Raw genomic sequence first — 115,343 nt, 5'->3', positions numbered from 1 at the left:
TACAGCAAAGTGAAAAAGCACTTACTGATGAGTCTGAAAAAATCGTAACTATTCAAAATCAACAAGTAAACGACCTAATCAACGAATTACCACTAGAAAAAAGAGGTCGATTAATTTGTCTACAAATGGACGACCATTACCTAAATATAGTTACAGATAAAGGCCAGCACCTATTACTTATACGGTTTAAAGATGCTTTATTAAAATTAGAAAATTACGATGGTTTTCAAACACACCGCTCTTGGTGGGTATCGCGTGAAGCAGTTGCTGCAAGTAAAAAAGAAGGCAGAAAACTTATACTTATTATGGAAAATGGTTTGGAAGTACCAGTATCACAAACCTATTTAGCAAACGCCAAAGCAGCTTTAAATATTTAGCTAAAAAAGAGCCTCTAGCAAACTATGAGAGCTCCACAGTTACTTAATTATCAAAGTGACTTAGGCTTTATTAATAGTAGAGGCGTCTGGAGACAATTTTGTAAAACTTTTCGAGCTATCGCCCGACGCGCCAGCAAGCTAAGCGCCTACAACCAATAGCATTGGTATTTATCTGTAGCTGAATTTATTACATTGGCTATGCGTTGGGTTTCGCCTATCCCAAACCAACCTACAGTTGTTGCCCGTCTACAAGCTTTTGAATAATGCCCGCATCCCGACTCCACTTTTTAGCAGCTCGCTAATTTGCGATTTTATTAATAGAAAAGCACTCTGCAGTGCAAATAAAACAGCAAGCGCTTGTACTCAATACTGCTGAAAAATAAGAAGAACAAGGCCGCACTGAGTTCCTTGGTATGTTGCAGTGTTGAATTGTATAACAAACAACAAAAGCAAATTTCAGTCGATTCAACGTTAATTGGTTGCCCTAAGTTAGTAATAATAGGATAGTAAATTACACATAAAACAATAGCTTTATCTTAGGAGTATTATGATCAAAGTATTATTAGCGACCAGCTTAATTGCCTCTTCATTCGCTGCTTTAAGTAATCCTTTAACTGTTGAAGAACAGCGTATCAACAAAGCCCAATCAGCAATGCCAAATGTTTTAAATACATTTACCCCACAAGTATCAAATTTTGAGCAACAATTTAAAGAATTAAACAACTTTAAAAGTGCAAAAATATTAGTACAAAACTTTAGTTTTGAACTGTGGGAAAACGCCAAACAACGCATAATAAAAACCAGTAACTACGACGACCGAGAGCTTTACTGGGCACGCCTGCTTTCAAGCAAAGTAATACGCACAACATCGCCTAAATTTTCAATTACGCAGGCTCAACTAAATACTTTACTAACCCTACTTGAAGAAGGCAGCAGAGGACGTACCGATCTTACTTTTTCATCAGGCAGCACTAAAAAAATATTACTTACAGGCTTTGACCCTTTTTTACTCGATAAAAACATAAACCAAAGTAATCCCTCAGGTGTTGCAGCGTTATTACTCGACGGCCAAGTTATTAATTACAACGGCATCAACGCAGAAATTAACACCGTTATGGTGCCTGTACGCTACGAAGACTTTGATCAAGGCATAATAGAATCGCTACTTGCCCCCTACTACGCACTTAATAATGTAGACATGGTAGTAACTGTAAGTATGGGCAGAACAGAGTTTGATTTAGAGCACTTTCCAGGTAAACGCCGCAGCGTAACCGCCCCAGATAATGCCAATATTGTGTATGGTGGAACGCAAACAAGCCCAGTGATACCAAAGCTTAATGGCCGACCGCTACCGGGCAACGAGTTTGTAAAATTTAGCTTGCCTGTAAATTACATGCAACAAGCCAAAGGCCCTTATAAAGTTATCGACAATCATGAAGTCACCACGCTTGAAAAAACCTATAAAGCGGGTTCGTACGGCGAGCTTAAAAATAGTATTGCGGTAAATGGGGGCGGCGGTGGTTACCTGTCTAACGAAATATCGTACCGAAGTATTCGCCTGCGCGATGCGCTTAATTCAAGTATACCTACAGGGCATATTCATACCCCACGTATACAACAATTCGAACCTGAAACAGAAGCTAAAATAGTAAAACAAATAAAGGCAATGCTAGAGCAAAGTTTAGTCGCGCTATAGTTTAAAACTACCAATTTAAGCGCATAATAAAGGGCAATAATATTGCCCTTTTTAAATGGGGTTACTAGGGGCAGGTATTGCATTTTTTCTTAATCACAAAAGGCAAAAAGAAAGACCTGCCCCTGCTGTTTTTACATAGATTGAAGTCGATGTTTTAAATCTTCCAAGTATTTATCATCTTTACACAACTCAATTGCCTTGACTAAATCTGCTTTTGCTAGTTCATATTCTTTTTTTGCAAATAGACACTGACTTCTTAACTCATAATAAATAGAAATTCTACCTTTAGCTTTTGTATCTTCTAATGCATTTTCCAAAGCACTTTCCGCACAACTTAAAGCCATAGCCATATGTTCTTCACCATCAGAAAGTGTACTACTTTTACCAAGCCCCAATAAAGCCTGCGATTTCCGATACAAAATCCAGTGTGACGTTTGCTCTTTTAGAGAAAGCTTTGACAATACACTAAGAGCCTCATCATACTTTGTTGATATAATATAGGATTTGGCCACAGCTCTAGCGTCGAAAGATTTAAGCTCAATCTGAGCTGATAACTTATCGGCAAACATTAAGCTAGCATCAGATAATCTCTTAGAAATTATACTCCTACCTTGACGAGTAGCTGCATCAGAAATATTTGCTAATGCTTCGCAAGCACTAACCCATTGCCTTTTAGAGACGAACTCAGGTGGCAACTCAAGCATGTCAGGAATACTTTCAGCCAAATCTAAACAGGAATCACTATGGTGATAGCTAAAAATAGAAGTAAATGAAACAAATGCCTCGTAGAATTGATCTAACCCTTCCATACTTGACATCGTTATTAAACTAGCTATTTTTTGAACTTGTTCTGGACTATTTGAGATTTCATTTTTAACACTGTAGTAAGATCTTATCCTCGATATTGCAGCCAATGAGACCCTGAGAGGCACTACTGAAGAGTCTGATAAGATATCCTTTACAAGCACTTTTATAGAAAGTTCCCCAGCACCTTTAACTCGTGAACTAACCCTATCCTGACTTCCTAAGTGGGCTATTTGACCATGAATTGCATGCCAATTGGGTTTTAATTTAAGCAGCTCTTCAAAGCACTCTAATGACTGTTCGTGCTTTCCGCATCGCCTTAAAGCTTTTCCTTTATGATGCATTAGCTCTGCTTTTATCTCATCACATTGGTATATATTTAAGGCTGATTCGTAATCTTTTGCACAGTTTTCGTAGTAATCAATTCGCGAATCTTGAGCGATTGAGTAAGAATAAGACTCTTTAGAGTCAATAATGCACATGACTTCTGCCAATGATAGCTCACCTGTAAACTCTTTGTTATACAGCTCATCGTGGATGATCTTTTTGTAACTATCTTCAATTTGAAGAAGGCTATATGTTAACCAGTCAACCTTGCCATTATGGTTGTTTTCTACTTCATTTCTTATCTGTTTCTTAGCTAAATGAACTTGCCGAAGGATACTAGGAGTCATTTCACCAGAAGCTTTGCCGACATATTCAGAAATCGAATTTACCATACAACTCTGTTCTTCATGCTCTCTTACTGCAATGGCTACCAAGTCATGCAACCTTAATATACCAGGAGTGTTGGATTGAACAATTATAGACAAACCTTGAAGGTTACGTAGCTCTAACTTATTAATAAAAAACTCTAAGAAATCGGAATCGTAAAAATTTAGATTTGAATTGGCAATTTTCTTTAATGCTTTAAGTGTAGCGGGAGGAACCTTTTTCAAAATGTTACTTATTATTGATTCCCCTTTATGATCAATAATGTCACCGGGCACATCCAAAACATCTCGATAAAACTTATCATTACTATTCTTTTCCTTTGAAATTATCTTTCTTGCTAGGGCTAATACTAAGGGAGAGAAGCTGCATGCCGTCAAAAACTCATCGCATGCTTCACTAATGTAACATGGATTTTCACCAAGTATTTCAATAGCTTGATTTTTCGCAATGTTTGGCTTTGAGATATATAAATTATTATTAGGATCACTTAGCTGGGAACTTAGGACAACAACTCCACCTAAGGAAAACCCCTCTTGTAAGTCCCTAAAGTCATTGTCATTTAATATTCGTTCAATGCTATCAATAACTAAGATCGTTTTAGATGAATTAAATGTCCTCACAACATTTATTGGTTTACCACCACGTGTTCTATGTATATCACTAAGAGCATACCCATCTATCCAATCATCTCCATTGATCCATAATTGGTTATCAAATTTTTGAGCGCACCTATTAACATAATCAATTAAAGCTTGTGTTTTTCCTGAACCACTAGTACCAGACAAAATGCCAATACTTTTTCCACTTTCGAAATGTTTTTCTAATACACCGTGAGTAAGAGTGTCATGCACATGATACTCGCAAAGGGGTGCAACTTTGTGTGATTTTTTTATAATAGGTAAGTCAAATTCTTCCTTTAATTTATCGACGGTTTTATCAGCAGTTTTTATCGGTAGATTTTTAACTTCTTTTGCGAGCTCACCATTATTTTCATTTTTAGTTTTAACGACATGAGCAACTGTTTCAACAACATAAACAAAGACACTTAATAATATTAAAGACCACCCCCAAACTCCGTTTGGTTCTGATAGTGGTACCTGATATTGAGGTGAAACGGATTGATTAACCAATATCCAATTTATTATTTCAATCCAAAATGGAGGATTTAGAAAACCCAACCCTGTAACTAGTAGAGGCCAAATAACTACTTTTGCAAGTGAAGGTCTGAAGTATGCAATAATGAAGGAAAAGAACTGTTCAAGCGCTTTATTTATATTAATTCGGAACACTAAACTCTCCTTGAAGGCGTGCTTTTTTTTATGGTTATAACGTGAACTATCTGGTGGACTTATTTTTAAAATTGATTAAATCCATTATCATTAGTCTATCCCTCTCCCCCTTATAAAACAATGAAGTTACACAAAAATGCGGAGGGTCAGATCTTGCTTCTTGCTAAGACCAAACACCAATTTCACGTTTAACACCCTCCCCCATCATCACGCCCTGAAAATAAACAATTGATGAGTAATGTCGCGCATGGATGCGCGATAAGGCGAAACTAGGCCATGGATGGCCTATCTTCGTCGTTTACGTTCACATCAATTCATTATTTGAAGGATTAAGCGTGATGCTCGGGTGCGCTGGGAGGTGACGAATAACCGAAGCGCAGCTTCGCAGTATGAGGAAGTGGAGGCATGCATGCCGACAGTAACCCAGCTTCAAGGATGAATTACTTGCAGCAGAGTAAAATTTGAAAATCTATAGCCCCTCTTTGGCTCACCAAGCCAGCGCGACAAAACCTTGAATAAGGTTTCTCTTCTCTAAAAAGCGCGAAACGCATTCACATTATCGGTGACGATAACCTCAAACACCTATTCAAATCCTTATTCGGGCTGCCGCCCGCGCGTCAGCAAGCTAAACGCCTACAACAAATAACGCATACTCTTGGCTTTTAAGCGAGTAAGTATATTTTTGAATTGTTGGGTTTCGTTTCACTTTGCCTAACTTACGCTACTTGTGTTGTAAGGCGAAAGTTAAGTGCTTTCATCACTTTAAAAATAGTTTCCCAACGTGGCTTGGTTTTACCGTTAACTGCTTTATATAAGCTTTCACGGTTTAATCCCGTTGCTTTAGCAATATCACTCACGCCATGCTTTTTAACTAATAAACCGAGTGCGTCAATAAAGGTATTTGGGTCATCATCAGCTAAACACTCTTCTAAAAATGTATTAATTTCTTGCTGTGTTTCCATATAGTCAAACGGGTTAAAATCTGATGTTTGTAGCGCCATAGTAATTACTCCTATTTATTCAACTTGCTGAACAAATGTAGCCTAAAGGCTACGATCGCACAATGTTATTTATAACTTTAAGGCTGTCGCCCGCGCGTCAGCAAGCTAAACGCCTACAATAAATAACACATACTCTTGGCTTTTGAGCGAGTAAGTATATTTGTGATTTGTTGGGTTTCGTTTCACTCTTCCCAACCTACGGCCATATTATTTATGGCTTATCTTCACGCACAAAAAAGCCGTTGCATTGCTGCAACGGCTTTTATAATTTTGATAAATTTCCAAACTATAATGGAACTTACTACCCATTAAAGTTCAAAAAATTAGTCTCTGCTCTTAGTCACGGTATGTCTCAACCGCTGGGCATGAACATACCAAATTACGGTCGCCGTATACGTCATCAATACGTGTAACGGTTGGCCAAAACTTGTTTTTAGCCACTGCAGGCACTGGGAATGCAGCGTAAAAACGGTCGTAGGCGCGGTCCCATTCGTTACCTAACACGTCGCCTTGTGTATGCGGTGCAAACACTAGCGGGTTGTTTTCGATTGACCATTCGCCAGAGATTACTTTTTCGATTTCGCCTTTAATTGACACCATTGCTTCGATGAAGCGGTCAATCTCACCTTTTGATTCAGACTCAGTTGGCTCAATCATTAATGTGCCAGCTACTGGGAACGACATAGTTGGTGAATGGAAGCCGTAATCTTGCAAGCGCTTAGCTACGTCCATTTCAGTAATGCCTGATTGCTCTTTAAGCGGGCGCAGGTCAACAATACATTCGTGAGCAACACGGTTGTTACGACCACGGTATAAAATTGGGAAGTGCTTGCTTAGCTCATGCGTTAAGTAGTTAGCATTAACAATGGCCATTTCAGTAGCTTGTTTTAAGCCCTCGCTCCCCATCATGGTGATGTAAGCCCATGAAATAGGTAAAATAGCGGCTGAGCCGTAAGGCGCTGCCGATACCGCACCGTTACCAATGTTAGTACCTGGTACGTTAATTACGCTGTGGTTTGGCATAAATGGCGCAAGGTGCGATTTAACACCAATTGGACCAACACCTGGACCACCGCCACCGTGTGGAATACAAAACGTTTTATGCAAGTTTAAGTGCGATACGTCTGAGCCAATAAAGCCTGGGCTTGTTACACCAACTTGCGCGTTCATGTTTGCGCCGTCCATGTAAACTTGGCCGCCGTGCTCATGAATAATGTCACAAATTTCGCGAATTGTTTCTTCGTATACACCATGCGTAGACGGGTATGTGATCATGATGCACGATAAGTTTTCAGACACTTCCTCAGCTTTCGCTTTAAGGTCGCTCATGTCTACGTTACCGTTTTTGTCGCAGTTAACTACCACAATTTTCATGCTTGCCATTTGCGCTGATGCAGGGTTAGTACCGTGCGCAGAGCTTGGGATTAAACATACATTACGGTGTGCATCGCCGCGTGACTCGTGGTATTTACGAATCGCGATTAAGCCTGCGTATTCACCTTGTGCGCCAGAGTTTGGCTGAAGTGATACTGCATCGTAACCGGTAATGTTTACTAGCCAGTCGTGTAGCTCACCAATCATTATTTGGTAACCTTCTGCTTGGTCTAGCGGGCAGAATGGGTGAAGGTTTGCAAACTCAGGCCACGTAATTGGGATCATCTCAGCAGTCGCGTTTAGTTTCATGGTACATGAGCCTAACGAGATCATTGAGTGATTAAGCGATAAATCTTTGCTTTCTAGTCGCTTAATGTAGCGAAGCATGTCTGTTTCGCTGTGGTAGCTGTTAAAGTTTGGATGCGTTAGTACTTCGTCATCACGCACTAAACTTGCAGGAATTGACTCGCTGCCATTTGCTTCAACGTCGGCTGCAATAGCGTCAACACTTAGGCCATGGCCTTCGCCTAAAATAATATCGAATAACTCAGTAATATCGGCACGTGTTGTTGTCTCTGATACCGAAATTGAGTACTCGCCTTCGTGATTTGTTGCAAAGTTTACGCCTTTTGCAATTGCACGCGCTATTACGTCGTCTTTGCTATCGCTTACTACTGTTAGCGTATCAAACCAAGTGCTGTGCTTAAGTGCGATGCCTTTAGCTTTAAGGCCACTTGCTAAAATATCAGCAAAGCGATGTATACGCTGCGCGATAGTTTTTAAGCCTTGTGGACCGTGGTATACCGCATAAAACGCTGCCATATTGGCAAGTAATACTTGCGCTGTACAAATGTTTGAGTTGGCTTTGTCGCGGCGAATGTGTTGTTCGCGCGTTTGCATTGCCATACGTAGTGCATCGTTACCTAAACGGTCTTTAGATACACCAATAATACGACCTGGTAATGAACGCTTGTATGCGTCACGTGTTGCAAAAAATGCAGCGTGTGGACCGCCGTAACCCATAGGTACGCCAAAACGCTGAGCCGAACCAAGTACTACGTCTGCGCCTAGCTTACCCGGTGCTTTTAATAGTAATAAACTCATTATGTCGGCAGCAACACAGGCAATGGCCTTTTTGCTTTGCACGCCAGCAATTAGGTCTGTTATGTCTACCACTTCGCCTGATGTAGTTGGGTATTGGAACAATGCGCCAAAAATGTCGTGGTTTACGGCATCTTCTGCTTTACCTACAATTATTTCAAAACCAAACTGCTCGGCACGCGTTGTTACTACGTCGATAGTTTGTGTGTGTACGTCGTCGGCAATAAAAAAGGCATTGGCTTTTTTAGCTTTTGATACGCGTTTTGCAAGGCCCATAGCCTCTGCAGCGGCTGTTGATTCGTCAAGTAGTGATGCGCTTGCTAAATCAAGACCAGTTAAATCTAGGGTCATAGTTTGGAAGTTTAATAATGATTCTAAACGCCCTTGTGCAATCTCTGGCTGATACGGTGTGTACGCTGTATACCAACCTGGATTTTCTAGTACGTTACGTAAAATTACGTGCGGTACGTTAGTTGGGTGGTAGCCTTGGCCAATGTACGATTTGAAAACTTTATTTTTGCTTGCTACTGATTTTAGGTAGCTTAGTGTTTCAACTTCAGTACGGCTTTGTCCAACTGTTAGCGGTTGCTCTAGACGAATTCTAGCCGGTACAGTTTGGTCAATGAGCTCTTGCACACTCGATACTTCTAAAGCACTTAGCATATCGCTTACTTGTGCTGGGCTTGGCCCAATATGGCGGCGAATAAAATCTTGCTTTTGCTCTAGTTCTTCAAGAGATTTGGCGTTTGACATGTGTCCAGATTCCTATGATCCAAAAAATGTGGCTACTGCTGATGGGTAAACAGCAATAACTTAAAGTTCTTATGATTTAACAGCCCACTTTGTATGGAAAAGTTAACTGTAAAATCATAAAAGCCCCGATATCTAAATAAAACACGCGGGGCTTTTAGTTATCTACAAAGAATAATTATTCTTCGTCGATAGTGTGCGAGTAACCTTCAGCGTCTAATAAGTTGTCTAGCTCAGACTCGTCAGATGCTTTAATACGGAATAACCAACCGTCGCCGTAAGCGTCGTTGTTTACTGTTTCAGGTGAGTCTTCAAGTTCTTCGTTAATAGCAACAATTTCGCCACTGATAGGTGCGTAAATGTCTGATGCTGCTTTAACTGACTCTGCTACTGCACAGTCTTCGCCAGCGTCTACTTCGTCGCCAACTTCTGGTAATTCAACAAATACCATGTCGCCAAGAAGTTCTTGTGCATGCTCAGAAATACCAACAGTAAATGTACCGTCGCCTTCGTTACGAACCCACTCGTGTGAAGGTGCGTATTTTAACTCGCTAGGAATGTTGCTCATTTTATTTGTCCTTTGGTTTATATTGGGAGGATATCAATCACTGTAATTACACTGATTGATATAACCAAATTATTTAAATTATTGATTTACCGTTACGTACAAAGCTAGGCTTTACTACTTTAACGTTGACTAATTTTTTACGCATTTCTACTTGAGCTGTATCGCCTGTTGAACGTGGTACACGTGCAAGGGCTACACTAAAACCAAGTGTTGGTGAGAAAGTACCTGAGGTAATAACCCCTTCACCACCATCAACAATTACTTTAGAACCGCTACGCAAAACGCCTTTTTCTTCAAACACTAAGCCAACTAGTTTGTCAGTGCTTTTTTCTGCGCGTTGCTTAACAAGTACGTCACGACCAATAAAGTCACGATCTTCTGGTTCCCATGCAATGGTCCATGCCATGTTAGCTGCAAGTGGTGATACGCTTTCGTCCATATCTAGGCCGTAAAGGTTCATACCTGCTTCTAAACGTAGCGTGTCGCGTGCACCTAAACCAGCAGGCTTAACACCTGCGTCTAGCAGTTGTTGCCATAAATCGGCTGCTTGGTCGTTCGGTACTACTATTTCGTAACCGTCTTCGCCAGTATAACCCGTTGTGGCAATAAATAAATCACCTACTTGAACACCAAAAAACGGCTTCATACCTTCAACAGCAGCTTGTTGCTCAGCATTTAAAAGAGTGGCTGTTTTTGCTTTAGCGTTAGGGCCTTGCACTGCAATCATTGCAAACTCTGGGCGCTCTGTAACAGTTACGTCAAAGTCGCTCGATACGTTAGCCAAATGCGCTAGGTCTTTTTCGCGCGTTGCTGAGTTAACAACTAGGCGGTAAAACGTTTCACTAAAGAAATAAATAATTAAGTCGTCTATTACACCGCCTTGCTCGTTAAGCATGCCTGTGTAAAGCGCTTTGCCTGGTACGGTTAATTTTGCAACGTCGTTAGCTACTAGCTTACGTAAAAATGCTTTTGCTTGAGGCCCTTCAATATCAACAATAGTCATGTGTGATACGTCAAACATACCTGCGTCGGTACGTACGCTATTGTGTTCTTCTATTTGTGAGCCGTAGTTGATTGGCATTTCCCAGCCATGAAAATCAACCATTTTTGCGCCCGCTTCTAGGTGCTTAGCATGTAGTACAGTTTTAGAAGTCATAACATTCCTTCACGTTTAAATTAACCCTGTTTAGGGCGTGGCTTAAATAGATATAAAAACAGGTAAACATTGTTATGCTCGCCTGTTGTTTTTATTCGTTATGCGGCTTCACTATGCATAAGTGCAAAGCCTTGCGCTTGCATGTAGCTTTGCCATTTTTGTAATTCTTGTTGTTTAGCTACTAATACAAAGTGTTGTTCGTCGTTTTTATCAATGGCGGTAATAAATACATCACCGCTTTGTGCACCGTAGCAAAGTTGCGCGTCAGAAAGGCGCAAACCTGGTGTTAATTTAAAAGCATTAACTAGGGTATCAAATGCGTTGTCGCCACTTAAAATAAAGCTTGCTAGGTCGGTGCGTACTACATAATCAATATCAAAACGTAATTGCTGCTCGTTTATAAGCGCTTGTAGTTGAAGGCTTGCGTTGTGTGGCAGTACGAATCTAAAGGCGGTTTCGCTAAAGTAATAAACAGCAAAACTGTAGTCAGAATTATAGTCGCCATCAAGTGTGCCTTTTAAACCTAAACCACTGGCAGTAAGCTTAGTTAAATCAAGGCCTAAAATAGTGCTTAAAAATACACTGGTTTCGGTGCCGCTAAAATCCATTACAACGTGATTGTTGTTAGTTTGCAAAGCGTTAGTAACCGCACTACTTGCGTTGCTGTGGCGGGCAAACATTATTGGGTTAAAAGTCATAACAAACACCTGTGTATTTTCAATTACAAAAGTATATTGCCCACGCCTATCAACAACAAATTGTAATTATTTATCAATTGATAAATAATACTTATATATATGGCTATATAAATTGTAATTTTAAATATGAAAAACATATCAACAGACGGTTTACGTACTTTTGTAATGGTAGTTGAAATAGGTGGTTTTGCTAAAGCAGGCGATTTACTTGGCCTGTCGCAACCTGCTGTAAGTTTGCAAATAAAGCGCTTAGAAGACGTGCTTGGCTATAAACTATTTAAAAAACAAGGGCAGCGCCAAGTATTAAACCAGTACGGCGAGCTATTATTGCCTATGGCAAAACAAATGATGCAACACAACGATGCTATTTTGCAGCAGTTCACCTCAGAAAACATCGCAGGTAAAGTGCGCTTGGGTATTCCGAGCGAATTTGCAGCGCGCATACTACCTTCTATTATTGGCGACTTTGTGGCGCTCTACCCTGAGGTGTCGTTAGAGGTTAAGTCGCGTTTAAGTAAGCATCTGCTTTCGGCCTCAAGGCAAGATCAGTTTGATTTAGTACTTGCGCTAAATGAGCGACTCAACTCTGATAAGTTTCCTATTTTTATGCAAGACGAACTGGTGTGGGTGGGCGACCTGTCACTTGCGCATAATGAGGTGGTTACCCTAGTTACCGCACCAGAGGGGTGTATTTATCGTCGCCGTGCTACTGATGCATTAAAAAGTGCAGGCATTAAATACCGAATAGTTTATAGCAACGCCGATTTAACCGGCCTTATAGCTGCACTAAAAGAAGGCTTAGGTATTACGGTACTTGCCAAAAGTACAGTACCGAGTGAGCTTAACTATCAAGTTCAAACCAAGCATTTACCAGCTCTTGGTAATATTGGTATTAGCTTGGTTAAAAGTTCGGGTGAGTCGGAAAATGCGGTAGATAAACTCGCTGAATTTATAGCCCTACGCTTGGGCTAGCGCTTACGTAGCACGTATAAATCGTTCAGCCTTTATAGTTAGTAAAGTAATTACAAAATAATACAAAAGAAACAATTTAGTTAATTAAGTTGCATAAGCAGGTGTTTTTAGTTCTATTAAACTGAATAATTAAATAGTTAATAACATTGATTCGTATTCGTTAACGTGTTCAAATTACGCCAATTAAGATAATTGACATGATTAGGAACACAATGAACCCTAAGTTTTTAGTATCTACTTTGGCAACTGCGGTTGCTTTGTCTTTTAGTGCTACTGCAATAGCAAAAGACACCAGCAATAAAGAACAACGCTTTGAACAAATTACTGTTATTGGCTCACAGCAAGCAATTAACGATATTCCTGGTTCGGCTACGTTTATTTCTGAAGAAGAGCTTCAAAAATTCCAGTTTACCGATATTTCTCGCGTTTTAGCGTCTGTTCCGGGCGTTTACGTGCAAGAAGAAGACGGTTATGGCCTTCGTCCTAACATTGGTATGCGCGGTACAGGTACTGGCCGTAACGATAAAATATCAGTAATGGAAGACGGTGTATTAGTTGCACCAGCACCATATTCAGCACCTTCTGCATACTACTTCCCTACTATGGGTCGTATGGAATCTATTGAAGTATTAAAAGGCGCAGCCTCAGTTAAGTACGGCCCGCGTACTACGGGTGGTGTTTTAAACTTACTTTCGCGCAGCTTACCAACTGAGCCAAATAGCTCAAAAGGTATGGTAGATGCAGCCCTTGGTAGCGACGGTTACTACAAAGGCCACGCTTACTTTGGTAAAGAAAAAAATAACACAGCAGGTTTAATTGAAGTATTTACTTACGGCGCAGACGGCTTTAAAGAGCTGCCAGTAGGCAATGACAACACCGGCTTTGAAAAAACAGATTTACTATTAAAGTTTGGCCATACGTTTGGTCAAAACGATGCGCATAATCTTGAGCTAAAAATTAAGTACTCTGACGAAACATCAGACGAAACTTACATGGGCTTAACTGACGAAGACTATAAACAAAGTCCTTACCGTCGTTATGCTGCATCGCAAAACGATGAAATGAATACGCGCCACAACGCATACCAACTTAACTATGCATACCGTTTTGGTGATGGCTATGAGTTTTTAGCTACGGCTTACTTAAACGATTTTCATCGTAACTGGTATAAAGCCAGCAAAGTAAGCGAAAGCTACCTTGAGCAATACAGTGAATTTGAAGCAAACCCAACAAGCGAAGGCATTGAAGGTATTGGCGTTAAAGCTAATAACCGCGACTACCAAGCTAAAGGTATTCAGTCTGAATTACATATTCCTGCAGGCGATCACTATGTGACTGTTGGTGTACGTTACCACGAAGACGAAATGGATCGTTTTCAATGGGAAGACAAATACACACTTAATCAAGACCTAAGCTTAACACTTACAGAGCAAGGCGTTCCGGGCTCTGATAGCAACCGCGTAGATAGCGCAGAAGCAAGTACCTTGTTTATTCAAGACGAGTGGACAATTGATGCATTAGTAGTAAGTGCAGGTCTTCGTTATGAAGACATTACTATTACGCGTGAAGAGTGGTCTAAATCAGATCCAACACGCAGCAACGGTTTAACTAAAGATGTGTCGAACGACACTGAAATTTTAGTGCCGTCACTAGGTGCTACATACACGCTTAACGAAAACGTAACGCTACTTGCGGGCATTCAAAAAGGTTATGCACCAGCAGCACCTGGTAATGCTGACCAAGAAGAAGAAGAAAGTGTAAACATTGAGTTTGGCTCTCGCTTCAATATGGATGGCTTTAGCGGTGAAGTAATTGCCTTTTACTCAGACTACGACAACATGCACGGTAACTGTACTGCAGCGGTTGGTTGTAGCGACGACAACATTGGCGACCAATACAACTACGGTGAAGTAGAAGTAGCGGGCTTTGAATTTAGTGCAGCACGTACTTTTGCAACTGATACAGCGATGTTCCCAGTTAAATTAACGTACACCTACACAGACTCTGAGTTTAAAAACGATTTTGATTCAGAAATTTGGGGCGCGGTAGAAAAAGGCGATGCAATGCCTTACGTACCAGAAAACCAAGTAGCGTTATCGTTAGGTGCTGAGTTTTCTGCGTTTGTAGTTAACAGCCAAATACGTTACGTATCTGATGCGCATGCTAACTTAACTGAGTCGGGCTTAAACGCAATTGATAGCCGCGTAGTATGGGATTTAGCTGCAAAATACTTAATCGATGAAAATCAAAAAGTATACCTAAGCGTTGATAACTTGTTTGATAAAACATACGTTGCTAACCGTTCAAACGGTGGCATTCAGCCAGGTAAGCCGCGTACTGTACAGATGGGCTACACTTACTCATTCTAAATTGAAAGCTGGTTAAACGGTTCACTAACAGCGTTAATAATTTTTTATGTAAGACCAAAAATTATTGCCTTGTTTTTAAACCGTTTACCAAAGCTTACAAAGTTAAAGCGTAAATTACAGACACAAAAAAGCCGAGATTGAATTTCAATCTCGGCTTTTTAATACATAAAACTTATCGTTTTATATACGCGGATTCAAATCTGAAGTGCATAACGTTTAGGCGGCTTTAGCCGCCAAGTGATCCTGCATCAATTTTGCAGGCGTTTCAAATCCAAGTGTCTTCCTCGGACGATTATTAAGTTGCTCAAGTACTGGTATAACTTGCGCTGGTGTTACCGCCTTAAAATCGGTGCTCTTCGGCCAATACTGACGTAGTAATCCATTCGTGTTTTCATTCAATCCGCGCTCCCATGAGTGATAAGGGTGAGCAAAATAAACAGGAACACTTAAAGCCTCTGTGATTTGCTCGTGATAAGCGAACTCTTTTCCATTGTCAGCCGTGATGCTATGAAGCGCTGACCTATATGGCCTTAATAGCTCTATCGTCGCCGCAGTGACGGCTTGTGCTGTTTTGCCTGCCACCTGAGTTGATACAGTGAATTGGGTGACCCGCTCTACAATCGTAACAAGGGCGCCTCGATGACCTTTGCCTATGACGGTATCTATTTCCCAATCTCCGATACGGCCTTTCTCATCAACTATTTGTGGGCGCTCTTCAATGCTAACGCGATTTTTTATTTGCCCTCGGTTTGTTTTACCATGACTGCGCTTGTGATATTTCTTACCGTGTCGGCGCAGATGTAGGTATAACTCACCACCTGCTTTTTTATCTTCCCAGATATACAGATAAATGCATTCATGGCTGACAGACAGTTCACTTTCTTTGCGTAACCATCCCGTTATTTGTTCAGGACTCCACTTCTCATTAAGCTTCTGGGTAATTAAAGCTATCATTTCAGGTGTCATCTTAAGCGGTTTTCTTACACTTCTTCGGCGAAACAAAGCCCGCTCATGAGCTTGTTTGTGTCTGTAACCTCGCTTACCTGTATTTCTAGAAAGCTCTCTTGAAATCGTAGATTGCGATAAATTAGTTAGCTCAGCAATACTTTGTTGCGTAAAACCGCTTTTCTTTAGAACGGCGATCTGGCATCTTTGCGCATAGGTCAGTTGTTTGTAATGTCTCATTGTAAAATCTCTTGCCGGAGAAAAAGCAGTTAGTTTATGAGCAACTGACCACTTAATCTAGCCAAAACAAGTTATGCACTTACAATTTGAATCTAGGATATTAGTTATTTGCGTTACGTTGGCGTAATACTTCAAACAAACAAATACCCGTGGCTACCGATACGTTTAAGCTTGAAACAGTACCCGCCATTGGGATTTTAACAAGCATATCGCAATGCTCACGCGTTAAGCGTCGCATGCCCTCGCCTTCTGCGCCCATAACAATAGCCATTGGCCCCGTTAAGCTTGCATCAAATACGTGGTTATCAGTTTCGCCAGCGGTACCTACAACCCATACGCCTGCATCTTTAATTTCGCGAAGCGTACGTGCAAGGTTAGTCACTTGAATAAGCGGTACTGTTTCGGCTGCGCCACAGGCCACTTTACGTGCGGTACCGTTAAGCTTTGCCGACTTATCTTTAGGTACAATCACAGCGTGAACACCTGCCGCGTCTGCACTACGTAGGCATGCGCCTAAGTTATGCGGATCGGTAATACCATCAAGCACAAGTAAAAACGGTGTGTCTTCACGAGCGATTATCGCATCAAGATCTTTTTCATTAAACGTTGGCGCTGCTTTTACGTTGGCAATAATACCTTGATGCTGCTCACCTTTTGATTTGCTATCAAGGGCTTTACGCTGCATAAACTGTACTGAAATACCAAATTTACGTGCTTCATCAATAATCGGAGTTGAGCGTTTGTCGTCACGACCTTTAAGGGCGTAAATTTCTACAAAGCGCTCTGGTTCGCTTTCTAAAATTGCTTCAACAGAATGAAAGCCAAAAATTAATTCATTACTCACGTATTGTCTGCTCCTGGGCTAGTACGTTTGCGGGCATTTTTGCCTGCTCTTTTAGGCTTTTTAACGGCCTTCTTCTTCGGTTTTTTCTTTACGGCAGTGTCTGCTGCTTTTTTATCTGCAGATTTTGTTGCAGACTTATTTGCAGGCTTGCCTTTATCTTTATTTGCTGGCTTTTTTTTACCTTTTGGTTTGTCATCGCTGTGCGACTTTTTACCTGGTACTTTGCCTGCTTTTAATTGCGAACGCACACTTGCTGGCGCATGCTCAGACTTACCTGAGCCTTTTTTTGGTGCACGACGACGTGAGTATCTGTCTTGTGCAACATCGCCTTTAAGCGTTAAGTTTATACGGCGATCGTCTAAACTAACCGACGCAACTTTTACTGTTACTTTATCGCCAAGGCGATAAACTTTGTGAGAGTGCTCACCTATTAGGGTGTGTTTTGCAGCATCATGCGCAAAAAACTCGTCGCCTAAATTAGTAACGTGAATAAGCCCATCAATTTGTAAATCGTCTAAACGAATAAACAAACCAAAATTGGTAACCGATGAAATAACACCATCAAACTCTTCACCTACATGGTCTTGCATAAACTCACATTTAAGCCAATCAGCTACTTCGCGAGTTGCATCGTCAGCGCGACGCTCTGTTGTAGAACACTGCTCACCTAGTTGATCAACTTCGTCGTCGGTGTAAGCATATTCGCCAGACGTTTGCTGACCTTGTGCTTTTATTACTGCTTTAATAGCACGATGCACTACTAAATCTGGGTAACGACGTATTGGCGATGTAAAATGCGCGTAAGCCGATAACGCTAAACCAAAGTGACCAATGTTATCTGGCTGATATACAGCTTGTTTCATTGAACGCAGTAACATAGTTTGAATAAGTTCAGCTTCTGGGCGGTCACCTAGTCGCGCTAATACTTGCGTTATTTCTTTTGGTGTTGGCTCGTCGCTTAATGTACTTTCAATACCTAACTCGCCTAAAAACTTAGTAAAGTTACCTAGTTTTTCTTGGTCTGGTTCGTCATGCACGCGATAAAGCGCGCTTGCTTCGTGCTTTTCAAGAATTTTAGCCGCTGATACGTTGGCTAAAATCATACATTCTTCAATGAGTTTGTGCGCGTCGTTACGAATAACAGGCACTATTGATTCTATTTTACGCTGAGCGTTAAATACAAAACGTGTTTCTAGGGTTTCAAACTCTATGGCACCACGGTCTTGGCGTGCAGCTTTAAGTGCCATGTACATTTGCTGTAAATCAGTTAAATGTGGCACAACGGCTGAGTATTCTTCGCGTAGTTTTTCGTCGTTTTGTAAAATGGCATTTACTTTGGTGTAAGTTAAACGTGCATGCGAGTTCATTATCGCTTCGTAAAACTTATAACCGGAAAGTTTACCCGCACTCGACACGGTCATTTCGGCAACCATACATAAGCGATCTACTTTTGGATTAAGCGAACATAATCCGTTAGAAAGCACTTTTGGTAGCATCGGAATTACTTGCTCAGGGAAATACACTGAGTTACCACGCAAAATTGCTTCTTTGTTAAGCGGCGTGTTCATTCCTACGTAATGCGATACATCAGCAATAGCAACCCATAAGCGCCAGCCACCTGATTTTTTAGGTTCACAATATACGGCGTCATCAAAGTCGCGTGCATCTTCGCCATCAATAGTTACAAGTGGTAAATCACGTAAATCTACGCGACCTTGTTTGTCAGCTTCTTCAACAAATTCACCTAGATGAGCAACTTGTGCTTCAACTTCTTCTGGCCATACATGTGGAATATCGTGATTGCGCAGTGCAACTTCAATTTCCATACCTGGGGCTAAATGCTCACCAAGTACATCTATAACTTTACCTACCGCGTTCATGTTACGGCTTGGGTTTTGCGTAATTTTAACCTGCACCATTTGGTTATGGCGGGCACCGTTTTCGTTGCCTGGTAAAATCATTATATCTTGCGTTATGCGCGGGTCTTCAGCGACTACAACAGCAACACCGTGCTCAACAAAGTAACGGCCAACAATTGGCGCGCGCTCGTTAGTAAGCACTTTTATAATACGTGCATCGCATTTTGAGCCAGAACCACGTTTAGTGCCTTTAGCTAGTACAATGTCGCCATGTAACACCATATTCATTTGGTGCTTAGCAATAAACCAATCTTTACTCTCGCCTTCAACTTCTAAAAAGCCGAAACCGTCTCTGTGGCCTATTACTTTGCCTTTGGTTAAACCGGCTTCGTCAATTAGGGCGTAGCATTTAAATTTATTGAAATACAGCTGTCCGTCACGCTCCATAGCGCGAAGGCGGCGTTTAAATGCTATTTGGCGTTCGTCATCGTTTACTGCTAGTTCTTCACATAATTGCGCGTAGTTAGCAGGCTTTGAACGCTCTTGAAGGTGAGTAAGTATAAACTCACGACTAGGGACTGGGTTTTCGTACTTTTCTTGTTCTCGACTGAGATTTGGATCTTGGTTTGACATTCACTATCTTGTTAGTTGGTTATGTAGGTATTTTAACCCATATAGTTATAATGAGACAGGTAAAAGCTATTAAACTTTTAAGAAAGCACTTTTACCTTGCTGTATAGTTTAAAAATCTAGCGCAATGGGGCTTAACGACCCCTTAACTGCAAAGTGTTTAGTCATCTCGTAGCAATGCTAAAATCTATACTATTTTTTTTGTAGGTTTTTCCACAGCAGTTTACTTATATTATCAATAAAGCTTGGATCTTCTTCTTTCATCGTAAGTAAAATCTGCTTATTCATTTGTGTTTTATTTTGAGCGTAAATCCAACGATTTTTATTAAATTGCTGGGCAAACTCAAGTACACCCGCTTGTAGTTCGTCGTTATTTGCAAACACAGCTTCAACTACTTTGTTCTCTAGCAACTGCTGTGCACCAACCCGCTCTCCTGACATAGCTAGACGATTAAAGAAGGTTTGCGAAATTGCCTTATTAATTATAGGAAACATCGACGGAACAAATGGCACCATTACATCCACTTCAGGAAAACAAAAAAAGCCTTTGTCTGATTTCATAAATCTAAAGTCGCATGCACACGCAAGTACAGAACCATTACCATAGGTATGCCCGTTTAACGCAGCAATAATAGGCATAGGAAAAGTAACTATGCGTTTAAATAAGTCACTTATTTGAATCATAAAGTCAGAAATTGCTGCAGGTAAAATACTTGGATTAGACATCCATTGAAGATCGATACCCAATGACCAGTTTTTATCACTTGAAGACGTTAAAATAACTGACTTAATATTTTGTTCTGCTTCAATGTGGTCTAGGTGTAAATTAAACTCAGCCAAAAACGCTGGATTGTGGCGGTTTTCAGCGGTATTCATGGTGAGTATAGCGATATTATTTTTAGTTGTTAGTTCTATTAAGTTTGCCATTAAAACCTCTTTTAGCGCTTTTTAAGCTAATTTTAAGCGCTGTTCGTTACTTTTACATATCATAGTAATACTTTGCTTATAATTTATAAACCCGCTAATTAAAGCCACCCTTTTTGTTTAGCTATACGCGCAGCATCTATGCGGTTAGTGGCGTTTAATTTTGCAATGGCATCCGATAGGTAGTTACGCGTAGTCCCTTCGCTAATAAATAACTGCTTGGCTATGTCGCTTGTTTTAAGGCCATCGCTTGCAAGTTTAAGGGCTTTGCGTTCTTTATCGGTAAGTGGATCTGCATCGTCCAATGCATTAATAGCAAGCTCTGGGTCAATTACCTTTTGTCCCTGCATTACTTTTTTAAGCGCATTTATTAACTCTTCACTTGGTGCTTCTTTTAAAATAAAACCTTTAACGCCAGTCGTAAGCGCTCGCCTAATATAACCCGCACGAGAAAATGTAGTCATAATAACCATTTTTATAGTAGGAAATTTAGCGGCTATTTTTTCGCTAAGCTCTATACCATTCATGGTTGGCATTTCTATATCGGTTAAAATTATATCGGGATGTAAATCACTATCAAGCGCCTCAATTGCATTAAGTGCATCTTGCCCGTTACTTGCTTGCCCAATAATCTCAATATTAAAATCAAGCCCTAACAATGCTGCTACTGCGTCGCGCACAAGCGCCTGATCTTCCACTAAATATACTCTGATCATTATAAATCCTTAGCTGTAATTGGCAGCACTACTTTTAAAGTAAAATTATCGCCACAGGTAAATGCTGCACTGCCATTTAGTTGCTCTGCTCGCTCTTTAATACCATTTAGGCCATTGCCCGAATTCAATGTACTGCACGGACCATGGTCAATTACGGTTATAAGTAACTGCTGCGCTGTTTGTTCTATGTTTATTTCGCAATTTTTTGTGTTGCTATGGCGTAATAAGTTAGTAACTGCCTCTTTAATTATAAGGCCTGCTATACCCTCTACTTTAGCGGGCAGAGCATTTAAAACCACATTAAATGAAACGTTAAACCCTTGCTCTATTAACCTTTGCTTTAACTGTGCTACTTGGCTGACAAGATTAAGCTGTTTTAAATCACTTACGGCGTTTCTTACATCGCTAAGTAACTGCCTTGCCAAATCGGCCACTTGTGCAATTTCGCTATTTGCTTGAGCGTAGCGCTCTCCTTGGTTTAATTTATTAGCAAGCTCAGCTTTTAAAGCAATAGATGACAATGAGTGACCTAAAATATCATGCAAGTCGCGAGCTATTCGTTCTCGCTCTGCAATAGCTGCTAATTGCTCTAGTTGGTTAGCGCTTTCTTGTTCGCGCTTCTTGTATAAGCTTTCTCTTTTTGCTGCAATACCGTAACTAAATAATGTGGCGCATAGAATCAAAGCAACGCCTAAAAAGTATTGAACCTTACCTATATCTCCAATATATGTGCTTAATAAAACCGTGAATATAATTGCGACCGCAGCATAAATTCTTTGATGGGAGCTGTAAGAGTAGCCTGCTATGTAGGCTACGAAACCAAATAAAGTAGGCGTACCTGTGGTGTAAAAAGTAGCGCAAAAACAAATTAAAAGCATGGCTACAAATAACTTAGTCACCCCTGCACTTTTACAGTTTATTGCTTTTATATACAAAAGAATAAAAGCAACATAGAAGGCTAAAGACATAACAATTTGGTTAACGGTAAAGCTCGAAAAATTAATTATTAGCGGGAGTAAATAAAAGCCGGTAAAAATTAAATGTCCATATTTCCAAAAACCTTTATCGCTTTGTTGAGAAAAGCTGCTTAACGAGCTCATACTAATACCTCAGGCATATTATTTTTACTTATAGCACTATTTTTATTAATAAATATAAATAACATAAAAATGCATACCAGCATAAAGCAATCTGCGTACGTAATCGTAAAACTTAACGCCTCTAGCACTTCATTAATAGTTAAGCTGATTAAAATTAAAGAATTCATAATTACCTCCTGTTGAGTAAGGTAACTATGCCCGCGTACAAAAATAATAAGAGTGTGAAGTGTCATCAACTTTAATGACTTTTGTCATGCGGAAAAAATTCATCTTAAGAATTTTTAAGCAATGTTAATATATTCAAAAAGTACAACAAGGAAATTAAATGCAGCCTCAGCAACAAAGTTTAATTTATTTACACATAGCGGTATTACTTTTTGGCGGGACCGCTCTATTTGCCAAACTTATTGGGTTAAATGCTTTAGATATTACCGTTTACAGAACTGCAATTGCAGGAATGGCTATTTTAGCCATGCTTTATTTTCAAAAAAAACAAATTAAACTCAACAAACCTAAAGACTATCTTATTGCATTATTTTTAGGTGTTGCTGTGGGTATTCACTGGGTTACCTATTTTGCTGGTATGCAAATGGCCGGTATAACTATTGGAATGCTGGCATTTTTTAGCTATCCCGTAATGACGGTGTTTTTAGAACCCTTATTTAATAAAAGCAGGCCAAAAGCAAAAGATATAATAAGTGCAGCGGTGGTTGTTTTAGGTATTTACTTATTAGTACCAAGTGCAAACTTAGGCGATGATGTAACCCTAGGTGTAATAACAGGTGTGATATCGGCATTGTTTTTTTCAATAAGAAACATTACTCATAAGCGCTACTTTAGCCAATATGGCGGGCCGCAAACGATGTTTTATCAAACCTTAGTGGCAAGCATTATGTTGTGTGCATTTATAGAAGTACCAGTGTATGAGGTTAGTAATCACGACCTGATTTTAATTGCTGTAGCGGGTGTTATATTTACAGCTACACCGCACTCGTTATTTGCAGCAAGTTTAAAGCATTTATCAGCGGCAACCGCTGGGTTAATTTCTTGCTTGCAGCCACTTTATGGCACCATACTGGCTATAGTAATTATTCATGAACGTCCTACTATTATGACGTTAGTTGGTGGAGCACTCATAGTGAGTGCCGCTTGTTTTGAAACGTGGTCAATCACTAAAAAGGCTCGACAATGAAAGTATTTGCACACCGTGGTGCCAGTGGGGATTTTCCTGAAAACACCAAAAGCGCTATTTTAGAAGCGTTAAAAGTAGGTGTTGATGGTATTGAAGTAGATATTCAAAGTTCCTTAGATGATTACATGGTAATACACGACTCATGGCTTGATAGAACCACCAGCGGTAAAGGTAGGGTGAGTAACTTTACCGCTCATGAGCTCTCTAAGCTTGATGCTGGAAATGGTGAAAAAATCCCTACTCTTCAGCAGCTGTTTGATTGGAATAACAATAAATCTTTATTAAATATTGAGCTTAAACACACGTTTGCACTAGAAAGGTTTGTGGCTCAATTAGAACAAAACATTGAAGCTAAAAAAATATCGAAAGCCAATATTTTAGTATCATCGTTTGATCATCATCAACTACAGTGGCTTAAAAACAAGCTACCATGGCTTAAAATAGGTGCCCTTACTTCTTCTATTCCAATTAACTATGCAAAGTTTGCTAGTGATTTAAACGCTTATAGCGTACATGCAGATAAAACCTTTATAAATAAGGCTTTTGCAGACGATGCAAAAAAAAGAGGCCTAAAGATTTATGCTTATACAGTCGATAGGGAAGAAGATATAGCGCTAATGCTTGAGTATGGCATAGACGGAATTTTTACAAATTACCCAGCGCGAACCAAAGCTTACTTGTTGTCGTTACAAAAAGGCTAACTTACATTCCCCTCACTTAAATAACAATCGTAGGGCTTGAGCATAATGAGTGGTTTTATGAAAATTTATAACTATATAGAGCAAACATTCTTTTTTACGTTAACCCGTAAAATAGTCGGTAATTTAAGTTTTGTATTATTGTTCCAAGCAATTACGTTATTTTGGCTGCATCAGAGTTTAAGCGAACAACAGCAAAGTACAGGGCTATTTTGGCTGCTTACGCTTGTGATTATATCTGGTTTTATTTTTACTCTTTTTTATATGCGTTTTTTAATTGTTCGCCCTGTTACTGCTATGCGCGATACTTTGATAGAAATAAACCAACAAGATGCAAATTTAGCAGCAAAACTTCCCCACTTTTCGTATGACGAATTTAAAGATTTAAGTTCACAATACAATATATTTACAGCCCATTTAAGTGAGTTACTCAGCACAACATATAACAGTGCTCAAGCTAGTGCACACAGCAATACACAAGTCACTGAATCAATGAAAAATACTGAGCAATCAAGTGAGCAACAAATACAGTTAAGCCACAGTATTATTAATGCCAGTATGCAAATAACCCAAAGCTTACAGGACATAGTAAATAATACAGATAGCGTACATAACGTTAATAATGAACATCTTAACTTTGTAAAACTATCTGCGTCAGAACTCGCTGCTTTAGTAGAGCAGGTAAAACTTATTACTAATATGCTAGGTAGCTTTTCAAATACAATTGCGGGACTAAAAGAGAACAGTGAAAACATTCGTAGTATTTTAAAAATGGTTGAAGAGTTTTCTGATCAAACTAATTTGTTAGCCCTCAACGCCGCAATAGAAGCAGCTAGAGCGGGTGAAGCTGGCAGAGGATTTGCCGTAGTTGCAGACGAAGTACGCACGCTTTCAATAAAGGTAAGTGGCGCAACTAGGCAGATTAGCGACTTTATAAGTCAGATGAATGATTTGGTAAACGAGACAAATAAAGAGTCAGAGCAATTAATGACTCACTCTAATAACGCACAAAGCTCAATTAGTGCAACCTGTGATGGCTTTACTAAAATGCTTAGTGAGTTTGAGCACAACCAGCAGCAGCTGCAACAAATAGCCAGTGCTGTACATTTGCTTGAGGGCACCCAAAGTACGACTCACCAATCGGTAGAGCAAATCGTAGCTTTAGGGGAGCAAGCTAAACAGCAAATAGATACGGCATTAGCCGATAGCGAGCAATCTCAACAGCTAAGCTTACAAACCCAGCAACAGTTAAAACGCTTTGTGCACTAAGAAGCGTTTTCGGGCTCAGAGAAATATGGTAAATTACGCAGCTATTAATTTAAGTGTGTAAAGCGTGTGAGCAACCCTACCCCAGACTATGAAAAATTAGCCCTGCAAATAAAAACCTGGGGGCAAGAGCTTGGCTTTAGCGAAGTGGGCATTACTGATATTGACTTATCTAAGCACGAAGCCCAATTGCAACGTTGGCTGGATGCAGGCTACCACGGCTCGATGGATTATATGGCTGCCCACGGTATGAAACGCGCCCGCCCTGCTGAATTAGTGCCTGGTACACAGCGTGTTATATCCGTAAAAATGAATTATCTGCCTCCCGATGCTGGCTTTGCAAAAACCTTAAAAAATAAAGAAAAAGCATATATAAGCCGCTATGCATTAGGTCGCGATTACCATAAATTAATGCGTAATCGTTTAAAAAAACTCGGCCAAAAAATAGAGCAAGAAGTTGGCGAGTACGGCTTTAGACCCTTTGTAGATTCAGCCCCTGTACTTGAGCGTCAACTTGCCGAAAAAGCCGGTTTAGGGTGGCGTGGTAAGCATTCGTTATTAATTAACCAAGAAGCTGGGTCGTGGTTTTTTTTAGGCGAGCTATTTATTGATTTACCTCTACCAATTGATGCAGAAAACACCTTTGAAGGCTGCGGTAAATGCGTTGCTTGTATTACTCTTTGCCCAACAGGTGCAATTGTAGAGCCCTACGTTGTTGATGCACGTAAATGTATATCGTATTTAACCATAGAACACCAAGGGCCAATACCAGAGCAGTACCGAACTTTATTAGGCAATCGTGTTTATGGTTGTGATGATTGCCAGTTGGTATGTCCTTGGAATCGTTATGGACAAATAACTGACGAAAATGACTTTCATCCTCGCACTCAATTAAAAGATAAAGATTTACTTGAGCTGTTTGCTTGGGATGAGCCTACATTTTTAAAAAATACCGAAGGCAGCCCTATTCGTCGCATTGGCCACGAACGTTGGTTACGTAATTTAGCAGTTGGTTTAGGTAATGCAGAGTTCAGCCCCGCTATTATTAATGCCCTACAAGGTAAAAGCCAAATATGCAGCGAACTTGTTTTAGAGCATATTGAATGGGCACTTGCTCAGCAAAACGATAAACAACGATTACAAATTCGTAAAACAGCTAGGTTAATTAGAATTGTAGAAAAAGGCTTACCAAGGGATGCATAGCACCGCTTAAGTAAACCTTTATATTGCGAAGTAACTAGTTTTTCAAAAGTAACGATAGATCTTGTTCTATCTCTGTAAAGGCTGCTTTGACTTGTTTAACAGACTCTTCTCTTGCTACTGAGTTTTGGATAGTTTCATCTACTTTTTTATAAATAAACACCTCCTGATCTTCATCCAGTCCCATTGATGGGATACGTTCTTCGAGCTCTTCTTGTAACTGTTTAAACACTTTTTCGTTGTTTTGACGGTTTTCATTCAACAAGCTAATTAAGCTATGAAACTTACTATGAACAGTACTTGCTACGGCATTAAGTTTCGCTCGTTGTGATTCAAGCATTTTCTTGGTCATGATGGCGCGTAGCTGCTGCTCGGTAACACTAACAATAAAACATACGTGGTCGCGTATACGGCCATGCTTATCAGGGTCATGATCGGGCATATTTAAAATAAGTAAGCTAATCAATTCATAGTTAACTAAAATTCGGTGCGAAAACTCATGTAAGCGCCCTTTGTTTTTCAGCATTTCAAATAGCTCCACCACAATAGGTGAACACACGCCGTTTAGTGCAAAATGGCTAATTTCATTATTTTCTCTAAATTCTACATTGCTTTGTAAATCAAAAGACTGAAGGCAATCTACAAGCGCTTTACCTAACTCTTGAGGATCGTTAATAAAGCCAATGTTTTCAACGTAGTTAACTATTTGCCCCATTTCACTGCTATTGGCCATTGCATTAAATGCAGTTGATGTTGCATCTTCAACTTGCTTTTCTAGGCTTTGCTTTTCAACGAGTACTTGATTTAAATTTTTAAGCTTAGATTTAAGTTCGTCATGGCCAAAAGGTTTTACAATATAGTCTTCTGCGCCAACAGAGTAGCCTTCCATGCGTTCTTCAACAGTGCCGCGAGCAGAAACAAACATAACAATAATGTGTGCGGTATTTGGATTTGCTTTAAGTGCTTTACATACTTCATAGCCGTTCATTTGCGGCATACTTACGTCGAGTAATATAACCTGAGGCATATAACCTTCAACCATGTTTAAACACTCAGGACCACTTGTTGCTACTTGTAATTCAAAATCAAGCTCCTCTAAAATTTCCTCAATAATTTCAAGGTTAAAGGGTTCGTCATCAACGGCAAGTATTTTAGTTAAGGCCATAATTTATCATCCATTCAAATTCTTTAAAAAGTTACTTGGTATGCCAAAAAGCAATTAATTACTGTGTTGTATTAACTGATCTTCAGCTAAATGCTCGTCTAAGTTTATTTCTAATGGCACTTGTATAGATATAGTTGCACCACCATTTTCGTTGTTACGTGCAGTGATTTCACCTTGGTGTAAAGATACAAACTCTCTACACAATGCAAGGCCTAACCCTGTGCCACCAGCACCACTATTTGTTTTACTGCTTTGCACAAACTTAGTAAAAATATGCTCCAACTCATCTTCTGGTATACCGACCCCATTATCGGTAACCTCTATAGTAGCAAGCTTATTATCTGACTCTAAATTTACCCGTATTTTACTTTTAGGTTCGCTAAATTTAAGTGCGTTACCTAGTACGTTTCGAAGTAACTGGTTTATTTGCTCTTCATCACATTGTGCAATTACAGGTAATGGCTGTGCGGTAAATATAACCTCAATTTCTTTTTCCATTGCCGTACCAGACACATCGTCAATACTTGTTTTAATAATATTCGCTAAATTATAGGGACGAGGGTTAAATGGAAACTTACCTACATCTAGCTTAGATAGGTCGAGTAAATTATTTAGTAACGACAGTAAACGCTCACCACTACTCTCTATTCGCGATAAATACTTAATGAGTTTTTCTTTTGCAAAATCTCCAGCTTCTAATTTACTTAAACCAAAACGCGAAAAGCTTAAAATAGAGTGCATAGGTGTTCGAAGTTCATGCGACATGTTTGCTAAAAATTCTGATTTACTTAAGTTTGCAGCCTCAGCCACATTTTTAGCATGCTCGAGTTGTGAAGTACGCGCTCTTACTTGCTCTTCAAGAACATCTTTTGCTTCAAGTAATAAATCCTCTTTTTGCTTAAGATGGGTTACATTTTTAAATATGACCGCAAGTGCTATTTCGCCATGGTGATCTATCTCATTAAAAGAGCCAACTAAAGGTATATAACCTCCGGCTGTTTTAGATAAACGTAAATCGCAGCTAAATTGTCGATTACTATTTAATGTCGAAATCTTATCTTTAATACCTAAAATTGAATCATCATCTAAAAAATCAAATACTGATTTACCTTCGAGTTCATTAAACGGTAAGTTAAATAGTCTCAAGCAAGCATCATTAGCTTCTATCACTCTACCGCACTTTTCAAATAACATAATTGCATCGGGCGTATGTTTATAAATAACCTGAAGTAGGCTGTCTTTTTCAATCAGTGCATCAACCGTATCTTGTAGCCTTTCTACAAGCTCTGCGTTATGACGTTTTAATAACTCTGTTTGCCATAATTTATGTATTGATTGTAATAGTGAGCTATCGTTTAAAGGTTTAATAAGTACATCTTCTACGCCTTGACGAATTGCGTCGATCATTGAAACTTGATCAGGGCGTGAGGTAAATAACAAACAACGACAATGCGGTTGGGTTACTTTTAAATTTGAAAAAATTCCTAAACCTGTTCCGTCATCTAAAATAAAATCGCTTATCAGTATATCTATTTGCTTTTCTTTACTAATTTCTAAAGCTTCTGCGGAGGTTGTTGCAGTATGAGTCTCGATATGAGCACCGATTAAGCTATTTTTCATTTTTTCGAGACGTTCAGGAACATGGTCGACGAGTAAAATAGTAGGTAGTTGCAAAATATGGTTAGAGCCTAATTCTAATAGGCTCTCTAAAAGAGAAGTAATTTCTTTATTAGAAAAAAATGGGTAGACCACGGTTGCGTCAGGCGCGATATGATTTAGCTCGCTAAACGCAGTTAGTTGTTCACCTCTTTGTGCTTTTGGCGCAAGCAGCATAAAGCGCTCTTGCGCTACTTCGCTTACAAGCGGTTTTATAGAATCAACAGGCACACCATGGGCAACAACAACTAAGTCGTAATCGCCTATATTGGTATACATGTCTAGCATGCTGAAATGAACTAATTCGACTTCACACCCTATTAATTCTAAAAGCACTTTCACACGCATCGCGATGACACTACTACTATCAATAATTAATATTTTTCGAATCATCAAGCCACACTTCAAATTAATAAACTTAATATCCTAATAGCGTAGTCTATTTTTATTTAATTGGCATAAAGCCCTATCGTTTTTTTTGTAAAAAAATATTACAAGGTTTCATAAAACAGTTTATTTAAGATGCTTTCCAAAAATAGTCAGGCTGTAGGGCTTGTTATCCATTATGGCAACGCTTGGTAACTCGCCCCATATTTCAAAATCAAAATACTTAAATAATTTAACACTGGGTAAATTATGACTAAAAATAAAACCAAGCAATACTTTAATATTTAATTGCTTAGCTTGTGTTTGAGCAAATATCATTAGCTTTTTACCAAGCCCTTTACCTTGTGCTTTACGGGTAATGTAAATGCTCATCTCTACTGTGCCATCGTAAGCAGGACGCCCATAAAACGATTTATAACTTACCCAAGCAAGTACTTGGTTATTTTCGCAGTAAACATAAATAGGCCTTTTATCGTTATGGCTATTAAACCAGTCACGCTTTTCGTCAACAGTAACTTCTTGCGTATCTGCAGTTACCATTCGCCCTGCAATGGTTTCGTTATAAATGGCTACAATTTCACTAAGATCATCAATAGTTGCTAAACGGGTTGTCATAGGTCATTCAAAGGTTGATCAATTTGTTTCATATTAGCGTATGATTATCCAATCAAACAATTGAAAAGTTTAGGTAATGTAATGCTAAAAAAAATTATAATAGGATTAATGGCTTTATTTATTAATGCCCCACTCCACGCTGAAACATCATCAACTATAAACCAAACCTCTACCCAAGACTGTCAAGATTTTACCAATGTCGATATTCGAAAGCTGCGCTCAAAAGAATCTATTAATCTATGCCAATTTAAAAATAAGCCTTTATTAATAGTAAACACGGCAAGCAACTGCGGTTTTACACCCCAATTTAAAGGCCTTGAAGCGCTATATCAGCGATACAAAGAACAAGGTTTAGTCGTATTAGGCTTCCCTTCTGATGATTTTTTTCAAGAAGAGGATAGTGAAAAAGAAACTGCAAAAGTATGCTTTGTAAATTATGGTGTAACCTTCCCTATGTTTGCTACAAGCGAAGTGCGTGGTAGTAAAGCGAATCCAATTTTTAAATATTTGAATGAGCAAACTAGCTCTCCAAATTGGAACTTTTATAAGTATTTAGTGTCTGCTGATCGTGAGACGGTTTTACGATTTAACAGCAAAGCAGCACCTGATTCAGAACAAATGATTGCTGCAATTGAAACTGTGCTTTCTGATAAATAAGTTTATACTGGTACAATTAGTTCAAACTAACTAGAATGATATTTTAACTCGGTTAAAAAAACACCACACTATACTCGGGAGATTTTATGACAGTAGCAAGCGCACGACATATACTTGTAGACAGTGAAGCACAATGCTTAGACTTAAAAACAAAAATTGAGCAAGGCGAAGACTTTGCTGAATTAGCCAAAGCGCATTCAAACTGCCCATCAGGTCAAGATGGCGGTGCTCTTGGTGAGTTTGGTCCTGGTATGATGGTTCCAGAGTTTGATAAAGTTGTGTTTTCAGCTCCAATTAACCAAGTACAAGGCCCTGTGCAAACTCAATTTGGTTATCATTTACTTGAAGTTACTAGCCGTTCAGAATAAATTTAACTGTATCGTAAGTAACGTTTTATAAAAGCCGCTTATGCGGCTTTTTTATGGAGTAATTATGCAATTAATTGGTTCTGTACCTTCACCTTACGTGCGCCGAATTAGAATTTGGGCACAACAAAACAACTGTAAACTAGAGCTTGTGAGTCTTGATATATTTTCTGAGCAAGATCGCCCTACTATGGCCAGTAAAAATCCAGCTCAAAAGATTCCCATTCTGGTAGATGGCGACTTAACACTTAGTGACTCTAATTCTATATTGCGCTATTTACTTGAAAAAACAGGACAACCAAAACTAACGTGGCCGCAAGAGCACTTACTTACGACTATAAATGCCTGTAACGATTCGCTAGTAGAAATGCTGCTATGTGAACGCTCTGGATTTGACATCAAAAGCGATAAACTCTTTTTTAATTTGCAAAACGAACGAATTGAACAAACATTAAGCTTTTTAAATACCCATTTAAGCGATGAAGAATTTAAAAGCTGTGAATACCTCAACATCAGTTTATACTGCCTGCTTGATTGGATTTGCTTTCGTGAATTAACTGACTTTAGTCAGTATTCAGAGCTTGTTGCTTTTCATAAGCAATATGGCAAGCGTCAAGCAGCAATAGATACTAATCCTCGTCACTAATTTAAAAAGGTAAACACATGAGCGATATCGAAATTGAATCACAACTAGTTAACTTTGTAGAAAAAGTACGTGTTAGCGAAGTAATTTGGGCACTTGGTGCAGAAGATAATGGCTTTGTAGTGTGCGATTCTAACCAATTTGACGAAACTGACGTACTACTGCTTTGGGAAAGTGAAGAAGCAGCTAAAGCGCAATGTAAAGAAGAGTGGAAAGACTACAGCCCTGTAGAAATAAATCTTGATGAATTTTTAGATGCATGGGTTGAAGATTTAAATGAAGATAACGCACTTGTTGGCATTAACTGGAATGATGACCAAGTATGTACAGAGATTGAACCTACTGGTTTAGCTCGCGCATTAAGTGAATAATACTTTATACGCTTTATTTTAAGAGCGGATAAAACCCGACTAGCATCTACTGCTAGTTGGGTATAAAATAAAACATATCATTATTTTCAAGGTATTACGTTGAAAACCCATCTTGGTCGCCGGCCCTTTTCAGCCATGGAACTGCACACTCTTTATAATGGATATATATACGGTGATTTTAAAGTTGCACGTGAGCAACCAAAACACTGGCATTTTTGGCTTCCTCTAATTGCATACTACAGTGGTGCATATAGCGATGAAATTGGTTATCTAACGCTTGATGATCTGTCTCTTGAAAAAGATGTCTTATGTTTTAATTTTCATACTCACGGTAAGATAAAACCTCGCTTAGTTCCTGTGCATCAGGCACTTATAGATGCCGGGTTTAATGAATATTTAGCATTCATAAAATCACAAAATCAACAACGATTAATGTTCGACTTACCCGCTAAAACTGGCAGATACAGTGAAAAAGTCCGTATTTGGTTTTCAGGTGAAGGTGAGCGAGCCGGCTATTTACAAAAGTGTGATATACCAAACGTTGATCAACTCGGTATGAAAACAGCCGTAAGCAGCCTTCGTCTTAACTTTGAACAACAAGTGCGTATACATGCTCTGCAAGCCAACTCTAAAGACGCCTTTAATTACCTCATGGGATTTAACGAATACCCACATAATGAATTTAAGGACGTGCTTTTATTAAATAACGTGATCCAAAAAATACGTATTATTAACTCACACCTGCATTGGCAGCGTTTTATAACACGCGAAAGCCACTGACAAACTTTGTTACTATTTTCCCTTAAAGTCACCGTTATAATCAATTACTCTATTAAAAAAAACTGTTAGGATATCTAACCCCCTAATAATATGAGCATAAAAAAGCCTATTTAGGGTAGTTTCTAACAACAACAATCTAGGGATCACTATGTTTCTTAAAAGCCTCTTAACAGTGAGCGTTGCTTTGGCAATGGGTGCTGCAAACGCTAACGAATTCGTTATTGAAAAACTCGCAAAACCAAGTTCTCAACAGGTATCGTTAACACTCGATCCGAGCCAAGATACATTCACAGGGATGACTGAGATTTCCCTAGAAGTACTAAAACCAACAAAATACATTGAATTAAATGGCGTAGCTTACGCTGTTAAAATGGCGCAACTGCTTGGCGACGAAAACTGTGACTTAAACAACGAAATGCTTAAAACAGGTAAAGTTAAATTTAGCTGTGATGAGCAAATCCAACCAGGTAAATACACCCTTAAAGTTGATTTTTCAGCGCCATATAACCGTCAAAGTGTTGGTTTATACAAAACGTTAGACCAAGGCACACCTTATTTATTTACTCAATTTGAAATGAGTGATGCACGCCGTGCATTTCCTGTTTTTGATGAGCCAAGTTACAAAATTCCATTTCAGTTAACGATTACTGCGCCTACATCACAAAAAGTATATTCAAATACGCCAGAGTTAAAAACAACAGTTAATGGCGATATGACCACACACTTTTTTGATAAAACACCGCCAATCCCTTCATACCTAGTAGCGATGGCTGTTGGCCCGTTTGAAGAATTAGAAATTAAAGGCATGCCAATTCCTGGTCGTGTAATTACCCCTCAAGGTAAAATCCACTTAGCCCAATACGCAAAAGAAAACATGCCAAAAGTACTGGGCGCACTTGAAGCGTATTTTGGTATTCCTTACGTTTACAAAAAATTAGACTCAGTAGCGGTACCAGAGTTTCCATTTGGCGCAATGGAAAACTCCGGCTTAGTAACCTACCGAGAAGATATTTTATTAGTTGATTTAGCTGCAGCAACACGCAGTAAAAAACAACGTAATGTATCAATTATTGCTCACGAACTTGCTCACCAATGGTACGGTAACTTAGTAACCATGAAATGGTGGAACGACTTATGGTTAAACGAAGCATTTGCTAGCTGGATGGCTGCAAAAATTACTAAGCAGCTTAACCCTGAGTTTGAATCGCACTTAGACCTGCCACAAAACAACGTAATGGCACTTGATGCACGCCTAAGTACCAAGCCTATTCGTAAGCCAATTAAAACTGAAGCCGACATTATGGACGGTTTAGGTCTTGCTTACAGTAAAGGCAGCTCAGTACTTGCTATGGTTGAAAACTGGATTGGCGAAGATGCATTTCAAAAAGGTATTCAAAGTTACTTAAAAGAGTTTTCATATAAAAATGCTGAAGCAGCCGACTTATGGGAAGCACTTGGTAAAGCGTCAAATAAAGACGTAGCGAGTGTTTTAAAATCGTTTATTGAGCAATCTTCTTTCCCACTAGTTAAAGTAACTCAACAAGGTAGCAAAGTAACTATTTCACAAAGCCGCTTTGTAAACGCAGGCGTTGATGCGCCAGAGCAGTTATGGAATGTACCGGTGGCAATTAAATATGGTGCTGGCGATAAAGTAAAAACAGCAAACGTATTACTTAATAAACAAAGCCAAACACTAGATTTAGACTTTGAACCAGAGTGGATTTATCCTGACCAAGGTGCATTAGGCTACTACCGCTGGGTAATGGATGATGCACAATTTAGCGCACTTGTTAAAAAGGCGCCAAGCGTACTGAGTGACCGTGAACGCTTAGCGTTACTATCTGCTACTGATGCGCTACTTGATGCTGGTGTTATATCTGCTGCTAAGTTAATGCAAACACTTGAAGTGTTCGTAAGCGATAGCCACCCTCGCGTAGCAAATACCGCACTAGGTTACTTAGTGTCGCAACAGCGCACTTTTAAAGACGATAGCAATAAAGACCTATGGCCTGAATTTATTCGCGGTGCAGTAACGCCTGCTGCTAAAAAATATGGTTTAGAAGCAAAAGCGGGTGAAGATGGTGCTATTGCACAACTTCGTGCAGCCGTTGTATCACGCTTAGGTTTTGATGGTGAAGATCAAAACGTCATCAATAAAGCCAAAGAACAAACGCAGGTTTATTTAAATGATCCACAAAAAGTAGACCCATACTTAGCGGGTACGTACTTAACTCTTGCTGCTTTTCATGGTGACAAAGCGCTGCTTGATCAATTCATGACAACGTTTAAAACGACTAAAGATCCGCAAGTACGCACAAACATGCTTGCAGCTATGGGCTTTTTTGGTAAACCTGAGTTACAAAAAGCGGTATTAGCTTATAGCTTAACGGATGAAGTAACGGCATCTGACATGCGTACTATTTTGTCAGGTCAAAGTTACACAGATGAGCGCCAAGCGTTATTTATTGATTGGGTTTACAGTAACTACGATAAAGTAACAGCAAGCTTACCGCCTTTCTTTATTCCTAACTTGCCGTACTTTACAACTGCAAGCTGTGATGCAGAAAGCTTAGCGACAACAAAAACCTTCTTTAACGAAAAAGTAGCTGATGTAGCCGGTTACGCTCGTACATTAAGTAAGCTTGAAGAAAGCACAAACGATTGTATCGCGCTTAAAACACGTGAACTAGAATCGGTTAATAGCTTCTTAAAAAGTAAGTAACCCTTAGGTTTATTAAGCTATAAAAACACAAAAGCCGCTGAATATAAATTCAGCGGCTTTTTACGTTTATGTTTTACTAGTTACCAATAATCATCGTTAGCTTGGCTATAAAGTCTTTTGCTGCTTGCTCAGAGTTTATTTTAAATGCCACACCGTAGTGAATAGGTTGAGCGCTTTTAAAAATTCGCGTAGGAAAGCGTGTCATCTCACTGCTATGGAAGTACCCTTGCGCACGTGTTACGCCATCTATATCATTAAAATCATCGCTAAATACTTCAAATGCTGGGCGAATTACTATTTTACCCTTGCCGCTTTCGCTGTGGGTATAAAATGCTTCTTTAGAGTTTACTAACATGTACTCTGCAATATTTTTAATCTTAAAATTACTTCTGCACTGTAATTTAATGAGCTGTTCTGTAAGCTCGTCTGCACTATAAGCCACGTGTAATCCCTATTAGTTAATTTGCGTATTAGATTAACGCATACACACAATAAAATCTGAATTTATTTGCCTGCTTTACTTTGTTATATCACATACAAAAGCGAGTTTTTCATTGTTGTAACTCATTCTTGTTATACTTGTTTCGCAGTAGGCGCTTAAATTAAGCCATTGCGATACTTCATCACTTCCATCAAGTTTACGCTGATAAACGCGGTTTTTAATAGCATAAGCAATGGTCGCATTATCTTTTAAAATAAAATCTTGAACTTGAGCCGGTAACCTTAATAGGTCTTCAACTTGTTTATCTTGTGGATTAAAACTCGCTAAAATGTGTTGCTCGTTTTTAGTGTAACTAAATAAAAATGCAGCCATTGAGTTGTTATAAATAAGCGTTCGGCCAATATTACTGGCAGCTATTTCCCCCTTCGCTTGTGCAACTGAAGTATATTGAAGAGTGTGAGGCTTTCCTAAAATAAACATCACTAAATCATTTTGGACACCCCATGCATGGTATCCAACAGGTTCAATCCAATTAAAAATACGACTTGGCGCATCTTCATTTTTGAGTGGGTATTGCCACAATTTTTGCTTACCGTCAGCTTCTACAACAATCGCTGATATCGCATCACCACTTGGCATAACCGTTGGTGAATATTCGCTTACAGGAGAGTTAGTTATATTGGTAACTTTTTTTGACGTGAAATCATAATAAGCAATATCAGTTTGGCTTTGCCCTTTATTAATTACTTCATGAGTAAAGTATAAACCTGTACTTGTTAAGTGCGGTTGGTTGTTATAACTATTTTTATCGCTCACTATACTAACTTGTACCCCGAAAGGTGTATTTAAATCAGCAAGTAACACTTGGCTTTTTGGCATGCTAGCCTGCACCACTATTGGGCTCAGCGCTGCTATAGAAAATAATCCAAGTAATGGTTTAATAAGTTTCATGCTTTCTCTCGTTTTAATTTTAAGCACCTCATGATAACGTTATTTGCTGATGGCGTCACTTGAGCTAAGTCAGTCAACTCTTAAGATACCCAAACGACTTAAAATAATGTTAAGTTTAGTCTGGTTATAAAACCTGGTCCTAAAAAAGAGAATTAACATGTCAGCTAAAAATCCTATTATTGCGATTACGGGTTCATCTGGTGCGGGTACAACCACCACAACGAATGCAATTAAACATATTTTCCGTAGCCTTAATATTCAAGCGGCTTTTGTCGAAGGAGATAGCTTTCATCGTTACACTCGCCCCGAAATGGATAAAAAAGTTCGAGAGGCACAACAAGAAGGTAAACATATTAGTTACTTTGGCAGAGAGGCCAATGACTTTGGCGCTTTAAAAACGCTGTTTGAAAACTATAGCGAAACAGGTCAAGGAAAGCTACGCCGCTACTTACATACCTTTGATGAAGCCGTTCCGTACAATCAATTACCTGGTACATTTACACCTTGGCAAGATCTTGACCATAATACTGACATTTTGTTTTATGAAGGGTTACACGGTGGTGTAGTTGATCAAGATGTAGACGTTGCAAAGCATGTCGATTTATTAATAGGCATGGTTCCAATTATTAACCTTGAATGGATTCAAAAATTAATACGCGATACATCCGAACGAGGCCATTCTCGCGAAGCGGTTATGGGCTCTATTGTGCGCAGTATGGATGACTATATAAATCATATTACCCCGCAGTTTTCTCGTACCCATATTAATTTTCAACGCGTGCCGACCGTTGATACATCAAACCCATTTAGCGCCAAAGATATTCCATCTCTTGATGAAAGCTTTGTAGTTATTCGCTTTAGGGGTATTGATGATGTTGATTTTCCTTATTATTTACGGATGATCGAAGGCAGTTTTATGTCTCGTATTAATACGCTTGTAGTACCAGGGGGCAAAATGGGCTTAGCTATGGAGCTGGTTCTTACTCCACTTATTAAAGATATTATTTTGAAAAAGCGTGCACTGGAAAACTTAGCACCTTTGGATATACCTATTTAACTCCTCTTCTAAGATTGAGCTCTCTCACGTACACTGCTGATTTTAGTAACAATAAGGGACATTGTGTTGTACTCATTAAAAATTATTGTGGGTTCTAAAAACCCTGTAAAAATTAACGCGGCTAAACATATTTTTGCAATGTATTTCCCTGAACATGAAATTGATTGCCAAGGTGTTGATGCCCTATCCAATGTGCCAGATCAACCTATTGGCGAAGAAGAAACACGTGTTGGCGCACAAAACCGTGTTAATTATTGCAAAGAGCATTACCAAGCTCACTACTACGTGGCAATGGAAGGCGGTGCAGAGCAATTTAGCTATGGTGCAGCAACCTTTGCTTACGTAGTTATTGATAATGCCTTAAATCAGGTTGTAGGGCGCAGCAGCAACCTCCCCTTGCCTCAAGTGCTTTATAACGCCTTACTTAATGGCGAAGAGCTTGGCGATGTAATGGACAAAGCATTTAATACCACCAACGTTAAACAAAAAGGGGGCGCTATTGGGTTACTTACAAACAATCACGCCACGCGCGAAAGCACCTATACACAAGCACTCACTTTAGCTATGGCGCCCTTTCTACACGTAGATCTCTACAGCCAAACAAATTAATTTAGGAAGTTTAATGAAATACAACTATGTATTGTTTGATGCAGACGAAACCTTATTTAGGTTTGATATTTTAGCGGGCATGACTCGCATGTTTAAAGCTTACAACGTAGATTTTAGCCAAGACGATTATATTCATTATCAAAAAACCAATAAGCAGCTGTGGGTTGATTATCAAAATGGCACTATTAGCGCAGATTACTTACAAGTAACACGCTTTAATGAGTGGGCTTCAAAGCTTAAAGTGCCCGCAAAAGAGCTAAACGATGCTTTTTTAGATGCTATGGCGCAAATTTGCGAGCCATTACCTGGTGCTATTGAGCTTTTAAATAAACTTAAGCCAAATGCTCGATTGGGTATTATTACTAACGGATTTGCCCGCTTACAAACCGTACGCCTTGAGCATACTGGCTTAAAAGATATGTTTGAATGGTTAGTAATATCTGAACTTGTGGGTATAGCAAAACCAAATAAAGCGATTTTTGAGCACACATTTGAGCTAATGGGTAACCCAGATAAAAGCGAGATACTTATGGTGGGTGATACTGCTGCAAGTGACATACTTGGCGGCAACAATGCAGGTATTGATACTTGCTGGTTACAACACCCTGGTGAGCAATTAGCCGATGGAATAAAACCAACCTATACAGTAACTCATTTAAATCAGTTACAAGCTCTTTTAGAGTTATAATAGAGTAAATTTTACGCAAAAAAAATGACGCTAATTAGCGTCATTTTTTATAACTGTTTGTGAGCTGTTCTTTTACTGCTTTTAGGCTGGAGCTAACTCAAGACCGGGTGCAGGCATCGTCACAGGCGTTTCAAATGTTGCCCACTCCCATGCTGACTCTGTAGCCATAATTTTACGTAGTAATTTATTATTTAAATCATGACCCGATTTAAATGCAGTTACTTTACCCAAAAGATTATGACCTGTCATAAACATGTCACCAACACAGTCTAATATCTTGTGCTTAACAAACTCATCGCTATAACGTAAGCCATTAGGATTTAAAACTTTGAATTCATCAAGTACCACAGCACTATCCATGCTACCACCTAGCGCTAGGTTGTTTGCATGCATGTATTCAATATCTTTCATAAATCCAAAAGTACGCGCACGGCTAATTTCTTCAATAAAGCTTTGCGTTGTTATATCCAACCCAATACGTTGGCGACTTTCATTGATAGCTGGGTGGTTAAATGCAATCTCAAAGTCGATATGAAAACCATCATATGGTTCAACTTCAGCCCACTTACCATCTTCTTCAATGCGTACTTTTTCTTTAATACGGATAAAGCGTTTAGCAACGTTTTGTTCTTCAATTCCGCCTTTTTGTAACAGATATATAAATGGTAATGCACTACCATCCATAATCGGCACTTCTGAGCTGTCCAATTCTACAATTAGATTATCAATGCCCATTGCAGCAACAGCTGCAATAAGATGCTCAGTAGTTGATAAGCGAACACCATCTTTGTTAATTAAACAGGTACACAACTGCGTATCACCAACGGCTTCAGGTGTTGTTTCAAAATCAACAACCGGATCAAGGTCGACACGACGAAATACAATCCCAGTATTTGCGCTCGCAGGTCGGAGAGTTATTGTGACCTTCTCACCTTTATGAAGTCCAATTCCTATGGCTTTGACTACTTGTGCAATCGTACGCTGTTTAATCATAGGTATGCTCACTTTTAAATCAGTTACAGTTAGACGGCGGATTTTAACATAAATCCTTTTGCCTTTCAACATTTGTATATATTTCAAACAAAAGTATTATTAAATGTTAATCTGCCTGCTTACGTAAAAAAGCGGGAATATCAAAATAATCACCACCTTCTGATTTATCTGCTTTTTTACTATTTTGCGCTGAAGAACTTGAACTGCTTGAACTCGTTGAAGGCGCTTTTTCTTTACTTTGCGCTTGCTCTTTAGTCGTATTTTCTTCAGTGTTTGTATCTTGGCTTGCAAAGCTTGGTACGTACATACTGCTCGTTTGGTTTGATGTGCTTGCAACATCAGAACCTGATGCTTTTTTAAAGCCGTTATCAACAATACCAAACTGTGGACGACGATCGCCGCCTAAACCAGTTGCAACAACCGTTACACGTAGCTCATCAGTCATTTCTGGGTCGATTACCGCACCAACAACAACCGTTGCGTTTTCTGACGCAAGTGCTTTAACGTGATTACCAACAATTTCAAATTCTTCAATCGCAATGTCCATACCAGCGGTAATATTAACTAAGATACCTTTAGCACCTGTTAAATCAACGTCTTCTAGTAGTGGGCTTGAGATAGCGGCTTCTGCAGCTTCTTGTGCACGATCAGGACCTGACGCAGACGCCGTTCCCATCATTGCAGTACCCATTGCAGACATTACTGTTCTAACATCGGCGAAATCCACGTTAATTAAACCAGAACGTGTAATTAGCTCTGCTATACCTTGTACCGCACCAAATAATACGTCATTAGCTTTAGCGAAGGCATCTAGAAGTGTAGTCCCTTTCCCTAAAACTTTAAGCAATTTATTGTTAGGAATTGTAATAAGTGAATCTACAATTTCTGACAATTCATTAATGCCTTGTTCAGCGGCTGCTGCACGTTTTTTACCTTCAAAATCAAAAGGACGTGTTACAACTGCAACGGTTAAAATACCGAGTTCTTTAGCAATTTTAGCAACTACCGGTGCAGCACCAGTACCTGTACCACCGCCCATACCGGCTGCAATAAATACCATATCGGCGCCTTCAAGGCTGGCACGAATTGTATCTGCATCTTCTTCAGCCGACTTACGGCCTACTTCAGGGTTTGCGCCCGCACCCAACCCAGAGGTTATTTGTGTGCCTAGTTGAACTGTAATATCGGCAGCAGAGTTACGTAATGCTTGCGCATCCGTATTAGCGGCTATAAAACGCACGCCTTCTATTTGTTGTTTTACCATGTGCTCAACAGCGTTACCGCCACCACCGCCCACGCCGATTACTTTTATTACAGCTTCTTCGCTGTGTTGTTCCATTATATCAAACATGTTTACTCTCCGACTTGAGTCTTAAAACTCGCCTTGGAACCATTTAGTAATGCGGTTCCACCAATTATTGTTATCCTCTGCTTTCGACTTTTGTGCATTCATCGATTGCATGGTACGCCCGTATTGTAACAAACCAACAGCGGTTGCGTACGAAGGATCATCTACATAGTCTGTCAAACCAACCATCCCGATTGGTTTGCCTATTCTTACTGGCATTTGGAAGATGTCTTCTGCCACTTCCATAGCGCCAGTCATTTTAGCAGTTCCGCCTGTTATAACGAGACCTGCCGCAATTTGGTCTTCTAAGCCTGAACGACGAATTTCTTCCATCGCAAGCTCAAATAATTCTCTAAAACGAGGCTCTACCACCTCAGATAATGTATGGCGCGACATTAACCTTGCTGGTCGTCCGCCTACACTTGGTACTTCAATCGTGTCTTCGCTACTTGCCATTTGGCTACTAGCACATGCGTATTGTACTTTGAGTGACTCGGCATGTGATATAGGTGTGCGAAATATTTTTGCAATATCACCAGTAACTTGGTTACCCGCTACAGGTATAACCGCAGAGTGACGAAGTGCGCCATTAATATAAATGGTGATATCCATAGTACCGCCACCAATATCAAGTACTGCAACACCTAGCTCTTTTTCGTCATCTGTTAGTACAGAATAGCAAGACGCAAGTGCAGTAAAGATAAGTTGATCGACTTCAAGACCACAGCGTTCTACACATTTTTCGATATTTTTTGCCATATCGTTTGAGCACGTAATGATATGTGCACGCGCTTCCATACGAACGCCGCTCATGCCTAGTGGGTTTTTAATGCCCTCTTGCATATCAATGCTGTATTCTTGTGGCAATGCATGTAGCATTTTACGCTCTGCTGAAATAGGCACAGAACGCGCAATATGTATTACGTTTTCAATATCTTCGTCAGTGACTTCGGTGTTATTGATTGCCACCACACCACTTTCGTTTTGGCACTGTATATGTTTGCCAGAAATACCCAAATACACAGAGCTTATACGACAATCAGCCATTAACTCGGCCTCGTCTATTGCTCGTCGAATAGACTCAGACACTAAGTTTAAATCGTTAACGCCGCCTTTATCCATACCATGAGATACTTGGCTGCCCACACCAACAATGCTGAGCTTGTTATCTGCGGTGATTTCACCTACCGTGGCAACCACTTTCGAGGTGCCAACGTCTAATCCTATTACTAGGTTTCTTTCTGCTGACTTAGTCATGCCTTACTCTTATTTTGTAATTGTTCTTCTTGCATTGGCTTAAAGCTTACTGCAAGGCCGGTATCATACCGTAAATCGATTGTATCTACTTGTGCATCTGCACGTTGTTCCATTCGTGGATAAACGTCTATAAAACGTTGTACACGCTTGGCTTTATCTTTACGTCCTAAATTTAAGCGAATCCCGTTATCTAGCCAAAGTTGCCACGAAAAACGCTCCGATAATGCCAAACTTGTTAATGTTAAACCATTAACTCTGAGCATTTCATCAAATTGCTTAAAAGCAACCCACGCCTCTTCTTCGCTACCTTCTGGGCCATATAACTGCGGTAAGTTATCATCTAACTTATCGCTGCTGGCTTGAAATGCTTGGCCACTTTGGTTGAGCAACAAGTCGCTATTCCAGTGGGCAACTACTTCATGTTCAACTACATACACCTGTATAGTATCAGGCCATTGTTTACGTACCGAAGCGGTAGCAACCCAAGGCAAGTCTTGAACTAGCTGCTGCACGTGCTTAACATCAAGTTCAAAAAAACTACTTAAATCGGCTTTTTTAATTGCTTTTATAATTGCCGTTTCATCTGTGTATTTGGGATGCCCTTGCACTGTAAGGTGCTTAATTTGAGCATCTTTATTTTCAACTAACCAATCAGATACACCGGTGGTTATTTGTACTAAGCCTATAACCACAACCAGAAAAAAACTCACTCCAAAAATCAGCGACCAATTAAAGTTAAGTTGCTGTTTTAGTTGTTGAGCTTTTTCTAAAAGGGGATGCATATTAAAGCGTTTGCTCTAAAATGCGAACAACTAATTGTTCAAAAGTTGCCCCGTTCGCTTTTGCAGCCATCGGTACTAGTGACTTTTCAGTCATGCCTGGTACTGTATTTACTTCAAGCAGGTAAAAATTCCCTTGCTCGTCTTGCATAGCATCAACACGACCCCAACCACTTGCACCCACTAAATCAAACGCATCTAGCGATATGGCTTGTAAGTACTTAGTATCTTGCTCTGATAAATCTGCAGGGCAATGATACTGGGTTGTATTTGATTGATACTTAGCTTGGTAATCGTAAAAGCCATTAGGTGTCGTCATCTCAATGACTGGTTGTACATCCTCGCCAAGCACCGTAATTGTAAACTCACGACCAGTGATCCACTGCTCTACAAGTACTTGGTTATCAAACTTAAATGCATTAGCTAGTGCATCTTCAAGCTCTTGTGTTGTACTTGCTTGCGCCATACCTATGCTTGAACCTTCATGCGATGGCTTAACCATTACCTTTTTAAATTCATCCATAATGGCTTTAGCATCAAAACCTTTTTTAGCATCAACTACGGTATAAGGTGCAGTGCTTAAACCCGCTGATTTAAATAAGTGCTTACAACGTACTTTATCCATAGCAAGTGCTGAACCTAGTACATTACTGCCCGTGTAAGGCAAGTTCATAAATTCAAGTGCTCCCTGCACTGTGCCGTCTTCGCCACCACGGCCATGCAAAGCAATAAAAACGCGATCTACATTTAATTCTTTTAACTCCCACAAAGAACGACTTTGTGGGTCAAATGCAATTGCATCAATACCACTATTTTGCAGCGCATTTAAAACAGCCTGACCCGATCGTAAAGACACTTCACGCTCTGCTGAGTTACCACCTAGCAGTACCGCTACTTTACCAAATTGTGTGTTTACCTGAGTCATACTTCACCTTGCTTAAGTTTTTCTATCGACATACCCGTTGCAGCTAATGTTTTAACTAACTGGCCTATATTACCAGCGCCTTGGGTTAATACTAAATCATTGTTTTGTAAATTTGCGGCCAAAACACCTGCAAGCTCAGCATTTGTTGCTACGTGCAGCGGCTCTTTGCCACGTTGGCGAAGGCTACGACATAAGCTTTTGCTGTCTGCCCCCACAATAGGATCTTCACCAGCGCTATACACATCAAGTAATAGCAACTGATCTACATCAGCAAGTACTTTTACAAAATCTTCGTATAAGTCGCGTGTACGAGAAAACCTATGAGGTTGATAAACCATTACTAAACGCTTATCAGGCCAACCTTCACGTACTGCTGCAATTGTTGCTGCAACTTCTGAAGGGTGATGCCCGTAATCATCAACTAACATCACATTGCCCCGCTCGTTTTCAAATTCACCATAATGCTGAAAACGACGACCAATGCCTTCAAACTTATGCAGCGCTTCTAAAATTGCATGATTCGCAATGTTTTGATCTTTTGCAACAGCAATCGCAGCGGTTGCATTAAGTGCATTGTGTCTACCTGGCATATTTAACGTGGCAGTTAAACACTCTCCTTGCTTGTTAGTTACTGTAAATGTGCACGTATTAGCTGATTGGCTAAAGTCGCTCATGCGATAATCAGCATCCTTCGATTCGCCATACGTGATAACTGGGCGACCAAAGCGAGGGATAAGCTCTGCAGCAACTTCAGAATCAATACATACAACAGCTAAACCATAAAACGGCAAGTTATGAATAAAATCGACATACGTGTCTTTCATTTTTTCAAGACTGCCGCCGTAAGTATCCATGTGATCTTCTTCAATATTTGTGATCACCGAGACCATTGGCTGTAAGTGTAAAAACGACGCATCGCTTTCATCAGCTTCTGCTATTAAAAAATCACTTTTACCTACTTTTGCGTTACTACCTGCGCTATTTAACAAGCCACCAATAATAAAAGTTGGATCGAGCCCTGCTTGTCCATAAATACTTGCAATTAGGCTTGTTGTCGTTGTTTTACCATGCGTACCCGCAATCGCTATACCGTGGCGAAAACGCATTAGCTCTGCGAGCATTTCTGCGCGGCGCACAACAGGGATTCTTGCGGCTTTGGCTGCAATAATTTCAGGGTTTTTTTCATCAATCGCGCTTGAAACAACCACTACATTGGCATCTTTCACGTTATTTTCATGATGGCCAATAAATACCTCAGCACCGGCTTTAATTAAGCGATCTGTCATAGCGCTATGAGCAATGTCAGAACCTGTAATACGGTAGCCTTCAAAAGCGAGTACTTCAGCAATACCGCCCATACCGGCTCCACCAATACCAATAAAGTGAATGGTTTCTATTCGGCGCATTGCTGGGCGCGTGTGTTTTTCTTGTACTGACGTTTCTTTCACTTATTTTCTCTTATTTGTTACTTGCTCACAGTGCGTTGCTACGCTTGCTGTGGCATCTAAAATGGCTTGTTTTTTTGCATTTGTAGCCATTTCAGTAATTAATGAAGGTTGGGCTAAATATGGGCTTAATAGTTCAACAATTGATTGTTTATTAAACTGCCCTTGTGGCATTAATAATGCGCCATTAGCCATCACTAAATATTGTGCGTTTGCTGTTTGATGGTCGTCCACTGCATGTGGAAAAGGAACAAAAACAGCCATTTTACCTGCCGCTGCAATTTCGCTAACAGTTAATGCACCTGCGCGACAAACAACAATATCAGCCCAGCTATACGCCGCGTCCATATCATCAATAAATTCAGCTATTTTTGTATTACCATCCGCAAAGCCATGCATTTTATAAGCTGTTTCTACAGTAGATAAATGACCCTTACCTGTTTGATGCCATACGCTTATAGGAGCTGTATTATTTAGTACTTTAAATGCTTCTGGTAATGTTTGATTAAGCACTTGTGCACCGAGCGAGCCCCCTACCACTAAAATATTAATAGGGCTTGATACATCGCGTTTGGCTATATTCATAACGCTTTGGCGAACTGGGTTACCTACTAGCTCGGCTTGACCCTGTGCAAAAGCACTTGGAAATGCTGCTAATACACGTGTAGCCACCTTAGCTAGCAGTTTATTGCTCATACCCGCTACAGCGTTTTGCTCGTGAATAACTAACGGAATACCTAAACTCTTTGCGGCAATTCCCGTGGGTCCCGTAACATAACCGCCCATTGCAAGTACTACATCAGGGCGCTGTTCTTTCAATACCTTACGCGCTTGCAATACTGCATTAACTACCATGAATGGGGCTTTAATAAGACGTTTTAATCCGTTACCACGAACACCTTTTACATTAATAAAATCAATATCTATATTATGCTTAGGTACAACGCTTGCTTCCATTCGATCTGGTGTGCCAATCCAGCTAACTTGCCAGTCCTGCTGTTTTAAATAATCAGCCACTGCAATACCAGGAAAAATGTGTCCGCCAGTTCCACCAGCCACTACTACTAATTTTTTACTCATCGCTTACCTCCACCTGAGGTGGCTTGCTTGGTTGCCATTTTGGTTTCAAAATCTACGCGCAATAAGATGCCCGTGGCAATGGTCATAATTAACAAGCTTGAACCACCATAAGAAATAAATGGCAGGGTTAAACCCTTAGTTGGCAAAATACCCGCGCTCGCACCTACATTCACCATGGTTTGAAATGCAAACCAAATACCAATGGCAAACGAAAAATAGCCTTCGTATTCTTTGCCACACTTAAGCGCTTGTTGGCCTATTAATAACGCTCTAAATACTAAAGTAGCTAATACCATTAAAATACTCACAACGCCTATTAAACCAAGTTCTTCACCTATTACAGCAAAAATAAAATCGTTATGCGCTTCAGGTAAATATTGCAGTTTTTGTACACTGTTACCTAAGCCTTGGCCAAACCAACCACCTTGGCTATAAGCCATTAGCGATTGAACCAACTGATAACCTTTACCAAAAGGATCATCCCAAGGGTCTAAAAAGCCAACAACACGCGCCATTCGATATGGTTCAACAATAATCAGTAATACAACTAAACCGACGCCAGTTAGAATAAGTACAAAGAACTGCCATAATTTAGCGCCAGCTAAAAACAGTAAACCAACCGTTGTTACAAACATAACAACCACTGTGCCTAAATCAGGTTGCAGCAAAATAAGCAGCGCATACACTGCAAATACAGCTATTGGCTTTGCAAAGCCTTTAATATTTTCTTGTACTTCTTCGCGTTTTCTTACCAAATAACCCGCAATATAACTAAAAAAGTATAATTTAGCGGCCTCAGCCACCTGAAAACCAACAGGTCCAATAGGTATCCATCGTTTAGCACCATTCACTTCACGCCCAACAATCAATACCGCTATTAACAGCACCATGCCTAGTATTAATAAATAAGGGTTGGATCGTTTCCACCAATCCATTGGCACACAAACACTTATCCAAAAAAGCACAAAAGACATTGCCAAAAACATGCTGTGGCGAATAGTAATATGGTATGGGTCATCAAATAACCGCTCAGCGGTCGGCATTGAAGCGCTGGTTACCATGATAAAACCAACACCAATTAACATAATTACGCAGTACAGCAGCGGTACATCATACAACTGACCTGAAGGTTTTGGTGTTAATGCATCTCTTATATCGGCAAAAGCAATCATAGTCGCCCTGCCATAACACGTTGAATAAAGTCATCACCACGTTGCATATAGTTGTTATACATATCAATGCTGGCACATGCAGGTGCTAACAAAACAATATTGCCTGTACTACTAAGTACGTTGGCCAAAGCAACGGCTTCTTCCATGTTGTTAGTTAAATAGCTCTTATTGGTAATCGCAGCTAAGTCACTTGCATCTTTACCAAAACAAATTAATGCTTTTACATGCTGTTCTATGTAGGGTTTAAGTGCGTTTAAATCAGCGCCTTTAGCATCGCCACCTGCAATAACAATCAGGTTTTCACCATCACTAGCCAAACTATCTATTGCAGCAATGGTCGCTCCAACATTCGTTGCCTTTGAATCGTTAAAATACTTTACACCGTTAAGCTCAGCTACAAATTGGCAGCGATGAGCCAATCCATTAAATTGACCTAACGCGTTCTTATATTGCGCTTTACTTACTTCAAACGGACTTAAAAGCGCCATTACTGCAAGCGTATTTAAATAATTGTGCTTACCCACTACCGCAAGCGTATCAACAGGTAAAAATGCATCGCCTTTAAGCATAAAATGAGTTTCGCCATTATGCTGCGCTAAATGGTAATCACCTTGTTGAGCACCAAAGCTGATTAGGGGGGTTGTACCGCGCTCAACTGGATGTGTTTGAATATCGTCGGCATTGACAACAATAAGCTCTGCACCGTCATAAATACTTAGCTTTGAGTCTATATAAGCTTGGTAACTGTCGTATCGGTCAAGGTGATCTTCTGACACATTTAATACCGTTGCACTCACGGGTTTTAAACTCGTTGTGGTATCTAGCTGAAAACTAGATAACTCAAGTACATACACATCAAAATCATCGTTGAGTAAATCAAGCACCGCGGTGCCAATATTCCCACCCAAAGCAACTTTATAGCCGGCTTCTTTTAATACTTCATAAGCGAGCGTAACCACGGTTGATTTACCGTTAGAGCCCGTAACAGCAACAACTGGTTTTGTATTAATACGAGCAAACAACTCAACGTCGCCAATCACTTCAACACCTGCGTTAATTGCATTTTCAACAGCTGGTATTTTTAAGCTAAGCCCAGGGCTTATAATAATCATATTGCTTGAACAAAGCTCAGCGTCATCCAAATTACCAAAGTGGGTATCTAGATTTGATGCGTGCTCTTTTAACCAATCAATCCCCGGTGGGGTTACTCGGCTATCAACGACCTTTGGTGTGAGGCCATGAGATAATAGAAAACGCACAATGCCCAGACCGGTTACACCGAGTCCGAGCACTGTTATTTGTTTGTTTTTTATCTCGTTTAAATACTGCATTTATCGAATCTTTAAAGTAGCTAAGCCAGCAAGCACTAGCACAACAGAAATAATCCAAAAGCGCACAATAACGCGAGGCTCTGGCCAACCTTTTAATTCATAATGATGATGAATCGGCGCCATTCTAAAAATACGTTGACCGCGTAATTTATACGACCCCACTTGTAATATTACCGATAGTGCTTCCATTACAAATACACCACCCATAATAATAAGTAGTAACTCTTGGCGTACTAAAACAGCAATAATACCTAATGCGCCACCAAGTGCTAATGAGCCAACATCGCCCATAAATACTTGTGCTGGGTAAGTGTTAAACCATAAAAAGCCAAGCCCTGCGCCCACAATGGCAGTACACACAACCACAAGCTCACTCGCTAGCGGTAAATGTGGAATATGTAAGTAAGCCGAAAAGTTAATATTACCTGTTAAGTAAGCAATAATTGCCAATGCTGCAGCCACCAAAATAATTGGCACAATCGCCAAGCCATCTAAACCATCTGTCAGGTTTACCGCGTTTGATGTACCTACTATGGCAAAATACGTAAGCACAATATAAAACAAACCTAATTGTGGTAATACGTCTTTAAAAAATGGAACAACAAGAGATGTCTCAGATGCTTGTGCACTGGTAAAGTACAAAGCAGTAGCTACAACTAATGCAATGACCGATTGCCAAAAGTACTTCCACTTAGCAATTAAACCTTTTGGGTCTTTACGAATAACTTTACGGTAATCATCAACAAAACCAACAATACCTAATGAGCCAATTACAAACAGTGTTGCCCACACATATTTATTTGATAAATCGGCCCAAAGTAGCGTGCTGGTAAAAATAGCCGCTAAAATAAGTAAGCCACCCATTGTCGGTGTACCCGACTTAGACAAATGCGATTGCGGACCATCGTCGCGAACTGTTTGACCTATTTGCATACGTTGCAAACCACGAATTAACTTAGGCCCTAAATAAAGAGACATAATTAACGCAGTTAAAATACCTAAAATGGCACGTAGCGTTAAATACGAAAAAACATGAAAACCACTAAAATACTGTGTTAAATACTCTGCCAGCCAAACTAACATTATGATACTCCATTGATGGCTTGTTGCTGGCCATTAACTAAATCGGTTACTAATAATTCCATGCGAGAACTGCGCGATCCTTTCACTACTATTGTTGTTTTTTTATTCACTTTATTAATACTTTCTTGAATTTTTTGCTGCATCTGTTCGCGGCTCGAAAAGTGGCGATTAGGAAGTTCAAACACATCACTTGCGTATTTACTTAACACGCCTAATGTAAATAACTCATCAATCCCTTGTTCAAGTGCATACTCGCCAACTTCTTTATGGTACTTACGTGCATCTTCACCAAGCTCACCCATATCTCCGAGTGCTAAAATGCGGTGACCTTGCATATCACTTAACAAGTCAATCGCAGCCTTTACCGACTTAACATTGGCATTATAGGTGTCATCAACCACGGTAAGTAAATCAGACACTTCAATTAAATTAACGCGCCCTTTTACATCACCCATTGTGGCAAGTGCATTGGCTATTTCTTCAAGGGTTACATCAAATTCACTGGTCAGCGCCGCAGCGATAAGTGCATTACTAATATTATGCTTACCAGGTAGTGCCAAAGTAACAGGCACTTGCTTGTTTTTAGTGCAAAGCGTAAAGCTTGCACGTGCATTGGCATCAAGCGTGATGTTCTCTGCCCAAATGTCTAGTTTTTCGGTTGTAGAAAAGCGTTTAACATTACGCCCTTCAAGTTTATCTAACCAATACTGGCTAAATTCACTATCGCAATTAACAATGGCAACGCCGTCATCTTTTAGGCCATCAAAAATCTCACCTTTAGCTTTTGCAACGCCCATTAAGCTACCAAAACCTTCTAAGTGAGCTGCTGCAACATTACATACAACGGCCACATCTGGTTTTGTCATTGCCGTTGTGTAAGCAATTTCACCTAAGTGATTTGCACCTAGCTCAATAACAGCAAAACGATGTTGAGGCTCTAAGCGCAATAACGTAAGAGGGACGCCAATATCGTTGTTAAAATTACCTTTAGTAGCTAATACATCACCGTGAACCGACAAAATTGCCGCACACATTTCTTTTACGGTGGTTTTGCCTACACTCCCTGTAATTGCAATTGTTTTAGGCGCCACTTGGGCCATAACAGCGGTGCCAATTGTACCTAGTGCAATACGTGTATCGCTTACTATAAATTGTGGAATATCTACATCAACTTTGTGCTGAACAATAACGCCTATAGCGCCTTTTTGTTTAGCCTCAGCTATAAATTTATGGCCATCAAAATTTGGCCCTTTAAGTGCTAAAAACACTTCGCCATCGTACACTGTGCGAGTATCAGTATTTATATTTAGCACGTGTTGATTATCACCTTGATAATCAGTTGTTAGCACATTAGCTAACCAATCAAAATCCATTGGGATCATTGTGTTATCCCTCTTACTGCTTTTTTTAGTTGTTCTTGTACATAGCGGCGATCGCAAAAGTCGATGCGCTTATCGCCTATAATTTGATAATCTTCGTGGCCTTTACCTGCAATCAAAATAACATCATCAGCTGTAGCATTTTCTATAGCAAAACGAATTGCAGTTGCTCTATCTGCCTCTAAATGTGCATTTTGTGGATGGGTTAGACCGCCTGCTATATCTGCAAAAATGTCATCAGGGTTTTCTGTTCGAGGGTTATCGCTGGTAATAATCACTTTATTAGCGTTTTGCTCTGCAGCTTGCGCCATTAATGCGCGCTTACCTTTGTCTCTGTCGCCACCGCAACCAAATACACAACTTACACCACCTGGCACATGCAACTGCAATGCTTGTAATGCAAGTGCAAGTGCATCGGGTGTATGGGCGTAATCAACAACACACGTTGGCATGCCAGCTTGACTAAAAGCTTGCATTCGACCAGCGACTGGCTGTAACTGCGCACAACCAGCAACTAGTTGCTCAAGCGGATAACCTAGCCCTAGTAATGTAGCGAGCGCTGCCGTTAAGTTATATAAGTTGAATTCGCCAAACAGAGGCGATTTAATTGAAATATTACCCCAACTTGTCGACAACTGCGCCGAAATACCTTCATTTGAATATTCAACATCAGAAAAATAAACGTATCGGGCATTCTTAGGAGCTAAGTTTTTGCGGCCATAACAAATTAGGTTATTAAAATCATACTTTTCAAGCCATTGCTCAGCTTGAAAGTCATCTTGATTAAGCACTACAACTTGCGGTTCAAAATCACGGAAAAGCATTAATTTCGCATCACCGTAACTTGCCATGTCACAATGGTAATCTAAGTGATCGCGCGAAAGATTAGTAAACACAGCCGCTTTAAACTGACATTTAGCAACGCGTTGTTGCACTAACCCATGAGATGATACTTCCATGGCTACCAGCTTTTTATGCTGCGAATTTAAATCGCTCAAAATATGCTGTAAATCAACTGTTGAAGGCGTTGTGTTTATCAGTGGAATTAAGTTATCAGGATGGCCATAACCTAAAGTACCTATAATAGCCGACTCAGTACTACAAAATTGTGCTAAGTGGGCAATCATTGCTGTGGTGGTCGATTTACCATTTGTACCTGTCACACCAATTAAATCAAGAGTCTGACTTGGTTGGCTATAAAAGCGACTAGCTAATTCTGGAAGCTTTTTATCAAGCTCTGAGACTAAATACAGTGGCTCAAAACTGCTTTCAAATTCACATAATCTGTCAGCAATGATAGCTATTGCGCCATTTTCAATTGCTTTAGCAATAAATTGTCCGCCATCAAGTGTATGGCCTTTAATAGCAACAAATACATCACCTGGCGTTACTTCACGGCTATCAAGGCGTAAATGCTTTACCAGTTGCGAGGGCGCATCTATTTCGATGTATTTTAAAATATCCTTTAAATCACGCATCGTTATCTTTACCTTGTACGTACGCAACCTCTTCCTTGTCAGGCGCTACGTTTAATATTCTTAATGCGTTAGAGATGATTTCTGCAAATGCAGGGCCAGCGGTGGCACCTCCATAGTACACATCACCACCTGGTTCATTAATCATAACTACCACGGCTAAACGAGGGTTACTTGCCGGTGCTACACCTGCAAAGTAACCTACATATTCATCACCATAACCACCTGCTACGGCTTTTTTAGATGTACCTGTTTTACCGGCAGCACGATACCCATCAACTTTTATGTTGCGAGCAGTACCGTCTTTTTCAAATACACTTTCCATCATGTGGACTACGGCTTCTACGTCTTTTTGTTTAAAAATACGTTCGCCTTCAGGTATATTATCTTGCTTTAAAATAGTCAGTGGTCGATTAACTCCACCAGCGCCTAACATGGTATAAAAGCGCGCCATTTGCGCAGTACTTACCGAAATTGCATAACCAAATGATAAAGTTGCAATTTCAAAGTCTGACCAGCGACGATTTGGATAAAACAAACCACTGCTTTCACCTACCATTCCAGTACCGGTGTCACTGCCAAAGCCTACTTTTTGATATAAGCCAACAAGGTAATCTTTAGGCACTAACTGAGTAACCTTCGCAACCCCCATATTTGAGGAGTACTTTAGTATTTCGCGCAGTGTTAGTTCGCCATGATTACGAGTATCTCTAACTAAACTACCACCTAAACGCATCCAACCTGGGTAGGTATCAATCGTGTCATCTGCCTGAATGGCGCCGTAGTCTAGCCCAGCCAAAATGGCTAGAGGCTTAACAGTTGAGCCTGGTTCAAACAAATCTGTAATTGCGCGATTACGACGCTTATGAGGTGCAGCATCGCTTAAGTTATTTGGATTAAATGAAGGACTATTTACCATTGCCAGCACTTCACCGGTTTTAACATCAACTACCATAGCTGAGCCCGATGTGGCTTTGTAAGTCAGTACAGCTGATTTTACAGCTTTGTAGGCAATAGCTTGAATTCGTTGGTCAATACTTAGTTCTATACTTTCTGGCTCTACGCGCTCACGCTCGTCAAGCACTTCTACTTCACGCCCTTGTGCGTCTTTACGTATAGTGCGGCGGCCTTCCTCGCCCGTTAAAGCGTTTTCGTATAGCTTTTCAATGCCTTCAATGCCTTTACCGTCTATATTAGTAAAACCAATAACATGCGCGGTAACCTCACCGGCGGGGTAATAGCGTTTAGATTCATCTAGTAAATGAATACCTGGTAGGCGTAAATCGCCAATATAATTTGCTACAGCAGGAGTAACTTGGCGCTTTAAATAAACAAAGCGACGCGAGGGATCGTTTAATAGTCGAGAGTTAATCTTCTTAGGATCAATACGCAATACATCAGCAAGCTCACGCCAGCGTAAATCGTTTTTATAATAAAGTGCAGTACGCTTATCAAGCTCAGCGGTATTTTCAGCTAAAGATAAATGATCTTCGCCGCTTTTACGTGCTTGTTTAATTACTTTAGAGACTAGCGACTTGTGCAATGCTTTAGGATCAGCATATACACTTACAACAGGCACACTTACCGCTAACTCTTTACCATTACGGTCAAAAATCATCCCGCGTTGCACATGTAGTTTTTCAACGCGCACGGTACGTTTGTCACTTTCTGAACGTGCTTTATCAGGTTCTATTACTTGTAAATAAGCAGCGCGAGATACGAGTGTTACAAACACCATAAACACAACTGCACACACCAGCATAAAGCGCCATGTGATTAAATTAGTGACTGGTTTTTTGCCTCTATTTCTCATTGTACTATTATTACCTGCTCATCTTGACTCTTAGGTCTTTTCATTTTCAATTGTGATGTAGCTACTTCTTCAATGCGTGCATGTTGCGAATAAAATTCTTCTTCAACAAGTAAGTAGCGCCACTCTAAATCGAGCTCATCGCGTTCTTGTAATAATTGATCTTGCTGTATAAGTTGGCCACGAGCTAAGTGGGTTGTTTGCACAACAGCTAAACTAGAAGCGAATATCACAACCAACAAGGCCGAGGTTAGCTTATTAGCTCCTAGGCCTTTTAATATTTCAAAGAATAAATTAGGTTGCCGATAGCTCGCTTTTTTACTCATCCCAACCTCTGTGCAATCCTAAGTACAGAACTACGAGAACGTGGATTGCGCTCTACTTCTGCAGCACTTGGCTTAATAGCTTTACCCACTGCTTTTAACGTCAGATTTTTATTTATTTGTGCATCAGTTAAAGGCAGACCTCTGGGTAATGCTTCTCCCTTACTCTGTTTTCTAATAAACTGTTTTACAATACGGTCTTCTAAAGAATGAAACGAAATCACCACTAAACGTCCGCCTGGCTTTAGCACTTTAACTGCAGACTGAAGCGCAGTTTGAATTTCTTCAAGCTCACTATTAATGTAAATACGAATAGCCTGAAAAGTACGGGTAGCTGGGTGTTTAAACTTATCTTTTACCGGTACAGCTTCATCAACAAGGTCAGCAAGCTGCTTGGTAGTTGTGATTGGCGTGTGCTCACGAACTTCAAGTACTTTGTGTGCAATGCGTTTACCAAACTTTTCTTCGCCCAATTTTTTAATTACGTGGGTAATATCATCCAACTCAGCCTCTGCTAACCACTGTGCTGCACTGCGACCTGTTGTAGGGTCCATACGCATATCGAGTGGGCCGTCTTTCATAAAACTAAAGCCACGCTCAGCGTCATCTAGTTGTGGTGACGAAACACCAATGTCTAATAAAATGCCATCGACTTTACCAATTAGATCGTTTTGCTGTGCTACTTCGTATAAGTTTGAAAAGCGAGTGTGTGCAATTGCAAAACGTGGGTCATCAGCAAATTTTTCAGCTGATTGTATTGCTTGTGGATCTTGGTCAATTGCTTGCAGGCGACCTTCATCACCAAGGCGTGCTAAAATTTGCCCAGAGTGGCCACCACGTCCAAATGTACCATCCATGTATATACCGTCTGGCTTAATTGCAAGAGCATCGATGGTCTCATCCATTAATACGGATACGTGTTCAAATTGCGCTGTCATTAGCTATTGTGTGCCTTTTTTTGTGCCGTTAGAGTGTAAAATTATCTAAATCTTGGTTAGGTTCAAAATCACCAAGCCTTTCAAGCTCAGTATCTTGCTGCATTTGCTCGTGCCAACGCGCTTCGTCCCAAATTTCAAACTTATTCATCAAACCAACCAGCATGATTTTTTTGCCAAGAGATGCATGGGCACGTAATGACGGCGCAAGCAAAATTCGACCATTTTTATCAAGTTGATACTCTGTAGCGTTACCTAGCAACATACGTTGCATTCGTCGAGCTCGTGGATTCATATTAGATATTTTCGCTAAACGGCTTTCTATTTCGAGCCACTCAGCCAATGGATATAACCATAAACACGGTTCATTTAATGCGACGGTACAAATAACTGTCCCCTGATCTTCAGACAACAGAGATTCTCGGTACTTTGTCGGTACCGCAAAACGCCCCTTATCATCCAAACTCAGTGAACTCGCGCCACGAAACATAAAAAACCTACTTTGAAATTGTTTTATTCAATTTCTTGTTTATTTTATCCAATGAGATCCACTAAAAACCACTTTTTACCACAGTGCTCCAGTTTAGGGCTTGACAAGCCATTTTGTCAAGTAAGCTGACCAGCTTTAGTGAGTCCCAAAGCTAGAAAAAATAAGGGCTCAAGCGAAGCGTTTGAATTACGTGGGAAAAAGTGGGATTGAGGTAAAGAAAAATATCAGCTTTTCTTTTATAACTTTCTGTTTACATGCTTTGCTTACTGAATAACCAATGAATATTTACAATTTTTAAGGCGTTTTTATCCTCTTTGTAAAATTTACCTAGCCGTGTAGTAATAGTTACTGTTTATTTTAAAATACTAATTATCAAAAATTAAAAACTACAAACAAAACCTATCAAATTCAGTAAGTTAAAATAAATAACAAGTTTGGTTTAATCATTGCATCATCTAAATCACTATTTAAATTTTTAACTTATTAAGGATTGATTATGGCTACTGCAACGAATACGAAACCAAATACAACTTCAGATGTTAAGCCTGACGTTAAACTAACAAATACTGAGTCTCCTCTTACAGAGAAAGCAACATCAGCGGCGCACGATGCTGTAGATGCACTTTCTAGCAAAGCTGCAACAGCTGAAAGCAGTGTGCGTAAAGGAGCTTCTAGCTCAGCAGATGCATTGAGCGAAAAACAACTTATCGCACGTGAAAAACTAAGCGAATGTACTGCAAAAACTCGTGCTTTTGCTTCTGAAAATCCATTAGCAACTGCGGGTATTGCTTTTGCTGCGGGTATGCTAATCACATCACTACTTCGTCGTAAGTAATTAGTGATGAATAACCCACAAACAACCACAACTAAGGATGGTAATGCGCAAGACCAAACTACTGAGCAACATAGCCAAAAGGACGATTGGCAAGATCATGTTGCAATGCTTTTAGAGTATTCTAAGCAGCTCAAGGATGATTACCAAACTCAAGGAAAGATCACCCACCAGCTTGCTAAAGCTGAATGGCGGTTATCGCTTAGATCGCTTGCATTGATCACTATATTTTTAGGATGCTTTGCCAGTGGTTTGGTTTTGTTGTGGGCAGGATTTCTAGGTGCTGTTGGATACGGTGTATACGATGTTTTTGGGTCGGTATGGCTAAGTATTGCAACAGCTACTTTGCTACAAGTTGCTTGTTTAATATGGCTTTGGAAAAATACAGTTTACTTAAGCAATAAAATTGGCTTTAGTAAAACGCTTAAAAGTTTAAAGCAGCTATTTAACCTACAAGGAAATTAGTATGTTAGTTAACTACTTAATTAAAGCACCTAATGAAAACGTTGATGCTCTAAGTAAGCAAATGGATACGCGCAGTGAATTGAAACGCCAACATCATGCAGCGTTCCAATATAGACTAAAGCGTTTTGCCGTAACCAAAGTTGGGCTTTCAAGTGCCTTTATCGCAGGTGCAGCAGTACAAGCGGGTAGAAGCGAAACCAGCTTCGTAAGAAAATACGGCTGGCTAGTGAACTTAATAGCTTAAGCGCTAAACATTTCTACCGTGATCAGATAAGTAATCAATACTTGGACCACTTGGCACAACTTGTGTTGGGTTGATCATTGTGTGACTAAAATAGTAATGACGCTTAATATGATAAAAATCAACTGTTTCAGCCACTCCTTTAACTTGATATAGCTCCCTAAGGTATCCACTTAATGCAGGATAGCTTTCAATTGTGCGTAAATTACATTTAAAATGGCCAACGTACACACTATCAAACCGAATGAGTGTAGTGAATAGTCGCCAATCTGCCTCGGTGAGCCTATTACCTGTTAAATAACGCTGCTTGCTCAGTATCCCTTCTACTTTATCGAGTGCTTTGAATAAATCGTTAAACGCCTCTTCGTATGCATCTTGAGTTGTTGCGAATCCCGTACGATAAACACCATTATTTATATTTTGATAAATCAACGCATTTAATTCATCAATTTTTGGTCGTAGTGCCTCTGGGTAGTAATCATCGTTATTACCTGTTAATTCATTAAATGCACTATTGAACATACGTATAATATCGGCAGACTCATTACTGACAATTTTATTTAGCTTTTTATCCCACAATACGGGTACGGTAACTCGCCCGGAATACTTAGGATTATTTTTTATATACACTTGATGTAAGTAGTTACTATTAAATAAAGCATCACCAGTACTGTGGTTTTGCGTATCAAAAGCCCAACCACTATCAAGCATATCAGGGCTAACAACCGACACCGTAATTAAATCTTGCAACCCTTTTAACGCTCTAAATATAAGCGTTCGATGCGCCCAAGGACACGCAAGTGACACATATAAATGATACCTGTTCGCTTGTGCTTTAAATCCGGCCTCGCCCGTTATTCCAGCGCTACCATCAACAGTTACCCAGTGACGTAACTGCGCCGTTTCGCGTTCAAACTTACCGTTACTTGAATCTGTGTCGTACCATTTATCTTGCCATTGGCCGTTAACTAATAATCCCATAAAACTCTCCTAAAAATACCGTTATATTTTGCCAAACTCACCGTTTTGATAATCACGCACTGCTTGCTGTACTTCTGCTTGCGTCGTCATTACAAACGGCCCCATATGAGCAATAGGTTGATTAAGTGGATCGCCTGCTAAAACCAAAACACCAGCGCCGTGCTCAGAGCTAATATTAATATCACTGCCTGGTTCTAAAATAAGTAACTTACCCGCTGGTATTGCTTGATTGTCGCTCATTATTAGTGAGCCGCTATGAATATAAAGCATTACTTTTTGTTGGCTAAGAGGCTCTAAATAAGTGCTTTTACCAGCAGGTAATGTAATATCAGCGAGCGCCGCATTAGCAGCTAAACTTTGCAGCTCGCTTGCAAGTGTTTCACTTTCGAACTGCCACGATCCCGCAAGTGCTTTTAACGTCACGCCTTGCGTATTTGTAAAACTAGGAGCTGGGTTTTTAGTCGTATCTTGATAACGTGAATCACGCATTTTTTCTGCGCTTGGCATGTTTATCCAAATTTGAAAGCCATGCAGACCATCTATAGCATCAGCGAGTGGCATTTCACTGTGCATGACGCCGCGCCCTGTGCTCATCCATTGCACATCGCCTGCTTTAATTGCTTCTTTGTTACCCATTTGGTCACGATGTTCAAAGCCACCTTTTAGAATATAAGTAAACGTTTCAATTCCTCGGTGCGGATGCTCTGGAAAGCCTCCCATATAATCTTTTTTTGTCGTCTGACTTAAGTTCATCAATCATCAAAAACGGATCTAAATATTTACCATCAAACCCAGGTATACGGCTAATGCTCACGCCATCGCCATCTTGAGTTGCATAAGCTGTAAGTATTTTTGATATTTTCATTTTTTAATTCACTCTAAAGAATAAGTTTATGAGGCTATTAAATCATTCATTAAACAAAATAACTATGTCTTTAAATCGAGCTTAAGGTTCTATAAAATAGAACGACATTGATTCATTGGTTACATTTTCAACCTTATAATTACTATGGTTATTTGGAGTGAATTTGGCTACAATTGTTATTGCAAAATACGAAACTAAGGAATGGCTATTTTTACTTATTCTCTCAAACATCAGCTTTATCGTTTGCTTATATTGCTAAGTATTCCGGGCACCGCTGTAATTATTTTTACTCTGCTGCTTGAACGCCACCACTCTATTGAGCAAAGTGAAAAAAAAGTAGAAAACATTGCTAAGCAATTAATTTTACAGCAAAAGCACTTAGTCGATGATATTGACCGTTTAGCGCGTTATTTGGCTAAAGAGGAAAGTAAGAAAGAAAATCTAGCTACGTCATGCCCTAATTATTTTAATCAATTTAGAGCTATTTATGCCCATATTGCCAATATCGGGATTATAGATCCAAATGGCATTGTTATGTGTACAACAAGCGGATTAACCAAAACAATAAGTATTGCAGATCGTGCGTATTTTCAAAATGCCTTAAAAAGTAACCAATTGTCAGTAGGTTATTTTCAGCACGATAGAAACTTGCAAAAAAACACCCTTAGCTTTGCGTTACCTATCATTAATAAAAAAAATGTAATTCAGGGCGTTGTAGTTATCGTTGTTGCGCTTGACTGGTGGAACAATGCTTTTAATAATATTGAACTGCCACCTGGCTCTATTGCTGCAATCGCTGATTCTAATGGAAAAATTTTAGCGCGTTACCCACCAACAACTGCAGCCCTTGGCGATAATATTGCAAAGACTTTATTAGCAACTGATTCTTCGATTGATAATGAGGCATCAACAAAAATAAAATCTATTAAGGGTGAAGATCGAATGCTTCATCACTCTATTATTTATAAAGATCCGAGTAATAACAGCTTAAATATACATATTGCACTTCCTATTACACATGCTTTAAAGCAAATAAATAATAATTTTTTTATAGCGATTGGTGTGTTTATTTTATCACTGCTAGTGCTATGTTTAATTGCACGTAAGCTGCTTAAAACCAGCATTATCGACCCAATTAATAATCTAACAAATGCAACAAACGTGTTGGCTAAGGGCGAAATGCCGTCACAAAAAATACAGCCAAATAATCCAGAGCTAAATACTCTCTATCAGCGCTTTAAATCAATGGCGCAAACCAGGTTAACAGCCGAGGCTAATTTAAAAAACAAGCACGATGAGCTTACCAGCTTGCTTAATACTCTACCCGACAGTTACGTTAGAATTAACATCCATGGCGATATTCTCAACATAACGGGGCAATTTAAGCCTCAAGTAAACCCAAACAGCACTGCAGCACCTCATTTATCATCAATACTTTCTCACAACAATGTGCAGCTTTTGTTATCGCAGTTATCTAAGCTTGATGTTTCGAGTAATTTAGAATTTACACTCGAAAAATCAGATCCTAAACGTAGCTTTGAAGCACGTATTAGTGCAATGCAAAGTAAAAATGAATACGTTGTTGTGCTAAGGGATATAACACAACGAAAAATAAATGAAGAAGCACTCCACCTTGCCTTGCTAGTGTATAACAACAGTAGTGAAGGCATGATAATCACCGATCCAGCGGGTATAATATTTGATGTAAACCCTGCGTTTTGCAAAACGACTTTATATAGTAAAGAAGAAGTTATTGGGCGCTCCTCTTCAATTCTTTCATCAGGAAAACATGATAAGAATTTTTACAATAAAATGTGGTCTGAATTACAGCAAACAGGCCGCTGGCAAGGCGAGGTTATTAACCGTAAAAAGAACGGGCAGCTTTACTCTGAGTGGCTCACAATCGATACGGTTTATGATACAAACAACGCACCTATTCGTCGAATCGCGATATTTACAGACCTCACTGAGAAAAAACAAGCCGATGAAACAATTTGGCGACAAGCTCACTATGATCACCTAACTGACTTACCAAATCGTTTAGAGTTAAAGGAGCGATTAAATCAACGATTTTCAAGCATTGTTACTCCCGACAATCAATTGGTTGTCATGCTTTTAGATATAGATCACTTTAAAGATATTAATGACACATTAGGCCATCACTATGGCGATAACTTATTAAAACTCGTATCGCAACGCATAGTTCAGTCGGCAAAAAATGCTGAGTTTGTGGCACGTATTGGTGGTGATGAGTTTGTTATTGTGTTTAATCGTATAAAAAGTACGCGTCATATTAATCAAATTGCCAGTAATATTTTGCTTAGCCTATCGTCGGCTTTGCATCTTGAAAACGAAGAGTTATTTATTAGCGCCAGCATGGGCATAGCATGCGCCCCTAATGATGGTGAAAATACTGAACAGCTTTTAAAAGCAGCCGATCAGGCTATGTATAAAGCAAAAAGTAATGGTCGTAACTGTTTTGAGTTTTTCTCTGCTGACATGCGCGAATATGCACACGCGCGCATGGTGCTATTAAAAGACTTACGAAGTGCCATTGAACTTGAACAATTTGAATTGTTTTATCAGCCCATTGTTGCTTTGAATGATTTACATATTCATAAAGCTGAAGCACTTATTCGTTGGCAACATCCCGAAAAAGGCCTAATTAGCCCTGTCGCATTTATTTCACTTGCTGAAGAGACCAGGCAAATAAATGCAATTGGCCAATTTGTATTTGCTCAAACCTTGCAAACGCTTAACGATATAAAAACCCTAACCGATGATACTTTTCAAATAAGTGTAAACGTGTCGCCAGTGCAGTTATCCACGCCAGAGAGTGGTATAGATGAATGGTACGATATGCTAAAAGCTGCAAAATTACCTGCATCCTCAATTGTGGCAGAAATAACTGAAGGCCTAATGATTAACCCCGAAGCATTAACGCAACGTCGCTTAAAAGAAATAGTAAAATCAGGTATGCAGCTTGCCCTTGATGATTTTGGTACAGGATATTCGTCACTCGCTTACTTACAAGAAATGGATACCGATTATTTAAAAATAGATAAACGTTTTGTTGATAATATCCAAGTAGGCAGTCAAGAACTTGCACTGTGTGAAGCAATAATTGTTATGGCGCATCAACTGGGCTTAAAAGTAATCGCCGAAGGAATTGAAACTAAATTACAAATGCAGCTATTACTTGAAGCCGGATGTGATTACGGACAAGGTTATTTATTTTCAAGACCTTTAAATAAAAGCAGCTTTATGGCACTTCTATCTGATAAAAAAGTCGCTTTATTAAAATAAATACACAAAAAATTACTGTTACGCAATAAATAATGCGTCTGCGCGGTCAAGTTAAGCAATCAGATATAAGTAGTAACAGGATTTAAAAATGGCAAAAGCAACATTAGAGCAATGGCGAATGTTTAAAGCGGTTGTGGATCACGGCGGATTTGCAGGCGCAAGTGCGGCTGTACATAAAAGTCAGTCAACCGTACACCATGCTGTTCAAAAACTTGAAGCCGCCTTGCAAATTAAGTTGCTTGAAGTAAAAGGTCGTAAAGCATTTTTAACCGATAGCGGTAAACTAATTTTACGCAGAGCTGAATTTTTAATTGAAGAAGCAACTAAAATAGAATCGGTAGCGAGCACACTAAGCGAAGGCGTAGAAAGCACATTAAAAATAGCTGTTGATGAAGTTTTTCCACACACCATTTTATACCAGGCACTTGCTAAAACGAGTGAACTTTACCCGCTTTTAAAGATTGATTTAGTAGAAAGCGTGCTAACCGGTGCAAACGAATTACTACATAACTCAGTGGTTGATTTAGCCATTTCATCAATTCCTATCTATGGAATTAGTTGCAGTACGTTATGCGATATAGAGTTTATAGCCGTTGCGCATAAAGACCATGTATTACACCAACAAACTGAACAACTCAACTTTCGCGATTTAAAGCTACACCGGCAAATAGTAGTTCGCGACTCAGCAATCCACACCAGTCACAATGATGGCTGGTTAGGTGCTGATATGCGCTGGACAGTCAGCCATTTACGCAACTCTATTGATATGGTTAGTCAAAATTTGGGTTACGCTTGGCTGCCAAAAACACAAATAGCACATTTAATTGAAGATAAAACGCTCATCCCACTTAATTTAGACCAAGGTACAACCCGTACCCTTAATTTATATTTAATGTGCAACGACAACGACAGGCTTGGTCCTGCAGCACAAGAGTTTAAAGAGCAGCTTATAGCTCTCACTAACTTTAGCTAATAGCTATTCGTTTTTTACATCGAGGTGATCTGCCACATAGGCGCCTCGCTGCCCACGCTCTTTAGCTGGGCCTATAGTACTGTCTTTACCTGTTTGCTGCTCAGTAGCTGCATTAATAACAGCACCTAATGTGATTATATAAGCGCTGATATACAACCACATCAACATGATCACTACACCACCTAGTGAGCCGTAAGTTTCGTTGTAACTAGAAAAACGCGACACATAAAAAGAAAAACCTATAGATGCCAAAATCCAAAGTACAGTAGCAATAGACGAACCCATCGTGATCCAACGCCATTTGGCCGGTTTACGGTGTGGGGCATAACGATATAAAAGTACCAATGCAAAATTAAAGGTAAAAGCTAATAATGGCCAAGAGATGAGTTTAATTAATAAATCTATACTTTCCTTTAGCCCCACTAAATTAAGCACAATAGGTAAAATACCAATAATTAATAACGCAAAAATTGCGACAACAATCGCCCCTACCGAAAATAAAAAGCGTACTAATTGAGCTTTAAAAAATGAACGTTTATCATATTCACGATAACTAATATTACACGCAGTAATAAGTGCTTGGCTGCCCTTAGAACTACTCCAAATGGTAAGTATAAGCGTACCAATTGCACTTAAGCTCAAGCTGGCACTTGATGTTTTTGCAAGGCTAGAAACCTGAGATAAGATTAGTTCACTGGTACTTGGTGGGAGCAAAGTAACTATTTTACTTAAATGATCACTAATATCTGCAGGGGATGAAAAGTATGCATACACAGATACCATCGCCGCAATGGCCGGAAAAATAGCAAGTAACGCATAAAATGCCACACCCGCTGCCACTATAGATAAGTTATCTTCACTCATTTGCTTAAAAATGCGCTTAACAATATCCCACCAACCTATAAAAGGGATATGACCAGGCTGCTCAGCTTGCTGTCCTCGTTTAGCTTCTTTCATTCTAAACCTCAATATTTGTATTACATTACTACAGCAAAATGTTTGCCAAGTTAAATAAAGTATTTGGTACTAAACTTGCTGTTACCTAATATTAACGATTATAAAAACCAAACACGGACGATAAGCCATGCCTAGTAGCCAATCAAACATTATAGCTTTAAACAATACGCCTCCCAGCACGCAAAGTTTTCAAGGCGATGTGTTTACGTGGCAGTTTTTTCATGAACAAGCTGTGCAATTACTTCATGCAACAGCGCAAATATTACCCACACTATTACTCGGTATAATACTTTTAGCATTAAGCTATTTAATTGCAGGGCCACTTTCTCGATTGCTTATAAAGCCTATTGACTACATGACTGACAGTAAACTAGTTCATTTAGTTGTAAGGCGCAGCATAAGCACTTTAATTATTTTATTTGGCGTGTACTTATTCCTGCGTTTAGCAGGGCTTACCGAGTTTGCTGTCGCCATTATGAGTGGCACGGGACTAATAGGACTTATATTAGGTTTTGCCTTTAGAGACATAGCTGAGAACTTTATCGCCAGTTTATTACTGAGCATACAAAGGCCTTTTAAAATCGACGATGTAATTGAAGTAGACAATCGTTTAGGTGTTGTTAAAAAAGTAACCGCAAGAGCAACCACACTTGTTGATTACGATGGCAATCATATTCAAATACCCAATGCGACGGTATATAAAAATACTATTAAAAACCTGACTGCCAATCCAAAAATGCGCGGAAAAGTAGAAATTGGTATTGGCTATGATAACGATATACGTAGCGCACAAACCCTCGCCCTAGCTATTGCCAATCAACAAAATGCGGTGCTTAGCGATCCACCTGCGCAGGTTTTAATAAAAAACTTAGGCTCATCTACTATTAACTTCGTTTTGTATTTTTGGGTTAATAGCGAGCAACACAGTCCATTAAAAGTAGCTTCCCAGCTTATGCGCGAATTAGTCAATGAGTTCACAAAACAAAACATCAGTATGCCTGATGACGCACGAGAGAGAATTATACTCACCGACCCTAATGAAAATGTTTCTAGTTTAGGGGAAGAACAACCATCGCAAATACAAAACGAAAAGAATGAAACAGTTGATCAAACTAAAACACTTGATGATGTAAGCAGTGATACCGACGAAATACGTGAACAAGCAGAGCAATCTCGCGATCCAGAACAAGGTAAAAATATTATTTAAAGATGCTGAAGTTGTATTAACTAAAATTTAGACACAAAAAAGCCCGCAGTGTTAACTGCGGGCTTTTTATTGAATGAGTGAGTCAGCCTATAAGCCGGGTTTTGTCCTTTCCGAAGAAAGTGATAATCATTCGTCTAGGCCATAAATCGCTCTATGGCTCAAGCAACCTACCCGGTTCTCACGTGGGCCACGCGTTCATTATTTAAAATGATAGAACCCTATTTGGTCTTGCTCCGAGTGGAGTTTACCTTGCAACCGACTATTACTAGCGGCCCGGTGCGCTCTTACCGCACCCTTTCACCCTTACCAATCGAGATTGGCGGTCTCCTCTCTGCTGCACTTGTCGTGGGCTCACGCCCCCCAGCCGTTAGCTGGCACTCTGCCCTATGGAGCCCGGACTTTCCTCCCCCTGATCATTTTCGTCACAGGCAGCGATCATCTTGGCTGACTCGGCGCGCAGTATACATGAGGCTAATACTAAGCGCAGTAAAATTTACTCTTTTTCTTCAATAATTGTTTTATATAAAGCGTTTTTCTTCATACCAAAGTATTCGGCTACAACGCCACAGGCTTTTTTCATTGGCATTTCACTTTCAAGAAGTGCCAGCATTTTGCGTGCTTCTGGCGGAACATCGTCTATTTGCTTTGGTTTACCCGCAAGCATAAGCACTATTTCGCCGCGCTGCTTGGTAGGATCATCAGTTAAAAATTGTTTAAGCTCACTTACACTACCATTAAAAAATGTTTCAAAGGTTTTGGTTAGCTCTTTAGCAAACACGACTTGCTGCTCATCACCAAGAGCTAGTGCTAAATCATCAAGGCTTGCCATAATACGGTGCGTACTTTCGTACATTATGCTGGTAATGCCTGAGTTAACAGCTTCGGTAAAAAAGTCTTGGCGAGCTTTGCTTTTAGCTGGCGTGAAACCAATAAACTGAAAGCGGTCAGTTGGTAAGCCAGAACAACATACGGCTGTAATTGCAGCACATGCACCTGGAACAGGTGTAACATGAGCGCCTTGTTCGCGACATAGATTTACCACAGCGTAGCCTGGATCACTAATTAGCGGTGTACCAGCGTCAGATACTAAAGCAATATTTAAACCTTGATTAAGTTGATCAATAATTTGCTGTGCTTTTTGCTTTTCGTTGTGGTCGTGTAATGCAAACGTTTTTGCCTTAATTCCAAAGTGGCTAAGTAGCTTGCCGGTATGGCGAGTGTCTTCAGCAGCTATTAAGTCAACTTGCGATAATGTCGCAATGGCACGGTGACTTAAGTCGTCATAATTGCCAATTGGGGTGGCAACAATGTAAAGAGTGCCAATTTTCTGTGAATTCTCCTCATTTAACATTGAGGTCTCCTGCGTCAGTCAGTAATATAAGCAAATCGCGTTAACGTATTGGGAAATCATTGTGCGACTTAAACTAGTTAGTCTATTAATTATATTGTCAGGGTTATCGGCGTGTAGCACAACCGAAAAACCAACTAAAAACAGCGATAACGTAAGTAACCGCACTAATGCTCTGCAAAATCAGGCAACCAGTGCGCAATCTATCTACCAATTGGCGCAAAACCGCCAAGGTGCCGATAAAATACAGTTATTGTATAGTGCCCGTGATGCTGCGATTAGTGAGCAAAATTGGCCTTTGTTAGAGAAAATTGGTAATGAGCTTGAATTAACCGCAAGTGTTGATCAAATCCAAAACCGTCTTTATATTGCATTTGCACAAAAACAACAGAATAAGAATGATCAAGCTTTGGTGATTTTACAATCGCTAGACGGACAACTTACTCAACCTGAGCATTTTGCATGGCATCAGTTTTTAACAGCCAGTATTTATGCATCGCAAAATTTTCCTAAAAAAGCTGCCCCCTACTTCTTTAGAGCCTCTGAAACAGCAACAAAAAACAATATAGAAATCCCTCAGCTCAATCAAAATTTGTGGGATAACTTAAAACAGCTCTCTTCATATGCGCTTGAACGTTTTAACCGTGGTTCGGTTATCCAGCAAGGCTGGGTAAACCTTGGTCTATACTATCAAGTATATGCAAGTAGCGGCGTGGAGCTAGACCAAGCAATTAATAATTGGCGCAGACGCTATATTGGGCATCCGGCTTTTTCTGTATTACCTGAACAGGACGAAATGCTTACTGAGCTCGCCCCTATCAATATAGAGCGTTTAGTTGTGTTGTTTCCACAATCAGGCCCTAACGAACGCTTAGGTGATGCCCTTAAAGCCGGTGTGTTAGCTGCACTTGATACGCGAACTATCAACGACACTATTTTTATTGATGAAAACCTAAGCACTGAGGAAATCGCAGCGCAACTTGAAGAAATAAAGCCTGATTTTGTAATTGGTCCTCTACTTAAAGCAAATATTGATAAACTAGCCAATGCACAAACTCTTATTGATACTCCGGTACTGCATTTAAACACCTTTGATGGTGAGCGCATTTCGCTTCAGCATTATTACTTTGCATTGAACCCTGAGCACGAAGTACAACAAGCTCTGGAACACTTTTTAACTAAGGGCTATCAAAAGCCTATGCTGCTTGCGCCAAATAATGCAAATGGCCAACGTTTAGTTGATTATTTTAACCTACAGTGGCAACGCTACAGCGAAACCAAGCCACAAATTGGTTTTTATAACGATAAAAAAGATATGCCGAACACAATTACCAGCTTATTAGAAGTTGATAAGTCAAAAGATCGCATACAAACAGTTAAAGCATTATTTAAGCAAGAAGTAGAAAACGAAACGCGTTCACGCAGTGATATAGACGTTATTTATATTTTGGGTGATGCAATAGAAACTCGCTTAATTAAACCTTACCTTGATGTAAACGTCAGTACATTTGCTGATCGTATCCCACTTTATGCAAGCTCTAAAAGTCATAGTAAACAAATTGACAGTACAGACAAAGGCGACTTAGACGGCCTATACTTCACTGAATTACCGTGGATGCTTGATTCACAAATTAAACAACATAATTTACGCCAGCAGTACAACTCTCTATGGCCTGAGCAAATTGATATTAGCCAACGCTTATTTGCAATGGCGTACGATGCAGTATCAATATTACATGACATTAGACAGTTAAGCGTAATGCCAGGCAACCAATATAGTGGTTTAAGCGGTAAGCTATCTGTTAATACCAGCGGCCATATAGAACGTATGCTCGACTGGGCTCAATATACAAACCGTCGCATTAAGCCTGTGCAATTAGAAACACAACGCCCGGTACCATTGTTTATGCAATCAGCGGGTGATATACAAACTATAAATTAAACTTTATTAAGTTAAGGGGGCGGCATGTCGTGGTTTAAAGAGCTGTGGCACAATAGTCGCGAAAAAGGCCAGTATTATGAGCTTGAAGCGCAAAAATACTTAGTTACTCAGGGCTTAACACCCATTGAACGTAATTATTACTGCCCCTTTGGCGAGCTTGATGTCATTATGAAAGAAGGCGACACCCTTGTATTCATTGAGGTCAAGTTTCGCAAAAATAATGCCCGTGGCGGTGCCAACTATGCACTTAGCCCACAAAAACAAGCTCGATTAAAACGTAGTATTTATCATTACTTAGCAGCTAAAAATTTAACTAACCAAGCACTAAGAATTGATTATGTAGCCATTACAGGAGAAGCATCTCCTAATATTAATTGGCTTAAAAATGTATTTTAAACGCAAATACAAAGATAAATTATTGGTAGGCTATGCAAGACACAATTAAAGAAATTTTTACAGAAAGCATTCAAGTTCAAATCGCTGCTGGTGAAGTGCTACCTAGTGCGCTTGAGTCAGCTGCATTTACTATTGCACAAAGTCTGATCAACGGAAATAAACTCATTTGCTGCGGTACTGCTAATTGCCACATGCTCGCCCAGCACATGGCGGGTGTATTGGTTAATCACTATGAAACCGAGCGTCCTTGTTTGCCGGCAATTGCTCTATCGCAAGAAAACGTTAACCTTGGACAAAGTACTCAGGTAGACGATCACGATACATTTGCTCGTCAAGTCCGCGCTTTTGCCCAGCAAGGTGATTTATTGCTTGTACTGGCTATTAACGGTAACGAAAAACATGTTATTTCTGCCGTTGAAGCTGCACTAACTAAAGATATGAAGGTCATAGTTATGGTTGGTGATGATGGTGGCGAGTTGGTTGGCCTACTTGGCCCTAACGATGTTGAAATTAGATCCCCATCTAAACGCCCTAGCCGCATTATCGAATCCCATTTAGTTAACTTACATTGTTTAAGCGAACTTGTTGATTTAACGCTTTTCCCTCAGGATGAAAATTATGTTTAAACGCTCTCTTATTGTTTTAGGTACTGTTGTATTACTACAAGGCTGCGCAGCTGCTGTTGTTGCAGGTACAGCCAGTGCAGTAACTGCAGCGAACGATCGCCGTACCATTGGCTCTCAAATTGACGATAACAATATTGAAATAAAAGCGAGTATTGCACTTAGCGAAGTAGAACGCCTTGAAAAGTTTGCCAATATAAGCGCTGTAAGCGTTAACGGTATTGTTTTACTTGTAGGCCAAGTATCTAATGAAGAAATGAGAAACGAAGCACAGCGTACCATTGAGGGCGTTTCAGGTATTCGTAAGATACATAACCAAATTCGTATTGGTTCAAATATTGGCATTACTACACAAACTCACGACTCTTGGCTTACTTCTAAAGTAAAAGGCCAGCTACTCACCGCAAAAGACATTAGCAGTAATAATATTAAAGTGGTTACAGAAAACGCTGAAGTATTTTTAATGGGTTTAGTGTCTGACTCTGAATCTACCCAGGCGGTAAATATAGCCCGTAATGTATCAGGCGTAGAGCGTGTAATTAAAGTGTTTGAATATATGTAAAGTTAAACACAGACATAAAAAAACCGCTTATTAAGCGGTTTTTTTTTGCATTTACTTATTATTTAATAACGCGTAAATGAGAGCCTTTTTTCTTCTGTGGCTTTTCTGGTGGTGTTTCATCAATAAATTCAGCTGATGAATCAACACTTTCAAGCTCAGGCACAAAATCGTCTTCGTCCTCTAAAAACTCATCTGTAGTAAAGACTGTTCCTTCGCCATTTTCACGCGCGTATATTGCAAGCACAGCACCTAGAGGCACATACACTTGCATTGGCTGACCACCAAAGCGCGCATTGAAGCTAAGTTGGGTTAAGTCTAACGAAAACTGTGTGACCGCTGATGGACTTATGTTTAAAACAATTTGTCCGTCTTGAACAAACTGTGTTGGCACTTGTACATTTGCAAACCCAGCGTCTACCACTAAATGCGGTGTACACTCGTTATCGACTATCCAATCAAAAAAAGCACGTAATAAATAAGGACGATTAGGCGTCATTATAAACGGATCTCACGCTCAGCTTCAGTTAAAGAGGCTTGGAATGACTCACGTTCAAATAAACGGATCATATACTCTTTAAGCTCTTTAGAACCTGCACCATTAAGCTCAATACCAAACTCTGGTAAACGCCATAATAGTGGAGCTAAATAACAATCTACTAAGCTAAACTCTTCACTCATAAAGTAAGGTGCTTCGCTAAAAATAGGTGCTACAGCAAGTAATGCTTCTGTTAGCTCTTTACGAGCTTGAGCAGCATCTGACGTGTTGTTACTGATTTTGTCAGCTAGGCTGTACCAATCAGTATCAATACGATGCATCATTAAGCGGCTACGACCACGCATTACCGGGTAAACAGGCATTAGTGGAGGATGAGGAAAACGCTCATCAAGGTATTCCATGATGATGTTTGCCTGGTATAAACCAAGCTCACGGTCAATCAGTGTTGGCACTGTGCCGTAAGGGTTAATTTCGTGAAGTGCTTCTGGCAAGTTATCTTTTTCAGCCAAATGAATATCTACACTTACACCTTTTTCCGCAAGTACAATACGTACTTGGTGGCTATACATACAGTTAGCACCAGAAAAAAGGGTCATTACAGGGCGCTTATTGGCAGCTACGGCCATGCCTATACCTCCATTAAATAACTAAAACAGCAAAAGGGGCTTAAGCCCCTATTGCAAAATTACCTTTAAAAATGTTCAACTTAATGAACATCTCTCCAGTATTCTTTCTTAAGCATAAATGCCAAGATAAATAGAATTATTAAGAATCCTATTACCTTAATACCTAGCGCTTCCGATTCAAGACGTGAAGGTTCACCCACGTACTCAAGGAAGTTTGTTAAATCACGAGCCGCTTGGTCGTATTCATCTACGCTTAATTCACCCGTACCATCAGTTTCAGTAGCAATAACTTTGGTCACAGTGTGGCCATGTTCTTCTACTTCTTTAGTGATAGGCGTTGGTAAACCTTGTAGTTCTTGAAGAACATGAGGCATACCTACCGATGGAAAAACAATATTGTTAACTCCAAACGGGCGAGATTCATCTTTATAAAACGATTTTAGGTACGTGTAAATATAATCTGGTGATTTTACACGTGCAATAAGAGTTAAATCCGGCGGAGCCGCACCAAACCATTTTGCTGCATCGTCTTTTGTAATTGCGTTGGTGATATGGCTACCTACTTTAGAGCCGTCAAAAATTAACTGCTCTAAACCAACTTCTGTTGGGATACCGATATCACGAAAAGTACGTTCATAACGTTGATACTGCATTTGGTGACAACCAAGACAGTAGTTCATGAACAACTTTGCACCGCGTTGTAAAGATGGTTGATCAGTAAGGTCGTTATTCGCTTCCATTAAAGGAACCGACGGACCTGCTGCCATAACCATGTTAGGCAACAAGTTTACTGATAAAGCAAATAAACCAATAATAAGCTTCTTCATCATTTCGTTAACCTCTCTGGCAATGGCTTAGTTTTTTCGTTCTTACTGTATACAAACAACAGTACGAAGAACATAAAGTAAGTCACAGTACAGATTTGAGAAATAATCGTTTTCATATCAGTTTGTGGAGTTGCACCCACCCAACCAAGAAGAACGAAAGTTACAACAAAGCCTGCAATGTTCCATTTATGGAAACCACAACGGTAACGAACCGATTTAACTCTACCACGGTCTATCCAAGGTAGTAATGCAAGTACTACAATCGATGCACCCATCGCCGCAACACCAATTAACTTATCAGGGATTGCACGTAAGATTGCATAGAATGGCGTAAAGTACCAAACTGGGAAAATATGCTCAGGTGTTTTAAGTGGGTTAGCTGCCTCGAAGTTTGGACCTTCTAAAAAGAAGCCATTCATCGCCGGCATAAAGAACACAACCCAACAAAACAGTATTAAGAAACCAACCACACCCACAATATCTTTAACTGTGTAGTAAGGGTGGAACGGTATCGCATCAACAATGTCTTTTTTGTTAGTGTAATACTCGTGGAATTTAAATTTAGGCTTATCTTCTTCAGCTACTGAGCCTTTCTTACGTTTAATCTCAATACCTTCAGGGTTATTTGAACCCACTTCGTGTAGAGCAACAATGTGTAAGAAAACTAAGATTACAATAACCAGTGGTAGTGCAATTACATGTAATGCAAAGAAGCGATTAAGCGTTGCACCTGATATTACGTAGTCACCACGGATCCAAAGTGTTAAGTCATCACCAATAACCGGAATAGCACCGAATAATGAAATGATTACTTGTGCGCCCCAGAACGACATTTGGCCCCATGGTAATAAGTATCCCATGAATGCTTCAGCCATTAGCGCTAAGAAAATGAACATACCAAATAACCACAGTAATTCACGCGGTTTTTGGTAAGAACCGTAGATCATGCCACGGAACATATGCATATATACAACGATGAAAAACGCTGATGCACCTGTTGAGTGCAAGTAACGTAGTAACCAGCCATATTCTACATCACGCATGATGTACTCTACCGAAGCAAAAGCACCTTCAGCAGACGGAACAAAGTTCATCGTTAACCAAATACCTGTTAGGATTTGGTTTACTAGTACTAACATGGCTAGTGAGCCAAAAAAGTACCAGAAGTTAAAGTTTTTAGGTGCTGGATACTGTGCAATGTGCATGTTCCAAACACGTGTCATTGGGATTCGGTCGTCTATCCAACCAATAATCTTACCAAACATTAGGCTACCCCTCTTTCTTCGCCCACTAAAATAGTGGTGTCATCTAGAAAAGTATAAGGTGGTATTTCTAAGTTTAATGGTGCAGGTACCGATTGAAATACTCGACCAGCCATATCAAATTTAGAACCGTGGCACGGGCAGTAGAAACCGTCATCAGTCCCTTCTACTTTCTCACCAAAATTACCTTGTAAAAAGCCTGGTGAACATCCTAAATGCGTACAAATACCTACAGCCAAAAATATTTCTGGACGTAATGAACGGTAATCATTTGTTGATGATTCTAATTGTTGTGGCTCTTGCGATTGCGGATCACGAAGTTGACCTTCATGTTCTTTCATCTGCTCAAGCATTTTTGGGGTACGTGATACAACCCATACAGGTTTACCACGCCACTCGACACGTATTAATTGTCCAGGCTCAAGTTTGCTGATATCTACTTCTACAGGCGCACCCGCAGATTTAGCTCGCTCACTTGGATTCCAAGACGCAATAAAAGGAACAGCAGCCCCAGCCGCACCAACACCACCTACAACAGAGGTAGCTATGGTTAAAAAGCGACGTCGGCCATTGTCTACAGGCGCATTGCTCATCCACTTATCTCCACTATGATTCTCAACACTTGCTATATTGAGAACATCAGTTACAGCAGGTTAATTATTCGAAATTTTTAAAATAGAAGCGATCATAATTAAAACCCTTGATTAAAACAAGGTTATTCAAAGCCCCATGCTCGAATAAACCTGACTTGATCAAAAATTTGATTAAGCTAGCTCGAGAATAAAGCCGAACGACTATAATAACGCTTCTGTAAAAACAATATACTGACCGAGATCAACACCACTAAGAGGAAACAGTAAAAACTGTACATAGTGTCGTTAAACTCACTCATTTTACTTCCACGCCAATTGTAGCAAAAAATTCCACCAATTAACTGATGGATTTAAACTAATTACGATAATTATTTAACTTTTTTGCAGCTATCTGAGTGTTTTTTAACTTTCGTTCGATTAATACGCAGTTATTAATAAATTTGATCATCATTAATTACAGCAATACCAAGTATGGCGACCGCTATAAACAAATTTAAATTAAATAGCAAATGTAAACTTTTTGATTTGAAAACAAAAAACCCAGCATAAGCTGGGTTTTTGAATTCTTGATAACGTATAGATTAACGTTTTGAGAACTGTGGACGCTTACGCGCTTTCTTAAGACCCACTTTCTTACGTTCAACTTTACGTGCATCACGTGTAACAAAACCTGCTTTACGAAGTTGTGGACGTAGTGACTCGTCAAACTCCATAAGTGCACGAGTGATACCGTGACGGATAGCACCAGCTTGACCAGTTGTACCACCACCAGAAACGGTGATGTAAAGGTCAAATTTTTCAGTCATATCAACTAGCTCAAGAGCTTGATGAACAACCATGCGTGCTGTTTCGCGACCAAAATACTCTTCTAGAGAGCGTTTGTTGATTACGATGTTACCAGTGCCTGGGCGTAAGAATACGCGAGCACTTGAACTTTTACGACGACCTGTACCGTAGTATTGATTTGCCATGATGGTGCTCCTTAAATGTCTAGAACCTGAGGCTGTTGTGCAGCATGGTTATGCTCAGTACCTGCGTAAACTTTAAGTTTACGGTACATAGCGCGGCCTAAAGGACCACGTGGCAACATGCCTTTTACAGCTTTCTCGATGATCATTTCAGGCTTTGCAGCTTGAAGTTTATCAAAAGTAGTAGACTTAAGGCCACCTGGAAAACCAGAGTGAGCGTAGTACACTTTATCTTTGAATTTGTTACCAGTTACAGTAACTTTTTCAGCGTTGATAACGATGATGTAATCACCAGTATCTACGTGAGGAGTGTATTCAGCTTTATGCTTACCGCGTAGGCGGTGAGCGATTTCAGTAGCGATGCGACCTAAAGTTTTACCTTCAGCGTCAACTACGTACCAGTCACGTTTTACTGTTTCTGGTTTAGCAACAAACGTTTTCATTTATAAAAATCCAATGTTTTTCAATTAAAACCACAAGTAGTTAATATTAACTACTGCTCTAAGTTTGCTATAACCCCTTCGAGTTTTAGACTTTTGCGCCGCTCACAAGTGGCTAGACTATATGAGGACATAGAACGCAACGTGGCAGACGCGGGAGTATACCAGCACTTAAAACACATTGCTACTCGCCGGTTGTTTTTTCCACAAGAAATTTCAGAAATAAGAAGTACTATATATGTACCTCTTTTTTATAGTTGCCCTATTACACATTTACTTACTTATTTAAACTAAATGCTCTCTAGCTAAATATTCTAAGGATTGCATTTCTTGTAAACGACTAATACAACGCTTAAATTCAAAGTTTAAATTACCTTGGGTATAAAGTTCGGTAATAGGTTTTTCAGCCGATATAATTAAAGTTACATGGCGCTCATAAAATTCATCCACTAAAGCAATAAAGCGTCTAGCAGCATCATCATTAGTTTGCCCTAGCTGTTTTACGTTAGAAATAATCACCGTATTGTATAAGCGGCTAATCTCCATGTAATCGACCTGGCTACGTGCTGTTTCGCACAATTCACTAAACTCAAACATCACAACGCATTTAGCTACTTTACGCGTTTTGATTTTTCGCCCTTCTATCTCTATCGTCTCATCTAATTGCCCTGGCTCTGGCGATAACTTATCGAAGTACTCAAATAGGTTCTTATCCGCATCTTCATCTAACGGACTATGAAAAATTTCAGCTTGCTCTAAAGTACGTAATCGGTAATCAATACCTGAATCTACATTAACTATCTCGGTATTTTTTTTAACAAGCTCAATTGCTGGCATAAAACGCGCTCGCTGTAAGCCATTTCTGTAAAGTTCATCAGGCACTATATTAGAGGTTGCTACAAGTACTATGCCCCGTGCAAATAGCGCTTCCATTAAGCCACCTAATAGCATGGCATCAGTAATGTCTTGTACAAAAAACTCATCAAAGCAAATAATGTCTGTTTCTGCTTTAAAAGTGTCAGCAATTTTTTCTAATGGATTAGCCGTATTATTTAGCTTTTTAAGCTCGTTATGCACTCGGTGCATAAATCGATGAAAGTGCACACGCATTTTACGTGTGCCCGGTAATGATTCGTAAAAAGTGTCAACTAAATAAGTTTTACCACGCCCTACCCCCCCCCAAAAGTACAAACCTTTTACAGGCGCAGGTTCTTCTTTACTAAATAGCTTAGCAAAAAAGCCTTTTTGTTTTGGCTTTGTCTGAGTTAGGTCATCGTATAGACGTTGTAAATGGCGCACAGCATTTTCTTGTGCTGCGTCGTGTACAAAGTCATCTCGCTTTAAGTCTTGTTGGTATGTTTGCCAAGGAGTCATATCTATTTACAGTTAAAACACAGTTTAATTTGCAAAGCATATTAACACGCATCATAACTCGGGGTATATTACACTTAGTATGATTTATAATTGAATCGGCATTCGTTAGTTATTTTCCCAAAGGGGTAGTTTTTATGGGCACAGTTATGTGGGTAGGTTTGATTGTTATTGTTGCTGTTGTAGCATTTTTTATTGGTGCATTTGTAACTAAAAAACAGTTCAAACAAGATGAACTAAAAGAGCAAGCGGAACAAGCACAAAGTGCGCTTGAGCAGTATCGCCAAGATGTCGCTGATCATTTAGCGAATACTGGTAAGCTCGTAAATAAAATGAAAGAAAACTATGATCAACTGCTTAGTCACGTTGAAGAAACAAACCAGCTTCTTCTAGAAGATAGAAATAAAGCACCAGCTGAACCTTATTTCTCTAAAGAAACAACCGAACAATTACAAGCATCTTTAAAAGAGCGTCGTTCAGACCGCTCTTCTGCAGAAGCGCAACCAGCTGATTATGTATCAGGTGAATCCGGTTTATTTGCTGGTCAAAATAAAGTTTCAGAACATTCTAAAGCATCTTGATGAACTTTTTTTTGACCCCATAGTCTTTAGATATAACAGCTTTGTTGTTTTATCTTAATAAACCGAAAAGGGCTGCTGTAAAGTAGCCCTTTTTGTTTTGCTTTATCTTAAGTGGAGTTACCCCTGACTATGAAAATGAAATTATCACTTATCAGCGCAGCTATTCTATCTACAAGCTTATTAATGAGCCCTGTAGCATCTTATGCAAAAATGCCAATTGCAGTAAATGGTCAACAACTACCAACTCTTGCCCCCATGCTAGAGAAAATATCTCCAGGTGTTGTAAGTATCCAAGTTTCAGGCTCAAAAGAAGTACGCCGCCGTGCAGATCCGCTTGAATACTTTTTTGGACAGCAACAGCCTCGCAGTCAAAAGCGTCAATTTAGTGGGTTAGGCTCTGGGGTAATTATTGATGCTGATGAGGGTTATGTAGTCACTAATAATCACGTAATCCAAGATGCCGAAAAAATGGTAGTAACCCTCGAAGATGGCCGTGAATTTGAAGCAACTAAAATTGGTACTGATACAGAATCAGACATCGCTCTTTTACAAATAGACGCTGATGACTTAACTGAAATAAAACTCGCAAATTCAGATAGTTTACGAGTGGGCGACTTTGCCGTCGCTATTGGTAACCCATTTGGACTTAGCCACACAGTTACATCTGGTATTGTTAGCGCTCTTGGCCGTAGTGGTTTAAATATTGAGGGCTACGAAGATTTCATTCAAACCGATGCTGCTATCAACCAAGGCAACTCTGGTGGCGCACTAGTTAACTTAAACGGTGAATTGATTGGTATTAACACTGCTATTTTAGGTGCTTCTGGCGGTAACGTGGGTATTGGTTTTGCCATTCCATCAAACATGATGAAAAACTTAGTTGATCAAATTGTTGAACACGGTGAAGTACGCCGAGGTTCGCTGGGTATTTCTGGCCGACCACTTGATGCAGGCCTTGCTAAAGCGCAGCAACTTGACGTTAAACAAGGTGCTTATGTAATGCAAGTAATGGACGACACTGCTGCAAGTAAAGCAGGTATAAAAGCAGGTGACGTAATTGTTAGCATTAATGGCGGTGATATTAGTGGTTTCCATGAACTACGCAGCAAAATTGCTACGCTAGGTGAAGGCCGCGAAATAAAACTTGGTATTTACCGCGATGGTAAAATTAAAACGGTAAAAGTAACTCTTGATGGTGCATCAGGTGTTACAGCGACTGGCGAAGAGCTGCATCCTGCGTTCCAAGGCGCGACACTTGAAAACGTGCAAAAAAATAGTAATAAAGGTGTTGAGGTTACGTCTGTAGACCCTCGCTCACCTTCTGCCCGTGTTGGCCTTGAAGAAGGTGATATTATTATGCAAGTGAATCGCCAACGAGTAGAGACTATTCGTGATATGAATAAGATTATCGAAAACACTAAAGGTAATATCGTACTTGGCGTACAACGTGGTCGTGAGTCTATATTTATTTTAATTCAGTAATAAATAGCACTATTAATGTAATAAAAATAACAGTGGCACTTGCCGCTGTTATTTTTTTTATGTCATCATAAAGAGATTGCTCACTTACATAATAAGAAAACTGTGCTGAAATTAATAAAATTTATTCTCCCCCCTTTATTTGCAGGTCTAAGTATTGCTTTTTTAGTGGTTTTTTTCAGCCCTAATATGCGAGCCGCCTTACTTCCTAATGTTCCCCTTCCAAGCGCGATGAGTGCGAGTCACTTGAGTTTTTCTGATGCAGTTAAACGAGCAGCTCCTTCTGTAGTTACTATTTTTTCAGAAAGCATTTCCAAAGAACCTCGTTATAAAAGAAAAAACACGGTACAAGAGCTAGGCTCTGGCGTCATTATGTCGCAAGACGGTTATATTCTTACTAACTACCATGTTGTGAATAATGCAGACCAAATTATGGTTATCTTAACCGATGGCCGACGCTTTTTTGATGTGCAACTAATTGGTTTTGATACCATTACTGATTTAGCCTTACTTAAAATCAATGCAGATCACCTCCCGGTGATTCCCGTAAACGATAGCTATGTATCAAATGTAGGCGATGTTGTACTTGCTATAGGCAACCCGCTTAACTTAGGGCAAACAATCACTCAAGGCATTATTAGTGCAACGGGTAAGCAAAAAATTACAGATAGCCCTTACAATAACTTATTGCAAATGGATGCAGCTATTAACGTGGGCAACTCCGGCGGCGCATTAGTTAACTCCAATGGTGATTTAGTCGGCATTACTTCTGCACAATTTAAAACGCGTGAGAACTTGAATATTCAAGGAATATTTTTTGCGGTTCCTTACTCACTTGCTAAAAAAGTGATGGGTAAACTCATTCGTCACGGTCGCGTTGTACGCGGCTATTTAGGCTTTGAAGGCACAGCAGTAGATAGTACAGGTAAAGAAGTAAACGACAGCCTAACGCCGGTTACCGGCATGCGCATTACTAATTTAGACCCTTTGGGGCCAGCATGGCAAGCGGGTATTGAAGAGCAAGATATCGTCATTAAAATTGCAGGGCTTTCGGTAGCAAACCCACAAAAAGTGCTTGAAAAAATAGGTAATACGGAGCCCGGTAAAGAAATAGAATTTGAGCTATACAGAGATGGGAAAATAGAAAAAATCATGGTGGTGGTAGCTGAACTTGAAACAAAGCTTTAATAAATAGTAATACCAATCGTCAATAAAAAAGTCGGATAGCAATTTGCGTATCCGACCTTTTTAAAATAGCTTAGCTAGTTAAATATCTACTTAACTACTTCGACGTTTAATATTTGCCCCCAACGCACTTAGCTTATCTTCAATGCGCTGATAGCCTCTATCAACGTGATAAATACGGTCAACAACCGTTTCACCCTGTGCCACTATACCCGTTAAGATTAAGCTAGCTGAAGCGCGTAGGTCGGTTGCCATCACTTGCGCGCCCGTTAAGCTTTCAGTCTCACCACAAATTGCGGTATGCCCTTCTAAACGAATATTAGCGCCCATACGCTGCAACTCAGGTACATGCATAAAACGGTTTTCAAAAATCGTTTCTGTAATAGTCGCACTACCATTTGCTACTACATTTAATGCTGTAAACTGAGCTTGCATATCCGTAGGAAAACCTGGGTGTGGAGCTGTTTTAATATTCACGGCTTTCAGTTCTCGGCCGCGCATATCAAGATAAATACTGTCGTTATGCACTTCTAGATGTGCATTTGTTGCGCGTAACTTTTCAATCACAGGCTCAAGAGAATGAAAGTCAGTGTTTTTACAAAGTACTTCACCGCCTGCCATTGCTGCAGCGACTAAAAACGTCCCAGTTTCAATTCGGTCAGGTAAAATACTGTGTTCACAGCCAGCTAAACGCTCAACGCCTTCAACTTCAATGCGGCTAGTACCTGCACCTGTGATTTTAGCGCCCATAGCAATTAGGCAGTTAGCTAAATCAATTATTTCAGGCTCGCGTGCCGCATTATCAAGTATGGTTTTACCATCAGCGAGGGCCGCTGCCATTAATAGGTTTTCGGTAGCGCCTACACTTACCATTTCCATAAAAATTTCAGCGCCTTTTAAGCGACCATTTACCTTGGCATTAATATAACCATTTTCAACGTTTATTTGTGCGCCCATGCGCTCCAAACCTTGAATATGAATATCAACTGGGCGAGCGCCAATGGCGCACCCACCAGGTAAAGACACTTGAGCTTCACCAAAACGTGCAACTAGAGGGCCTAATGCAAGCACAGAGGCACGCATTTGCTTTACTAAGTCGTAAGGCGCTAATGTTTTATTAACCGTTGCACCGTCAATTACTAGGGAATCGCCCTGCCAATTAACATCTGCACCTAAAGTTTTTAATAAGGCTTCAGTGGTCACTATGTCGCGAAGACGCGGTACATTAGTAAATATACTTTTGCCATCAGCTAATAGTGAAGCAAATAAAATAGGCAGTGCGGCATTTTTAGCGCCGGAAATAGTCACTTCACCAGCAAGTGAAGTGCCACCTTGAATTACAAATTGATCCATTAGGAGGCCCTAGTTATTGCGGTAAAATGAATTTTTGTTCACGCTTCCACTCTACAGGAGTAAATGCACGAATAGATACTGCGTGAATTGTCCCATCTGAAATTGTATTCATTAATGGACCATAAACTAGCTGCTGCTTTTTAACTCGGCTTAAACCGTCAAAGCATTCGCCTACTGCAACAACTTCATAATGACTACCATTGGCTTTTACATGTACTTCAGCTAATTGAAGTTCTTCGCGTAATAATGTTTCGACTTGGCTAGTTTCCATAACTCTCACTCAAATAGGGTTGTAACCTGACCCAATTGCATTAAATTTTGCAATTGCTCAGGTAGGTTTTGCAATTCAAGGCGAATGCCTTGCTGCTTTAATTCTGCAAAAGAGTGAATTAACCAAGCTAAGCCTGCTGTGTCAACCCTTGATACTCCACTTAGGTCGAAATAGATGATTTTATGCTTAGTTAATAACTTATTGTTCAGAAGCTGTTCATCGCCAATTGAATTTCGAGTAAGCTCACCGCTTACTCCAAAATGTTGTCCATCAACTTGGCTTATTGCCAATTTAGTCATTCGAGTTACTGCCTCTAAACTGAACTGGTAGCTGACTCTTTTGCTCTAAAAGGTTACTTACATTATCAATACCTTGCTGGCGCAAAATACCTTGCAGCTCACTTTGTTTTGCGTCTAGTAAACTAATACCTTCGGCAATCATATCGTACGCGCGCCATTCACCGTCACGGTCTTCGCGTACTTTAAAATCGATTCTGATATCAGGTTTACCGTCTTCAATAATTTTAGTCTTAATAACAACAACGTCTTTGCCTTTAAACGCTTGCTCTGCACCAAACTCAACTTTCTGGTTTGTGTATTGAGTAAATACACCTGCATAAGTAGCAACTAAGTACTCTCTAAATACACCAATAAAGCGTTGAATTTCTTTAATTGCTTTGGCCTTTTCAGCCTCGTCGGTAATTGCACGAACTTTAGATACTTCACTGCCAAGTACACGAAGTGCTGCATATTTATAGTCGATGTAAGGCATTAATTCTTCTTCGACTATTACGCGAAGGTACTCTTGATCTTTAACAATTAATGGCTGATCTTTTTTAATGCGCGCAAATGTATTATCGGCAACTTGGCGTACCATTTTATTAGGATCGACTAATTTCACATCTGCTGCACTTACGCTTTGAGTTAGCGTCATTGTGCCAATTGCTACAATAGCTAAAAACTTTTTCAACATAATAATTACTCACTACCTTGGTTGAATAAAAACTGCCCGATTAATTCTTCAAGTACAATGGCAGACTTAGTGTCAGTAATTGAATCGCCATCACCTAGTGCTTTGCTTTCCACACCAAATAAATCGTCAATTGCTTCATCTTGCTTGTTCTCAGTCACTGTTTCGCCTAAACAACGTTGTTTAGCCGAATCTGGAGAAATTACAGGGTGAATACCTAAGTACTGCTCACCTAAAATACCCGACGTTAAAATAGAGATTGAGCTTGTGTCTGAAAAACGACATAAATACTGTGCATCAATGGTCATGTTTACCACTGGTAAAAACTCTTGTGGGTGTACATAAATTGATTCAACACGACCAATTACAACACCACCTACTTTTACCGGCGCACGCGCTTTTAACGAGCCGATGTTTTCAAACTTGGCATTAAGCGTATATGTTTCGCCAGAGCCACTAATACCTGAATTGGCAACTTTAAGTGCAAGCATCGCAAAAGCTAAAATGCCAAGTGCTACAAAAAACCAACTAAAATTTCTAATTTCCGTGAATTCATTATCTATACCCTATTAGCTGGTAAACATTACCGCTGTCAAAATAAAGTCAAAACCTAAAACTGCTAATGACGAATGAACAACCGTTTCGGTGGTTGCTTTGCTGATCCCTTCTGAGGTCGGCACACAGTCATATCCTTTATAAAGCGCAATCCAGGTCACCACTATGGCAAATACAAAGCTTTTAATAATACCGTTTAGTATGTCTTGCTGAAACGACACTTGCGATTGCATGATTGACCAAAAACTACCTGTATCAACCCCCAGCCAATCTACCCCCACTAAATGAGCGCCTATAATTGCTACAGCTGAAAATATCAATGCAAGCAATGGCATGCTTATAAAACCCGCCCAAAAGCGCGGTGCAATAATACGTTTTAGCGGATCGATTGCCATCATCTCAAGTGATGAAAGTTGCTCTGTTGCTTTCATTAAGCCAATTTCAGCTGTCAAAGCGCTACCTGCGCGTCCTGCAAATAATAATGCAGTAACAACCGGGCCTAGTTCTCGCAATAAGCTCAGTGCCACTAACGGCCCTAAACTATCCTCAGCGCCATAACCAACCAATACGGTGTAACCTTGTAAAGCCAACACCATACCGATAAACAAACCCGACACCATAATAATGAGTAACGATTGCGAACCAACCATATAAAGCTGGCGAACAAGTAACGGTGTGCCTTTTTTAAAATTAGGAACATGCGCTAATGCACTAAACAGCATATAAGCAGAACGACCAAGGGCCGCAAAGCGTCCTAGCGTTTTATGTCCTAGCTTTTGAAATAAATCCAACATTATGCTTTTTCTCCAAGTAGTTCGTCTGCATAAGCCTGAGCCGGAAAATGAAATGGTACTGGACCATCCGACAAGCCTTTTAAAAACTGTTGAACTAAAGGAGATTCATGATTACGCATTTCATCTGGAGTACCACAACCAATTACCCCTTGATCGGCGATAATTATAACGTGTTCGGCAATACTCATTACCTCTGTTACATCGTGCGTCACGATTAAAGACGATAAACCTAATACTTCGTTGAGCGACTTAATTAGCTTAACCAATACGCCCATCGAAATAGGATCTTGTCCTGCAAATGGTTCATCGTACATGATTAGCTCTGGATCAAGTGCTATAGCGCGTGCAAGCGCAGCACGCCTTGCCATACCGCCGGATAACTCAGAGGGCATTAAATCTTTAGCGCCACGTAGTCCAACAGCTTGCAATTTCATTAACACAACTAATCGAATCAGGTCTTCACTTAGCTTTGTGTGCTCTCTTATAGGAAACGCGATATTGTCAAATACCGACATATCAGTAAACAACGCACCACTTTGAAAAAGCATACTCATTTTAGTACGTGCTTCGTATAACTCTTTACGAGACATTTTAGGAATGCTGCCACCTTCAAATAAAATATCACCTGAATCTGGTTTAAGCTGACCACCAATTAAACGCAACATAGTGGTTTTACCAATTCCGCTTGGCCCCATAATCGCAGTAATTTTACCTTTAGGAACGCTAAAACTCATATTTTTATATATGGTTCTATTGCCTCTCGAAAAGCTAACATCCTTGACTTCTACTATTGATTGCGACAAGTCGCTCTCCATAAAAATGTTCACTAGTGCCCCTATTTTAAAGCTTTTTTGTCAAAGATGGAAAAAACAATTCGTAAGATTTTGTAATACACCCATGAAAAGGATTATAAGACTCGCTCAAAACAGCTTAACCCCGGCTTAAATTTTTAAATTAGCTGTTTAAAAGCAGCATTGTTACGCAGTTGACCTTACTCTTTTATTTATACTTTCATCTTGGCTTTTGTTACTATTCGCGCCATCCGTATTTTGTATAACTGGCTTAACACAATGGTTACCTCGTTTGTTATTTTAATTCTTGGTTTTGCAGCTCTTGTTTGGAGTGCAGACAGGTTTGTTTATGGCGCTGCGGCTCTTGCTAAAAACTTTGGTGTACCTACACTTATTGTTGGTTTGACCGTTGTAGCAATGGGTTCTTCAGCACCCGAAATGATGGTTTCGGCATCTGCCGCACTAGCTAACAAAACAGACACAGCTGTTGGTAATGCTGTTGGCTCTAATATTACAAACATTTTACTTGTGTTAGGTATCACGGCTCTATTTCGCCCTCTTTCAGTTTCATCTAGTACGTTAAAACGCGAAATGCCATTGGTGATGCTCGTATCTTTAGCTACTTGGTATGTGTTCTCAGATAACTACTTTTCATTCAGTGAGGGTGTGGCACTTTTAGTTGGCTTTATCGTATTCATCGGTGGGTTAATCATTGTATCTATGCGTGCAAAAAACCAAGATGACCCATTTGTCTCAGAAGCCTGCGACGATGTACCAAACGATGTACCTACTAAAAAAGCGGTATTTTGGTTAATTGTCGGCATGATACTCCTGCCGGTTAGTTCTCATTTTTTAATCGGCTCAGCTGTTGATATTGCTAAATACTTCGGCTTAAGCGACTTAGTCATTGGTTTAACAATTATTGCCATTGGTACTAGCTTGCCTGAACTTGCCGCCTCGGTTGCAGGCGTACTTAAAAATGAAGATGATTTAGCACTAGGTAATATTGTTGGCTCAAACATATTTAATATTTTAGCTGTATTACCTCTAGCAGGTATTATTAATCCTTCAGCAATTGATCCATCGTTAGTAAGCCGAGATATATTAATTATGATTGGTGCAACACTTGCTCTTATTATTATGTCATTGAACTTTAGAGGCACCCAGCGTATCAATAGAGTAGAAGGCGGCTTATTACTAATAGCGTTTTTGGGTTACCAAGGGTATATTTTTAGTCAAGTAGGGTAAAAGATGGCAACGCTAAACTTTATTGAACAAGGCCTTCGCGTTTTAGATGTTGAGCGCCAAGCACTTAGTGATATTGCACAATATGTAGATGAAAATTTTCATAATGCGTGCCAATTAATGTACGACTGTGAAGGCCGTATTATTGTTATTGGCATGGGAAAATCAGGCCATATTGGCAATAAAATAGCGGCAACTCTTGCAAGCACTGGCAGCCCTGCGTTTTTTGTTCACCCTGGTGAAGCAAGTCATGGTGATTTAGGTATGATCACTAAAAATGACGTGGTTATGCTTATTTCTAATTCAGGGGAAACCAGCGAAGTTTTAAATATCATTCCGGTTTTAAAACGACTTGGTGCCAAAATGATAGCGATGACTGGCAATACGCAATCAACCATGGCAACCCTTGCTAATGTACATGTGTGTATTAAAGTAGAAAAAGAAGCTTGTTCATTGGGTCTAGCCCCTACATCAAGTACCACTGCAACGCTTGCGATGGGCGATGCCATGGCAGTTGCATTATTAGAAGCTCGCGGCTTTACAGCTGATGACTTCGCGCTATCTCACCCAGGTGGTAGTTTAGGCAAGCGCTTATTACTTACTTTAAAAGATGTTATGCACAGCGGCGCAAATACACCTATTATTGATGTTTCACAAACAGTTAAAGATGCTCTAATAGAAATGTCAGCTAAAGGATTAGGTATGACAGCCATTGTTGATGAAAATCAGCAACTCGTAGGGTTATTTACCGATGGTGACTTACGTCGCATTTTAGAACAAAGAATTGATATTCATACAACACAAATAGATGTTGTTATGACTAAGTCATGCACTACAGCTACGCAAGATATTTTAGCCGCTGAAGCGCTCAATATTATGGAACGTAAACGTATAAATGGCCTAATCGTCGTCAATGAGAAAAACCAACCTATTGGCGCATTAAATATGCAAGACCTATTGAAAGCAGGAGTGTTATAAATGCAATTTGAAGAACTCTATCAACCGCTGAGCGATGATGCAAAAGCACGCGCTAAAAAAGTAAAACTACTTATATGCGATATTGATGGTGTATTTTCTGATGGCCGTATTTACCTTGGCAATCAAGGTGAAGAGCTAAAAGCATTTAATACAAAAGATGGTTTTGGCATTAAAGCACTTATAAACAGTGGCTTTGAAGTAGCTGTTATTACTGGTCGTCATTCACAGATAGTACAACAACGTATGAGCAGCTTAACCGTACAGCATATTTATCAAGGCCAAGAAAATAAGCTCATTGCCTATCAAGAATTAAAAGATAAACTCAACCTTAGCGATGAACAAATTGCTTATATTGGTGATGACGGTCCTGACATGCCTGTTATGGAGTTAGTAGGCTTTGCCGTTGCAGTAAATGATGCCCACCCACTTATTAAGCGTTTGTCACACTATGTAACGCAAATGCCTGGTGGTTTTGGTGCTGTGAGAGAACTCACCGATTTGCTCATGCTTGAAAATGGTAAAGCATTGACTACACAAGGCACTAGTTCATGAATGCAGCGCGCATAATATTAAGCGTTTTATTCATTAGCTGTATGGTTTGGCTTTGGTACCCTTATTTTACACAAACAAATATTGTGCCTCAGGCTGAGCCTGAAGTTATTGCTAAGCCTGATTACATAGCTATTGAGCTCAAACAGACAGCCTATGATGAGCAAGGTAAAATTAGCCACAAAGTCACTGCGGCTAAAATGGAGCTATACCAGCAATTAGGTTTCACGTTTTTCGAAAAACCCATTTTCACTTTATATAACGAACAACAAACGTGGCAAATAAATGCAGACGAAGCAACATTATACGAAGATAAACAATTAATTTTAGAAGGTAATGTGGTTGCCAAAAATTTAACCGATAACGCCATGATAGACAAAATCAATGCTGATAATATTCAGGTTGATATAAAGCTATTAACAATGCGTTCGGAGCAACCCGTCATCATCACTGGACCCAATTTAAAAATCACCGGTAAAGGCCTAGAAGCCGACTTAAAAACCGAAGTGATAAAACTAATTAACCATACGCGAACCATATACTATGACCAATAAAATATTAAAATCACTTATAATTCCTACACTTATACTAGCGTTTAATAGTAGTGCTGCAGAGCAAAACACGCAACCTGCTGCCAATCAAATTTCAATAAGTGCCGACAAGCAAGAAGGTCAATTGAAAGCTAATGTGGGTATTTTTGAGAAAAACGTTGAGATTATTCACGGTAATCGCCGCATTACAGCCGATCGCCTCGAAGTACACAAACGTGATGAACTTGGTGATAATAAACAATTATTAATTGCCACAGGTAGCCCTGCGCACTTTGAAGAAAAGCAATCAGACGGCACAACTATGAGCGCCAGTGCTGACGAAGTACGTTATGATGTATCTAAGCGTTTTTTAACGCTTGTTGGTAATGCACAAGTATCGCAAGCCGGACAAAAAATAAATGCTAAAAGCATTACCTACGACATAGAGCAGCAGCTCATCAGTGCCGAAAAAGATGAAAACTCAACTGACCGCGTTCACACAATTTTAGTACCGATCGAAACTAAAAAAAGTAAAAAAGGCGATAAAGGTCAACCATGAGCACATTAAAAGCAGAACTATTAGCAAAAAGCTATAAAGGTCGTGAAGTTGTAAAAAACGTCGGCCTTGAAGTACAAGCTGGCAGTATAGTTGGCTTACTTGGCCCTAACGGTGCTGGTAAAACAACGACTTTTTATATGATTGTAGGGCTTGTTCCTAGCGACAAAGGTAAAATATCTATTGATGATAACGATATTACTCTTTTACCTATGCATAGTCGTGCTAGATTAGGCATAGGCTACTTACCACAAGAGTCATCGATTTTTAGAAAGCTGACTGTTTATCAAAACTTAATGGCCATTTTAGAAACGCGCAAAGAACTAAATAAACAAGCCAGAGAAGACACGCTCAATAACTTATTAGATGAATTTAGCATACAACACATTCGTGATAGCCAAGGTATGGCATTATCGGGTGGAGAACGTCGTCGTGTAGAAATAGCACGAGCGCTGGCAGCAGATCCTAAATTTATATTACTGGATGAACCGTTTGCTGGTGTTGACCCTATTTCGGTATTAGATATAAAGAAAATAATAGAACATCTTAAAAATCGTGGGATTGGAGTATTAATTACCGACCATAACGTAAGAGAGACCCTTGATGTTTGTGAAAAAGCCTACATTGTTTCTCATGGGGAACTGATTGCATCAGGTACTCCAGAACACGTATTAAATGATAAAACAGTACGCGATGTTTACTTAGGCGAGCAATTTAGGCTGTAACATTTACGCCATGTCTTTAAGCATCTGCTAGTATTAATTATAACAACATAAAAGGATTGTTAGAGATACATGAGGCAATCACTACAGCTGCGCATGGGCCAGCAACTTACAATGACTCCACAGTTGCAACAAGCTATTCGTTTGTTGCAACTCAGTACATTGGATCTCCAGCAAGAAATACAAGAAGCTCTCGACAGTAATCCACTTTTAGAGGTTGAAGAGGCAGACTATTCTGAAGACGCTGCTGGTAAAAACGAGCAAAAAGCTGATACCGATGACATAACTGTTAGCGCATCTGCTGATGATGCTCCGAGCGAATATGAACAAGATACTGGTGAAGCACTTGCAAAAGACACGCTAAGTGACGACATGGCTATGGATGTTAGTTGGGATGAGTACATGAGTGCCGCCCCAGCAGCCTCATCAGGTCCAATGCCTGAAGACGAATCTATATACCAAGGCGCCTCTACTGAAACGCTCCATGAGTATTTAATGTGGCAATTACAACTAACGCCATTTAGCCCTACCGATGAAGCCATCGCTATTGCGATTGTAGAGGCCGTCGATGATTCAGGTATTTTAACTCTCAGTTGCGAAGAAATTTTAGAAAGCTTTAATCAAGAAAACGAAGATGATAACGAAGTCGAACTTGATGAAATTGAAGCGGTATTAAAACGCATTCAACTGTTTGATCCTGTTGGTATTGCTGCACGTAGTTTACAAGAGTGTTTGTGTATTCAGCTTAATCAATTTGATAAAGAAACACCTTACATTAATGAAACGAAAATGATTTTAACCGAGCATATTGATCTATTAGCAGCTCGCGACTATCGTACATTAATGAAAAAAACTAAGCTTAAAGAAGAAGAGCTTAAAGAAGTGATGACACTAATACATACTCTCAACCCAAAACCTGCAGATACTATTGTAAGGGAAGAATCTGAGTATGTTATTCCTGATGTGTCAGTTAAAAAAATTAAAGGTCGCTGGGTTGTCGAATTAAACCCAGATAGCATGCCTAAAATTCGTGTTAATAGCCAATACGCGGCAATGTCTCGCACTGTAAAATCAAGTGGCGACAGCCAGTTTATTCGCTCACATTTACAAGAAGCTAAATGGTTTATTAAAAGCTTAGAAAGTAGAAACGACACGCTATTAAAAGTTACTAATTGTATTGTTAAGCAACAACAAGGATTTTTTGAACATGGCCCTGAAGCCATGAAACCAATGGTTTTAAATGATGTCGCTGAAATGGTAGAAATGCACGAATCGACAATTTCGCGTGTGACTACTCAAAAGTACATGCATACACCCCGTGGTATATTTGAGCTTAAATATTTTTTCTCAAGCCATGTAAGTACTGAAAACGGTGGTGAATGTTCATCTACAGCAATACGTGCGCTTATCCGAAAATTAATCGCAGCAGAAAACTCAGCAAAACCATTGAGTGATAGCAAAATAGCGGATATATTGGCTGAGCAAGGAATTAAAGTAGCAAGACGTACAATCGCAAAATACCGTGAATCTCTTGCTATTCCACCGTCAAATCAGCGTAAAAGTCTGATTTAAGACGCTAAACTAAGAGGGTAATGCTTATGCAACTAAACTTAACTGGTCGTCACGTAGAATTAACCGATTCACTAAGAGACTATATTAATACTAAATTTGCGAAGCTTGAAAGACACTCTGATCATATTAATAATGTTCATGTCATTCTCGATGTAGAAAAATTAAATCAAAAAGCAGAAGCCACAATACACGTAAGCGGTGCTGAGCTATTTGCCTCTACAGAACATCAAGATATGTATGCCGCTATTGACTCGTTGATCGACAAGCTCGATCGCCAAGTAATCAAACACAAAGAGAAGCTTGCTCGACACTAATATGATGAAATTAAGTTCACTTATATGCCAGGACTGCAGCAAAGCTGCGGTCCTTTTTAATAGCAAAAAAAGAATTTTAGAGTTCATTAGCGAACTTGCTCACGACAAACTTCCGTATTTACCGCAACAAGATATTCTTAATGCTTTAATGAGCAGAGAGAAATTAGGTAGTACAGGTATAGGGCGTGGCATTGCTATTCCTCATGGAAGAATGAGCGGTGCAGAAGAGCCTTTGGCTTTAGTGCTCGTTAGCGAAACTCCAATAAACTTTGATGCAATCGATAATCGCCCTGTTGATATTTTTGTCGCACTCATCGTACCAGATGGCGATAACCAGCAGCACTTAAAGACTCTAGCAACCATTGCTGATAAACTAAACAACAAAGATTTTTGTAAACAGTTACGCAGTGCAAAATCTGATACTGAGCTTTACCAAGTTATTGTCGATCAATCATAGTTTTATAAAGGGTGTTAAATGGAGTTAATTATCATAAGTGGCCGTTCTGGTTCTGGAAAGTCGGTTGCTTTGCGCGTTGTAGAAGATTTAGGTTATTATTGCGTAGATAATATTCCAGTAAACCTACTACCTTCATTAGTTCGCAGTGTGTCTGATAGCTACGATAAAATTGCTGTTAGCATAGATGTGCGCAACATCCCTAAAGAACAAGATGAATTTAACGATATTCTTGAATACTTGCCTGGCTTTGCAAACCCTACGTTGTTTTATTTAGATAGCGACGATCAGACATTGATCAAACGCTTTTCTGAAACACGCAGATTACACCCACTATCAATAGACTCGTTGCCGCTTGATTTAGCCATCAAAAAAGAAAAAGAATTACTTGATGTATTAACCACTCGCGCCGACTTTATGATAGATACGACTGATTTAAGTGTTCATCAACTCGCTGAATCTATTCGTGAAAAGATTTTAGGTAAAAAAGATAAGCAACTGATTGTCACATTTGAATCATTTGGTTTTAAACACGGTATACCAAAAGAAGCAGACTACGTATTTGATGCACGCTTTTTACCAAATCCACACTGGGAACCAGAGTTAAAGCCTTTAAATGGGTTAGATCAACCGGTTAAAGACTATTTAGCTAATCACAGCATAGTGCAAAAATTCACATGGCAAATTCAAACATTTGTACAAACGTGGTTACCACATTTAGAACGAAATAACCGCAGTTATTTAACCATTGCTATTGGGTGTACAGGCGGGCAACATCGCTCTGTGTATTTAGCGCAAACTATCGGTGAAAGTTTCGCAATGACACATCCCAATGTAAAAATTCGCCATCGCGAGCAAGAAAAATAATATAGCTGAATAATCACCTGTTCAGCTTAGGTAGAGTAAGTTATGCATTGTGAAGATACCTTTTTAATAAAAAACAAATTAGGCTTACACGCCAGAGCAGCTACTGTGCTTGCGCAATTAGCAGTACAATTTGATGCGACAATCACATTATTCCAAGATGACAAAGAAGCAGCAGGCGATAGCGTACTTGCACTAATGTTACTTGAAAGTAGCCAAGGAAAAGAAGTTAAAGTTGTTTGTAAAGGCCCTGATTCTGAGCAAGCTTTACACGCTGTTGGAGAATTAATAGCACAACGCTTTAATGAACAAGAATAACCTGTTTTATAAAAACAATATTCGCATTACTAATGCTTCAATTAAAACAGATATATAAAATAGATAGGTTAGTAACGCCAGTTAACTCACCTCCCCCCCATAAAGTAATATAACAATTTATAAAGGACGCCAATGCCTGAAGCTTTTGAACAAGATTACCCACTACAGCAACTAAAACAGGTGACGAAGTCACTCAATAGTGGTCAATTTGTTCAAGTTAGGCGCATGCTCGCAAAAACGGCTCCTTGTGATACCGCATTATTATTAGAATCATCACCGCATAAAATTCGCCGACTGCTTTGGCAATTGGTCGATCCTGATGTGCAGGGTGATGTTCTTGAAGAATTATCTGAAGATGTTCGTTTAGGCATTATTGCCCAAATGGAACCTAAGCACATTGCCGCCGCAACTGAAGACATGGGCCACGATGACTTAGGTGAAGTATTACGTAGCCTGCCAGATACCGTCTATAAAGACGTTGTTAGCGCGATGGACATTCAAGACCGTGAACGTGCCACGCAAGCACTGTCATATCAAGAGCGTTCAGCAGGTGCGCTAATGAACACCGATACGGTGACCATTCGCCCTGATGTAACACTCGATGTTGTACTTCGTTATATTAGACTGCGTGGTGAGTTACCAGAGGGTACAGATGATTTATATGTTGTTGATAAACATAACTGCTTTATAGGCGCTTTATCGCTGAGTACATTATTAACTAATCCGCCAGAAAAAATTGTGCGCGATTTAATGGATGAAGATTGTGAGTCTATCCCAATCTCAATGGATGAAAGTGAAGTAGCGCAATTATTTGAGCGCCATAATTGGATATCGGCCCCTGTGGTGGACGATAACGACCAACTCCTCGGTCGTGTTACTATCGATGACATCGTTGATGTAATCCGAGAAGATGCCGAGCATAGCTTATTAAGCCTAGCCGGTCTTGATGATGAAGAGGATACATTCGCGCCTGTACTAAAAAGCTCTAAAAAACGCTCAGTTTGGCTAGGAGTTAATTTACTAACCGCACTTGCAGCTGCTTTTGTAGCTAGCTTTTTTGAAGGCACTTTAGATGTGCTCCCTATTTTGGCTGTGCTTAACGGTATTGTCCCTTCTATGGGTGGTGTTGCTGGTAGCCAATCATTAACGCTTGTTATCCGTGGTATTGCAGTAGGTCATATAAACCAAACAAACCAACGTTTCCTGATGATGAAAGAACTGGCCATTGGCGCGCTAAACGGTATTTTGTGGTCACTATTAATTGCGGGTGTTATTGCGCTATGGCAATGGGATTTTATGCTTGGTGGCGTACTCGCCTTCGCTATGTTTATGAACTTAGTGGTGGCAGGTGTTGCTGGTGCAAGTATTCCAATAATTCTTAAAAGAATGAATATAGACCCTGCTCTTGCAGGGAGTGTGGTGCTAACCACGGTGACTGATATTGTTGGTATATTCGCCTTTTTAGGTACTGCTACATGGTTGCTGATATAAATTAAACGCTTTAAATGTAAAAACTACAGCAAAAATACTTAGGGTAAATCAGTAGCTATGGCAACGGATACCAAACATAAAAATGACATACCTAAAAAAACGCTAAAACAAAAAAGCGTATCCATATTAAAAAGTGTACTGGTATATGGCTCTATATTTTTCGTCCTTTATACCGCCGTCAATTGGTGGCGGCAACCTGTCATGCCAGCAAATCCTCAATTACAATTAATCGATTATAAAGGGCAAAACATTGATTTAGCAGCAATGAGCCAAGATAAACCCACGCTTGTGTATTTTTGGGGAACTTGGTGTCCTATTTGTAGTATTACCTCCCCTGCCATAAACGAACTCGCAAACGAGAATAAATACCCCGTTGTGAGCATCGCGATAAAATCAGGCTCTGATCAAGAGCTGCATGATTATTTAAATGAGCAGGGCTACAGCTTCAGTACTGTTAACGATCGACACGGCGAGATATTTTCCGATTGGCAGGGACAAGTCACGCCATCTTATATAATCTTAAAAGATAATAAAATGACGCAAGGACTCACCGGCATTCAGCCGTTATGGTCACTTAAATTGCGTTTGTGGTTATCATCAATGCTTTAAAAAAAAGCTAAACTTAGCACAGGATATCTAAGGAGAGGGGCTCTAAAACCTCACCCTATATCACCTACAATAATATAGATAATAAAGAGCAAAGCTGACTTAATTTACGTATACAAAAGCTAAAAAACGCGTGCCGCAATTAGCCTTATCTATTAGCAAATAAAATTACTAACGTGTGCTTTGTCGATTACCGCCTACTTTTGGCTTAGTGTTTGCCTTTTTAAATTGGCTAAAACCGGTATGTCGCGTTAGTGCTGGACGCCCACCTTTTTTACCACCTTTACCTGCTTTTTCATCGCGCCCTTCTTCTGGCACTAAACAGTTAGGCCCTTTACCAATTAAATTAGCTTTACCCATTTTACGTAGAGCTTCACGTATCATTGGCCAACCAGCTGCATCGTGGTAGCGTAAAATAGCTTTATGTAATCTACGTTGGCGTGCGCCTTTAGGTACTGGAACAACTTCTGAGTTGTTTTTTATATTACGTAAAGAGTTCATCTCTGTATGGTAAATAGTCGTCGCATTAGCCATAGGTGATGGGTAAAAATTTTGTACCTGATCAAGCTTAAAGTCGTTTGATTTAAGCCATAAAGCCATGTTTACCATGTCTTCATCTTTTGTACCTGGGTGAGCAGATATAAAGTAAGGAATTAAATACTGCTTTTTACCGGCTTCTTTAGAGTACTTATCAAATAGTTCTTTAAATTGATCGTACGCTCCCATACCTGGTTTCATCATTTTTGATAATGGACCATCCTCTGTATGCTCTGGCGCTATTTTTAAGTAACCGCCTACATGGTGCGTTACTAATTCTTTAACGTAACGCGGGTCGCGTACAGCTAAATCGTAACGTACACCTGAAGCAATCAATACCTTTTTAATACCCTTAACTTCACGTGCTTTTTTATACAAATCTATTGTTGGCGTATGATCTGTATCCATGTGTTTACAAATATCTGGATACACACATGATAAGCGTCTACAGGTACTCTCGGCCTTTTTACTAGTACAGCGCAGCTTATACATATTCGCCGTTGGGCCACCTAAATCAGAAATAACACCAGTAAAGCCGGGGACTTTATCTCTAATTTGTTCAATTTCTTCAATAATAGATTCTTGCGAACGACTTTGAATAATGCGCCCCTCATGCTCTGTAATTGAGCAAAACGAACAGCCACCAAAACAGCCACGCATAATATTAACTGACGTTTTAATCATATCGTAAGCAGGTATTTTAGCATCACCATAACTTGGGTGAGGAATACGCTGATACGGCAAACCAAATACAGCATCCATTTCATGTGTTTCTAATGGATATGCTGGCGGGTTTACCCAAATAGAGCGATCGCCATGTCGTTGGTAAAGCGCTCTTGCACAACCAGGGTTTGTTTCTTGATGTAAAATTCGCGAGGCATGAGCGTATAAAGGTTTGTTAACACTTACTTGCTCATAAGCAGGTAACTTAACATAGGTTTTTTCCCACGGCTTAGGACGTGCAGGCTGAACCATGATTGGTTTTGCCGCTTCTGCTTTTAAATCAATACCCGCTTGTTTAAATTCAGATTTACTACAGCCAACATCATCCGCGCCATATGGGTTTGGAATAGGGTCTATTTTACCAATTTTATCAATAGCGGTAGAATCACTGCCACGCCAACCAGGTAGAGGCTCTTTTCGAATAACAGCCGTGCCGCGAATATCCTGAATCGTATCCATCGTTTCACCCGCCGCAATACGGTGTGCAACTTCAACTAGCGGGCGCTCTGCGTTACCGTAAATTAAAATATCGGCTTTTGCATCAAACAAAATACTACGACGTACTTTTTCCTGCCAATAGTCGTAATGAGCAATACGGCGAAGGCTGGCTTCAATACCGCCAATAACAATTGGGATACCTTTGTATGCTTCACGGCATTTTTGCGAGTAAATCATCACGGCGCGATCTGGGCGCTTACCGCCAACGTTATTAGGCGTGTAAGCATCATCGTGGCGCATGCGTTTTTCCGCTGTATAGCGGTTGATCATAGAATCCATGTTGCCGGCTGTTACACCAAAAAATAAATTCGGTCTGCCGAGCTCCATAAATGCATCTTTAGAGTCCCATGCAGGTTGGGCAATAATCCCCACTCTAAAGCCTTGCGCTTCAAGTACACGGCCAATTACAGCCATACCAAAACTAGGATGGTCAACATACGCATCGCCACTAATTATTATTATGTCGCAGCTATCCCAGCCAAGTGCATCCATTTCTTCACGTGTAGTTGGTAAAAATGGCGCGGTGCCATAACATTCAGCCCAGTATTTCGGGTATGAAAATAAGGCGCGCTTAGCTTTGAGTGTGCTCATAATTGTGGCCGTAGAATAACAAAAGGCGCGAATTATACCCTACTAAATTCTTTATATATACAAAGTAGTCAAAGCATATCGCGCTTTAAATTCTAAATCGTTCATTAGGGCGTGTTGATCTTTGTGGATTGAAATTTGTTCAATCTAGGGGCGATTTAATCGCGGCGCGAGGTTTGTAACCTAGCGGGCTAAGTAAAAACCGAGCAACAAAGAGTTAATCGTCCCTAGAAAGAACCCAAAGGGCAGCGCATGTTTGGCATTTATGCTGCGTTATCGCCTATTTATGGGGAACAACCACACTACATAGGCTCTGCCTTGCCTAAATACCAAACAATCTGCTGCACAATTAATCACAAAAGTTCAACACGCCCTAACTTAAATAATAATAAGTTAATCTTTTTTAGCGTTTATTTATAAATTCTATCAATTCATGCTCAGGCATGGGTTTAGCATACATAAAACCTTGTACCTCATCACAGCCTAAATTTTTTAAGAACTGAGCTTGTTCTTGTGTTTCAACGCCTTCAGCAATCGTTTTTAAACCCAACTTAGCACCAAGAGAAATAACTAAGGCAGCAATAGCGCCAGTGTCATCATTTGGCAGATCTTTAATAAATGCACGATCTATTTTCAATCTATCCAAGGGTAAACTTTGTATATAACTAAGCGATGAAAAGCCAGTCCCAAAGTCATCAATAGCAACCTCAATCCCTAACTCTTGAAGCTCTCTAAGTGTATTAATAACAGTTTCGAGTTCATCCATTACTACGCTTTCTGTGACTTCTAACTCTATGTTTTTTGGCTTAACACCATATTTTAATAATGTATTTTTAACGTTTTGAGCATAACCTTTTACTTTAAACTGCGGAACAGACACATTAACCGCAATACAAATTTCGGTGCCCATATTTTCTAGGCGCTTTTGTTGTTGGCAAACTTGCTCTAAAACCCACTGCCCTATATCAACAATCAAGCCCGCATCTTCTGCAAGTGGAACAAATACCGCTGGCGATATATATGACCCATTACCGGTAGGCCACCTAAGTAATGCCTCACACCCAATTAAAGACAAGTCATCTAATGAAAGTTGAGGTTGATACCATACCTCTAACTTGTTTCGAGCAAAATCATGACGTAATTGTCTAATAATTCCTATGCGCCAAGCCATTTTATCTTGCATGTCTACACTGTAATAAATTCCCTCTTTGTGTTTTGTTTTTTAGCTCGATTAAGTGCAATATAAGCAACTTTAAGTGTATCAACCCCGCTACTTTGAAAGTCTTGCTGTTGGCATAAACCCAATCTAAAATCGATAGGTAATGTATGCTCTTCTGCGCAAAATGGAACACCTAACTGCTCATTCAATTTTTTTAAGTCGAGTTCATCACGGCGAATAATAAAACCAAAAACATCAGCACCAATACGAGATAGTAATTTAGCTGTTGGGTAGTTTTCTTTTAACCTTTGCACAATGCCAATTAATACTTTATTGCCGACCTCTTGCCCTAGCCATTATTAATATCTGCAAAATTAACTATATCAAGTAATACAAATACATAATCATTAACGTGCGGCTTTTGATAACGCTCTACCCGTTCAATAAAATTGGTACGATTTGAAATACCTGTAAGCACATCTTTATAAGCAGCATCTCTTAACTTTACAAATAACCTTATGTTATCAAGTGCTACACTTACATTAGTTAAGAAAATTTCAGCAAATTGTAGCTGTGCTTGTAAGGGAATGTGGTCGCACTCTATATATAAAGCCGCTTTTCGATGCTTACTTTTTAATATAAATGTTGAACTTGAGTCTATGTGTTGGTGCTTTGACAAACCAAAACACGACTCAACTTGTTCAAATACTTTGCTATCAACATTAATTAATTTTTTACCAAAATAGCTGTCGTAATGCCCGCAACCACCTAAGACCTGAATAAAATCATCGCCATCTAACTTACTGCAAACAAGCCCTCTAGGTGAACATTTTAAAATAATACTCATGTGCTTGATGATTTCTTTGCATAATTGCTTAACATTAGTAAGTCCTAAAATAGACTTTGATGCTGAAACAATCGTGTTCATTGCATCACTTTGATATTCAAGCTGACATACCTGCTCGTATGAGCGAGTAGCGGTTATAAGCGAAGTTACTAACTTAGAACGAGTCAGCTCTGTTTTCGTTTTATAGTCATTTATGTCGTATTCTCGTATTACTTTTTCTTCTGGTGTAATACCTGCTTGCCCTGTTCTTAAAATAATTCTTACATGTTGATTATTTAATTCGTCACGCACCCTTTTTACAACCTGCAAGCCAGCATCGTCAGTTTCCATAACAACATCTAAAAAAATAACTGAAATATTGTTATTTTTAGCTAAAATCTCTATTGCTTCAGCTCCCGAATAGGCATCATGAAATCTCAAGCCTGCCCCCCAAAACTCAACCCCAGACAAAGCCAACTTTGTTACAGAGTGGATCTCAGGTTCGTCATCAACAATTAAAATATCCCAAAACTTAGTCGGCTCAATAACTGCATCATCTTCATAGTCTTGTTCAAAAAATAAAAAATCGTTTTGATCTGACGACATTCGCTCTCCTAGGTAGCAATTTATAAATTATTTTTGGTTTATAATCTAATTCATACTATAGTCGATTAATAAAAAGTTGTTGTATTTCAACTCAAAAAACTAATAAAAGGTGTGCTTATTAAACCATTAGAAATATTGATCAAAGGCGTACTGTTATTGCTATTGGTATTAGTACTGGTAGGGCTGATACTTCCCCAAAGTTATAGTGTAAATAAAACAATAGAAATCAATGCAAATATTGACGCAGTAAAACCGCTTATTACTGACTTTAATCAATGGCAAAAATGGTCTCCATGGGAAAAAGTAGACCCCAGTATACGTTTTACTTTGGGCGAACCGAACTCTGGCCTGGGTGCTCATCAGTCTTGGAAGGGAAAATGGGGGTATGGTGAAATGATCATAACTTCGGTAAGTCAAAATAAGGTCAGCTTTAATATACTTTTAAATGCTGAGCATATTATTAGGGGGACTTTTAATTTTAGTGAGCAAAACGGTATCGTCACTCTAATATGTAAGATTAACGGACAAACAACCGCTCCTTTAATATCGGGTTACACCGCAATTTTGAGCGAATATGTGCTCCGTAATACAGTTTCAATGGGGTTAAATAACCTTAAAACTGTTGCTCAGCTTAGCCATTCACAAAGGACAATGCACAGCCATGCCAGTCAAGACAGCACAAGCGAGAATTAACCTTGCTAACATTATCGAATCCTTACTTGGTTACCCTATAACAAAAATAGGCAGTAACGGAATACTGCCTACCCCCGAACAAAATTACGATATTAAAGGCCAAGTTAAGCCGCTTTATCATATCAACAGTGAAAACTCTGTTTTAGCTCGTGCCCAAAAGCGCCAAGATTTACTACTAATAAAACAACAACAAAATATAGAGTCAATTTTAGCAATGGCTATGGGGTTTTGCCCCGATGTAGCAAGTAGTAAACAACCCGATGCTGACTGGGTAGAGCACTTTATCGCACTGTGCGAAGATACTTCAAATGCGTCAATGCAAACTTTATGGGCCAAAATTTTAACGGGAGAAACACTCAACCCTGGTACGTTTTCAATTAAAAGCTTGCAAACGTTAAAGCATATGACACAGCGAGAAGCTGACTCTTTGCAAAAATGTGTGTCGCTCTCAGGCTATAACGAAAAAGACGACAGCCACTTTATTCTACTAGGCTTTTACAAAAAACCGTCATTGTTTGATTTGCTACGAAAAGGCAATAAAGTGTCTCTAAATCTAGGAAAAACAGGTATTAGTTTTCCTGACATTTTAACACTTATGGATCTTAATTTACTGTATAGAAAAGAAATTGAATCTGCAGTGCTTAAAGCGGGACAAGAACTTACCCTTTCATTTTTATCGCAAAAAGTAACGTTAAAAGCAAAAAGTAGTGATTTGGTATTGAGCTATTATAAATTCACGCAAACAGGTGATGAGTTATCTAAACTCATTAATTTTCCTGTAAATAAAATTTATAAGCAGTTAATTAATAATGCGCTGGAGGGAGAGTTTGATTTAGCGTGGCACGCAATAAAATAATATGCCACGCTATGTTTAATTAGAAAATACTAATTAAAAGTGAACCTGAATACCCGCAAATGGGCCAGATGCATCAATATCAGTAGTAATATCATCTACATCATCAAGTTCTAATACCATAGAGCGGTAACCGGCTTTAACAGCAACATCTACTGCTAGGTTATCAATAAGTTCCCACGCTACGCCTACTTGGTAATCTTGTACTTTGCTATCGTCAATAGCCAAAAAGCTACCTTCAAAAAATACACTTAAACCAGTAAAAGGTAAGCCAGCTTCGGCACGGCCATATGCAAGAGGAACAAAACCAGAGAAATCTTTTGTTTCGGTAAAGTTAGTACCACCATTTTGAGTAGTACCATTTACAACAATATCACCATCAAACTGCTTAGCATTTAAACCTAAGTCAATTGAGATTAAGTCATTATCAAAAATTTCATAATAAAAAATATAATCAATATGCGTTAAATCACTTACCGTATTTACAGTAGAACCAACAACATAATCAGAACCATTGAAGCTAAATGTATCTGTAAGCAGCGCAGAACCATTTAACTCAAGCTCTGTATACTTTAATTTGATGTTTGGTACTAATGGCACTGGGTGCTCAAGCGCCGCGTAATAACTTACAAAAGTCTCATCTTCAAAATTGAAATCTTGAGATGCATTATTTTTATAAGAAAATTGACCATCGTTATCTGACTTCCACCCATCAACACCTACGTATAAACCTAGTAGAGTGTCAGCTTGCGCTGCTGGTGCTAAACATGCCATTGAAAGGGCTGCTGCTAAACAATACTTTTTCATTTTTTATCCTTGAGCTAGTAGTTCGCTGAGTTCGATTAAAGCCGCATTGGCTCTAGAAATATAATTTGCCATAACTAAAGAATGGTTTGCCACATAGCCAAAACCATTGCCGTTTAAAATAAGTGGGCTCCATACTGTTTCTTGAGTGGCCTCAAGTTCACGTATGATTTGTTGTAAGCTTACACGTGCATTTTTCTTTTCAAGTACGTCATTAAAGTCATACTCTATCGCTTGTAAAAAATGCAGTAATGCCCAAGTTGCACCGCGCGACTCGTAAAACACATCGTCAATTTCCAACCATGGTGTTCTTACTTGCTGCTGCAGTGGCGCAAGAGTTGCTTGTTTATTAGATGAATTACCCGCTAAATCGGTGTTCACTTTTTCTTGGCCTACGCTCGCACTTAAACGTTGGCTTAAGCTACCTAAACGTTTTTCAGCTTCTTTAAGCCAACTACGTAAGTTATCTGCTCGTGCGTAAAATTGGCTATCGCGCTCATGCTCATTAGCAATTTGTCCACGATATACCATTAAGTAGTCAATACCTTTTTGGTACTCACCTTCGGCACTTGGCCATGCCCATGCCTCAGAGCTTATATTAAACTGCGGCTGCGCCTTTTTAAGGGCTTCATGTTCCGTAGACTGTGATTGCGAACGGCTAAAATCTTTTCGCATAGAAAGCGATAAATCACGTACCATTTCTAGTGCGCCATATTCCCACGCTGGCATATCATCCATAATAATACTTGGTGGTATTACATCATTTGATAAGTAGCCACCCGGTTTATCTAGTAAGGTATTGGTTACCGTAATTAATGTAGAAGTAGTTACATAACCCGTTACTATTTTTTCATTACGAAGCTGCGCTTGCTCTTTCGCGTTTGCAACAACGTCAAAACGTGAAGGTTCTGTGCTCCAATAAACAGCAATTGCGTAAAAAATGATAAGCAGTAAAACAATTATTCCTGCTATTTTTCCTTTATGTTGCGACATGTGTACTCCTAATGATGAGCGTGTTGAGTAGATGGTTTTGACTGCCTAGCTTGCGCTTCAAGCGACACGACTTGAGCATTAGTAAATAAGCGATTACCGTCACTAAAATATAGTGTGAGTTTACGTTCTTGTCCTACTTTTAATGGCTCTTGTGGTTCAAATGCCATTAAATGATAACCGCCAGGCTGAAAGCTGACGCTTTCGTGCGCCTTAATTTCAACCGATTCAACTTGTTGCATTTTCATCATGCCGTCTACATGTGAATGCTCGTGTATTTCAACACGCCCTAAGCCATCAATAGTTGCCTTAGTTAAAGTTGCTGCGGCTCCACTGTGATTAATAAGGGTTAAATAACCTACAGTTGAAGTACTGCCAGGTAAAAACTCTCTAACTTGCGCGTTAGTTACTTCGAGCACAGCCACATCAGAACCATGATCGTGCCCTGAGTGCGCCGCCAACGATGACGAAAAAAAACTAAATATTAATGCAGAAGCCATCGAAAAACATAGTTTCGTCATCATTCTTATCCTTATGAAAACTTTAAATTACAGGCTAAATTTAACATAGTTAACCTATAATAGTCAGTCAAATTAAGGATTAAGAGGCTACTTTTTTGTTATCGGCAACAAGCCAACACAACACTGCAACAAATAGTAACGGCCATGCAATCATTATAGATCCGAATAAAAGCGCTAAAACAGTCCCTGCTAATGCCACTACACCCGCACCAACTAATCCCATAGTAATTAAAGCCACTACCGCAATAATTGCGGCCAAAGCACCTACAAGCTCGAGCCCAGCCCAACTAATGTCAGCAATCCATAACGGCAACTGCCAAGAATCAATCTGCACAAACGTTATTAAATCAGTAAACAGTAATAAATAGATAAATACACATACTGCCAAAGCTTTCATAGTAATTCTCCTTATACCAACCGGCTTATATATGAGGCCTATTTAACGATAAGAAAATTGCGCTATAACTAGGCAAAGATTTTTATACCTAGTTGTTCTATATAAAATTTTAACAACATTATAGAGTGATTTAATTCGTTAAATTATTCAAATATTTATGCCTGTTGGTATTAATACTCTTTATTTTCAAGGCAGCAATGCGCTATAAAATAGCCAAGTGCAACTGCAAACGGAAAACTCAAAAATAATAAAATAGTAACTAGGCGTGTTGCCCATACCGGAAAGTCCAATCTATGGGCTAAACCACTACAAACACCCGATATTTTTTTATTCAAAGTATCTTTATACCAACCTTGTTGACGATTAAAGCTGTTCATAGCAATCTCCTAAGCAGTGTGTTTTAAATTAGTATTTAAGTTCGCCTTTAAGCGAGCCAACTCAGCATCAATTTTTTCATTTTTAACTAACGACTCAATTTGGGCACTGGTAGAACTTGCTGTATCAGTCAGCTCATAAGCCTCTACTTGAGCTTCAATACCTTCAACACGCTGCTCTATTTGTTCAAAACGAGACAACGCATGAGCTACTTTATCGCTTTGTAGTTGCGTACTGATCCGCCCTCTAGCAATAGCAACATTGTGGCGCTGCATTAACTGAGCTTGCTTAGTTTTAGCCATAGCCATTTTTTGCTGCAAGCGTTCACAATCAGACTTAATTTTTACAATAGACTCTTGCAAAGTTTCTAGTTGAGTTTGCTTATTTTCAATGCTTTCGTTAACGCGTTGCTTCTCAAGTAAAGCTGTTTTAGCAAGATCATCACTGCCCTTCTCAACCGCACGTTCTGCTTTAATTTGCCAAGCTGCTAATTCTGTTTTTTAGTATCAATTTGGCGATTAATTACTTTCTCTTCACACAATAAAGCGGCTGCTGTACTACGGCACTCATTCAACGCATCTTGCATCTCGGTAAGCATTAGGTTTAAAAGCTTTTCTGGATCTTCTGCTTTATCAAGCATGGCGACAATGTTTGATTGAATTACATCATTTACGCGGTTAAATATTCCCATGGTATTCTCCTGTTGATTTTTAATTAATTTCAACAAGAAGATTCCAAGAGTTGTGCCAAGTCCATCAAAACAAAAATAAAACATTTAAAATCATAACGATAAACAACAAGCACTCTAAATTTTAGTGACTTTAAGCTGAACAACATAGAGTGTAATTGGCCAATAAATTATGATTTTGACTAATTTTTAGGATCAAAAAAGCCACTCGAAAGTGGCTAAAATTTAGAATTTTTAAAGCTTAATTTTATTCTGGTACAAAGCTTAATGCTTTATCCATTACCGATAAATCAGCTTGCTTACCGTGACCACTTTCAGAAAGGTGGCGTCTAAAACCTCGCGCACCAGGCTGCCCCTGAAAAATACCGAGCATGTGACGTGCAATATGCCAAAAATTAGCACCCAAACGCATTTCTTCTTCAATGTAGTCATACATTGAACGCACTACATCGTGGCGTGACTGCGTATTTGCAGCATCACCATAAATTTTCTCATCAACGTCATTGAGCATAAATGGGTTGCTGTAAGCCTCACGCCCAATCATTACGCCATCAATATGTTGCAAATGTTCTAGGCTCTGCTCAACTGTTTTAACACCGCCATTTAGGCTTAAGTCTAACTGCGGATAATCTTTTTTAAGTTGATAAACACGTGGGTAATCAAGCGGTGGAACCTCACGATTTTCTTTCGGGCTTAAACCATTGAGCCATGCTTTACGAGCATGAATAATAAAATCATCACACCCTACTTTATGAGACGCTTCAATAAGCGCACATAAAAACTCATACGAATCTTGCTCATCAATACCAATACGCGTTTTAACGGTAACAGGAATGCTTACTTCGTTTTTCATTGCTGCAACACACTCAGCAACTAATTGAGGTTCAGCCATTAAACATGCGCCAAATCGGCCATTTTGAACTCTGTCTGACGGGCAACCTACATTTAAATTTATTTCGTCATAGCCACGCTCACCTGCGAGCTTTGCACATTGCGCAAGCGCTTTAGGATCAGAGCCACCAAGTTGCAGTGCAACTGGGCCTTCGTGTTTATTAAAATGTAAGTAGTCGCCTCGACCAAATAAAATAGCCCCTGTGGTTATCATTTCAGTATAAAGCACAGTATGTTTAGTCATTTTGCGATGAAAAGTACGACAATGGCGATCAGTCCAATCAAGCATAGGTGCCACGCTAAACCGTCTAAACCCTGCGTTACTTGCCATTACTGGGCTATAGCCCTTATTTAGTGTGTTACTCATATAGTCTGAATTGCCTTGAATTGCCTTGAATCGCCGCGAGTTTCGATATACAGTCACCCTATAGTCACCCTTGCGGGGTTGGACTGAACAATAACTTAGGGTTAAATCATGGCTTCATATAATATCGAAAAACGCCGTCTTGCTTCAGGCGACTACCGCTACAAGTGCGTAGTACGCGAGAAATCTAAGGGTAAGATTATACACAATGAAAGTAAAACATTCAGTAAAAGAGTGTTGGCTGAGAGCTGGGGCAAGAAACAAGTTAACGATATTGAGCAATCGAGGGTGACTGAAACAAAGCAAGTGGTCACCCTAGGCACCCTGATGAATATGTATTATGAAAACCATGATTTATGGAATGCTACAGGCCGTACTAAACAATTTGTTATTAAGATGCTGATTGATTGCGACATAGCATCGGTTTTATCAAATGAGTTACGCACTAGTGATTTAATTGAACATTGTAAAAATAGGCGTAGCGCTGGTGCAGGGCCTGCGACTATTTATCATGATATTGCATATTTGCGCAGTGTTATGAAAAAGGCTGGGCCAGTATGGAATATTGATGCTAACCATAAAATATTTGAAGACGCAGTACCGGTGCTAATCGAAATGGGGTTAGTTGGCAAAAGCCAAAAGCGAACACGCCGCCCTACCGATAATGAATTAGATAAATTGCGTGAAGGCTTAAAGGAACGTATGGACTATAGGCGGAACGGTAAAGTGCGGATTCCCTTTTTAGATATTTTGGATTTTAGCATTTTAACCTGCATGCGCATTGGTGAAGTTTGCAAACTACGCTGGGAAGATTTAAACGAAGATCACAAAACTATTTTAGTGCGTGATAGAAAAGACCCGCGTAAAAAAGAAGGCAATCACATGATTGTACCTTTGCTAGCTGGTTCGTTTGATATTGTGATGCAACAACCTAAAAGTGATGATTTAATATTTCCTTACAACTCACGATCGGTTACTGCTGGTTTTCAGCGGGTACGTAATGCATTAGGTATTGAGGATTTACGCTATCATGATTTACGTCGCGAAGGTGCTAGCCGTTTATTCGAAAAAGGTTATTCAATAGAAGAAGTGGCCCAAGTTACAGGCCACCGTAATTTAAATATTTTGTGGCAAGTTTATACGCAGCTATTCCCGCATAAATTACATGATAAGTTTAATACTTAATCCAACAGCTCTCTATTTATAGTTTCGGTATTATTTAAAAGGCTATGTAGCATCGAGTCTAAATGTTTTTTATTTAATCTGATATAACTTTCGCCATCGGTTAACAAAGTTAAAATTGCTTGCATCTCTGTGTTTAGTTCTGCGATTCGATCTAGCTTTTCCATCATAATACAAATTACCTTTTCTGTTATTTGCAGATAGCCTAACCTACTTTTAAAATCGCGCAACTGAATGGAATTTCACTATTCCACCACTGACTCTAATGTGCTTTTTAAGCTGCTGGCTGCTGATTTGTGGGCGGCAAATTCGCTCTTCGTTATTGGTGCGCCTGCACCCGCGCTTGTGTGGCCGTGGTTTTCTAGGCTTTGGTTTATATCTTTAACCAAGCTTATTAAATCAAGGAGTACTTGTGCTACGTTTACCGAATTATTTCCAAGCCACACTGTTGTGCCTTCTACCTTTGCCAGTTCGGTGGCTTTGGCGTGTAGGGTTTTGAGTGTGGTTAGGTTCATGTTTTCGGCGGCTTCAATGTCTACCTGTTTTTTACTGCCAAGCAATAGCCCTTCTAAAGCGACTATTAAGGCTTTTTCACCTACTACTGTTTTTAATGCGCCCATCACTTCTGTGATTTGGTTGCCGTCTATTTTTAGCGTGTCGTGCGTGGCTATATTGGTATTGCGTTCATGGTGATTTTCTAAACAGTTGCGCGATTTTCTTTTTGTGGTATCGCTGGTCTGTGCTATTTGGCCGTCGGTTGTGGTGTGCCAGTTGCCGTCGCGGCCTTGTATATTGCTGCGGCTACTTTGCTGCAGTGTTACATCTGTGCGCTTGTGTTCGGGCACTAGGCTTTGCCATGGCAATAAGTTGGTGATCACGGGATGGCTATTTAGGCCGTCGATATATTGTATTAAACAATGCATGCCTGGTGTTGGTTCGTTTAATAATCCGTGGTCGGATGCTTGGCCTGTCCCGAGTGTTACTTGCTGAAATACGGGTACGGCTAATGGCTCGCCTGTTAGTGGGTTTAAAAGCTGTACGTCGGCGGCTTTTAGCGGCCTAAATACGGTGCTGATTGCTGCGGCGCTACTTGGCAGGTCGTATATTTTTTCTATACATGCAAGTTGCGGCAGGTGTTTTCGCTCGTTTAGCTCTGGAAAATAGCGCTGTATTAGGCGTTTAATGGCTTGTTTGACCATCGTATGTGCATCCTGTCGTTGATTAGTGTTACTTCGGTAATGTGTCGGCCATTTAGTTTTATGCCTGGTCTTAATTTTGGAATGGCGATTAGCTCGCCAGTGGTTGAGCTTTTAGCGGTTATTGTGTGCTCTGGAAAATCATTGATAGCTGCGAGCGGCCAACGGGAGTCGTGCCAACTGCCGACAAATATTTTGCCATCTGGGCGCTGCTGAAATATAAAATCGTTAATACTCCACACTTTGCCTATTTGTCTAAGCGCTTCAATGCCTGTGCCGCTGTGATAAAATGCGGGTATAATTTGATTTAAATATTCTGCGTTTTCAGGGGTTGCAAACTCAACTCCGAGTTTTGCTAGTTCATCAAGCACCGCTTTAATTGTTGCGTGACGAACCGCCAACGGTGCGGGAAAACTTAACGCGCCTATTAGTTCGCGGCAGGTTAAATACCAGCGGCCGTTGGCTTGATGTTTTGATTCTATGACGCCGAGAAAATACGGGATCATATTATCTAACGTGTAACCTAGGTGTAGTTCAACCAAGCCGCTTGGCTCTTGCTCTGCCACTACTTCAAACTTTGCACGACCGGTGCTGGCAATATCAAGCTGTACGGTTTTAGCTACTATGTTAGTAACCGACTGGCCTGCAATTTTTAAGGTGTTAGATAGGCGGGTGCTCATGGCCCTTCGACCTCGTTGAATTTGTTTTGCACATCGTCGTTACTAGTTGTTGCTTGTGGCTCGGCGTTAGTGCTGGCTTGTTCGTCTAGCTGCTGTTGTTCGCGCTCTGAGACTGATTGAACCTCAACGAGTTTAAATGTTACTTGCCACGCGCGTTTTTCTTCAAGCTCGGTGGCTTTTACTTCACCGTCAAATTTTGCTTTACGAATTTTATATGCCTCGGCCAGTGCATTGGTAATGGTGTAAACAACACGGGCGCCGTTTTCGTCTAATGCTTTTGATTTGGCGATAAGGGCTGCTAGCTCGCTTTCATCTAGCATGGGTATTTTTGTTTTTACAGTTATTAAACCTGGCTTAACACCTTGGTCACTACTAAGTGCAAAGCTACCAAACCCCGACATGTCACCACCGGCGAGTTTTACCGATGCATCAACACGGGTTTCAAACCCCGGTATGTTCCAGCCATCAATTGCTAAGCTCATAACACCTCTTTAATTTGATTAAGTTCGCCCTGCTCGCCAACAAATAAACACAGTGCCCAGTAGCTATGATCATTGCCTTTGTTAGCCACTGAGTCGGCTAGCTGCTTTGCTGTGCCAGCTGTAATTAATTGCACATCTACCCCGCTACTTTGAGCAGTGAATTGCGCTTGATTTAGCCGCTCGTCGCGGGCTGTTTTTAGCTCCGCTGTTTGGGTTAGTGCATCGTCAATGGTGGTGATTAATTGCTGACCACTGTTATTTACTGTGGCGAGCTCTTCCGCTATTAGCTGCTCGCGTAAAGGCAATAAATTTTGCAGGGTGTTTATTTGCCACTCTATGCTTTGGCCGTCATAGGTATCTAGCTTGGTTTGCTCTAAGGTGCTTTGACTATTGGCATACTGGGCGCAGGCGATAAACTCAGGGGTTGGGCAGTATTCGTTTATTGATTCCAACTTACTGGCCAGTGTTGCGGGATCGGTTGCACTCACCGATAACAATAAACCGCCATAGCTTGTTGGTTTGTCGGTGCGCGAGTCGTCTTTAATGGCAGACGCAAGCAACTGCGCGCCCACTTGCATTGAGCAAGGGACGGCAGTTTGATGAGAACAAAGCGCTAGGTTATGCATTGTCAGGCAGTGGATAGCGCGCTTTGATTTCGGCTACTTTGTCTTGCCACGTTTGCAGTGACTCAGGTGTGCCGTCGTATTGCGCTTCCATATACAAAGGGTCTGACTCGGCTTTGTAAGCGGCTTGACGCTTTTCAATATTTTGGCTTAGCTCAAACTGCTGCTGATTTAATACTGCGTCAATTTGTTCCTGGTCCATGCCTAGGTTTTGCATGTACTCAGCGCTTGTATTACTATGGCTTGCGCCTTTGTAGATATATGTAAACATAGTTTTACCTTTTAAATGGAGTGTTAAATAACTTTAGCTTTATGCTGTGCGTGTTGGCATGGCTTGCATGGCCCAACCACGATTGCACGCATTGGTTTATTTCGGCTAGTGTCACTTTGCCTTGTGAAAACTCTTTTCTAAACTTTTTTAGCTTTGTGCTTATTCTTTTTACACTGCTTTTTCTTAGCAGTCTGTGGTTTGCAAATATTCTGTACCCTAAAAAGTCTAGCGAGCGGCCGCGCGTTTTTGCTATTGGGAACACCTGCGTTTTGCTGTTTGTTTTTAGCCGTAGGTTTTTATATAAAAACCCCTCTATTTTTCTCTGTATTCATGCAGCGCCCTTTTGTCATGGTGAATAATTGTAAAGTCATCCATGTAACGAATGTACCGCCTTGCTTTTAATGTGTGCTTTGCAAAGTGATCTAGTTCGTGCAGATAGATATTTGCAAATATCTGACTCGTTAAATTACCGAGAGGAATGCCCACCCCAGCTGCGTCGTTTGGGCTGTTATCAATAATGTAAAAAAGCAGGTTTCTTGTTCTTTGGCATTTTAACTTTGCGCCTAAAATGCTTTTTAATATTTGATGATCAATACTTGAAAAATACTTGCTTATGTCTGCTTTTAGCGCATAGGCTTTGCCACTTTCGCTTTCTACTTGCTTAATAAAGTGTTGAGCCCTGTCGGCTCCGACGTGCGCTCCCTTGCCTTTTCTACATGCGTAAGAGTCATAGATGTATTGTTTGTCGAACAGCGGCTCGATTACATTGTAAATTGCCCGATGTATAACGCGGTCCTTAAAATGCGGCGCTGAAATTAACCGGCGCTTTGGCTCAAAAACATAAAAATGTCTATACGGTAATACACTGTACATTTCCCACATTAGCTCGTTTTGTATTTGCACTATGTTTTCTTCAAGGTTATTAAAGAACGCAAGCGCCGATGCTGACGTGGCTTTTCCTTTTCTGCACTGGTATGCAGCATTTAATATATTTTCAAACTGATATATCTTTTCATAAGTACAGCCAATCGACGCATCAACTGGCTTTATTTCTTTTTCAGCAATTGCTGAGGAAGCTGCATCCTTTTCAAAGTCGCACTGGCAAACCCCCTTGGGGATATTGCTTCTGGCATATTCAAGAGCGGGACGAAAACCGATATTACTGTTCGCATTCGAACGGCCATTGTTGAGGTTGAGCGCGCCCAAGCCAGCGTTCGAGCCATTGTTCCAGTTGCCGCCACGTAGCGGGAATCGATTCCGTGCATTCATAATGCAACTGCCTGTTTGTTCTTTACTGATTTAATCCAACCGCCGAGCATTTTGCCAATCTCTACCAAGCGCTCTATCCATAATTGATACTTTTTTGTATCTATATAGCGTAGGTCTTTAGCCAAGCGAACTTGTCGCTTTAATATTGCGAGCTCAATATCTAACTCTGTCAATGTTGTTTTTTTATGGTAGCGCTTAAATGCAGTAACTATTAATCGCTGCAACTGAAGCATAGACTTGCGTATCTCTGCTGCTAGCACATGCTTTTCATGTTTTGGGAACTGCTTTATAGCTTGATACCCGTACATCAACATATCTCTGCATTTTTCTTCTATTGCTAGCGCGGCCAAATTAATCTCCTTTTATGTTATTCCCGGGCTATCGCCCGGGGTTCAAATTTCAATAATCAATTACGCAAAGAAAGCGGGACGAAAACCGATACCACTGCTCGCATTCGAACGGCCATTGAGGAGGTGGAGCGCGCCCAAGCCAGCGCTCGAGCCATTGTCCCAGCTGCCGCCACGTCGCGGGAAACGATTGCCATAATTTCGGCAGTAGATTGCACCGGGCACTGTTGTGGTTGACTCAGATTCAATAAGCAAGCGGCGTAAAATCTCGACTTTTTGATACGTTTCTGATTTTGTAATAGCTGCAAAATGGCCATTTGTTAAATACGGATTGTCGTTACTATCTTCGCCTACTGGCCCATTACGGTTTGTAATTGCGCTGTTAAGCACTGGAGATCCAGCGCTGCCGGTGCCTTCTGTGTTTGCGACTGGTGAGTCAAAATAAGCTGAATGCTTGATCCAGTTTTCCTCTACGATTTCTGGGTTGTTATCTAGCGTAGTAATTACCTGACCTTCACTTAGCATCATTTGGTCTAGCCACTCCCACACGTTACCGACCAGGTCTTGAATGCCCCATTCTGCGTGGTCGTGCGACCATGTTGCAGGGCCTTTACCGGTGTCGGTTCTTGCAAGCCCTGACGTATCGCCTGGGATGCCATTATCGCCACGACGGGCTGTTTCTAATTTTTTTTCGTGGCTGCGGCCGTAGTTTGTATTGCCGCGTGGTACGGTGTCATTAGCTAGCGACCACAGTGCGATTGCGGCCCATTCGTGAATGCTCATCATGTGCCATCCTGCACCTTTATTGTTACACAGCGCTTTTGCTACATCGTAGTTAACTGATGTACGTGGTTGTACACCACCAATTACGCTACAGCCACCATTGGCGCCTGATGATGCTAGATA

General features: G+C 39.9%; 112 protein-coding genes, 1 other RNA gene and 4 pseudogenes (2 of these 117 cut by a window edge). 46 read left to right on the top strand and 71 right to left on the bottom strand.

All coding sequences use genetic code 11. The features are described 5' to 3' along the window. Nucleotides 1-377, top strand: partial view of a LytTR family DNA-binding domain-containing protein gene (locus RB214_RS03530; protein ID WP_002958035.1) — the 3' portion only. It extends 88 nt beyond the left edge of the window; only the last 377 of its 465 coding nucleotides appear in the window; its start codon lies beyond the left edge, outside the window; its stop codon occupies nt 375-377. Between the two features lie 547 nt (nt 378-924). Continuing rightward, the gene (locus RB214_RS03525) at nt 925-2,073 is read left to right on the top strand and encodes a hypothetical protein (protein WP_002958034.1); all 1,149 of its coding nucleotides are present in this window, start codon (nt 925-927) and stop codon (nt 2,071-2,073) included. Between the two features lie 131 nt (nt 2,074-2,204). Here the strand turns inward: RB214_RS03525 and RB214_RS03520 are convergent, their stop codons facing one another. The 6 genes from RB214_RS03520 to RB214_RS03495 form a co-directional block, all read right to left on the bottom strand. Beyond that, nucleotides 2,205-4,880 carry a tetratricopeptide repeat protein gene (locus RB214_RS03520; RefSeq protein WP_002958033.1) on the bottom strand — a complete coding sequence of 892 codons (2,676 nt, stop codon included), beginning with the start codon at nt 4,878-4,880 and terminating at the stop codon, nt 2,205-2,207. 716 nt (nt 4,881-5,596) lie between these two features. Next, nucleotides 5,597-5,881, bottom strand: coding sequence for an addiction module antidote protein (locus RB214_RS03515; RefSeq protein WP_002958032.1), 285 nt, complete (start codon nt 5,879-5,881; stop codon nt 5,597-5,599). Between the two features lie 336 nt (nt 5,882-6,217). Next, nucleotides 6,218-9,109, bottom strand: a complete 2,892-nt coding sequence (gene gcvP, locus RB214_RS03510) for an aminomethyl-transferring glycine dehydrogenase (protein WP_309168379.1) — start codon at nt 9,107-9,109, stop codon at nt 6,218-6,220. Between the two features lie 175 nt (nt 9,110-9,284). Continuing rightward, nucleotides 9,285-9,674, bottom strand: a complete 390-nt coding sequence (gene gcvH, locus RB214_RS03505; protein ID WP_002958029.1) for a glycine cleavage system protein GcvH — start codon at nt 9,672-9,674, stop codon at nt 9,285-9,287. Nucleotides 9,675-9,747: 73 nt separating this feature from the next. After that, nucleotides 9,748-10,830: a glycine cleavage system aminomethyltransferase GcvT gene (gcvT, locus tag RB214_RS03500; RefSeq protein ID WP_002958027.1), complete on the bottom strand. Its 1,083-nt coding sequence runs from the start codon at nt 10,828-10,830 to the stop codon at nt 9,748-9,750. Between the two features lie 98 nt (nt 10,831-10,928). Continuing rightward, nucleotides 10,929-11,528 (bottom strand): hypothetical protein, encoded by a 600-nt coding sequence (locus tag RB214_RS03495; protein ID WP_002958026.1) that lies wholly within the window; start codon nt 11,526-11,528, stop codon nt 10,929-10,931. A gap of 126 nt (nt 11,529-11,654) precedes the next feature. Between RB214_RS03495 and RB214_RS03490 the strand changes: the two genes are divergently transcribed. Continuing rightward, nucleotides 11,655-12,500, top strand: coding sequence for a LysR family transcriptional regulator (locus RB214_RS03490; RefSeq protein ID WP_002958025.1), 846 nt, complete (start codon nt 11,655-11,657; stop codon nt 12,498-12,500). Nucleotides 12,501-12,712: 212 nt separating this feature from the next. Further along, the gene (locus RB214_RS03485) at nt 12,713-14,869 is read left to right on the top strand and encodes a TonB-dependent receptor domain-containing protein (protein WP_002958024.1); all 2,157 of its coding nucleotides are present in this window, start codon (nt 12,713-12,715) and stop codon (nt 14,867-14,869) included. A gap of 216 nt (nt 14,870-15,085) precedes the next feature. Here RB214_RS03485 and RB214_RS03480 read toward each other — a convergent pair whose 3' ends face one another. The 7 genes from RB214_RS03480 to RB214_RS03450 all read right to left on the bottom strand — a co-directional run bounded on the left by RB214_RS03480 (nt 15,086) and on the right by RB214_RS03450 (nt 22,294). Continuing rightward, nucleotides 15,086-16,054: an IS30 family transposase gene (locus tag RB214_RS03480; protein ID WP_309168378.1), complete on the bottom strand. Its 969-nt coding sequence runs from the start codon at nt 16,052-16,054 to the stop codon at nt 15,086-15,088. A gap of 100 nt (nt 16,055-16,154) precedes the next feature. Then, complete coding sequence (gene rlmB, locus RB214_RS03475) at nt 16,155-16,898, bottom strand: 23S rRNA (guanosine(2251)-2'-O)-methyltransferase RlmB (RefSeq protein WP_002958023.1); 744 nt, start codon at nt 16,896-16,898, stop codon at nt 16,155-16,157. Then, nucleotides 16,895-19,390 (bottom strand): ribonuclease R, encoded by a 2,496-nt coding sequence (gene rnr / locus RB214_RS03470; protein WP_002958022.1) that lies wholly within the window; start codon nt 19,388-19,390, stop codon nt 16,895-16,897. The genes rlmB and rnr overlap by 4 nt, the downstream gene beginning before the upstream one ends. Nucleotides 19,391-19,579: 189 nt before the next feature. Next, a complete protein-coding gene (locus RB214_RS03465) occupies nt 19,580-20,314 on the bottom strand; it encodes an enoyl-CoA hydratase/isomerase family protein (RefSeq protein WP_002958021.1) in 735 nt (244 codons plus the stop codon). Between the two features lie 98 nt (nt 20,315-20,412). After that, nucleotides 20,413-21,027 (bottom strand): DNA-binding response regulator, encoded by a 615-nt coding sequence (locus RB214_RS03460; protein WP_002958020.1) that lies wholly within the window; start codon nt 21,025-21,027, stop codon nt 20,413-20,415. After that, nucleotides 21,027-22,127 carry a sensor histidine kinase gene (locus RB214_RS03455; RefSeq protein ID WP_002958019.1) on the bottom strand — a complete coding sequence of 367 codons (1,101 nt, stop codon included), beginning with the start codon at nt 22,125-22,127 and terminating at the stop codon, nt 21,027-21,029. The genes RB214_RS03460 and RB214_RS03455 overlap by 1 nt, the downstream gene beginning before the upstream one ends. After that, nucleotides 22,124-22,294, bottom strand: coding sequence for a hypothetical protein (locus RB214_RS03450; RefSeq protein ID WP_164487629.1), 171 nt, complete (start codon nt 22,292-22,294; stop codon nt 22,124-22,126). Before RB214_RS03450 ends, RB214_RS03455 begins: the two co-directional genes overlap by 4 nt. 158 nt (nt 22,295-22,452) lie before the next feature. Between RB214_RS03450 and RB214_RS03445 the strand changes: the two genes are divergently transcribed. The 4 genes from RB214_RS03445 to queG all read left to right on the top strand — a co-directional run bounded on the left by RB214_RS03445 (nt 22,453) and on the right by queG (nt 26,486). Continuing rightward, on the top strand, nt 22,453-23,319 hold the full coding sequence (locus tag RB214_RS03445; protein ID WP_002958018.1) for a DMT family transporter: 867 nt from the start codon (nt 22,453-22,455) through the stop codon (nt 23,317-23,319). Next, complete coding sequence (locus tag RB214_RS03440) at nt 23,316-24,020, top strand: glycerophosphodiester phosphodiesterase family protein (RefSeq protein ID WP_002958017.1); 705 nt, start codon at nt 23,316-23,318, stop codon at nt 24,018-24,020. Before RB214_RS03445 ends, RB214_RS03440 begins: the two co-directional genes overlap by 4 nt. 45 nt (nt 24,021-24,065) lie before the next feature. Then, nucleotides 24,066-25,286, top strand: coding sequence for a methyl-accepting chemotaxis protein (locus RB214_RS03435; protein WP_002958016.1), 1,221 nt, complete (start codon nt 24,066-24,068; stop codon nt 25,284-25,286). 66 nt (nt 25,287-25,352) lie between these two features. Next, nucleotides 25,353-26,486, top strand: a complete 1,134-nt coding sequence (gene queG / locus RB214_RS03430; protein WP_002958015.1) for a tRNA epoxyqueuosine(34) reductase QueG — start codon at nt 25,353-25,355, stop codon at nt 26,484-26,486. A 34-nt stretch (nt 26,487-26,520) separates the two neighbouring features. Here queG and RB214_RS03425 read toward each other — a convergent pair whose 3' ends face one another. The 3 genes from RB214_RS03425 to RB214_RS03415 all read right to left on the bottom strand — a co-directional run bounded on the left by RB214_RS03425 (nt 26,521) and on the right by RB214_RS03415 (nt 30,306). Continuing rightward, entirely contained in the window at nt 26,521-27,648 is a 1,128-nt protein-coding gene (locus RB214_RS03425; RefSeq protein WP_002958014.1) for a PleD family two-component system response regulator, read from the bottom strand. Nucleotides 27,649-27,702: 54 nt separating this feature from the next. Beyond that, nucleotides 27,703-29,697, bottom strand: coding sequence for an ATP-binding protein (locus tag RB214_RS03420; RefSeq protein ID WP_033020532.1), 1,995 nt, complete (start codon nt 29,695-29,697; stop codon nt 27,703-27,705). Nucleotides 29,698-29,817: 120 nt separating this feature from the next. Further along, the gene (locus tag RB214_RS03415) at nt 29,818-30,306 is read right to left on the bottom strand and encodes a GNAT family N-acetyltransferase (RefSeq protein WP_002958011.1); all 489 of its coding nucleotides are present in this window, start codon (nt 30,304-30,306) and stop codon (nt 29,818-29,820) included. An 81-nt stretch (nt 30,307-30,387) separates the two neighbouring features. Here RB214_RS03415 and RB214_RS03410 point away from each other — a divergent pair, with 81 nt between their 5' ends. From RB214_RS03410 to RB214_RS03385, 6 genes are all read left to right on the top strand, one after another. Next, complete coding sequence (locus tag RB214_RS03410; RefSeq protein ID WP_002958010.1) at nt 30,388-30,963, top strand: glutathione peroxidase; 576 nt, start codon at nt 30,388-30,390, stop codon at nt 30,961-30,963. A gap of 86 nt (nt 30,964-31,049) precedes the next feature. Then, the gene (locus tag RB214_RS03405; RefSeq protein ID WP_002958009.1) at nt 31,050-31,331 is read left to right on the top strand and encodes a peptidylprolyl isomerase; all 282 of its coding nucleotides are present in this window, start codon (nt 31,050-31,052) and stop codon (nt 31,329-31,331) included. 64 nt (nt 31,332-31,395) lie between these two features. Beyond that, nucleotides 31,396-31,974, top strand: a complete 579-nt coding sequence (locus RB214_RS03400) for a glutathione S-transferase family protein (RefSeq protein ID WP_024594638.1) — start codon at nt 31,396-31,398, stop codon at nt 31,972-31,974. Nucleotides 31,975-31,991: 17 nt separating this feature from the next. Beyond that, on the top strand, nt 31,992-32,342 hold the full coding sequence (locus tag RB214_RS03395) for a DUF2750 domain-containing protein (protein ID WP_002958007.1): 351 nt from the start codon (nt 31,992-31,994) through the stop codon (nt 32,340-32,342). A 99-nt stretch (nt 32,343-32,441) separates the two neighbouring features. Further along, nucleotides 32,442-33,122 (top strand): hypothetical protein, encoded by a 681-nt coding sequence (locus tag RB214_RS03390; RefSeq protein WP_002958006.1) that lies wholly within the window; start codon nt 32,442-32,444, stop codon nt 33,120-33,122. A gap of 148 nt (nt 33,123-33,270) precedes the next feature. Beyond that, entirely contained in the window at nt 33,271-35,844 is a 2,574-nt protein-coding gene (locus tag RB214_RS03385) for a M1 family metallopeptidase (protein WP_309168377.1), read from the top strand. A gap of 76 nt (nt 35,845-35,920) precedes the next feature. Here the strand turns inward: RB214_RS03385 and RB214_RS03380 are convergent, their stop codons facing one another. Next, nucleotides 35,921-36,286, bottom strand: coding sequence for a hypothetical protein (locus RB214_RS03380; protein ID WP_007376965.1), 366 nt, complete (start codon nt 36,284-36,286; stop codon nt 35,921-35,923). Nucleotides 36,287-36,361: 75 nt separating this feature from the next. Further along, nucleotides 36,362-37,237, bottom strand: coding sequence for a hypothetical protein (locus RB214_RS03375; RefSeq protein ID WP_309168376.1), 876 nt, complete (start codon nt 37,235-37,237; stop codon nt 36,362-36,364). A 157-nt stretch (nt 37,238-37,394) separates the two neighbouring features. Between RB214_RS03375 and RB214_RS03370 the strand changes: the two genes are divergently transcribed. From RB214_RS03370 to yjjG, 3 genes are all read left to right on the top strand, one after another. Then, nucleotides 37,395-38,294 (top strand): phosphoribulokinase, encoded by a 900-nt coding sequence (locus RB214_RS03370; protein ID WP_002958002.1) that lies wholly within the window; start codon nt 37,395-37,397, stop codon nt 38,292-38,294. 63 nt (nt 38,295-38,357) lie between these two features. Next, nucleotides 38,358-38,903, top strand: coding sequence for an inosine/xanthosine triphosphatase (gene yjjX / locus RB214_RS03365; protein ID WP_096040826.1), 546 nt, complete (start codon nt 38,358-38,360; stop codon nt 38,901-38,903). 13 nt (nt 38,904-38,916) lie between these two features. After that, the gene (yjjG, locus tag RB214_RS03360) at nt 38,917-39,591 is read left to right on the top strand and encodes a pyrimidine 5'-nucleotidase (protein WP_309168375.1); all 675 of its coding nucleotides are present in this window, start codon (nt 38,917-38,919) and stop codon (nt 39,589-39,591) included. Between the two features lie 81 nt (nt 39,592-39,672). Here yjjG and lpxC read toward each other — a convergent pair whose 3' ends face one another. From lpxC to mraZ, 16 genes are all read right to left on the bottom strand, one after another. Beyond that, nucleotides 39,673-40,584 (bottom strand): UDP-3-O-acyl-N-acetylglucosamine deacetylase, encoded by a 912-nt coding sequence (gene lpxC / locus RB214_RS03355; protein ID WP_002957999.1) that lies wholly within the window; start codon nt 40,582-40,584, stop codon nt 39,673-39,675. 106 nt (nt 40,585-40,690) lie between these two features. Next, on the bottom strand, nt 40,691-41,935 hold the full coding sequence (gene ftsZ / locus RB214_RS03350; RefSeq protein WP_002957998.1) for a cell division protein FtsZ: 1,245 nt from the start codon (nt 41,933-41,935) through the stop codon (nt 40,691-40,693). Between the two features lie 21 nt (nt 41,936-41,956). Beyond that, nucleotides 41,957-43,189: a cell division protein FtsA gene (gene ftsA, locus RB214_RS03345; protein ID WP_007582937.1), complete on the bottom strand. Its 1,233-nt coding sequence runs from the start codon at nt 43,187-43,189 to the stop codon at nt 41,957-41,959. Continuing rightward, nucleotides 43,186-43,971: a cell division protein FtsQ/DivIB gene (locus tag RB214_RS03340; protein WP_002957996.1), complete on the bottom strand. Its 786-nt coding sequence runs from the start codon at nt 43,969-43,971 to the stop codon at nt 43,186-43,188. The genes ftsA and RB214_RS03340 overlap by 4 nt, the downstream gene beginning before the upstream one ends. Nucleotide 43,972: 1 nt before the next feature. Next, nucleotides 43,973-44,893 (bottom strand): D-alanine--D-alanine ligase, encoded by a 921-nt coding sequence (locus RB214_RS03335; protein ID WP_024596374.1) that lies wholly within the window; start codon nt 44,891-44,893, stop codon nt 43,973-43,975. Further along, on the bottom strand, nt 44,890-46,341 hold the full coding sequence (gene murC, locus RB214_RS03330) for a UDP-N-acetylmuramate--L-alanine ligase (RefSeq protein WP_309168374.1): 1,452 nt from the start codon (nt 46,339-46,341) through the stop codon (nt 44,890-44,892). Before murC ends, RB214_RS03335 begins: the two co-directional genes overlap by 4 nt. Continuing rightward, nucleotides 46,342-47,418, bottom strand: a complete 1,077-nt coding sequence (gene murG, locus RB214_RS03325; RefSeq protein ID WP_309168373.1) for an undecaprenyldiphospho-muramoylpentapeptide beta-N-acetylglucosaminyltransferase — start codon at nt 47,416-47,418, stop codon at nt 46,342-46,344. Beyond that, nucleotides 47,415-48,590, bottom strand: a complete 1,176-nt coding sequence (gene ftsW, locus RB214_RS03320; RefSeq protein ID WP_024596377.1) for a cell division protein FtsW — start codon at nt 48,588-48,590, stop codon at nt 47,415-47,417. The genes murG and ftsW overlap by 4 nt, the downstream gene beginning before the upstream one ends. After that, nucleotides 48,587-49,921, bottom strand: coding sequence for a UDP-N-acetylmuramoyl-L-alanine--D-glutamate ligase (gene murD, locus RB214_RS03315; protein ID WP_309168372.1), 1,335 nt, complete (start codon nt 49,919-49,921; stop codon nt 48,587-48,589). The genes ftsW and murD overlap by 4 nt, the downstream gene beginning before the upstream one ends. Further along, complete coding sequence (gene mraY, locus RB214_RS03310) at nt 49,922-51,004, bottom strand: phospho-N-acetylmuramoyl-pentapeptide-transferase (RefSeq protein ID WP_002957990.1); 1,083 nt, start codon at nt 51,002-51,004, stop codon at nt 49,922-49,924. After that, nucleotides 51,004-52,386, bottom strand: coding sequence for a UDP-N-acetylmuramoyl-tripeptide--D-alanyl-D-alanine ligase (gene murF / locus RB214_RS03305; RefSeq protein ID WP_309168371.1), 1,383 nt, complete (start codon nt 52,384-52,386; stop codon nt 51,004-51,006). Before murF ends, mraY begins: the two co-directional genes overlap by 1 nt. Continuing rightward, nucleotides 52,383-53,861: a UDP-N-acetylmuramoyl-L-alanyl-D-glutamate--2,6-diaminopimelate ligase gene (gene murE, locus RB214_RS03300; RefSeq protein WP_309168370.1), complete on the bottom strand. Its 1,479-nt coding sequence runs from the start codon at nt 53,859-53,861 to the stop codon at nt 52,383-52,385. Before murE ends, murF begins: the two co-directional genes overlap by 4 nt. Beyond that, complete coding sequence (locus tag RB214_RS03295) at nt 53,854-55,671, bottom strand: peptidoglycan glycosyltransferase FtsI (protein ID WP_002957987.1); 1,818 nt, start codon at nt 55,669-55,671, stop codon at nt 53,854-53,856. Before RB214_RS03295 ends, murE begins: the two co-directional genes overlap by 8 nt. Continuing rightward, entirely contained in the window at nt 55,668-55,994 is a 327-nt protein-coding gene (gene ftsL / locus RB214_RS03290; protein WP_309168369.1) for a cell division protein FtsL, read from the bottom strand. Before ftsL ends, RB214_RS03295 begins: the two co-directional genes overlap by 4 nt. Further along, nucleotides 55,991-56,929, bottom strand: a complete 939-nt coding sequence (rsmH, locus tag RB214_RS03285; RefSeq protein WP_024606338.1) for a 16S rRNA (cytosine(1402)-N(4))-methyltransferase RsmH — start codon at nt 56,927-56,929, stop codon at nt 55,991-55,993. Before rsmH ends, ftsL begins: the two co-directional genes overlap by 4 nt. A gap of 28 nt (nt 56,930-56,957) precedes the next feature. Next, nucleotides 56,958-57,416: a division/cell wall cluster transcriptional repressor MraZ gene (gene mraZ, locus RB214_RS03280; RefSeq protein ID WP_007582904.1), complete on the bottom strand. Its 459-nt coding sequence runs from the start codon at nt 57,414-57,416 to the stop codon at nt 56,958-56,960. Nucleotides 57,417-57,912: 496 nt separating this feature from the next. Here mraZ and RB214_RS03275 point away from each other — a divergent pair, with 496 nt between their 5' ends. From RB214_RS03275 to RB214_RS03265, 3 genes are read left to right on the top strand one after another with little or no spacing between them, the layout of a single operon-like run. Further along, a complete protein-coding gene (locus RB214_RS03275; protein ID WP_002957982.1) occupies nt 57,913-58,251 on the top strand; it encodes a hypothetical protein in 339 nt (112 codons plus the stop codon). Nucleotides 58,252-58,257: 6 nt separating this feature from the next. Then, nucleotides 58,258-58,713: a hypothetical protein gene (locus tag RB214_RS03270; protein WP_309168368.1), complete on the top strand. Its 456-nt coding sequence runs from the start codon at nt 58,258-58,260 to the stop codon at nt 58,711-58,713. Nucleotide 58,714: 1 nt separating this feature from the next. After that, the gene (locus tag RB214_RS03265; RefSeq protein WP_309168367.1) at nt 58,715-58,957 is read left to right on the top strand and encodes a hypothetical protein; all 243 of its coding nucleotides are present in this window, start codon (nt 58,715-58,717) and stop codon (nt 58,955-58,957) included. Between the two features lie 3 nt (nt 58,958-58,960). On the opposite strand, the gene RB214_RS03260 is transcribed toward RB214_RS03265, so the two are convergent. Next, complete coding sequence (locus RB214_RS03260) at nt 58,961-59,935, bottom strand: glutathione S-transferase family protein (RefSeq protein ID WP_309168366.1); 975 nt, start codon at nt 59,933-59,935, stop codon at nt 58,961-58,963. A 21-nt stretch (nt 59,936-59,956) separates the two neighbouring features. Next, nucleotides 59,957-60,800 (bottom strand): annotated as a pseudogene (locus RB214_RS03255) (pirin family protein). 201 nt (nt 60,801-61,001) lie between these two features. On the opposite strand from RB214_RS03255, the gene RB214_RS03250 reads away from it, so the two are divergent. Continuing rightward, nucleotides 61,002-64,106, top strand: coding sequence for an EAL domain-containing protein (locus tag RB214_RS03250; RefSeq protein ID WP_309168365.1), 3,105 nt, complete (start codon nt 61,002-61,004; stop codon nt 64,104-64,106). 88 nt (nt 64,107-64,194) lie between these two features. After that, nucleotides 64,195-65,079, top strand: a complete 885-nt coding sequence (locus RB214_RS03245) for a LysR family transcriptional regulator (protein ID WP_165723745.1) — start codon at nt 64,195-64,197, stop codon at nt 65,077-65,079. Nucleotides 65,080-65,082: 3 nt separating this feature from the next. On the opposite strand, the gene RB214_RS03240 is transcribed toward RB214_RS03245, so the two are convergent. Next, a complete protein-coding gene (locus RB214_RS03240; protein ID WP_024595416.1) occupies nt 65,083-66,036 on the bottom strand; it encodes a YihY/virulence factor BrkB family protein in 954 nt (317 codons plus the stop codon). Nucleotides 66,037-66,163: 127 nt separating this feature from the next. Between RB214_RS03240 and RB214_RS03235 the strand changes: the two genes are divergently transcribed. Beyond that, entirely contained in the window at nt 66,164-67,243 is a 1,080-nt protein-coding gene (locus RB214_RS03235) for a mechanosensitive ion channel family protein (RefSeq protein WP_309168364.1), read from the top strand. A gap of 74 nt (nt 67,244-67,317) precedes the next feature. Here RB214_RS03235 and rnpB read toward each other — a convergent pair. Together rnpB and rsmI are read right to left on the bottom strand one after the other, a co-directional pair. Beyond that, nucleotides 67,318-67,695, bottom strand: an RNA gene (gene rnpB / locus RB214_RS03230) — RNase P RNA component class A. Nucleotides 67,696-67,736: 41 nt separating this feature from the next. Next, entirely contained in the window at nt 67,737-68,594 is an 858-nt protein-coding gene (gene rsmI / locus RB214_RS03225; RefSeq protein ID WP_024595588.1) for a 16S rRNA (cytidine(1402)-2'-O)-methyltransferase, read from the bottom strand. 61 nt (nt 68,595-68,655) lie between these two features. Here rsmI and RB214_RS03220 point away from each other — a divergent pair, with 61 nt between their 5' ends. Genes RB214_RS03220 through dolP form a run of 4 tightly spaced genes read left to right on the top strand, consistent with a single transcriptional unit; the run spans nt 68,656 to nt 72,114 of the window. Beyond that, complete coding sequence (locus tag RB214_RS03220; RefSeq protein ID WP_309168363.1) at nt 68,656-70,533, top strand: penicillin-binding protein activator; 1,878 nt, start codon at nt 68,656-68,658, stop codon at nt 70,531-70,533. A 24-nt stretch (nt 70,534-70,557) separates the two neighbouring features. After that, nucleotides 70,558-70,929, top strand: a complete 372-nt coding sequence (locus RB214_RS03215) for a YraN family protein (protein ID WP_002957970.1) — start codon at nt 70,558-70,560, stop codon at nt 70,927-70,929. Nucleotides 70,930-70,961: 32 nt separating this feature from the next. Then, nucleotides 70,962-71,555, top strand: a complete 594-nt coding sequence (locus tag RB214_RS03210) for an SIS domain-containing protein (RefSeq protein ID WP_002957968.1) — start codon at nt 70,962-70,964, stop codon at nt 71,553-71,555. Beyond that, nucleotides 71,548-72,114, top strand: coding sequence for a division/outer membrane stress-associated lipid-binding lipoprotein (gene dolP / locus RB214_RS03205; RefSeq protein ID WP_024606345.1), 567 nt, complete (start codon nt 71,548-71,550; stop codon nt 72,112-72,114). Before RB214_RS03210 ends, dolP begins: the two co-directional genes overlap by 8 nt. A gap of 58 nt (nt 72,115-72,172) precedes the next feature. Here dolP and RB214_RS03200 read toward each other — a convergent pair whose 3' ends face one another. The 8 genes from RB214_RS03200 to zapE all read right to left on the bottom strand — a co-directional run bounded on the left by RB214_RS03200 (nt 72,173) and on the right by zapE (nt 78,700). Beyond that, entirely contained in the window at nt 72,173-72,610 is a 438-nt protein-coding gene (locus tag RB214_RS03200; protein WP_024606346.1) for a ClpXP protease specificity-enhancing factor, read from the bottom strand. Beyond that, entirely contained in the window at nt 72,610-73,236 is a 627-nt protein-coding gene (gene sspA / locus RB214_RS03195) for a stringent starvation protein SspA (protein WP_002957965.1), read from the bottom strand. Before sspA ends, RB214_RS03200 begins: the two co-directional genes overlap by 1 nt. Before the next feature lie 80 nt (nt 73,237-73,316). Continuing rightward, the gene (locus RB214_RS03190) at nt 73,317-74,066 is read right to left on the bottom strand and encodes a cytochrome c1 (protein ID WP_002957964.1); all 750 of its coding nucleotides are present in this window, start codon (nt 74,064-74,066) and stop codon (nt 73,317-73,319) included. Further along, nucleotides 74,063-75,328, bottom strand: a complete 1,266-nt coding sequence (locus RB214_RS03185) for a cytochrome b N-terminal domain-containing protein (RefSeq protein ID WP_002957963.1) — start codon at nt 75,326-75,328, stop codon at nt 74,063-74,065. Before RB214_RS03185 ends, RB214_RS03190 begins: the two co-directional genes overlap by 4 nt. Beyond that, nucleotides 75,328-75,918: a ubiquinol-cytochrome c reductase iron-sulfur subunit gene (petA, locus tag RB214_RS03180; protein ID WP_002957962.1), complete on the bottom strand. Its 591-nt coding sequence runs from the start codon at nt 75,916-75,918 to the stop codon at nt 75,328-75,330. Before petA ends, RB214_RS03185 begins: the two co-directional genes overlap by 1 nt. Before the next feature lie 581 nt (nt 75,919-76,499). Next, nucleotides 76,500-76,892 (bottom strand): 30S ribosomal protein S9, encoded by a 393-nt coding sequence (gene rpsI / locus RB214_RS03175; protein WP_024595789.1) that lies wholly within the window; start codon nt 76,890-76,892, stop codon nt 76,500-76,502. An 8-nt stretch (nt 76,893-76,900) separates the two neighbouring features. Further along, on the bottom strand, nt 76,901-77,329 hold the full coding sequence (rplM, locus tag RB214_RS03170; protein WP_002957960.1) for a 50S ribosomal protein L13: 429 nt from the start codon (nt 77,327-77,329) through the stop codon (nt 76,901-76,903). A gap of 282 nt (nt 77,330-77,611) precedes the next feature. Next, nucleotides 77,612-78,700: a cell division protein ZapE gene (gene zapE / locus RB214_RS03165; protein ID WP_309168362.1), complete on the bottom strand. Its 1,089-nt coding sequence runs from the start codon at nt 78,698-78,700 to the stop codon at nt 77,612-77,614. A gap of 134 nt (nt 78,701-78,834) precedes the next feature. Here zapE and RB214_RS03160 point away from each other — a divergent pair, with 134 nt between their 5' ends. The 3 genes from RB214_RS03160 to RB214_RS03150 all read left to right on the top strand — a co-directional run bounded on the left by RB214_RS03160 (nt 78,835) and on the right by RB214_RS03150 (nt 81,945). After that, entirely contained in the window at nt 78,835-79,278 is a 444-nt protein-coding gene (locus RB214_RS03160; protein WP_024595790.1) for a YhcB family protein, read from the top strand. 129 nt (nt 79,279-79,407) lie between these two features. Then, nucleotides 79,408-80,760 (top strand): Do family serine endopeptidase, encoded by a 1,353-nt coding sequence (locus tag RB214_RS03155; protein ID WP_024606350.1) that lies wholly within the window; start codon nt 79,408-79,410, stop codon nt 80,758-80,760. A gap of 102 nt (nt 80,761-80,862) precedes the next feature. Further along, complete coding sequence (locus RB214_RS03150; RefSeq protein WP_024595792.1) at nt 80,863-81,945, top strand: trypsin-like peptidase domain-containing protein; 1,083 nt, start codon at nt 80,863-80,865, stop codon at nt 81,943-81,945. Nucleotides 81,946-82,035: 90 nt separating this feature from the next. On the opposite strand, the gene murA is transcribed toward RB214_RS03150, so the two are convergent. The 7 genes and pseudogenes from murA to RB214_RS03115 all read right to left on the bottom strand — a co-directional run bounded on the left by murA (nt 82,036) and on the right by RB214_RS03115 (nt 86,699). Further along, nucleotides 82,036-83,295, bottom strand: a complete 1,260-nt coding sequence (gene murA / locus RB214_RS03145) for a UDP-N-acetylglucosamine 1-carboxyvinyltransferase (protein WP_309168361.1) — start codon at nt 83,293-83,295, stop codon at nt 82,036-82,038. A gap of 13 nt (nt 83,296-83,308) precedes the next feature. Next, nucleotides 83,309-83,566, bottom strand: coding sequence for a BolA family protein (locus tag RB214_RS03140; protein WP_002957953.1), 258 nt, complete (start codon nt 83,564-83,566; stop codon nt 83,309-83,311). A gap of 5 nt (nt 83,567-83,571) precedes the next feature. Then, the gene (locus tag RB214_RS03135) at nt 83,572-83,865 is read right to left on the bottom strand and encodes a lipid asymmetry maintenance protein MlaB (protein ID WP_002957952.1); all 294 of its coding nucleotides are present in this window, start codon (nt 83,863-83,865) and stop codon (nt 83,572-83,574) included. After that, the gene (locus tag RB214_RS03130) at nt 83,858-84,538 is read right to left on the bottom strand and encodes a phospholipid-binding protein MlaC (RefSeq protein WP_024595794.1); all 681 of its coding nucleotides are present in this window, start codon (nt 84,536-84,538) and stop codon (nt 83,858-83,860) included. Before RB214_RS03130 ends, RB214_RS03135 begins: the two co-directional genes overlap by 8 nt. A 5-nt stretch (nt 84,539-84,543) precedes the next feature. Continuing rightward, nucleotides 84,544-85,091 (bottom strand): annotated as a pseudogene (mlaD, locus tag RB214_RS03125) (outer membrane lipid asymmetry maintenance protein MlaD). A gap of 13 nt (nt 85,092-85,104) precedes the next feature. Continuing rightward, nucleotides 85,105-85,884 (bottom strand): lipid asymmetry maintenance ABC transporter permease subunit MlaE, encoded by a 780-nt coding sequence (gene mlaE / locus RB214_RS03120; protein ID WP_002957949.1) that lies wholly within the window; start codon nt 85,882-85,884, stop codon nt 85,105-85,107. Then, nucleotides 85,884-86,699 carry an ATP-binding cassette domain-containing protein gene (locus RB214_RS03115; RefSeq protein WP_101163663.1) on the bottom strand — a complete coding sequence of 272 codons (816 nt, stop codon included), beginning with the start codon at nt 86,697-86,699 and terminating at the stop codon, nt 85,884-85,886. The genes mlaE and RB214_RS03115 overlap by 1 nt, the downstream gene beginning before the upstream one ends. A 255-nt stretch (nt 86,700-86,954) precedes the next feature. Here RB214_RS03115 and RB214_RS03110 point away from each other — a divergent pair, with 255 nt between their 5' ends. The 13 genes from RB214_RS03110 to RB214_RS03050 all read left to right on the top strand — a co-directional run bounded on the left by RB214_RS03110 (nt 86,955) and on the right by RB214_RS03050 (nt 96,877). Beyond that, a complete protein-coding gene (locus RB214_RS03110; protein ID WP_002957947.1) occupies nt 86,955-87,923 on the top strand; it encodes a calcium/sodium antiporter in 969 nt (322 codons plus the stop codon). A 3-nt stretch (nt 87,924-87,926) separates the two neighbouring features. Then, complete coding sequence (locus RB214_RS03105) at nt 87,927-88,898, top strand: KpsF/GutQ family sugar-phosphate isomerase (RefSeq protein ID WP_002957946.1); 972 nt, start codon at nt 87,927-87,929, stop codon at nt 88,896-88,898. Further along, complete coding sequence (kdsC, locus tag RB214_RS03100) at nt 88,899-89,450, top strand: 3-deoxy-manno-octulosonate-8-phosphatase KdsC (protein ID WP_007580311.1); 552 nt, start codon at nt 88,899-88,901, stop codon at nt 89,448-89,450. Then, nucleotides 89,447-90,001 carry an LPS export ABC transporter periplasmic protein LptC gene (gene lptC / locus RB214_RS03095; RefSeq protein WP_024606357.1) on the top strand — a complete coding sequence of 185 codons (555 nt, stop codon included), beginning with the start codon at nt 89,447-89,449 and terminating at the stop codon, nt 89,999-90,001. Before kdsC ends, lptC begins: the two co-directional genes overlap by 4 nt. After that, complete coding sequence (lptA, locus tag RB214_RS03090) at nt 89,991-90,536, top strand: lipopolysaccharide transport periplasmic protein LptA (protein WP_002957943.1); 546 nt, start codon at nt 89,991-89,993, stop codon at nt 90,534-90,536. Before lptC ends, lptA begins: the two co-directional genes overlap by 11 nt. After that, nucleotides 90,533-91,258: an LPS export ABC transporter ATP-binding protein gene (lptB, locus tag RB214_RS03085; RefSeq protein WP_002957942.1), complete on the top strand. Its 726-nt coding sequence runs from the start codon at nt 90,533-90,535 to the stop codon at nt 91,256-91,258. The genes lptA and lptB overlap by 4 nt, the downstream gene beginning before the upstream one ends. A 69-nt stretch (nt 91,259-91,327) precedes the next feature. Then, entirely contained in the window at nt 91,328-92,827 is a 1,500-nt protein-coding gene (locus tag RB214_RS03080) for an RNA polymerase factor sigma-54 (RefSeq protein WP_002957941.1), read from the top strand. A 26-nt stretch (nt 92,828-92,853) separates the two neighbouring features. Then, the gene (hpf, locus tag RB214_RS03075; protein WP_007580301.1) at nt 92,854-93,141 is read left to right on the top strand and encodes a ribosome hibernation promoting factor; all 288 of its coding nucleotides are present in this window, start codon (nt 92,854-92,856) and stop codon (nt 93,139-93,141) included. A gap of 4 nt (nt 93,142-93,145) precedes the next feature. Next, entirely contained in the window at nt 93,146-93,598 is a 453-nt protein-coding gene (gene ptsN, locus RB214_RS03070; RefSeq protein ID WP_024595797.1) for a PTS IIA-like nitrogen regulatory protein PtsN, read from the top strand. Between the two features lie 18 nt (nt 93,599-93,616). Beyond that, on the top strand, nt 93,617-94,462 hold the full coding sequence (gene rapZ / locus RB214_RS03065) for an RNase adapter RapZ (protein WP_002957938.1): 846 nt from the start codon (nt 93,617-93,619) through the stop codon (nt 94,460-94,462). Between the two features lie 42 nt (nt 94,463-94,504). Beyond that, complete coding sequence (locus RB214_RS03060; RefSeq protein ID WP_002957937.1) at nt 94,505-94,777, top strand: HPr family phosphocarrier protein; 273 nt, start codon at nt 94,505-94,507, stop codon at nt 94,775-94,777. 132 nt (nt 94,778-94,909) lie between these two features. Next, on the top strand, nt 94,910-96,268 hold the full coding sequence (gene mgtE, locus RB214_RS03055; protein ID WP_002957935.1) for a magnesium transporter: 1,359 nt from the start codon (nt 94,910-94,912) through the stop codon (nt 96,266-96,268). Nucleotides 96,269-96,325: 57 nt separating this feature from the next. Beyond that, on the top strand, nt 96,326-96,877 hold the full coding sequence (locus RB214_RS03050) for a protein disulfide oxidoreductase (RefSeq protein WP_024606360.1): 552 nt from the start codon (nt 96,326-96,328) through the stop codon (nt 96,875-96,877). A 168-nt stretch (nt 96,878-97,045) separates the two neighbouring features. On the opposite strand, the gene RB214_RS03045 is transcribed toward RB214_RS03050, so the two are convergent. Further along, the gene (locus tag RB214_RS03045; RefSeq protein ID WP_002957933.1) at nt 97,046-99,223 is read right to left on the bottom strand and encodes a YgiQ family radical SAM protein; all 2,178 of its coding nucleotides are present in this window, start codon (nt 99,221-99,223) and stop codon (nt 97,046-97,048) included. A gap of 400 nt (nt 99,224-99,623) precedes the next feature. Continuing rightward, nucleotides 99,624-101,811 (bottom strand): annotated as a pseudogene (locus tag RB214_RS03040) (EAL domain-containing protein). A 111-nt stretch (nt 101,812-101,922) separates the two neighbouring features. Between RB214_RS03040 and RB214_RS03035 the strand changes: the two are divergent. Both RB214_RS03035 and RB214_RS03030 read left to right on the top strand, forming a co-directional pair. Beyond that, nucleotides 101,923-102,504 (top strand): SRPBCC family protein, encoded by a 582-nt coding sequence (locus RB214_RS03035; protein WP_309168360.1) that lies wholly within the window; start codon nt 101,923-101,925, stop codon nt 102,502-102,504. Continuing rightward, a complete protein-coding gene (locus tag RB214_RS03030; protein WP_002957930.1) occupies nt 102,473-103,360 on the top strand; it encodes a TIGR03899 family protein in 888 nt (295 codons plus the stop codon). The genes RB214_RS03035 and RB214_RS03030 overlap by 32 nt, the downstream gene beginning before the upstream one ends. A 33-nt stretch (nt 103,361-103,393) precedes the next feature. Here RB214_RS03030 and RB214_RS03025 read toward each other — a convergent pair whose 3' ends face one another. From RB214_RS03025 to dusA, 7 genes and pseudogenes are all read right to left on the bottom strand, one after another. Continuing rightward, a complete protein-coding gene (locus RB214_RS03025) occupies nt 103,394-104,164 on the bottom strand; it encodes a TIGR04219 family outer membrane beta-barrel protein (protein ID WP_002957929.1) in 771 nt (256 codons plus the stop codon). A gap of 3 nt (nt 104,165-104,167) precedes the next feature. Next, nucleotides 104,168-105,154, bottom strand: coding sequence for a DUF2333 family protein (locus RB214_RS03020; protein ID WP_309168359.1), 987 nt, complete (start codon nt 105,152-105,154; stop codon nt 104,168-104,170). A gap of 8 nt (nt 105,155-105,162) precedes the next feature. Next, complete coding sequence (locus tag RB214_RS03015; RefSeq protein ID WP_375144342.1) at nt 105,163-105,672, bottom strand: copper chaperone PCu(A)C; 510 nt, start codon at nt 105,670-105,672, stop codon at nt 105,163-105,165. Nucleotides 105,673-105,751: 79 nt separating this feature from the next. Continuing rightward, nucleotides 105,752-106,069 carry a hypothetical protein gene (locus RB214_RS03010; protein ID WP_309168357.1) on the bottom strand — a complete coding sequence of 106 codons (318 nt, stop codon included), beginning with the start codon at nt 106,067-106,069 and terminating at the stop codon, nt 105,752-105,754. 170 nt (nt 106,070-106,239) lie between these two features. Beyond that, nucleotides 106,240-106,446: a PspC domain-containing protein gene (locus RB214_RS03005; RefSeq protein WP_039485433.1), complete on the bottom strand. Its 207-nt coding sequence runs from the start codon at nt 106,444-106,446 to the stop codon at nt 106,240-106,242. A 9-nt stretch (nt 106,447-106,455) separates the two neighbouring features. Next, nucleotides 106,456-107,135: pseudogene (locus RB214_RS03000) on the bottom strand (PspA/IM30 family protein). 244 nt (nt 107,136-107,379) lie between these two features. After that, nucleotides 107,380-108,312: a tRNA dihydrouridine(20/20a) synthase DusA gene (gene dusA, locus RB214_RS02995; RefSeq protein ID WP_375144341.1), complete on the bottom strand. Its 933-nt coding sequence runs from the start codon at nt 108,310-108,312 to the stop codon at nt 107,380-107,382. A gap of 186 nt (nt 108,313-108,498) precedes the next feature. On the opposite strand from dusA, the gene RB214_RS02990 reads away from it, so the two are divergent. Then, nucleotides 108,499-109,572, top strand: a complete 1,074-nt coding sequence (locus RB214_RS02990; RefSeq protein WP_309168356.1) for a site-specific integrase — start codon at nt 108,499-108,501, stop codon at nt 109,570-109,572. A 242-nt stretch (nt 109,573-109,814) separates the two neighbouring features. On the opposite strand, the gene RB214_RS02985 is transcribed toward RB214_RS02990, so the two are convergent. The 8 genes from RB214_RS02985 to RB214_RS02950 all read right to left on the bottom strand — a co-directional run. Next, complete coding sequence (locus tag RB214_RS02985; protein WP_309168355.1) at nt 109,815-110,768, bottom strand: hypothetical protein; 954 nt, start codon at nt 110,766-110,768, stop codon at nt 109,815-109,817. Continuing rightward, nucleotides 110,741-111,445 (bottom strand): hypothetical protein, encoded by a 705-nt coding sequence (locus tag RB214_RS02980; protein ID WP_309168354.1) that lies wholly within the window; start codon nt 111,443-111,445, stop codon nt 110,741-110,743. The genes RB214_RS02985 and RB214_RS02980 overlap by 28 nt, the downstream gene beginning before the upstream one ends. Continuing rightward, nucleotides 111,442-111,927, bottom strand: coding sequence for a hypothetical protein (locus tag RB214_RS02975; RefSeq protein WP_282338031.1), 486 nt, complete (start codon nt 111,925-111,927; stop codon nt 111,442-111,444). The genes RB214_RS02980 and RB214_RS02975 overlap by 4 nt, the downstream gene beginning before the upstream one ends. After that, complete coding sequence (locus RB214_RS02970) at nt 111,924-112,553, bottom strand: hypothetical protein (protein WP_309168353.1); 630 nt, start codon at nt 112,551-112,553, stop codon at nt 111,924-111,926. Before RB214_RS02970 ends, RB214_RS02975 begins: the two co-directional genes overlap by 4 nt. After that, nucleotides 112,546-112,821, bottom strand: a complete 276-nt coding sequence (locus RB214_RS02965) for a hypothetical protein (RefSeq protein ID WP_309168352.1) — start codon at nt 112,819-112,821, stop codon at nt 112,546-112,548. Before RB214_RS02965 ends, RB214_RS02970 begins: the two co-directional genes overlap by 8 nt. Before the next feature lie 312 nt (nt 112,822-113,133). Further along, nucleotides 113,134-114,090, bottom strand: a complete 957-nt coding sequence (locus tag RB214_RS02960; protein WP_309168351.1) for a reverse transcriptase/maturase family protein — start codon at nt 114,088-114,090, stop codon at nt 113,134-113,136. Then, nucleotides 114,087-114,440 (bottom strand): diversity-generating retroelement protein Avd, encoded by a 354-nt coding sequence (gene avd / locus RB214_RS02955; protein ID WP_309168350.1) that lies wholly within the window; start codon nt 114,438-114,440, stop codon nt 114,087-114,089. The genes RB214_RS02960 and avd overlap by 4 nt, the downstream gene beginning before the upstream one ends. A 60-nt stretch (nt 114,441-114,500) precedes the next feature. Beyond that, nucleotides 114,501-115,343, bottom strand: the 3' portion of a protein-coding gene (locus tag RB214_RS02950) for an SUMF1/EgtB/PvdO family nonheme iron enzyme (protein ID WP_309168349.1). Its footprint extends 408 nt past the window's final position; 843 of the gene's 1,251 nt are visible here — the last part of the coding sequence; its start codon lies off the right edge, out of view — the gene reads right to left on this strand; its stop codon occupies nt 114,501-114,503.

The sequence above is a fragment of the Pseudoalteromonas sp. HL-AS1 genome (assembly GCF_031198785.1).
GTDB classification, from domain to species: domain Bacteria; phylum Pseudomonadota; class Gammaproteobacteria; order Enterobacterales; family Alteromonadaceae; genus Pseudoalteromonas; species Pseudoalteromonas distincta.
This window is presented reverse-complemented; position numbering and strand designations above follow the sequence as displayed.

Excerpts from the sequence above, each read along its gene's own strand:
- dusA (WP_375144341.1), bottom strand. The coding sequence starts at position 108,312 with ATGCTTGATTGGACTGATCGCCATTGTCGTACTTTTCATCGCAAAATG.
- dolP (WP_024606345.1), top strand. The coding sequence starts at position 71,548 with ATGTTTAAACGCTCTCTTATTGTTTTAGGTACTGTTGTATTACTACAA.
- gcvT (WP_002958027.1), bottom strand. The coding sequence starts at position 10,830 with ATGACTTCTAAAACTGTACTACATGCTAAGCACCTAGAAGCGGGCGCA.
- RB214_RS03385 (WP_309168377.1), top strand. The coding sequence starts at position 33,271 with ATGTTTCTTAAAAGCCTCTTAACAGTGAGCGTTGCTTTGGCAATGGGT.
- RB214_RS03425 (WP_002958014.1), bottom strand. The coding sequence starts at position 27,648 with ATGGCCTTAACTAAAATACTTGCCGTTGATGACGAACCCTTTAACCTT.
- rplM (WP_002957960.1), bottom strand. The coding sequence starts at position 77,329 with ATGAAAACGTTTGTTGCTAAACCAGAAACAGTAAAACGTGACTGGTAC.
- RB214_RS03525 (WP_002958034.1), top strand. The coding sequence starts at position 925 with ATGATCAAAGTATTATTAGCGACCAGCTTAATTGCCTCTTCATTCGCT.
- RB214_RS03115 (WP_101163663.1), bottom strand. The coding sequence starts at position 86,699 with ATGGAGAGCGACTTGTCGCAATCAATAGTAGAAGTCAAGGATGTTAGC.
- RB214_RS03045 (WP_002957933.1), bottom strand. The coding sequence starts at position 99,223 with ATGAGCACACTCAAAGCTAAGCGCGCCTTATTTTCATACCCGAAATAC.
- RB214_RS02960 (WP_309168351.1), bottom strand. The coding sequence starts at position 114,090 with ATGAATGCACGGAATCGATTCCCGCTACGTGGCGGCAACTGGAACAAT.
- RB214_RS03250 (WP_309168365.1), top strand. The coding sequence starts at position 61,002 with ATGGCTATTTTTACTTATTCTCTCAAACATCAGCTTTATCGTTTGCTT.
- rsmH (WP_024606338.1), bottom strand. The coding sequence starts at position 56,929 with ATGACAGCGCAATTTGAACACGTATCCGTATTAATGGATGAGACCATC.
- lptB (WP_002957942.1), top strand. The coding sequence starts at position 90,533 with ATGAGCACATTAAAAGCAGAACTATTAGCAAAAAGCTATAAAGGTCGT.
- RB214_RS02970 (WP_309168353.1), bottom strand. The coding sequence starts at position 112,553 with ATGCATAACCTAGCGCTTTGTTCTCATCAAACTGCCGTCCCTTGCTCA.
- RB214_RS03340 (WP_002957996.1), bottom strand. The coding sequence starts at position 43,971 with ATGCATCCCCTTTTAGAAAAAGCTCAACAACTAAAACAGCAACTTAAC.
- murF (WP_309168371.1), bottom strand. The coding sequence starts at position 52,386 with ATGATCCCAATGGATTTTGATTGGTTAGCTAATGTGCTAACAACTGAT.
- RB214_RS03335 (WP_024596374.1), bottom strand. The coding sequence starts at position 44,893 with ATGACTCAGGTAAACACACAATTTGGTAAAGTAGCGGTACTGCTAGGT.
- RB214_RS03445 (WP_002958018.1), top strand. The coding sequence starts at position 22,453 with ATGCAGCCTCAGCAACAAAGTTTAATTTATTTACACATAGCGGTATTA.
- lpxC (WP_002957999.1), bottom strand. The coding sequence starts at position 40,584 with ATGATTAAACAGCGTACGATTGCACAAGTAGTCAAAGCCATAGGAATT.
- zapE (WP_309168362.1), bottom strand. The coding sequence starts at position 78,700 with ATGACTCCTTGGCAAACATACCAACAAGACTTAAAGCGAGATGACTTT.
- murA (WP_309168361.1), bottom strand. The coding sequence starts at position 83,295 with ATGGATCAATTTGTAATTCAAGGTGGCACTTCACTTGCTGGTGAAGTG.
- RB214_RS03415 (WP_002958011.1), bottom strand. The coding sequence starts at position 30,306 with ATGACAACCCGTTTAGCAACTATTGATGATCTTAGTGAAATTGTAGCC.
- RB214_RS03265 (WP_309168367.1), top strand. The coding sequence starts at position 58,715 with ATGTTAGTTAACTACTTAATTAAAGCACCTAATGAAAACGTTGATGCT.
- ftsW (WP_024596377.1), bottom strand. The coding sequence starts at position 48,590 with ATGATTGCTTTTGCCGATATAAGAGATGCATTAACACCAAAACCTTCA.
- RB214_RS02975 (WP_282338031.1), bottom strand. The coding sequence starts at position 111,927 with ATGAGCTTAGCAATTGATGGCTGGAACATACCGGGGTTTGAAACCCGT.
- RB214_RS03455 (WP_002958019.1), bottom strand. The coding sequence starts at position 22,127 with ATGAGCTCGTTAAGCAGCTTTTCTCAACAAAGCGATAAAGGTTTTTGG.
- lptC (WP_024606357.1), top strand. The coding sequence starts at position 89,447 with ATGAATGCAGCGCGCATAATATTAAGCGTTTTATTCATTAGCTGTATG.
- RB214_RS03515 (WP_002958032.1), bottom strand. The coding sequence starts at position 5,881 with ATGGCGCTACAAACATCAGATTTTAACCCGTTTGACTATATGGAAACA.
- lptA (WP_002957943.1), top strand. The coding sequence starts at position 89,991 with ATGACCAATAAAATATTAAAATCACTTATAATTCCTACACTTATACTA.
- RB214_RS03060 (WP_002957937.1), top strand. The coding sequence starts at position 94,505 with ATGCATTGTGAAGATACCTTTTTAATAAAAAACAAATTAGGCTTACAC.
- RB214_RS03400 (WP_024594638.1), top strand. The coding sequence starts at position 31,396 with ATGCAATTAATTGGTTCTGTACCTTCACCTTACGTGCGCCGAATTAGA.
- rsmI (WP_024595588.1), bottom strand. The coding sequence starts at position 68,594 with ATGTTAAATGAGGAGAATTCACAGAAAATTGGCACTCTTTACATTGTT.
- RB214_RS03275 (WP_002957982.1), top strand. The coding sequence starts at position 57,913 with ATGGCTACTGCAACGAATACGAAACCAAATACAACTTCAGATGTTAAG.
- RB214_RS03370 (WP_002958002.1), top strand. The coding sequence starts at position 37,395 with ATGTCAGCTAAAAATCCTATTATTGCGATTACGGGTTCATCTGGTGCG.
- RB214_RS03215 (WP_002957970.1), top strand. The coding sequence starts at position 70,558 with ATGTCGTGGTTTAAAGAGCTGTGGCACAATAGTCGCGAAAAAGGCCAG.
- RB214_RS03235 (WP_309168364.1), top strand. The coding sequence starts at position 66,164 with ATGCCTAGTAGCCAATCAAACATTATAGCTTTAAACAATACGCCTCCC.
- RB214_RS03190 (WP_002957964.1), bottom strand. The coding sequence starts at position 74,066 with ATGATGAAGAAGCTTATTATTGGTTTATTTGCTTTATCAGTAAACTTG.
- murE (WP_309168370.1), bottom strand. The coding sequence starts at position 53,861 with ATGCGTGATTTAAAGGATATTTTAAAATACATCGAAATAGATGCGCCC.
- mraZ (WP_007582904.1), bottom strand. The coding sequence starts at position 57,416 with ATGTTTCGTGGCGCGAGTTCACTGAGTTTGGATGATAAGGGGCGTTTT.
- RB214_RS03245 (WP_165723745.1), top strand. The coding sequence starts at position 64,195 with ATGGCAAAAGCAACATTAGAGCAATGGCGAATGTTTAAAGCGGTTGTG.
- murD (WP_309168372.1), bottom strand. The coding sequence starts at position 49,921 with ATGCAGTATTTAAACGAGATAAAAAACAAACAAATAACAGTGCTCGGA.
- RB214_RS03110 (WP_002957947.1), top strand. The coding sequence starts at position 86,955 with ATGGTTACCTCGTTTGTTATTTTAATTCTTGGTTTTGCAGCTCTTGTT.
- hpf (WP_007580301.1), top strand. The coding sequence starts at position 92,854 with ATGCAACTAAACTTAACTGGTCGTCACGTAGAATTAACCGATTCACTA.
- RB214_RS03375 (WP_309168376.1), bottom strand. The coding sequence starts at position 37,237 with ATGAAACTTATTAAACCATTACTTGGATTATTTTCTATAGCAGCGCTG.
- mlaE (WP_002957949.1), bottom strand. The coding sequence starts at position 85,884 with ATGTTGGATTTATTTCAAAAGCTAGGACATAAAACGCTAGGACGCTTT.
- RB214_RS03435 (WP_002958016.1), top strand. The coding sequence starts at position 24,066 with ATGAGTGGTTTTATGAAAATTTATAACTATATAGAGCAAACATTCTTT.
- RB214_RS03050 (WP_024606360.1), top strand. The coding sequence starts at position 96,326 with ATGGCAACGGATACCAAACATAAAAATGACATACCTAAAAAAACGCTA.
- yjjG (WP_309168375.1), top strand. The coding sequence starts at position 38,917 with ATGAAATACAACTATGTATTGTTTGATGCAGACGAAACCTTATTTAGG.
- ftsZ (WP_002957998.1), bottom strand. The coding sequence starts at position 41,935 with ATGTTTGATATAATGGAACAACACAGCGAAGAAGCTGTAATAAAAGTA.
- RB214_RS03015 (WP_375144342.1), bottom strand. The coding sequence starts at position 105,672 with ATGACGAAACTATGTTTTTCGATGGCTTCTGCATTAATATTTAGTTTT.
- RB214_RS03405 (WP_002958009.1), top strand. The coding sequence starts at position 31,050 with ATGACAGTAGCAAGCGCACGACATATACTTGTAGACAGTGAAGCACAA.
- RB214_RS03140 (WP_002957953.1), bottom strand. The coding sequence starts at position 83,566 with ATGGAAACTAGCCAAGTCGAAACATTATTACGCGAAGAACTTCAATTA.
- rnr (WP_002958022.1), bottom strand. The coding sequence starts at position 19,390 with ATGTCAAACCAAGATCCAAATCTCAGTCGAGAACAAGAAAAGTACGAA.
- RB214_RS03450 (WP_164487629.1), bottom strand. The coding sequence starts at position 22,294 with ATGAATTCTTTAATTTTAATCAGCTTAACTATTAATGAAGTGCTAGAG.
- sspA (WP_002957965.1), bottom strand. The coding sequence starts at position 73,236 with ATGGCCGTAGCTGCCAATAAGCGCCCTGTAATGACCCTTTTTTCTGGT.
- RB214_RS03460 (WP_002958020.1), bottom strand. The coding sequence starts at position 21,027 with ATGATCAGAGTATATTTAGTGGAAGATCAGGCGCTTGTGCGCGACGCA.
- kdsC (WP_007580311.1), top strand. The coding sequence starts at position 88,899 with ATGCAATTTGAAGAACTCTATCAACCGCTGAGCGATGATGCAAAAGCA.
- RB214_RS03105 (WP_002957946.1), top strand. The coding sequence starts at position 87,927 with ATGGCAACGCTAAACTTTATTGAACAAGGCCTTCGCGTTTTAGATGTT.
- RB214_RS03185 (WP_002957963.1), bottom strand. The coding sequence starts at position 75,328 with ATGTTTGGTAAGATTATTGGTTGGATAGACGACCGAATCCCAATGACA.
- murG (WP_309168373.1), bottom strand. The coding sequence starts at position 47,418 with ATGAGTAAAAAATTAGTAGTAGTGGCTGGTGGAACTGGCGGACACATT.
- RB214_RS03160 (WP_024595790.1), top strand. The coding sequence starts at position 78,835 with ATGGGCACAGTTATGTGGGTAGGTTTGATTGTTATTGTTGCTGTTGTA.
- RB214_RS03420 (WP_033020532.1), bottom strand. The coding sequence starts at position 29,697 with ATGATTCGAAAAATATTAATTATTGATAGTAGTAGTGTCATCGCGATG.
- RB214_RS03030 (WP_002957930.1), top strand. The coding sequence starts at position 102,473 with ATGCCAGTCAAGACAGCACAAGCGAGAATTAACCTTGCTAACATTATC.
- RB214_RS03295 (WP_002957987.1), bottom strand. The coding sequence starts at position 55,671 with ATGAGAAATAGAGGCAAAAAACCAGTCACTAATTTAATCACATGGCGC.
- mraY (WP_002957990.1), bottom strand. The coding sequence starts at position 51,004 with ATGTTAGTTTGGCTGGCAGAGTATTTAACACAGTATTTTAGTGGTTTT.
- gcvP (WP_309168379.1), bottom strand. The coding sequence starts at position 9,109 with ATGTCAAACGCCAAATCTCTTGAAGAACTAGAGCAAAAGCAAGATTTT.
- ptsN (WP_024595797.1), top strand. The coding sequence starts at position 93,146 with ATGAAATTAAGTTCACTTATATGCCAGGACTGCAGCAAAGCTGCGGTC.
- petA (WP_002957962.1), bottom strand. The coding sequence starts at position 75,918 with ATGAGCAATGCGCCTGTAGACAATGGCCGACGTCGCTTTTTAACCATA.
- RB214_RS03210 (WP_002957968.1), top strand. The coding sequence starts at position 70,962 with ATGCAAGACACAATTAAAGAAATTTTTACAGAAAGCATTCAAGTTCAA.
- RB214_RS02965 (WP_309168352.1), bottom strand. The coding sequence starts at position 112,821 with ATGTTTACATATATCTACAAAGGCGCAAGCCATAGTAATACAAGCGCT.
- ftsA (WP_007582937.1), bottom strand. The coding sequence starts at position 43,189 with ATGACTAAGTCAGCAGAAAGAAACCTAGTAATAGGATTAGACGTTGGC.
- RB214_RS03020 (WP_309168359.1), bottom strand. The coding sequence starts at position 105,154 with ATGTCGCAACATAAAGGAAAAATAGCAGGAATAATTGTTTTACTGCTT.
- RB214_RS03080 (WP_002957941.1), top strand. The coding sequence starts at position 91,328 with ATGAGGCAATCACTACAGCTGCGCATGGGCCAGCAACTTACAATGACT.
- RB214_RS03135 (WP_002957952.1), bottom strand. The coding sequence starts at position 83,865 with ATGACTAAATTGGCAATAAGCCAAGTTGATGGACAACATTTTGGAGTA.
- RB214_RS03200 (WP_024606346.1), bottom strand. The coding sequence starts at position 72,610 with ATGACGCCTAATCGTCCTTATTTATTACGTGCTTTTTTTGATTGGATA.
- RB214_RS03495 (WP_002958026.1), bottom strand. The coding sequence starts at position 11,528 with ATGACTTTTAACCCAATAATGTTTGCCCGCCACAGCAACGCAAGTAGT.
- rapZ (WP_002957938.1), top strand. The coding sequence starts at position 93,617 with ATGGAGTTAATTATCATAAGTGGCCGTTCTGGTTCTGGAAAGTCGGTT.
- RB214_RS03270 (WP_309168368.1), top strand. The coding sequence starts at position 58,258 with ATGAATAACCCACAAACAACCACAACTAAGGATGGTAATGCGCAAGAC.
- RB214_RS03410 (WP_002958010.1), top strand. The coding sequence starts at position 30,388 with ATGCTAAAAAAAATTATAATAGGATTAATGGCTTTATTTATTAATGCC.
- RB214_RS03005 (WP_039485433.1), bottom strand. The coding sequence starts at position 106,446 with ATGAACAGCTTTAATCGTCAACAAGGTTGGTATAAAGATACTTTGAAT.
- RB214_RS03240 (WP_024595416.1), bottom strand. The coding sequence starts at position 66,036 with ATGAAAGAAGCTAAACGAGGACAGCAAGCTGAGCAGCCTGGTCATATC.
- RB214_RS03465 (WP_002958021.1), bottom strand. The coding sequence starts at position 20,314 with ATGGCAAACTTAATAGAACTAACAACTAAAAATAATATCGCTATACTC.
- RB214_RS03485 (WP_002958024.1), top strand. The coding sequence starts at position 12,713 with ATGAACCCTAAGTTTTTAGTATCTACTTTGGCAACTGCGGTTGCTTTG.
- ftsL (WP_309168369.1), bottom strand. The coding sequence starts at position 55,994 with ATGAGTAAAAAAGCGAGCTATCGGCAACCTAATTTATTCTTTGAAATA.
- RB214_RS02985 (WP_309168355.1), bottom strand. The coding sequence starts at position 110,768 with ATGGTCAAACAAGCCATTAAACGCCTAATACAGCGCTATTTTCCAGAG.
- RB214_RS02990 (WP_309168356.1), top strand. The coding sequence starts at position 108,499 with ATGGCTTCATATAATATCGAAAAACGCCGTCTTGCTTCAGGCGACTAC.
- RB214_RS03010 (WP_309168357.1), bottom strand. The coding sequence starts at position 106,069 with ATGAAAGCTTTGGCAGTATGTGTATTTATCTATTTATTACTGTTTACT.
- RB214_RS03490 (WP_002958025.1), top strand. The coding sequence starts at position 11,655 with ATGAAAAACATATCAACAGACGGTTTACGTACTTTTGTAATGGTAGTT.
- RB214_RS03395 (WP_002958007.1), top strand. The coding sequence starts at position 31,992 with ATGAGCGATATCGAAATTGAATCACAACTAGTTAACTTTGTAGAAAAA.
- RB214_RS03260 (WP_309168366.1), bottom strand. The coding sequence starts at position 59,935 with ATGGGATTATTAGTTAACGGCCAATGGCAAGATAAATGGTACGACACA.
- mgtE (WP_002957935.1), top strand. The coding sequence starts at position 94,910 with ATGCCTGAAGCTTTTGAACAAGATTACCCACTACAGCAACTAAAACAG.
- RB214_RS03155 (WP_024606350.1), top strand. The coding sequence starts at position 79,408 with ATGAAAATGAAATTATCACTTATCAGCGCAGCTATTCTATCTACAAGC.
- RB214_RS03130 (WP_024595794.1), bottom strand. The coding sequence starts at position 84,538 with ATGTTGAAAAAGTTTTTAGCTATTGTAGCAATTGGCACAATGACGCTA.
- RB214_RS03480 (WP_309168378.1), bottom strand. The coding sequence starts at position 16,054 with ATGAGACATTACAAACAACTGACCTATGCGCAAAGATGCCAGATCGCC.
- RB214_RS03440 (WP_002958017.1), top strand. The coding sequence starts at position 23,316 with ATGAAAGTATTTGCACACCGTGGTGCCAGTGGGGATTTTCCTGAAAAC.
- RB214_RS03025 (WP_002957929.1), bottom strand. The coding sequence starts at position 104,164 with ATGAAAAAGTATTGTTTAGCAGCAGCCCTTTCAATGGCATGTTTAGCA.
- RB214_RS02980 (WP_309168354.1), bottom strand. The coding sequence starts at position 111,445 with ATGAGCACCCGCCTATCTAACACCTTAAAAATTGCAGGCCAGTCGGTT.
- gcvH (WP_002958029.1), bottom strand. The coding sequence starts at position 9,674 with ATGAGCAACATTCCTAGCGAGTTAAAATACGCACCTTCACACGAGTGG.